At 45.1% G+C, this 115,343-nt stretch carries 103 protein-coding genes, 2 tRNA genes, 3 rRNA genes and 2 pseudogenes (1 of these 110 running past the window's edge); 48 read left to right on the plus strand and 62 right to left on the minus strand.

Features of this window, described 5'->3' with window-relative positions; all coding sequences use genetic code 11:
• Positions 1-3: 3 nt before the first annotated feature.
• The 6 genes from dnaA to glyS all read left to right on the plus strand — a co-directional run bounded on the left by dnaA (position 4) and on the right by glyS (position 9,049).
• Entirely contained in the window at positions 4-1,374 is a 1,371-nt protein-coding gene (dnaA, locus tag E0Z06_RS00005; RefSeq protein WP_132586877.1) for a chromosomal replication initiator protein DnaA, read from the plus strand.
• A gap of 12 nt (positions 1,375-1,386) precedes the next feature.
• Positions 1,387-2,490, plus strand: a complete 1,104-nt coding sequence (gene dnaN / locus E0Z06_RS00010) for a DNA polymerase III subunit beta (protein ID WP_132580687.1) — start codon at positions 1,387-1,389, stop codon at positions 2,488-2,490.
• A gap of 5 nt (positions 2,491-2,495) precedes the next feature.
• On the plus strand, positions 2,496-3,620 hold the full coding sequence (gene recF / locus E0Z06_RS00015; protein WP_132580690.1) for a DNA replication/repair protein RecF: 1,125 nt from the start codon (positions 2,496-2,498) through the stop codon (positions 3,618-3,620).
• On the plus strand, positions 3,604-6,021 hold the full coding sequence (gyrB, locus tag E0Z06_RS00020) for a DNA topoisomerase (ATP-hydrolyzing) subunit B (protein WP_132580693.1): 2,418 nt from the start codon (positions 3,604-3,606) through the stop codon (positions 6,019-6,021). Before recF ends, gyrB begins: the two co-directional genes overlap by 17 nt.
• Positions 6,022-6,083: 62 nt before the next feature.
• Positions 6,084-6,992, plus strand: a complete 909-nt coding sequence (gene glyQ / locus E0Z06_RS00025; protein ID WP_132580696.1) for a glycine--tRNA ligase subunit alpha — start codon at positions 6,084-6,086, stop codon at positions 6,990-6,992.
• The gene (gene glyS, locus E0Z06_RS00030; RefSeq protein ID WP_132580699.1) at positions 6,992-9,049 is read left to right on the plus strand and encodes a glycine--tRNA ligase subunit beta; all 2,058 of its coding nucleotides are present in this window, start codon (positions 6,992-6,994) and stop codon (positions 9,047-9,049) included. The genes glyQ and glyS overlap by 1 nt, the downstream gene beginning before the upstream one ends.
• 16 nt (positions 9,050-9,065) lie before the next feature.
• Here glyS and E0Z06_RS00035 read toward each other — a convergent pair whose 3' ends face one another.
• The 7 genes from E0Z06_RS00035 to E0Z06_RS00065 form a co-directional block, all read right to left on the minus strand.
• The gene (locus E0Z06_RS00035; protein WP_132580702.1) at positions 9,066-11,459 is read right to left on the minus strand and encodes an FtsX-like permease family protein; all 2,394 of its coding nucleotides are present in this window, start codon (positions 11,457-11,459) and stop codon (positions 9,066-9,068) included.
• A 7-nt stretch (positions 11,460-11,466) separates the two neighbouring features.
• Positions 11,467-12,192, minus strand: a complete 726-nt coding sequence (locus E0Z06_RS00040) for an ABC transporter ATP-binding protein (RefSeq protein ID WP_132580704.1) — start codon at positions 12,190-12,192, stop codon at positions 11,467-11,469.
• A 22-nt stretch (positions 12,193-12,214) separates the two neighbouring features.
• The gene (locus E0Z06_RS00045) at positions 12,215-13,489 is read right to left on the minus strand and encodes an HlyD family efflux transporter periplasmic adaptor subunit (RefSeq protein ID WP_132580707.1); all 1,275 of its coding nucleotides are present in this window, start codon (positions 13,487-13,489) and stop codon (positions 12,215-12,217) included.
• A 25-nt stretch (positions 13,490-13,514) separates the two neighbouring features.
• Positions 13,515-14,003, minus strand: coding sequence for a hypothetical protein (locus E0Z06_RS00050; protein WP_132580710.1), 489 nt, complete (start codon positions 14,001-14,003; stop codon positions 13,515-13,517).
• A gap of 53 nt (positions 14,004-14,056) precedes the next feature.
• Positions 14,057-14,308: a hypothetical protein gene (locus tag E0Z06_RS00055; RefSeq protein ID WP_132580713.1), complete on the minus strand. Its 252-nt coding sequence runs from the start codon at positions 14,306-14,308 to the stop codon at positions 14,057-14,059.
• 65 nt (positions 14,309-14,373) lie between these two features.
• Positions 14,374-15,018 carry a helix-turn-helix transcriptional regulator gene (locus tag E0Z06_RS00060; protein ID WP_132580716.1) on the minus strand — a complete coding sequence of 215 codons (645 nt, stop codon included), beginning with the start codon at positions 15,016-15,018 and terminating at the stop codon, positions 14,374-14,376.
• Between the two features lie 139 nt (positions 15,019-15,157).
• Positions 15,158-17,266 carry a winged helix-turn-helix domain-containing protein gene (locus E0Z06_RS00065; RefSeq protein ID WP_132580719.1) on the minus strand — a complete coding sequence of 703 codons (2,109 nt, stop codon included), beginning with the start codon at positions 17,264-17,266 and terminating at the stop codon, positions 15,158-15,160.
• Positions 17,267-17,371: 105 nt separating this feature from the next.
• Here E0Z06_RS00065 and E0Z06_RS15540 point away from each other — a divergent pair, with 105 nt between their 5' ends.
• Positions 17,372-17,512 carry a hypothetical protein gene (locus E0Z06_RS15540; protein ID WP_165907357.1) on the plus strand — a complete coding sequence of 47 codons (141 nt, stop codon included), beginning with the start codon at positions 17,372-17,374 and terminating at the stop codon, positions 17,510-17,512.
• A gap of 46 nt (positions 17,513-17,558) precedes the next feature.
• On the opposite strand, the gene E0Z06_RS00070 is transcribed toward E0Z06_RS15540, so the two are convergent.
• The 6 genes from E0Z06_RS00070 to fadB form a co-directional block, all read right to left on the minus strand.
• Complete coding sequence (locus E0Z06_RS00070) at positions 17,559-18,614, minus strand: GGDEF domain-containing protein (protein WP_132580722.1); 1,056 nt, start codon at positions 18,612-18,614, stop codon at positions 17,559-17,561.
• Between the two features lie 93 nt (positions 18,615-18,707).
• Positions 18,708-19,502 (minus strand): response regulator, encoded by a 795-nt coding sequence (locus E0Z06_RS00075; RefSeq protein ID WP_132580725.1) that lies wholly within the window; start codon positions 19,500-19,502, stop codon positions 18,708-18,710.
• A gap of 89 nt (positions 19,503-19,591) precedes the next feature.
• Positions 19,592-20,086: a GAF domain-containing protein gene (locus E0Z06_RS00080; RefSeq protein WP_132580728.1), complete on the minus strand. Its 495-nt coding sequence runs from the start codon at positions 20,084-20,086 to the stop codon at positions 19,592-19,594.
• Between the two features lie 168 nt (positions 20,087-20,254).
• A complete protein-coding gene (gene tusA / locus E0Z06_RS00085; RefSeq protein ID WP_132580731.1) occupies positions 20,255-20,497 on the minus strand; it encodes a sulfurtransferase TusA in 243 nt (80 codons plus the stop codon).
• 115 nt (positions 20,498-20,612) lie between these two features.
• On the minus strand, positions 20,613-21,776 hold the full coding sequence (gene fadA / locus E0Z06_RS00090; RefSeq protein WP_132580734.1) for an acetyl-CoA C-acyltransferase FadA: 1,164 nt from the start codon (positions 21,774-21,776) through the stop codon (positions 20,613-20,615).
• Positions 21,777-21,792: 16 nt separating this feature from the next.
• Positions 21,793-23,946 carry a fatty acid oxidation complex subunit alpha FadB gene (fadB, locus tag E0Z06_RS00095; RefSeq protein ID WP_132580737.1) on the minus strand — a complete coding sequence of 718 codons (2,154 nt, stop codon included), beginning with the start codon at positions 23,944-23,946 and terminating at the stop codon, positions 21,793-21,795.
• Positions 23,947-24,138: 192 nt separating this feature from the next.
• On the opposite strand from fadB, the gene E0Z06_RS00100 reads away from it, so the two are divergent.
• The 3 genes from E0Z06_RS00100 to E0Z06_RS00110 are packed head-to-tail and all read left to right on the plus strand — an operon-like array spanning position 24,139 to position 28,900.
• Positions 24,139-26,052 (plus strand): transglycosylase SLT domain-containing protein, encoded by a 1,914-nt coding sequence (locus tag E0Z06_RS00100; protein ID WP_132580740.1) that lies wholly within the window; start codon positions 24,139-24,141, stop codon positions 26,050-26,052.
• A gap of 45 nt (positions 26,053-26,097) precedes the next feature.
• Entirely contained in the window at positions 26,098-27,423 is a 1,326-nt protein-coding gene (pepQ, locus tag E0Z06_RS00105) for a Xaa-Pro dipeptidase (protein ID WP_132580743.1), read from the plus strand.
• 25 nt (positions 27,424-27,448) lie between these two features.
• Positions 27,449-28,900 (plus strand): TrkH family potassium uptake protein, encoded by a 1,452-nt coding sequence (locus E0Z06_RS00110; RefSeq protein WP_132580746.1) that lies wholly within the window; start codon positions 27,449-27,451, stop codon positions 28,898-28,900.
• Here E0Z06_RS00110 and trkA read toward each other — a convergent pair.
• Genes trkA through def form a run of 4 tightly spaced genes read right to left on the minus strand, consistent with a single transcriptional unit; the run spans position 28,897 to position 33,088 of the window.
• On the minus strand, positions 28,897-30,273 hold the full coding sequence (gene trkA, locus E0Z06_RS00115) for a Trk system potassium transporter TrkA (protein WP_132580749.1): 1,377 nt from the start codon (positions 30,271-30,273) through the stop codon (positions 28,897-28,899). The two genes, E0Z06_RS00110 and trkA, sit on opposite strands and share 4 nt — an antisense overlap.
• 29 nt (positions 30,274-30,302) lie before the next feature.
• Positions 30,303-31,607 (minus strand): 16S rRNA (cytosine(967)-C(5))-methyltransferase RsmB, encoded by a 1,305-nt coding sequence (rsmB, locus tag E0Z06_RS00120; protein WP_132580752.1) that lies wholly within the window; start codon positions 31,605-31,607, stop codon positions 30,303-30,305.
• Positions 31,604-32,560: a methionyl-tRNA formyltransferase gene (gene fmt, locus E0Z06_RS00125; protein ID WP_132580755.1), complete on the minus strand. Its 957-nt coding sequence runs from the start codon at positions 32,558-32,560 to the stop codon at positions 31,604-31,606. The genes rsmB and fmt overlap by 4 nt, the downstream gene beginning before the upstream one ends.
• Positions 32,561-32,572: 12 nt before the next feature.
• Positions 32,573-33,088 (minus strand): peptide deformylase, encoded by a 516-nt coding sequence (def, locus tag E0Z06_RS00130; RefSeq protein WP_132580759.1) that lies wholly within the window; start codon positions 33,086-33,088, stop codon positions 32,573-32,575.
• A 123-nt stretch (positions 33,089-33,211) separates the two neighbouring features.
• On the opposite strand from def, the gene E0Z06_RS00135 reads away from it, so the two are divergent.
• Genes E0Z06_RS00135 through E0Z06_RS00150 form a run of 4 tightly spaced genes read left to right on the plus strand, consistent with a single transcriptional unit; the run spans position 33,212 to position 36,486 of the window.
• Positions 33,212-34,321, plus strand: a complete 1,110-nt coding sequence (locus tag E0Z06_RS00135; RefSeq protein ID WP_132580762.1) for a LysM domain-containing protein — start codon at positions 33,212-33,214, stop codon at positions 34,319-34,321.
• A 23-nt stretch (positions 34,322-34,344) separates the two neighbouring features.
• Positions 34,345-35,436, plus strand: a complete 1,092-nt coding sequence (gene dprA, locus E0Z06_RS00140; RefSeq protein ID WP_132580765.1) for a DNA-processing protein DprA — start codon at positions 34,345-34,347, stop codon at positions 35,434-35,436.
• A 2-nt stretch (positions 35,437-35,438) separates the two neighbouring features.
• Positions 35,439-35,912 carry a DUF494 family protein gene (locus tag E0Z06_RS00145; protein ID WP_132580768.1) on the plus strand — a complete coding sequence of 158 codons (474 nt, stop codon included), beginning with the start codon at positions 35,439-35,441 and terminating at the stop codon, positions 35,910-35,912.
• Positions 35,913-35,925: 13 nt separating this feature from the next.
• On the plus strand, positions 35,926-36,486 hold the full coding sequence (locus tag E0Z06_RS00150) for a type I DNA topoisomerase (RefSeq protein ID WP_132580771.1): 561 nt from the start codon (positions 35,926-35,928) through the stop codon (positions 36,484-36,486).
• Here the strand turns inward: E0Z06_RS00150 and E0Z06_RS00155 are convergent.
• The gene (locus E0Z06_RS00155) at positions 36,483-37,616 is read right to left on the minus strand and encodes a 5-(carboxyamino)imidazole ribonucleotide synthase (protein ID WP_132580774.1); all 1,134 of its coding nucleotides are present in this window, start codon (positions 37,614-37,616) and stop codon (positions 36,483-36,485) included. The two genes, E0Z06_RS00150 and E0Z06_RS00155, sit on opposite strands and share 4 nt — an antisense overlap.
• A complete protein-coding gene (purE, locus tag E0Z06_RS00160) occupies positions 37,613-38,104 on the minus strand; it encodes a 5-(carboxyamino)imidazole ribonucleotide mutase (RefSeq protein ID WP_132580777.1) in 492 nt (163 codons plus the stop codon). Before purE ends, E0Z06_RS00155 begins: the two co-directional genes overlap by 4 nt.
• 119 nt (positions 38,105-38,223) lie before the next feature.
• On the opposite strand from purE, the gene E0Z06_RS00165 reads away from it, so the two are divergent.
• Both E0Z06_RS00165 and hemF read left to right on the plus strand, forming a co-directional pair.
• Entirely contained in the window at positions 38,224-38,778 is a 555-nt protein-coding gene (locus E0Z06_RS00165) for a Sua5/YciO/YrdC/YwlC family protein (protein ID WP_132580780.1), read from the plus strand.
• 1 nt (position 38,779) lies between these two features.
• Complete coding sequence (hemF, locus tag E0Z06_RS00170) at positions 38,780-39,712, plus strand: oxygen-dependent coproporphyrinogen oxidase (protein ID WP_132580783.1); 933 nt, start codon at positions 38,780-38,782, stop codon at positions 39,710-39,712.
• Here the strand turns inward: hemF and E0Z06_RS00175 are convergent.
• Positions 39,709-40,155: a group II truncated hemoglobin gene (locus tag E0Z06_RS00175; protein ID WP_207903111.1), complete on the minus strand. Its 447-nt coding sequence runs from the start codon at positions 40,153-40,155 to the stop codon at positions 39,709-39,711. The genes hemF and E0Z06_RS00175 overlap by 4 nt on opposite strands.
• Before the next feature lie 5 nt (positions 40,156-40,160).
• Here E0Z06_RS00175 and aroE point away from each other — a divergent pair, with 5 nt between their 5' ends.
• Entirely contained in the window at positions 40,161-40,976 is an 816-nt protein-coding gene (gene aroE, locus E0Z06_RS00180) for a shikimate dehydrogenase (protein WP_132580785.1), read from the plus strand.
• A complete protein-coding gene (locus E0Z06_RS00185; protein ID WP_132580788.1) occupies positions 40,973-41,209 on the plus strand; it encodes a DUF1488 family protein in 237 nt (78 codons plus the stop codon). Before aroE ends, E0Z06_RS00185 begins: the two co-directional genes overlap by 4 nt.
• Here the strand turns inward: E0Z06_RS00185 and E0Z06_RS00190 are convergent.
• Complete coding sequence (locus E0Z06_RS00190; RefSeq protein WP_132580791.1) at positions 41,206-41,739, minus strand: gamma carbonic anhydrase family protein; 534 nt, start codon at positions 41,737-41,739, stop codon at positions 41,206-41,208. The two genes, E0Z06_RS00185 and E0Z06_RS00190, sit on opposite strands and share 4 nt — an antisense overlap.
• Positions 41,740-42,277: 538 nt before the next feature.
• Between E0Z06_RS00190 and E0Z06_RS00195 the strand changes: the two genes are divergently transcribed.
• From E0Z06_RS00195 to rrf, 5 genes are all read left to right on the plus strand, one after another.
• Positions 42,278-43,802: ribosomal RNA gene (locus tag E0Z06_RS00195) — 16S ribosomal RNA — on the plus strand.
• 211 nt (positions 43,803-44,013) lie between these two features.
• A tRNA-Ile gene (locus tag E0Z06_RS00200) sits at positions 44,014-44,090 on the plus strand.
• A 106-nt stretch (positions 44,091-44,196) separates the two neighbouring features.
• Positions 44,197-44,272 (plus strand) — tRNA-Ala (locus E0Z06_RS00205).
• 318 nt (positions 44,273-44,590) lie between these two features.
• Positions 44,591-47,472 (plus strand): 23S ribosomal RNA (locus E0Z06_RS00210).
• Between the two features lie 152 nt (positions 47,473-47,624).
• Positions 47,625-47,739, plus strand: a 5S ribosomal RNA gene (gene rrf, locus E0Z06_RS00215).
• Together the 16S, 23S and 5S rRNA genes with 2 tRNA genes alongside form the textbook arrangement of a ribosomal RNA operon.
• Positions 47,740-47,882: 143 nt before the next feature.
• Here rrf and E0Z06_RS00220 read toward each other — a convergent pair.
• The 4 genes from E0Z06_RS00220 to E0Z06_RS00235 all read right to left on the minus strand — a co-directional run bounded on the left by E0Z06_RS00220 (position 47,883) and on the right by E0Z06_RS00235 (position 53,890).
• Positions 47,883-48,692, minus strand: a complete 810-nt coding sequence (locus E0Z06_RS00220; RefSeq protein ID WP_132580794.1) for a hypothetical protein — start codon at positions 48,690-48,692, stop codon at positions 47,883-47,885.
• 85 nt (positions 48,693-48,777) lie between these two features.
• Entirely contained in the window at positions 48,778-50,856 is a 2,079-nt protein-coding gene (locus E0Z06_RS00225) for a GNAT family N-acetyltransferase (RefSeq protein ID WP_243695528.1), read from the minus strand.
• The gene (uvrD, locus tag E0Z06_RS00230) at positions 50,856-53,027 is read right to left on the minus strand and encodes a DNA helicase II (RefSeq protein WP_132580797.1); all 2,172 of its coding nucleotides are present in this window, start codon (positions 53,025-53,027) and stop codon (positions 50,856-50,858) included. The genes E0Z06_RS00225 and uvrD overlap by 1 nt, the downstream gene beginning before the upstream one ends.
• Before the next feature lie 116 nt (positions 53,028-53,143).
• Positions 53,144-53,890: an HAD-IA family hydrolase gene (locus tag E0Z06_RS00235; RefSeq protein ID WP_243695529.1), complete on the minus strand. Its 747-nt coding sequence runs from the start codon at positions 53,888-53,890 to the stop codon at positions 53,144-53,146.
• 223 nt (positions 53,891-54,113) lie between these two features.
• Between E0Z06_RS00235 and E0Z06_RS00240 the strand changes: the two genes are divergently transcribed.
• Complete coding sequence (locus tag E0Z06_RS00240; protein ID WP_132580800.1) at positions 54,114-54,797, plus strand: hypothetical protein; 684 nt, start codon at positions 54,114-54,116, stop codon at positions 54,795-54,797.
• A 121-nt stretch (positions 54,798-54,918) separates the two neighbouring features.
• On the opposite strand, the gene xerC is transcribed toward E0Z06_RS00240, so the two are convergent.
• The 5 genes from xerC to E0Z06_RS00265 are packed head-to-tail and all read right to left on the minus strand — an operon-like array spanning position 54,919 to position 58,765.
• Positions 54,919-55,851: a tyrosine recombinase XerC gene (gene xerC / locus E0Z06_RS00245; protein ID WP_132580803.1), complete on the minus strand. Its 933-nt coding sequence runs from the start codon at positions 55,849-55,851 to the stop codon at positions 54,919-54,921.
• Positions 55,838-56,494, minus strand: a complete 657-nt coding sequence (locus E0Z06_RS00250) for a DUF484 family protein (RefSeq protein ID WP_132580806.1) — start codon at positions 56,492-56,494, stop codon at positions 55,838-55,840. The genes xerC and E0Z06_RS00250 overlap by 14 nt, the downstream gene beginning before the upstream one ends.
• Positions 56,491-57,321: a diaminopimelate epimerase gene (dapF, locus tag E0Z06_RS00255; protein ID WP_132580809.1), complete on the minus strand. Its 831-nt coding sequence runs from the start codon at positions 57,319-57,321 to the stop codon at positions 56,491-56,493. Before dapF ends, E0Z06_RS00250 begins: the two co-directional genes overlap by 4 nt.
• Before the next feature lie 12 nt (positions 57,322-57,333).
• Entirely contained in the window at positions 57,334-58,590 is a 1,257-nt protein-coding gene (lysA, locus tag E0Z06_RS00260) for a diaminopimelate decarboxylase (protein WP_132580811.1), read from the minus strand.
• A 1-nt stretch (position 58,591) separates the two neighbouring features.
• Entirely contained in the window at positions 58,592-58,765 is a 174-nt protein-coding gene (locus tag E0Z06_RS00265) for a lipoprotein (protein WP_132580813.1), read from the minus strand.
• Positions 58,766-58,836: 71 nt separating this feature from the next.
• Here E0Z06_RS00265 and cyaY point away from each other — a divergent pair, with 71 nt between their 5' ends.
• The 8 genes from cyaY to E0Z06_RS00305 all read left to right on the plus strand — a co-directional run bounded on the left by cyaY (position 58,837) and on the right by E0Z06_RS00305 (position 65,181).
• A complete protein-coding gene (cyaY, locus tag E0Z06_RS00270; protein ID WP_132580815.1) occupies positions 58,837-59,154 on the plus strand; it encodes an iron donor protein CyaY in 318 nt (105 codons plus the stop codon).
• A 25-nt stretch (positions 59,155-59,179) separates the two neighbouring features.
• Positions 59,180-59,848, plus strand: coding sequence for an alpha/beta fold hydrolase (locus E0Z06_RS00275; RefSeq protein ID WP_132580817.1), 669 nt, complete (start codon positions 59,180-59,182; stop codon positions 59,846-59,848).
• Positions 59,849-59,861: 13 nt separating this feature from the next.
• Positions 59,862-60,791 carry a hydroxymethylbilane synthase gene (gene hemC / locus E0Z06_RS00280; RefSeq protein WP_132580819.1) on the plus strand — a complete coding sequence of 310 codons (930 nt, stop codon included), beginning with the start codon at positions 59,862-59,864 and terminating at the stop codon, positions 60,789-60,791.
• A complete protein-coding gene (locus E0Z06_RS00285) occupies positions 60,788-61,552 on the plus strand; it encodes a uroporphyrinogen-III synthase (protein ID WP_243695530.1) in 765 nt (254 codons plus the stop codon). The genes hemC and E0Z06_RS00285 overlap by 4 nt, the downstream gene beginning before the upstream one ends.
• A complete protein-coding gene (locus E0Z06_RS00290; RefSeq protein WP_132580821.1) occupies positions 61,549-62,667 on the plus strand; it encodes a uroporphyrinogen-III C-methyltransferase in 1,119 nt (372 codons plus the stop codon). Before E0Z06_RS00285 ends, E0Z06_RS00290 begins: the two co-directional genes overlap by 4 nt.
• Complete coding sequence (locus tag E0Z06_RS00295; protein ID WP_132580823.1) at positions 62,664-63,743, plus strand: heme biosynthesis HemY N-terminal domain-containing protein; 1,080 nt, start codon at positions 62,664-62,666, stop codon at positions 63,741-63,743. The genes E0Z06_RS00290 and E0Z06_RS00295 overlap by 4 nt, the downstream gene beginning before the upstream one ends.
• Entirely contained in the window at positions 63,736-64,248 is a 513-nt protein-coding gene (locus E0Z06_RS00300) for a DNA-deoxyinosine glycosylase (RefSeq protein ID WP_132580825.1), read from the plus strand. Before E0Z06_RS00295 ends, E0Z06_RS00300 begins: the two co-directional genes overlap by 8 nt.
• Before the next feature lie 201 nt (positions 64,249-64,449).
• Positions 64,450-65,181, plus strand: coding sequence for a hypothetical protein (locus E0Z06_RS00305; protein ID WP_132580827.1), 732 nt, complete (start codon positions 64,450-64,452; stop codon positions 65,179-65,181).
• Positions 65,182-65,276: 95 nt separating this feature from the next.
• Here E0Z06_RS00305 and E0Z06_RS00310 read toward each other — a convergent pair whose 3' ends face one another.
• Positions 65,277-65,687, minus strand: coding sequence for a thioesterase family protein (locus tag E0Z06_RS00310; protein WP_132580829.1), 411 nt, complete (start codon positions 65,685-65,687; stop codon positions 65,277-65,279).
• A 150-nt stretch (positions 65,688-65,837) separates the two neighbouring features.
• Here E0Z06_RS00310 and E0Z06_RS00315 point away from each other — a divergent pair, with 150 nt between their 5' ends.
• Positions 65,838-67,160 carry a TonB family protein gene (locus E0Z06_RS00315; RefSeq protein WP_132580830.1) on the plus strand — a complete coding sequence of 441 codons (1,323 nt, stop codon included), beginning with the start codon at positions 65,838-65,840 and terminating at the stop codon, positions 67,158-67,160.
• A 57-nt stretch (positions 67,161-67,217) separates the two neighbouring features.
• Here the strand turns inward: E0Z06_RS00315 and fre (E0Z06_RS00320) are convergent, their stop codons facing one another.
• Both fre (E0Z06_RS00320) and E0Z06_RS00325 read right to left on the minus strand, forming a co-directional pair.
• The gene (fre, locus tag E0Z06_RS00320; protein ID WP_132580831.1) at positions 67,218-67,925 is read right to left on the minus strand and encodes an NAD(P)H-flavin reductase; all 708 of its coding nucleotides are present in this window, start codon (positions 67,923-67,925) and stop codon (positions 67,218-67,220) included.
• Positions 67,926-68,017: 92 nt separating this feature from the next.
• Positions 68,018-68,584, minus strand: a pseudogene (locus E0Z06_RS00325) (3-octaprenyl-4-hydroxybenzoate decarboxylase); the annotation flags it as partial.
• Between E0Z06_RS00325 and E0Z06_RS15680 the strand changes: the two are divergent.
• Both E0Z06_RS15680 and E0Z06_RS00335 read left to right on the plus strand, forming a co-directional pair.
• A pseudogene (locus E0Z06_RS15680) lies at positions 68,573-68,770 on the plus strand (ISAs1 family transposase); the annotation flags it as partial. The pseudogenes E0Z06_RS00325 and E0Z06_RS15680 sit on opposite strands and share 12 nt — an antisense overlap.
• 135 nt (positions 68,771-68,905) lie before the next feature.
• Entirely contained in the window at positions 68,906-69,559 is a 654-nt protein-coding gene (locus E0Z06_RS00335) for a hypothetical protein (RefSeq protein ID WP_132580833.1), read from the plus strand.
• Positions 69,560-69,868: 309 nt separating this feature from the next.
• Here the strand turns inward: E0Z06_RS00335 and E0Z06_RS00340 are convergent, their stop codons facing one another.
• From E0Z06_RS00340 to ubiD, 6 genes are all read right to left on the minus strand, one after another.
• Positions 69,869-70,732 carry a hypothetical protein gene (locus E0Z06_RS00340; RefSeq protein ID WP_132580835.1) on the minus strand — a complete coding sequence of 288 codons (864 nt, stop codon included), beginning with the start codon at positions 70,730-70,732 and terminating at the stop codon, positions 69,869-69,871.
• 151 nt (positions 70,733-70,883) lie between these two features.
• Complete coding sequence (locus E0Z06_RS00345) at positions 70,884-71,858, minus strand: DUF4097 family beta strand repeat-containing protein (protein ID WP_132580837.1); 975 nt, start codon at positions 71,856-71,858, stop codon at positions 70,884-70,886.
• Between the two features lie 10 nt (positions 71,859-71,868).
• Positions 71,869-72,372, minus strand: coding sequence for a hypothetical protein (locus E0Z06_RS00350; RefSeq protein ID WP_132580839.1), 504 nt, complete (start codon positions 72,370-72,372; stop codon positions 71,869-71,871).
• Entirely contained in the window at positions 72,365-72,889 is a 525-nt protein-coding gene (locus E0Z06_RS00355) for an RNA polymerase sigma factor (protein ID WP_132580841.1), read from the minus strand. Before E0Z06_RS00355 ends, E0Z06_RS00350 begins: the two co-directional genes overlap by 8 nt.
• A gap of 134 nt (positions 72,890-73,023) precedes the next feature.
• Positions 73,024-73,731, minus strand: a complete 708-nt coding sequence (gene fre, locus E0Z06_RS00360) for an NAD(P)H-flavin reductase (protein ID WP_132580843.1) — start codon at positions 73,729-73,731, stop codon at positions 73,024-73,026.
• A gap of 121 nt (positions 73,732-73,852) precedes the next feature.
• The gene (ubiD, locus tag E0Z06_RS00365) at positions 73,853-75,334 is read right to left on the minus strand and encodes a 4-hydroxy-3-polyprenylbenzoate decarboxylase (RefSeq protein WP_132586608.1); all 1,482 of its coding nucleotides are present in this window, start codon (positions 75,332-75,334) and stop codon (positions 73,853-73,855) included.
• Between the two features lie 298 nt (positions 75,335-75,632).
• On the opposite strand from ubiD, the gene E0Z06_RS00370 reads away from it, so the two are divergent.
• From E0Z06_RS00370 to E0Z06_RS00385, 4 genes are all read left to right on the plus strand, one after another.
• Positions 75,633-76,406, plus strand: a complete 774-nt coding sequence (locus tag E0Z06_RS00370; protein WP_132580845.1) for an EAL domain-containing protein — start codon at positions 75,633-75,635, stop codon at positions 76,404-76,406.
• 92 nt (positions 76,407-76,498) lie between these two features.
• Positions 76,499-77,659, plus strand: a complete 1,161-nt coding sequence (locus tag E0Z06_RS00375; RefSeq protein WP_132580847.1) for a cystathionine beta-lyase — start codon at positions 76,499-76,501, stop codon at positions 77,657-77,659.
• 142 nt (positions 77,660-77,801) lie between these two features.
• On the plus strand, positions 77,802-79,490 hold the full coding sequence (locus E0Z06_RS00380) for a DUF1800 domain-containing protein (RefSeq protein ID WP_165907358.1): 1,689 nt from the start codon (positions 77,802-77,804) through the stop codon (positions 79,488-79,490).
• 12 nt (positions 79,491-79,502) lie between these two features.
• Complete coding sequence (locus E0Z06_RS00385; protein ID WP_132580851.1) at positions 79,503-80,852, plus strand: DUF1501 domain-containing protein; 1,350 nt, start codon at positions 79,503-79,505, stop codon at positions 80,850-80,852.
• A 7-nt stretch (positions 80,853-80,859) separates the two neighbouring features.
• On the opposite strand, the gene E0Z06_RS00390 is transcribed toward E0Z06_RS00385, so the two are convergent.
• Together E0Z06_RS00390 and E0Z06_RS00395 are read right to left on the minus strand one after the other, a co-directional pair.
• Entirely contained in the window at positions 80,860-81,570 is a 711-nt protein-coding gene (locus E0Z06_RS00390) for a VC0807 family protein (protein WP_132580853.1), read from the minus strand.
• A 70-nt stretch (positions 81,571-81,640) separates the two neighbouring features.
• Positions 81,641-82,381, minus strand: coding sequence for a LytTR family DNA-binding domain-containing protein (locus E0Z06_RS00395; protein ID WP_132580855.1), 741 nt, complete (start codon positions 82,379-82,381; stop codon positions 81,641-81,643).
• Between the two features lie 334 nt (positions 82,382-82,715).
• Between E0Z06_RS00395 and E0Z06_RS00400 the strand changes: the two genes are divergently transcribed.
• The 4 genes from E0Z06_RS00400 (at position 82,716) to E0Z06_RS00415 (ending at position 89,398) form a co-directional block, all read left to right on the plus strand.
• A complete protein-coding gene (locus tag E0Z06_RS00400) occupies positions 82,716-85,226 on the plus strand; it encodes a TonB-dependent receptor (RefSeq protein WP_132580857.1) in 2,511 nt (836 codons plus the stop codon).
• A gap of 159 nt (positions 85,227-85,385) precedes the next feature.
• Positions 85,386-88,016 (plus strand): phosphoenolpyruvate carboxylase, encoded by a 2,631-nt coding sequence (gene ppc, locus E0Z06_RS00405; protein ID WP_132580859.1) that lies wholly within the window; start codon positions 85,386-85,388, stop codon positions 88,014-88,016.
• 28 nt (positions 88,017-88,044) lie between these two features.
• Positions 88,045-88,335, plus strand: a complete 291-nt coding sequence (locus E0Z06_RS00410; protein WP_132580861.1) for a hypothetical protein — start codon at positions 88,045-88,047, stop codon at positions 88,333-88,335.
• A 19-nt stretch (positions 88,336-88,354) separates the two neighbouring features.
• Entirely contained in the window at positions 88,355-89,398 is a 1,044-nt protein-coding gene (locus E0Z06_RS00415) for a mechanosensitive ion channel family protein (protein WP_132580863.1), read from the plus strand.
• 40 nt (positions 89,399-89,438) lie between these two features.
• Here E0Z06_RS00415 and msrA read toward each other — a convergent pair whose 3' ends face one another.
• From msrA to mtnK, 9 genes are all read right to left on the minus strand, one after another.
• On the minus strand, positions 89,439-90,710 hold the full coding sequence (gene msrA, locus E0Z06_RS00420) for a peptide-methionine (S)-S-oxide reductase MsrA (protein WP_207903112.1): 1,272 nt from the start codon (positions 90,708-90,710) through the stop codon (positions 89,439-89,441).
• A 106-nt stretch (positions 90,711-90,816) separates the two neighbouring features.
• A complete protein-coding gene (locus E0Z06_RS00425; RefSeq protein WP_132580865.1) occupies positions 90,817-91,911 on the minus strand; it encodes an acyltransferase family protein in 1,095 nt (364 codons plus the stop codon).
• A 188-nt stretch (positions 91,912-92,099) separates the two neighbouring features.
• Entirely contained in the window at positions 92,100-93,008 is a 909-nt protein-coding gene (locus E0Z06_RS00430; RefSeq protein ID WP_132580867.1) for a sialidase family protein, read from the minus strand.
• 26 nt (positions 93,009-93,034) lie between these two features.
• A complete protein-coding gene (locus E0Z06_RS00435) occupies positions 93,035-94,270 on the minus strand; it encodes an ABC transporter permease (protein ID WP_132580869.1) in 1,236 nt (411 codons plus the stop codon).
• A gap of 4 nt (positions 94,271-94,274) precedes the next feature.
• Complete coding sequence (locus tag E0Z06_RS00440) at positions 94,275-95,462, minus strand: efflux RND transporter periplasmic adaptor subunit (RefSeq protein ID WP_132580871.1); 1,188 nt, start codon at positions 95,460-95,462, stop codon at positions 94,275-94,277.
• On the minus strand, positions 95,452-96,468 hold the full coding sequence (locus tag E0Z06_RS00445; RefSeq protein WP_132580873.1) for an efflux RND transporter periplasmic adaptor subunit: 1,017 nt from the start codon (positions 96,466-96,468) through the stop codon (positions 95,452-95,454). Before E0Z06_RS00445 ends, E0Z06_RS00440 begins: the two co-directional genes overlap by 11 nt.
• A complete protein-coding gene (locus E0Z06_RS00450) occupies positions 96,468-97,412 on the minus strand; it encodes an HlyD family efflux transporter periplasmic adaptor subunit (RefSeq protein ID WP_132580875.1) in 945 nt (314 codons plus the stop codon). Before E0Z06_RS00450 ends, E0Z06_RS00445 begins: the two co-directional genes overlap by 1 nt.
• On the minus strand, positions 97,406-98,080 hold the full coding sequence (locus E0Z06_RS00455; protein ID WP_132580877.1) for an ABC transporter ATP-binding protein: 675 nt from the start codon (positions 98,078-98,080) through the stop codon (positions 97,406-97,408). The genes E0Z06_RS00450 and E0Z06_RS00455 overlap by 7 nt, the downstream gene beginning before the upstream one ends.
• Before the next feature lie 120 nt (positions 98,081-98,200).
• Positions 98,201-99,406, minus strand: coding sequence for an S-methyl-5-thioribose kinase (gene mtnK / locus E0Z06_RS00460; RefSeq protein WP_132580879.1), 1,206 nt, complete (start codon positions 99,404-99,406; stop codon positions 98,201-98,203).
• Positions 99,407-99,596: 190 nt separating this feature from the next.
• Here mtnK and E0Z06_RS00465 point away from each other — a divergent pair, with 190 nt between their 5' ends.
• A complete protein-coding gene (locus E0Z06_RS00465) occupies positions 99,597-102,020 on the plus strand; it encodes a prolyl oligopeptidase family serine peptidase (RefSeq protein WP_132580881.1) in 2,424 nt (807 codons plus the stop codon).
• A 75-nt stretch (positions 102,021-102,095) separates the two neighbouring features.
• On the opposite strand, the gene E0Z06_RS00470 is transcribed toward E0Z06_RS00465, so the two are convergent.
• Positions 102,096-102,590, minus strand: coding sequence for a M48 family metallopeptidase (locus E0Z06_RS00470; protein ID WP_132580883.1), 495 nt, complete (start codon positions 102,588-102,590; stop codon positions 102,096-102,098).
• A gap of 160 nt (positions 102,591-102,750) precedes the next feature.
• On the opposite strand from E0Z06_RS00470, the gene E0Z06_RS00475 reads away from it, so the two are divergent.
• Entirely contained in the window at positions 102,751-103,182 is a 432-nt protein-coding gene (locus E0Z06_RS00475) for a cytidine deaminase (protein ID WP_132580885.1), read from the plus strand.
• Positions 103,179-104,489, plus strand: a complete 1,311-nt coding sequence (gene deoA, locus E0Z06_RS00480; RefSeq protein ID WP_132580887.1) for a thymidine phosphorylase — start codon at positions 103,179-103,181, stop codon at positions 104,487-104,489. Before E0Z06_RS00475 ends, deoA begins: the two co-directional genes overlap by 4 nt.
• Positions 104,490-104,529: 40 nt before the next feature.
• Here deoA and E0Z06_RS00485 read toward each other — a convergent pair whose 3' ends face one another.
• The 3 genes from E0Z06_RS00485 to trxA form a co-directional block, all read right to left on the minus strand.
• A complete protein-coding gene (locus E0Z06_RS00485; RefSeq protein WP_132580889.1) occupies positions 104,530-105,825 on the minus strand; it encodes an NAD(P)/FAD-dependent oxidoreductase in 1,296 nt (431 codons plus the stop codon).
• Between the two features lie 81 nt (positions 105,826-105,906).
• A complete protein-coding gene (rho, locus tag E0Z06_RS00490) occupies positions 105,907-107,172 on the minus strand; it encodes a transcription termination factor Rho (protein ID WP_132580891.1) in 1,266 nt (421 codons plus the stop codon).
• Between the two features lie 189 nt (positions 107,173-107,361).
• Complete coding sequence (trxA, locus tag E0Z06_RS00495) at positions 107,362-107,688, minus strand: thioredoxin TrxA (protein ID WP_132580893.1); 327 nt, start codon at positions 107,686-107,688, stop codon at positions 107,362-107,364.
• A 102-nt stretch (positions 107,689-107,790) separates the two neighbouring features.
• Here trxA and rhlB point away from each other — a divergent pair, with 102 nt between their 5' ends.
• Entirely contained in the window at positions 107,791-109,071 is a 1,281-nt protein-coding gene (gene rhlB, locus E0Z06_RS00500) for an ATP-dependent RNA helicase RhlB (RefSeq protein ID WP_132580895.1), read from the plus strand.
• Positions 108,953-110,578 (plus strand): guanosine-5'-triphosphate,3'-diphosphate diphosphatase, encoded by a 1,626-nt coding sequence (gene gppA / locus E0Z06_RS00505; RefSeq protein WP_347812432.1) that lies wholly within the window; start codon positions 108,953-108,955, stop codon positions 110,576-110,578. The genes rhlB and gppA overlap by 119 nt, the downstream gene beginning before the upstream one ends.
• Before the next feature lie 57 nt (positions 110,579-110,635).
• On the opposite strand, the gene hemB is transcribed toward gppA, so the two are convergent.
• The 8 genes in view from hemB to ubiB are tightly spaced (at most 48 nt apart) and all read right to left on the minus strand, a layout consistent with a single transcriptional unit that may run on beyond the window.
• Positions 110,636-111,640 carry a porphobilinogen synthase gene (gene hemB, locus E0Z06_RS00510; protein ID WP_132580897.1) on the minus strand — a complete coding sequence of 335 codons (1,005 nt, stop codon included), beginning with the start codon at positions 111,638-111,640 and terminating at the stop codon, positions 110,636-110,638.
• Positions 111,630-112,370 (minus strand): GGDEF domain-containing protein, encoded by a 741-nt coding sequence (locus E0Z06_RS00515; protein ID WP_132580899.1) that lies wholly within the window; start codon positions 112,368-112,370, stop codon positions 111,630-111,632. The genes hemB and E0Z06_RS00515 overlap by 11 nt, the downstream gene beginning before the upstream one ends.
• A 1-nt stretch (position 112,371) precedes the next feature.
• On the minus strand, positions 112,372-113,178 hold the full coding sequence (locus tag E0Z06_RS00520; RefSeq protein ID WP_132580901.1) for a TatD family hydrolase: 807 nt from the start codon (positions 113,176-113,178) through the stop codon (positions 112,372-112,374).
• Position 113,179: 1 nt separating this feature from the next.
• Positions 113,180-113,701, minus strand: coding sequence for a hypothetical protein (locus E0Z06_RS00525; protein WP_132580903.1), 522 nt, complete (start codon positions 113,699-113,701; stop codon positions 113,180-113,182).
• A complete protein-coding gene (gene tatC, locus E0Z06_RS00530) occupies positions 113,698-114,456 on the minus strand; it encodes a twin-arginine translocase subunit TatC (protein ID WP_132580905.1) in 759 nt (252 codons plus the stop codon). Before tatC ends, E0Z06_RS00525 begins: the two co-directional genes overlap by 4 nt.
• Positions 114,440-114,754, minus strand: coding sequence for a Sec-independent protein translocase protein TatB (tatB, locus tag E0Z06_RS00535; protein WP_132580907.1), 315 nt, complete (start codon positions 114,752-114,754; stop codon positions 114,440-114,442). The genes tatC and tatB overlap by 17 nt, the downstream gene beginning before the upstream one ends.
• The gene (tatA, locus tag E0Z06_RS15835) at positions 114,755-115,000 is read right to left on the minus strand and encodes a Sec-independent protein translocase subunit TatA (RefSeq protein ID WP_132580909.1); all 246 of its coding nucleotides are present in this window, start codon (positions 114,998-115,000) and stop codon (positions 114,755-114,757) included.
• A gap of 48 nt (positions 115,001-115,048) precedes the next feature.
• Positions 115,049-115,343 carry the 3' portion of a ubiquinone biosynthesis regulatory protein kinase UbiB gene (gene ubiB / locus E0Z06_RS00545; RefSeq protein ID WP_132580911.1) on the minus strand. It continues 1,331 nt past the right edge of the window, so the window shows 295 of its 1,626 coding nt (coding positions 1,332-1,626); the start codon falls outside the window, past its right edge — the gene reads right to left on this strand; its stop codon occupies positions 115,049-115,051.

The raw sequence follows: 115,343 nt of genomic DNA on the forward strand, positions 1-115,343 counted from the left end.
ATGGTGTATCAGTCCGTTTGGCTAAATTGCCTGCAAGCACTACAAGCCGAATTGCCCGCCCAGCATTTCAGTATGTGGATCAGACCGCTACAAGCTGACAGTTCAGACTCTGGGCTGACGTTGTATGCACCTAATCGTTTTGTGCTGGATTGGGTACGTGAAAAATATTTGAACCGAATAATGGAGCTGATCCATGATTACTGTGGTGATGATGCACCACGGTTGAAATTTGATGTTGGTTCTAATCAGGCCAATAGAGCGCGCACTAGTGCACCGCCTGCGTTTGTACCTACCTCTGCACCGCCCGTTGCGTCGGTTGCTAAAGAAATTCCTGAGCCAGCACCTAAAATGATTACTAGCAACGTGCGTGCTATGTATACCTTTACTAACTTTGTTGAAGGTAAATCAAACCAGCTTGCCCGTGCTGCAGCAAGTCAGGTCGCCGATAATCCGGGCACAGCTTATAATCCACTATTTATTTATGGCGGCACCGGCTTAGGTAAAACGCATTTATTACATGCGGTAGGTAATGGTATTTTAGCGAAAAAACCGGATGCCAAAGTTATCTATATGCATTCAGAGCGCTTTGTGCAAGATATGGTTAAAGCTTTACAAAACAACGCGATAGAAGAATTTAAACGTTACTATCGTTCGGTTGATGCCTTGCTTATCGATGACATTCAGTTTTTTGCTAACAAAGAGCGTTCACAAGAAGAATTTTTTCACACCTTTAACGCCTTGCTTGAAGGTAACCAACAAATAATTCTTACCAGCGATCGTTACCCCAAAGAAATTGACGGTGTTGAAGACCGCTTAAAATCCCGCTTCGGCTGGGGCTTAACGATTGCCATTGAGCCGCCAGAACTAGAAACGCGAGTGGCTATTTTGATGCGTAAAGCGCATGAGAACCAAATTCGCTTACCGGAAGAAGTCGCCTTTTTTATTGCCAAACGCTTACGCTCTAACGTACGTGAACTTGAAGGTGCGCTCAACCGAGTTATTGCTAATGCTAATTTTACCGGCCGGCCTATTACAATCGATTTTGTTCGTGAAGCCTTACGTGATTTACTTGCGCTGCAAGACAAGCTAGTTACGATTGAAAATATTCAAAAAACAGTGGCTGAGTATTACAAAATACGCGTTGCTGATTTGCTGTCAAAACGTCGTTCGCGTTCAGTCGCGCGGCCAAGACAGATGGCGATGGCTTTATCAAAAGAGCTAACCAACCATAGTTTACCTGAAATTGGTGATGCTTTTGGTGGGCGTGATCATACAACAGTGTTGCACGCATGCCGTAAAATCGAGTCGCTTAAAGAAGAAACACACGAAATAAAAGAAGATTTTCAGAATTTAATCCGTACCTTGTCATCGTAAAGGGACTTGTTCATGCAATTTACCATTAACAGAGACGCCTTACTTAAACCGTTGCAAATGGTGTCCGGCGCAATTGAACGTCGTCATACATTACCTATTTTATCTAACGTGCTACTTGAAGTAACCGAAGACACATTATCGTTAACCGGTACTGATTTAGAGGTTGAGCTAGTCGCGACTACAGATGCGCTAACAATACAAAGCCCAGGCAGAGTTACGGTGCCTGCCAAAAAGCTGTTAGATATTTGTCGTAGCTTGCCGGAAAGCGCTGATATAAAGGTGCTATTGCAAGGTGATAATTGTATTTTGAGTTGTGGCAAAACTAAGTTTACTTTGTCGACACTCAGCGCGTCTGAATATCCAAATTTAGAAAGCTGGCAGGGTGAAGTTGACTTGCAGTTGACTCGAACGCAACTGCGTAAATTGTTAGACGATACGGCTTTTTCTATGGCCAATCAAGACGTGCGTTATTACCTAAACGGTTTATTGTTTGAAGTCGATAATGGTGCGGTTAAAGCTGTAGCTACCGATGGCCATCGTTTGGCGTTAAGTGGTCTTGAGTTGCCAGATTTAGTTGCCCAGCAAAAGCAGATTATTATTCCACGCAAAGGCGTGTTAGAAATTATGCGCTTGTTGGCGAACGATGGCGAGCTTATTACGTTAAGCTTAGGCCAAAACCATATTCGTTTAACCGACGCTAACTATGTTTTTAGCAGTAAATTAATTGATGGTCGTTTCCCTGATTATCGTCGGGTTTTGCCACGTAATAGCACTAAGTTAGTTACCGCGCATCGTAGCGTGCTTAAAGACGCCTGTACTCGCGCTTCTATTTTGTCGAACGAAAAATACCGCGGAGTACGCTTTACGTTGTGTAGCGGCGAGTTGCAAATTGTGGCAAACAACCCCGAACATGAGCAAGCAGAAGAAATTATTGAAGTTGAATACCAAGGCGATAAGTTAGAAATTGGTTTTAACGTGGGTTATCTACTTGATGTACTGAATACGCTAACCACCGATCTGGTGTTGCTACATTTAAATGACGCGAACTCTAGCGCGTTAGTCGAAGGTGTAGGTAATGTTGGCGCATCTTACGTCGTTATGCCAATGCGCTTATAACACCTATGTCACTGCTGTCTCTTAGCGCTAGCCAGTTTCGTAATTTGACGGCAGTATCGTTGCAAGCGCATCGCCAGTTTAATTTAATTATTGGCATGAATGGCAGCGGTAAAACCAGTTTATTAGAAGCTATTTACTATTTGGCGCACGGCAGGTCATTTCGTACCAGCCGCACGCAGCGCCTGATACAGCATGATGAGAATAGTTTTGTATTGCATGCTAAAGTGTCAGAGCAACAGCAAACACATAGTTTAGGTTTGCAGCGTGACAAGCAAGGCGATTTGCTACTAAGACTGAATGGCGCCAATGTAAACAGGCTTGCTGAATTTGCGCAGTTATTACCAGTACAACTAATTACACCCGATAGTTTTAGATTGTTTTTTGGCGGGCCAAAAGAGCGGCGACAGTTTTTCGATATGGGTTTGTTCCACGTGGAACAACGTTTTTTTGATAGTTGGTTGCGGTTTAATAAAGTATTAAAGCAACGTAATGCGTTGCTAAAAACTAGCAGGCAATACGACGGCCAATTTGAATTTTGGGATCAACAGTTTGCCGAGTTAGCTTTTGAGCTACAGCAGTTGCGGGCTAAGTATGTTAACCAGTTAGAAGCTACATTTCGTACTTTAACTGCTGACGCCGAACAACCACTAATGGCTGAATTAAACTTTCAATTGCAACAAGGTTGGCCAGAACGCGTAGCAACTGCTGCGGATTTACAACAGTTGTTGCAGCAAAGTTTTACGCAAGATTACCGAATGGGCTTTACCCAATATGGCCCTCAAAAGGCCGATTTAAAAATAAAGAAAGACCAATGGGCTGCAGAAGAAGTGTTATCCCGTGGTCAGTTAAAAGTGTTATTATTTGCGCTTAAAATTGCGCAAAATAATGTGATACGGGACAGCGGCAGGAAGCAGCCGTTGTTACTGATTGATGATTTAGCGTCGGAATTAGACCAGCAGTCTACCCGACAGATATTTAGTTATTTACGCGATATAAACTCTCAGGTTTTTATTACTGCAATTAACGCTGAACAGGTTTCACCATTTATCGACGCCGGGCAACTGGCGATGTTTCACGTGGAACATGGGCAGCTAACAGCACGGACAGATAACGATGGCCGAACAACATAATTACGATTCCTCGAGTATTAAAGTATTAAAAGGACTGGATGCAGTTCGTAAAAGACCGGGTATGTACATCGGTGACACTGATGATGGTACAGGCTTGCACCACATGGTGTTTGAAGTGGTTGACAACGCTATCGATGAAACGTTAGCTGGCCACTGTACTGACATTTGGGTAACCATTCATAGTGATGGTTCGGTGTCAGTGCGCGATAACGGCCGCGGTATCCCAACCGATATGCACGAAGAGGGTGTATCGGCGGCTGAAGTTATTATGACAGTACTGCACGCAGGCGGTAAGTTTGACGACAATTCATACAAAGTGTCAGGTGGTTTGCACGGCGTAGGTGTGTCTGTTGTTAACGCGCTGTCTGATAAGCTTGAACTGACTATTCGCCGCAGTGGCAAAGTGCACCAGCAGATTTACCATTTAGGCGTGCCACAGATGCCGCTTACTGTCATCGGAGAAACCGAAGACAAGGGTACATCATTGCGTTTCTGGCCAAGCCCAACCGTGTTTAGTGATATTAATTATCACTTTGAAATTTTGGCTAAGCGCTTACGTGAGCTATCATTTTTAAACTCGGGCGTTAGTATTATTCTTAACGACGAGCGTAACGATAGAAAAGACCATTTTAAATACGAAGGTGGTATTGAAGCCTTTGTGCAGTATTTAAATCGCAGTAAAACCAGCGTGCATCCAAAAGCGTTTTATTTTACCGACCAGCGTGAAGATGGTATTTCGGTTGAAGTTGCGATGCAATGGAACGATAGCTACAGCGAAAACGTGTTCTGCTTTACCAATAATATTCCACAGCGTGACGGTGGTACTCACTTAGCCGGTTTCCGTGGTGCGTTAACTCGCGTATTAAACACCTATATTGAACAAGAAGGTTACGCCAAAAAAATGAAAGTGCAGGCGTCAGGTGACGATGCGCGTGAAGGCCTAACTGCGGTAGTAAGTGTTAAAGTTCCTGATCCTAAGTTCAGTTCACAAACTAAAGATAAACTGGTTTCGTCAGAAGTGAGATCTGCAGTTGAAAGCGTGATGGCAGAGAAGCTTAATGAATATCTGCTAGAAAACCCCGGTGATGCAAAAATAATTGTAGGTAAAATTGTTGATGCGGCGCGCGCGCGTGATGCTGCACGTAAAGCACGGGAAATGACTCGCCGTAAAGGTGCGCTTGATATTGCCGGTTTACCTGGTAAGCTAGCGGACTGTCAAGAAAAAGACCCTGCATTGTCTGAACTCTATATAGTGGAAGGTGACTCAGCGGGCGGCTCTGCAAAGCAGGGGCGTAACCGCAAGAACCAAGCGATACTGCCGTTAAAAGGTAAAATTCTTAACGTTGAAAAAGCCCGTTTTGACAAAATGCTGTCATCACAAGAAGTGGGTACGTTAATTACCGCTTTAGGTTGTGGTATCGGCCGCGAAGAATATAACCCAGACAAAACACGGTATCACAGCATTATTTTGATGACGGATGCTGACGTTGACGGTTCACACATTCGTACCTTGCTACTCACGTTCTTTTATCGCCAAATGCCGGAGTTAATTGAGCGCGGCTATATCTATATTGCTCAACCACCACTGTATAAAGTGAAAAAAGGCAAACAAGAGCAATATATTAAAGACGAAGCGGCATTAACTGAATATTTAACCACGCTGGCGTTAGATGAAGCGTCATTGCATGTAAACCCAGATGCACCAGGCATTGGCGGTGAAGCATTAGAAAAGTTAGTGCGTCAATACCACAGAGTGTCAGCAACCATTACTCGCTTAACGCGTAAAATACCGTTTAATTTGTTAAACGAGTTAATTTACGTGCCTGCTTTAGATGTGGTTCAAGCTAAAGGTGCCGCCTATAGTGAGCAGTGGGCTAAAACACTGGTTGACCGCTTAGAAGCAAAAGAAGGTGATGGCTCAAGTTATCGCTATGACATTCACGAAGACCGTGAGCGTCAGTTATTCTTGCCTAAAGTAATCATTCGTCAGCATGGTATAGACAACGAATACTTATTACATCATGACTTCGTTACGTCGCGTGATTATTTAAGCATTGCCGAGTTAGGTGATGAAATTCGTGACCTAATGGAAGCAGATAGCTTTGTGCGCCGCGGTGAAAAAACCAAGCCAGTTGAAACCTTCCTTGAAGCGTTAGAGTGGTTGATGAGTGAATCTAAGCGCGGTCTTTATATTCAGCGCTACAAAGGTTTGGGTGAAATGAACCCTGAGCAACTATGGGAAACCACGATGGATCCGAATACCCGCCGTATGCTGCAGGTTACCATTGAGGATGCCATTGGTGCTGACCAGCTATTTGCAACGCTGATGGGCGACCACGTAGAGCCACGCCGCGCCTTTATTGAAGAGAACGCGTTGTACGTCGCTAACTTAGACGTATAGTAATAATCAGATAAAACCACAGGGGCTTCGGCCCCTCAGTCATTTTAGCGAGTTAGAAGCGAATGCATAAATACGATACTAAAACCTTTCAGGGCCTTATTTTAGCCCTACAAGATTACTGGGCACGTCAAGGTTGTGTCATTGTGCAGCCGCTCGATTTAGAAGTGGGTGCGGGTACGTTTCATCCCATGACTTTTTTGCGCTCGTTAGGGCCGGAGCCAACCAACGTGGCTTATGTACAGCCTTGTCGACGACCAACCGATGGCCGCTATGGCGAAAATCCTAACCGATTACAGCACTATTACCAGTTTCAAGTTATCTTGAAACCTTCTCCCGATAATATGCAGGAATTGTACTTAGGTTCATTACGTGAATTGGGCATAGATACGCTGGTACATGATATTCGTTTTGTCGAAGATAACTGGGAATCACCAACGCTTGGCGCTTGGGGCTTAGGTTGGGAAGTCTGGCTAAACGGTATGGAAGTGACGCAGTTTACTTATTTTCAGCAAGTTGGCGGCTTAGAATGTCGGCCAGTAACGGGTGAGATTACCTACGGTTTAGAACGCCTAGCTATGTATATTCAGAGCGTAGACTCAATTTATGATTTGGTCTGGGCTGACGGTCCGCTAGGCCGTGTTAGTTATGGCGATGTGTTTCATCAAAATGAAGTTGAGCAATCAACCTATAATTTTGAGCACGCTGATGTCAGCGCATTATTCGCCTCTTTTGATCAGTGTGAAAAAGAAAGCCAATATTTAATTGAGCAAGGCTTGCCGTTACCGGCTTATGAAAAGGTAATGAAGGCCTCGCATGCGTTTAACCTATTAGATGCACGGCATGCTATTTCGGTAACCGAGCGCCAGCGGTATATTTTACGGGTAAGGGCGCTATCAAAAGCGTGTGCTGAAGCCTATTATGCCTCGCGTGAAAAGCTCGGCTTTCCTTTATGTCGTAAGCAGGAGGCATAATGTCTGCACCAGATTTTTTTGTTGAAATTGGTACTGAAGAGTTACCACCAAAAGCGCTTAGAACCTTAGCCACCGCCTTTGCGGATAACCTGCAAGCCGAACTAGCAAAGTTGGAGCTTAGCCATGCTGATGTACACTGGTATGCGGCACCACGGCGTTTAGCGGTGCGTATTAATGCATTAACACCGCAGCAAGCGGATAAAGTAGTTGAGAAGCGCGGACCCGCACTTAGTGCCGCATTTGATGCCAATGGCAATGCAACTAAAGCGGCGCAAGGCTGGGCAGCCGGTTGCGGCATTAACGTTGCTCAAGCTGAAAAGTTAGAAACCGATAAAGGTGCGTGGTTACTGCATAAAGCCTTAGTTAAAGGCGCCAGCGTTGTTAGCTTGTTACCTGAGGTTGTGGCTCAAGCCTTAGCCAAGCTGCCCATCGCTAAGCCAATGCGCTGGGGTAGTTCAGACGCTGAGTTTATTCGCCCTGTACAAACTGTTGTTATGCTTTATGGCAATGATGTGGTGCCTGCCACTATTTTAGGTCGTGCTAGTGGCAACCAAACACATGGTCATCGCTTTCATGCGCCAGCTAAGTTAACCATTAATAACGCTGATCATTATTTAACTGCATTACGTCAAGCTTACGTCGTTGCCGATTTTGCTGAACGTAAAGCTTTTATTGCCGAGGGCGTAGAAAAAGTAGCGGCTGAACACAAGGGTAAAGTACAAGTAGATGATGCATTGCTTGAGGAAGTTACCGCGTTAGTAGAGTGGCCAGTGGTGCTAGTGGGTAGTTTTGATGAAAGCTTTCTGCAGGTGCCAGCAGAGCCACTAATTTCAACGATGAAAGATAACCAGAAGTATTTTCCGTTGCTAGATCAAAACGGCAAGTTAATGAATAAATTTATATTTGTGACTAATATTGCCAGCAAAGATCCGCAGCAAATTATTTCAGGTAATGAAAAAGTGGTGCGACCGCGCTTAGCTGATGCTCAGTTTTTCTTTAATACCGACCGTAAGAAAACGTTGGAGCAACGTTTAGACAGTCTAAAAACGGTTTTATTTCAGCAGCAGCTGGGTACACTGGCGGAAAAGTCAGAGCGGATCAGCAAAGTTGCTGGTTTTATTGCAGAAAAAATTGGTGCGGATAAGCACTCTGCAGCACGCGCCGGTTTGTTATCTAAAGCAGATTTAATGACCAATATGGTGGGTGAGTTTCCAGAAGTGCAGGGCATTATGGGCATGCATTACGCTCGGCTAGATGGTGAGCAGGAAGCGGTAGCCTTGGCGCTCAATGAGCAATATATGCCGCGCTTTGCTGGTGACCAGCTACCCAGCCGGTTAGAAGGTGCCGCAGTTGCTATAGCCGATAAGCTAGATACGCTAGTGGGTATTTTTGGTATTGGCCAAGCACCTAAAGGTGATAAAGATCCATTTGCACTGCGTCGTGCGGCGATAGGTGCGCTACGTATTATGGTAGAAAAGCAGTTACCTTTGGATTTACTTGATATTATTGCCTTTAGCCAGCATACGTTTGCCGATAAGCTGAGTAATGCTAACGTTGCCGCTGAAGTACTCGATTTTATGTTGGGTCGTTTCCGTGCTTGGTACGAAGCTGAGGGCTATAGCGTCGATGTAATTCAAGCGGTATTAGCGCGTCGACCAACTAACCCGTCTGATTTTGACCGTCGAGTAAAAGCAGTAGCACAGTTTCGTAAACTAGATTCCGCACCGGCTTTAGCCGCCGCTAATAAGCGGGTGGCCAATATACTGGCTAAAGTAGAGGGCGACATTGCCACTGTGGTAAATACTGCCTTATTACAGGAAGATGCCGAGCAGGCACTGCACTGCGCCATAGTAGCCGAGCAGGCGTATCAGGCAGGCCGGCACAGCTATGCTGAAGGATTGGCCCACTTAGCGTCAATGCGTGAGGTTATCGACAACTTCTTCGACAAAGTAATGGTAAATGCCGATGACGCCGCCGTGCGGGCCAACCGCCAGGCGCTGTTAAAGCAGTTGCGCGAGTTGTTTTTGCAGGTAGCAGATATTTCGCTGTTGCAATAAAGCAAGCTTGTAGCAATTAGCTCCCTCTTATTAAAGACGCTGCGCTATTGTGCAGCGTTTTTATAAAGGGCTTAATACAGCTAAGCACCATAATAATACTTAGCATAGCTATAACTACCAATAACTGAAGCAAACTGACGCTATATTCAGTAAACAATACTCTGAAAGAGGCTTGGAATATCAGTAGCAATACAGCTAATAAACTGACTGCTACGATAAAAGCCGATGCTAATGAGCTCATGAGTAACTTCAGGATATGCAGCCCGGAAGCGCCTACGGCGATCATGATGCCAAAGCGGGTTTGCTGCTGTAAGGCATCGGCATTTATCTGGTAGTACAAACTAAACCCTGCCAGTGCAGACAGTAGCGTTGCCAGTGTCAGCGCAACCAGAGTAAGCTGGTTTAAATAACGGTTTTCATATTGTAGCTGCTGCTGGATGCTACCATCGAAATTCAAAGACCAATAAGGATCATTTGCAGTAATTAGCGAATTGACTCCGTTATATAAAGTGTGCTGTTCTGCCGGGTTGACAAGTACCGTAACAGCCGGTGTTTGCTTAAGCATGGCAATATCAGCATAGAGCATTGGGGTATGTTTATTCAAAGTGCCAAAATGTGGCAGGTTCTCAATAATACCGGCGATAAAAATCGGCTCTTGTTCGTTTAGCCCCAACAAGTACGCATTTCTGATAAACAGCCGTTGGTTAATGGCTGCATCAGGGTTAGGAAAGCCTAACAAGTGTGCGGCAGCATTATTTATAACAACCCGCTGTTCAGCTACAGATGTGCCGCTTAAAAATGAAACACCCAGTAACTGAAAGTAATTGGAGGAAACAGAAAGCAGGTTAACCAGATTTGCTGTTGGCTCATCCGGGCTATAAAGGGATATTTCTGATGTCAGGCTATCTGGTTTGATTGTATTGTCCTGAGATAAGGCAACCTGGGCGTTTTCACTTTGTAGCTGTTGCCACAATGTTTTTGGTAATAAGTGTTTTCTCTCGCCAGATGTCTGGTCAGGTATAACTGACCATTGCTGTATACTGGTGTCCAAATTAATGTTGGAAAGCGACAGCCACTGTGCGCTGAAAATGCCGCAGGCAAGTGATAACACTACACCTGCAACGAGTATCTGGAATGTGACATTAATCTTGCTGAGCCAGCGGCCAATGAGTGTGGATTGCTGACTTTTACTACGATTAAACAGGTTGTCGCGCAGGATGCTGAACATCGGCAGCCAGGCACTAAGCAGTACCAGGGTGCCAATTAAAACTACAGCCAGCAGCATGGCAAATATCATAATACCACTACTAAGATGCAGCTCCGGCAGCATGTTTTGTGTGAGCCAAAACGTACCTGCTGCTAATGCCAGCCCCAACGCGCCAGAAATGGCAATCAGGCATAAATTTTCGGCAGCTAACTGACGCATTATATCTGTGTAATGCGCGCCAACAGATAATCTGAGCCTAAGCTCTGTTGTGCGCTCCAGTAGTTTACTAAAATTCATGGTCAACAGATTTAAGCTGTTCATAACCGCAAAACTTATGGCTAATATCAGCAATAACCACCATTGCCGCAGCAGTTGTTTCTTTGCTTCTGGCGCAAATTCAATACCAGGAAAAAAATAGGGTGCTAAATTGTCAATGTTGGTAGATAGGCTGAGGTTTCCGGTGTTTTCCCGTTTATCTGGCGTATGAGCGGCTATATCTGCCATAGTGTAACCGGACGTTAGCTCAGCTATGCCAATAAATGACGGCATCTCGCGGGCAAGCTGATTCTTTATCCTGTTAAGTAAGGCGGTTTCAAGCTTACCATTGGCAAAGTTTACTTTAACCAGGCCGGAGAAATGGCGGACGGAAAGCAAAATATCAGCTTGCCAGATACCTATGTTGTGTAAACTATCGGGCAGATAACCCGCTACCTCAAGCGCCAGATTTGACTCTTCCAGCGTAAGATACTCACCGGGCAAAGCGTGACTAAACTGCCGGGCAAAATCTTTTGATATATAAACCTGCTGCTGGAAATGAATATCATTAGTTGATTTAACCAGGTTGGATTTTTGTAGCAATTGAAAGTCGATAAGAATTATAGAAGCAGTGACAGTTTTACCAGCAACCCGGACAGGGGTGTTTATTTGCCCTAAGTAGCTGATATTGGCTACTCCGGGCAGTTGTTGCAGTTGCTCTAACCGGGCAATAGAACTGGGTTGCATGCGCTGATCATGCCCGGTGACACCAACGGTAACATGGCGGCTTTCACTATTAATCCAGGTTGGTTTTTGGCTAAGTATCGACGGTGTTAGAGCGCTGACAACCACTAAAATAGCACACAGTAGTGCCAAACCAGACATAATCACCAGTGATTGTATTTTGTTTTTCAGTAATAACCTGTAACCAAAAATAATGTCAAACATATTATCGTTATGCTCTATAGAGTGAGTTATGGTCAGGGGCTACAGACATTGGCTCTGTATCGCAGAGCTGTCCATCCTTCATTCTGATGATCCTGTTGCAACGCTCTGCCAATTCTCTGGCATGGGTAACCAGCAGAATAGTCATGCCTCCGATATTTAACTTTTGCAATAACTGAAAAATTTGCTCGGCATTTTCACTGTCCAGACTACCTGTGGGTTCGTCTGCTAACAGAATATCAGGGTGTTGCACTATGGCTCTGGCAATGGCTACTCGCTGCTGTTGCCCACCAGACAGCTCAGAAGGCAAGCTGTTAGCTTTATCAGCGATACTAACCTGTTGCAGACATTCAATAGCACTTTTTTTCATCTGTGCGGCTGAGATGCCTTTTGTGTAACGCAGCGGAAGCATCACGTTTTCCAAAACCGTCATATCGCAGATTAAGTTAAAGTTTTGAAATATCCAGCCTAGGCTACGATTACGCAAATGCGATTTCTGATAATTAGAAAGTTGCCGGATATTGCGGTTACATAATCTGTAATCACCAGAAGTAGGGTTGTCTAATAAACCAAGAATGGATAGCAGTGTTGATTTGCCGCAGCCAGACGGGCCGGTTATCGCAATAAAATCTCCTGTTTCAACATGCAGCGAAATATCGTTCAGGGCGTATGTTTGCGCTGACCCTTTGCCAAACACTTTGCTGAGATTTTCTGTTTTAAGTAAATAATCGGCCATTTTTATTCCTGCTATGACATATTCAAGGTATTTTTATGCTATCTCTAAACGCCCAGTCTGCCGGGTCTGCCAGCAAAACCTGCTCACCTTCTTTAAGTCCTTCACTTACAACAAGCTGACGTGATGAGTAGGAGTTAACCAATACCTGCCGTAGCGTATAGGTATTATTGTTATTAGCTACATAAAGGGAGAATGGTTGAGCCCGCTGAAAATGTGCCGGGCGGCTGATAACCAGTACGTTCTGCTCAGATGCAACGGTGATAGTGGCGCTGACTTCTATGTCAGGCCTGGCTGAATCGGGCAGTGATGCTAGAAAGGATGCATCAATTTGTACCTGGTTACGTACAACGGCAGGAGCAACCCGGTTGACTACAGCATCAATCTGCTGCCCGTTGACATTAATCATCAGCGGTTGCCCACTTTTTATCCGCGCCGCATCGGATGCACTGACACGCAGCTCCGCATACATATTATACGGGTTTGCCACTGTGCCTACACTGACACTTTGATTAAGCCATTGCCCAAGTTTTAGCTCTTCATTCAGGTTTTGTAGTATGCCATCCATACCTGCGCGTACAGTCAGAGCATCAACATCAGCTTTACGCATATCTAGGCTATTAGTTGCCCGACTGAGGCGTAAATTGGCCGCCCGCAGTTTTGCCTGGCGTGTTTGTTCAAAAGTCTGTAGCCGATCATCTGCCAGCTTTAGCCGTAATTTAATTTGCTCCAGCTTCATTTGCTCTTTGTTCAGCTCAAGTTGCGATACGATTTGCATCGCTGCCAGGCTTTGACGAGCCTCAAACTCTGCCTGCTGGGTGCTTAGCTCTGCGCCGATCAATTTGCGTTCATTGTTGAGATTTAGATATTGATCGGATAGCTCTGCATCAAGTTGTGCCAAATTAGCCTGTTGCTCTTGCAGTTCCAGTTCGGCTAGCTGGTATTCGCGCTGAACGGTGGTATTGCTTAGCTGCAAAATGGGGCTGTCTTTTTTAACCTGGTCACCGGGTTGCACAACAATGCTTTGCAGTGTTCCGGCAACTTCTGTTACCAGGCTGCGTAACTGTTGTGATCGCAACTCACCATAAGCTGATACTCTGTCTTCAAAAGAGGCTTTTGTTACCAACTCAGTTTGATAGCTTGTTGCTGATGACATGCCAATAGCAATACCAAACCGAGAGGTAGCAAATACAGCAATAGAGGACAAACCAATCAGTAAGCATAGAACAAGGCCAACCCGTGAGATTTTTTTGCTGACAGGAATATCTTCTGGAATGGCTAGTGCTGGCCTGTTTTTCATAGTAAGTCCTCCGGTTACTTCTGTGCTACATCTTTAGTTCTATATGTATAACGGCAACTTCTTTACTTGCGATAGATTCGAGCAAAACCTTTTGCTGGGTGCAGGGTGGGCAGTGGTCAGGGTCATTAATTGTGTCTTTAAACATCTCTTTATGTGGGTACACATTCAGAATAACCTGCTTGTAGCCCTGGTTTAGCAAATCTGTGGTCAAACTGGCAAGTTCAGGCACGGTATCTGCGAACTGGCTAAAAGTAATGTTATGTTCACTGGCGAAACTGTAATCCTGTTTTTGGGCAAGTTCTAAATCGGCTGCCGTGATGATGCCGTACTTTATTGCTGATATTTTTGGACCTGGATAAAAAATCCAGGTCTGGTTGATGTTTGACCCCAAGCTGCCTACCACCCAGGTCGGCATATTAGCTGTGGTCTGTTTAATATGAGAGTGGGTGTCGGCACTGATGCAGGGGCTGCATATCCCGATAGAAAAAGCGATTGCTATGGTTATTTTCGTCATTTGTATTACCTCAGTAAGGGCGGCACTCAACGGAGAGTACCGCCAGGGACTAATTACCAGCGAATAACAATTTCGCAATACCATTCGCCACTACGAACACCGCAACGAAGTTCACCACTTTGAGTGTCATAAGATGGTGCTGTAGCGAGCTTTGGCTCTGCTGCTATAGCTGTAGCCGGAACAGCGCCCACTATTAGCCCTAGCCCCAGCAGAGCGCCCAACATGGATTTTTTTATTGCAATTAACATATAATTCATCAAAATTAATTTTTTGTTGGCTCTATTAAAGAGCAGGTTTATTTTCATTAATTTATGATTTATTTAAATATGTCATATTTTACATATTGCATTTTCAATTCATGTAATGAACGCTATATTATTTCATTTAAAATCAAGCATTTGGTTATGGCTTGTTGTCGGTTGACACTTTGCGTTTTCCTAATGGCATTAGTAATGTGTAGGTTGACTGTTCTCTCTGTAATGCCAACTATCTTTGATGTTTCCCAAGAGCTTTTTCCTTGTGCTACCCAGAAAAGACAGGTTTTCTCACGTTGACTTAATTGATAAATTGGTGAGCGATTGCCTTCATTTTTCTTTAGGATTTTGGAAAAGAACAGGATAAAACGGTGCAGACTCATATCAATAGCCTTTATTTCTTGCTCTGCTCCATCAGTGGTGGAGCGGACTATAAAGAAATATTGAATGCTGCTAATAACATCTGGAAATGGTAGTAATATCAAATCCATCTCTTTATCAACGTTTGCTGTGGTAAAAACTCCTATGTCTAATGAGCCATGGGCTTTTTTCACTCTATTTTGTAGAGCTAACCACAATACTTGATTAAGTTCTTGCGACGAGGGCTTGTCTAGTACAAGTCCCATTTTATTAACCAATACTCCATAGTTAATTATGCTGTCGAAGTGGTTGGTAAGGTTTCTTAGCAAAATCCACCAGTTGTAAAGAACTTCATGCCTTTGAATGTATGAAATAAAAATATTCCTATTTGCGCTCATCATAAATCTCTGAGATGCGATATGTCTGGCAGCAAAGAGTAGGTTTTAGTGCTGAAAAAGCGATAAGCATGGCGTGGCTTTTAGGTAACGAGGTGTGTTTTTTGGGTAACCACACCCAATTGTCTGATTTTATTGATTTAAATTAGTCAACTGAGAAGCTGAAAATACTCTGGAAACGCGGAGCTTTCTCACTGGCGATGATTTTTTTTGCGTCAGGTGATAATTGCGGCAGGGTTGGAGAAGTAAGACTGATTGGTAAAGGCAACTCAGCATTGGGTGTCAGGCTGGTGGATGCAATAGTGATTTGCATAGTCCGCTGTATTGGATCCAGAACTGTCTGCATATTGTCGATAGCGATTTCTGATATGACAGCAAACTGTTCATTTAATAGCAGGACTTTTTCGTCGGTACTAAAACCAATATAGTGCTGCTGTAACGGCGTTAGGGCGTAAAAATTACTTAGCAGCTGCTGGGTTGTCGAATCCCGATAGTTATAACGCATAATATACCAGTTACCGGCAATTTTTTCGGTATAGAGAATGCCATCTCCCTGAAGAGTAAAGCTACCGCCAGAAATCTGTGCCGCCGGGCTGGTAATAAATGTTAGCTCTTTGTCTAGTGGCGCTATTAATGCTAATTGGCCATTGATATTGGCTAAAAAACGCTTGTCGGTATGATGCCTGGCCAGAATTTGTAAGGTGTTAAACGTGTCTATACCATTAAATTCAAATGTTCGCAGAGGTTCGCCTTGCTTATAACCGGCCAGCACTTTACCGGCAGGGGTATGCTGCAGCAACAGAAATTCAGTCTCGCTGATATAGAACATATCTTCAACAGATGAGTCGAATTCAAATATGCGGGAAGACGTAATGGCTGCTGCCGAGTTAAGCGCCGACTCTTTAAAATAGTTAGCAGACTGATTAACTTGTTCGCCAATGCCATAAAAGTGCTGACCGTTACGGGTTGCTACTCGAATATAACGCTGCTCCTGGCTATTTTTCACCAAAGACTGCGTCGTTGTATCAAATAAATAAAGTCCTTCTTCAGTGGTTAGTAGTAAAACGGCACTATTTGCTAACCATTGTAACGACTGTGGGTTGATGTTCAGGCGAACTGCCAGCTTGGTGCTGTGAGTTCCGGGTAAGATTATGGAAAGTTTTATCTCATCATCAGATGTCCTGCGGACGATAGCCAACTGTGTTTGATCCGGCGACAGTGAGGCGAGATAGTCAAATTCTGATGCTTTAGCAGCAGAGGTCAGCGGCAACAGGCTACCGGACAGCAAATTGATTTTATGCAGCACCGCCATCGGGGCCTGGGCATGGCCTAATGCTGCATAGACTTCATCAGTATTGCTTGTTCTTTCCAGTGCTGAAATTGAGCGATAACCAGAAAGCACAATATTTTCCTCTGAGAGGCTGGTTGGGGCTGAAGCAATATTTCTGAGAATACTTAGCTTGCTGTCTTTAAAAGACAGATCGACATAGGCAAGATCCTGATCATCATTGATAAATTTAATTTCGGTGATGTTGTTTGCATCTTCAGTGAGTTGTAATACCTGATTAAGTTTTCTATCAAGCAGGAATAGCTGGTAACCACTGGCAGAATCGGTACGGGCTGAAAAGGCGACAAATCGTTGATCTATTGAAATATCAAGAGCATATTTTTCACTTGGAAAGGAGGTGATGTTTTCCAGTTCTGCGATCTGAAACGGCATAAGCTCTGCTTCCGGAGCTTTATTAAATAACCAGATACTTATCAGCAAAATAGTGATGATTGTTCCTGCTATTACCGATCTTGCGATAATAGAACGTTTACTGTTATTCAATGTTTTTGCTATAGGACGCGGGGAGTGCAATATCTGCTCAACGGCTGAGGAAGATAATTTTGTGTTAACTATTGGGGTTGGTTGAAGTAACAGGCGATAACCGCGACCAGGAGAAGACTGAATATATTGCGGGGTTTCGGCGGTATCACCCAAAGCGCCCCGCAGTTTACGGATAGTACCTCTGACGGCTGCGTCAGATACAAAGCGTCCGTGCCACACCTGTTCAATCAGTTCATTGATGGTGATATATTGGCCAGGCTTTTGGCTCAGGTAGGCTAGCAGCGCCACAGCTTTGGGTTCTATATTCTGTTCAATGTTATCTTTTAACAAAGTCAGTTGCTGAGAATTAAGTGTAAATACACCTAGCTGCCAAAGAACAATTTCTTCTGTTTCCTGTGCTGAGGAATAACCGCTGTGCTGCATAATATCCAGTTTATTAACAAAACGCCGGGCAATTATAAATAATTGTTAGATAAATAACAGCATGGAGCCCTGAAAATTGGGAGAGGGTTAGCCCACTTAGCGTCAATGCGCGAGGTTATTGACAACTTCTTTGACAAAGTAATGGTAAATGCCGATGACGCCGCCGTGCGGGCCAACCGCCAGGCGCTGTTAAAGCAGTTGCGCGAGTTGTTTTTGCAGGTAGCAGATATTTCAGTATTGCAGTAGTGCTAGAGCCAATAACAAAAAGCCAGCATGATAGCTGGCTTTTTTATTAACCTGCAACTTGGTTTCGGCCAGCATTTTTTGCGCTATATAGCATTTTATCGGCTAACTTAAGTGCTTCGTCGTACTGTTCGGCACTCTCGCAAATGGCGACACCGAAGCTCGCAGTAACTTGATAATGCTTATCTTGTTTTAGCATTTTCTCTTGGCTAACTTGTTGGCGAATTTTCTCGGCAACATTAAGTGCATCGGTATGATTGGTGTGGGGTAAAATTAATAAAAACTCTTCTCCGCCTATTCGACAGGCAAAATCTTGTTGTCGAATATTGCGTTTAAATAACATCGAGATCGCTTTTAGCACATCGTCACCGACATTATGACCATAGCGATCGTTCAACCGTTTAAAATGATCTATATCACACATAATTAGCGCCAGCGGAACAAACAGCTCCGGTTGTTCGGCTAAATTAGGCATTAAGCTGGAGTCGATAAAGCGCCTATTTGCTAGCAGGGTAAGGGCATCGGTATTAGCTTGCAGCTCTTTGTTTTCTTGCAACTTGTCCATTGCTTGATGGCTACGCTCACGATAAAAATCGTTTATCCAACAAACAATGATGACGATAACCAGTGAGGCAATAAAGCGGCTGGCTTCCGCATCTTTATACTGCGCAGGAATTAAGTCGGGAATGTATAACATGACAGCAAGCGAAGTTAATAATAAAAAGTTAAAAATCAATGCCTTGCGAACGCCAAGTAGACCGAATAATATAGCGGGAAAGGGAAAAACCCAATATAAAGCAGTATTGTTATAGCCGCCTTGAAACACTAAACTTAAAACAAAAAAACCGACTAAAATTGCTTCAACTGCACAGGCTCGGTCAAGGTTGTGGCTAATTTGAAACACGATGATGTTAACTAGAAACAATAAGCCAGTGCCAAATAAAATAACCGGTAATAGTATCTCTTCGGCATGGATATTTTTAATGCCGTAGATAAACATCACAAGACTTGTTATATAACTGACGAAGGCCAAAATATAATGGCGCCGACGCGCGTCTATTTTATCAACCTGCTTCTTGTCATGTTTAATTAACTGCGTTTGCAATGGCAACTCCAAACCGATAAGCGCACTATAGATGCTAGCATAAGTCTAACAACCTGCTTGTTGAGCAGCTACCAGACGTGTTGGTTATGTTATTTACTGCTCTAATAATCTATATAACAACTGCTTTACCGCTTCTGGTTCAAAGGGTTTATCACACATCGCATTAACGCCACTTTGCGCAATATTAGCAAGGTGCGTATCGTTTGCTTCGCTGGTTACCATTAGTATTGGGATATGTGATAAGGCGCTATGTTCACGGATAAATTCAGTTAGTTCTCGGCCGTTAACTTCAGGCATATTGTAATCAGTAACAACTAAGTCAAACATCTGCTGTTGCAGATGTTTGATCGCCTGTTTACCGTCTTCTGCTTCGGTAATATGCTGCATGCCTAGATTGTTGAGTACGCGACGAATATGATTTCGGGCTAGGCGGCTGTCATCTACCACTAACACCCTTATATCGTGTACATCAAACAAGGTTAATTCCAATTCTGCAGGGTTAAGTAAATCTATTGCTGTATTAAGGGCTTTACCCAGTTGCATCGCGTTAAACGGTTTAGGTAGTATCGCAATAGCGCCTGATTGCTTAAAGGTTTCTAGCTGTGCTTTACGGCTCTCACTTGATACCAGCATAAACGGGATATCAGCTGTATTGCGGTTAGCTTTAAGCTGATGCAGCAGTTGTTCTGCGGTGCCGTCGACAAAGTGTAAAGCGCAGGCAATGGCATCAGGTTTATGTTGAGCAATAAGCTTTAGTGCTGTGTTTATACAGTCTGCTTCTGCTACCTGAGTAACGTTTTCTTCAAGCAGTTTTTTACGAATAATTTTACGTTGTACCTCTGAAGGTTCAATCAGCAAAATATGTAAATCGGCAGGTGATAGTTGCATAACGGCTCCGCAACAAAATGAACACTAAATAACACCACAGTAATGGCGGTGGAACTGCAAATAAATCGTCACTATTAAACTTATATATTCTAGATAATACTTGAGCCAAACAGTTTGCAAACCGCTTTTACAAACTCGACTTCATCGACGCTCCAGTGCTTTATCGTGTTTGTTTGTTCGCAACAAATGATGCCGGCAATACCACTGCGCTGCTTTATCGGTACGTCAAGTAATGAGCGAATATTCATTGGTCGTAAAAAATGCTCACATAACTCGGACGTTGCTGGATGATGAAAAGCATCAGCTGCGAGGACCACATCGTTACTATCTAACGCGGAAAAATAGTTTGGAAAGCTCCAACGGTCGATCATCAAGGCCTCTTCAGTAATGCCATGTTGTTGATCTAATAGCATTTGACAGCTCATTAGATCACTATCGACAAACAGCCATAGGCCGGCACGTTGAATTTGCAGTGTGTCTAAACAACCCTGCAACAAGGCTTGAGTAACAGTTGCCTTAGTTGAACTGGAGTGGTTGGCTTTTTCTTTTAGTTGTGCCAGCGATTCAGCAAAACGGTTATCCATAACGTTTTACACTCTAATACGGTTGCTAGTGCTTAGTATTAAAATGCCGTTTTTATCTACAGATTGCAAGTAGCTATGGTTGTTAAGAAACTGGCCAACCACTAAGATGGATGACGATCATGATGCGCTCCGTGCGAGCAACAACTTAATAAACACTAGATTACTGAATTAACCTTTTTTAACGACATAGCGATATGGCAATTCCGTAGTGTCGCTGGCAAGTAACTGGTGATCCATAAAACGACAAAATGCGGGTATATCACGAGTAGTGGCAGGGTCGTCGGCTATAATTAGTAAGGTTTCACCTGCCTGCATTTGGCGAATTTGTAGGCGTATCATCATTACCGGCTCTGGGCAGCGCATACCTAAGGCATCTAAGGTTTTATCTGCGTTGCTAAAAAACTGCTGCATTATTACTCCGATAATTAAATTTTAAAACCTAACCGGTTCCAACCAAACAATTAAGAAAAAATAAAGGCCGTAAAAACGGCCTTTATTCTATGCGATTGTGAGTAAGGCTGCCAGTTTATGGCCGCTCAAACACGGTAGCGATACCTTGGCCTAAGCCAATACACATAGTGGCTAAACCAAACTTACCGCCTTTGTCTTCCATTACGTTAATTAGCGTAGTGGCAATGCGTGAACCAGAACACCCTAGCGGATGACCAAGTGCTATAGCGCCACCGTTTAAGTTTACTTTTTGCTCTGCTACTTCTAACAGACCTAAGTCTTTCATTACTGGTAATGCTTGTGCGGCAAAGGCTTCGTTTAGCTCGGCATAATCAATATCTTTAATGGTCAAACCGGCCATTTTTAAGGCTTTTTTCGTTGCGGGTACCGGGCCGTAGCCCATAATTGATGGGTCACAACCGGCTACGCCCATACCACGCACGTAAGCGCGAATAGGTAAACTTAAGGCTTTGGCTTTTTCTTCGCTCATTACTAACATGCCAGAGGCACCATCAGACAGCGCTGATGATGTACCAGCAGTTACCGTACCGTTTACTGGGTCAAACACTGGGCGTAGCTTGCTTAACGTTTCTACCGTAGTTTCTGGGCGAATAACTTCATCGTAATCCATCAGCTTTAACACGCCATCGGCGTCGTGGCCTTCGGTAGGAATAATTTCATTTTTAAAGCGGCCTTCAACACTGGCCTCTTGTGCTAAGCGATGCGAGCGTGCGCCAAATTCATCTTGCTGCTGGCGAGTAATACCATGCATTTTGCCGAGTAGTTCGGCGGTTAAACCCATCATGCCTGCAGCTTTAGCAACCGACACGGATAACGCCGGATCAAAATCAACACCGTGATTCATGGGTACATGGCCCATATGCTCTACGCCGCCAATTAGGTACACATCGCCCATGCCAGTTTGAATAGCGCGTACTGCGTCGTGCAGAGCTTGCATAGAAGAGCCGCACAAGCGGTTTATCGTTACGGCAGGCACTGAGTGTGGAATACCAGCCAGTAGCGCAGCATTACGAGCAATATTAAAACCTTGCTCTAGGGTTTGCTGCACACAGCCCCAAATAACATCGTCAATATCGGCCGGGTCTAGTGCTGGGTTACGTGCCACTAATGACGCCATAATATGTGCCGAAAGTTGCTCAGCACGCACATTACGATACATGCCATTTTTAGAGCGCCCCATAGGGGTGCGGATACAATCTACTATAACTGCGTTTTTCATTATTCTGCTCCTGCGCTTAAACCGGGAAGAAACGCTGGCCAGCGGCGGCCATGGCGCGGGTTTTGTCGGTTACCTGATAAATTTCGCCTAAGTGACTATAGGTATCGGCCAGTGCGACAAAGTTTGCTAAACCCATAGTGTCGGCATAGCGCAGCGGGCCACCACGAAACGGCGGAAAGCCTAAGCCGTAAACTAAGCCCATGTCTGCTTCAGCAGCAGTGGCAATAATGCCTTCTTCTAAGCAGCGAATGGTTTCGTTAATCATTGGCACCATTACGCGGGCAATAATTTCATCTGCGGTAAACTCTTGTTTTGCGCTACTAAGGTTGGCTAGTAAGCTAGTTGCCGCTTCGTCGATATCTTTCTTCGGCTTACCTTTGGCATCTTTGCTATACGCATAAAAGCCTAGGCCATTTTTCTGGCCATAACGGTCAGCTTTAAACATGGCGGCAACAGGGTCATTGTCAAGTTTAGCCATGCGGGTTGGGAAGCCCTCGGCCATTACGTCTGTACAATGGTAGGCGGTATCTAAGCCGACTACGTCTAGCAAATAAGCTGGGCCCATTGGCCAACCAAACTGCTTTTCCATTACTTTATCAACTTGGGCAAAGTCGGCGCCATCTAACACTAACTTGCTAAAGCCAGCAAAGTAGGGGAATAACACGCGGTTGACAAAGAAACCCGGGCAGTCGTTAACCACAATAGGCGATTTACCCATTTTAGCCGCATAGGCGACTACAGCAGCAACCGTTTCTTCGCTGGTGTCTTTACCACGAATAACTTCGACTAATGGCATGCGATGTACAGGATTAAAAAAGTGCATGCCACAGAAGTTTTCTGGCCGGCTTAAATTAGCTGCTAGCAAATCTATAGAAATAGTTGAGGTGTTAGAGGTTAAAATTGCATCGTCGGCAATAATGCCTTCTACTTCTTTTAATACCGCGCCCTTAACTTTCGGGTTTTCTACTACCGCTTCAACCACAATATCTACCGTTTTTAACGGTTCATTGCTTAGGGTTGGTGTAATAGATGAAATAACTTTAGCCATACCTACAGCGTCAAGTTTGTTGCGCTCAACCTGCTTGGCTAGTAGTTTCGTAGCTTCGCCCATACCTAATGCTAAGGCTTTATCAGCAATATCTTTCATTACTACTGGCACGCCTTTTAAGGCCGATTGGTAAGCGATGCCGCCGCCCATAATGCCAGCGCCAATTACGGCAGCTTTATTAATAGCTTTAGTTGCAGTTTTTGCAGCTTTTTTTGCTTTGCCTTTAATCAGTTGATCATTTAAAAACAAACCAATTTGCGCGGTAGCAGCATCGGTTTTTGCCAGTTTAGCAAAGCCGGCATTTTCTAGCGCCATCGCGCCGGCGCGATCTAGCCTTGCTGCTGCTTCTATCGTAGTTACTGCCATCATTGGCGCCGGATAATGTTTACCTGCATTGGCAAACACTATACCTTTAGCGGTAGAGAAGCTCATAATCGCTTCAGTTTTATTTAGTTTTAACGGCTGTAGTTTAAAGGCGCGCTTTTTGCGCCAATCTAGCTTGCCTGCAATTGCGTCTTCCAACATGCTAAGTGCAGCGGCTTCTAGTTTTTCTGGTGCAACTACGGCGTCAATTAAACCAAATTTTTGTGCTTGCTCCGCGCTGTGGTCTTTACCTGTGGTGATCCACTCCATTGCGTTATCGGCGCCAATAATGCGCGGCAAGCGCACAGTGCCACCGAAGCCCGGCATTAAGCCTAATTTAACTTCGGGTAAACCAATACGGGTGGTCGTATCTGCTACGCGATAGTCAGATGTAAGTGACCACTCACACCCGCCACCAAGCGCGAAACCCTTAATAGCAACTACTGTTGGCACCGGCAAGTCTTCAGCTAGATCGAATACATCAGAGGCTTCTTTAATCCACGGCACTAACTCTGCTTCTGGGCGTAAAAATGTGCTTAAAAACTCGGTAATATCAGCGCCAACAATAAAATTGTCTTTTTCACTACAAAAAATAACGCCTTGTAATGCTTTGTCGACGTGCAGTTGCGCCAAAGCTGTCTTACAATCAGATAGAGTTTGCTGGTCAAATTTATTAACTGAACCTTTTGCATTAAAAGCAAAACGGGCAATACCAGGTTTCAGGTAAGCAACACTGATGTTGTCACTCTGGTAAATCATAACGGTGCTCCTTGGTCGCGTAAGTTAGGGTTGGTCGCAACTGGTACGATGAGATTATCTGAATCAGTGTGTCGCGGTTTGGTAAAAAATTCAACCGTTATTTAAACACTTGTTTGAATATGACCGCAACGGCCAGCGATAACTATAGGTGTATTTCTTTCGGATTAGAATTTTTGTTGGGGGTTTATCGTCGTGAAACGTATCGTTTTTATGCTGACTAGCCTGCTTTTGACGCCACTATCTATGGCGTCAGTGTCTTCAGAGGCAGCGTTACGTAATGAGTTTTTACAAGCCGAGCGCCAAATTGGCAGCTTAACTTATGAGCAGGCACAAAAGGTATTAAATAAATTTGCCAACTATCCGCTGCTTCCTTATTTGGAGCAGCGCCGTTTACAACAGTTTTTAACCGCCGATGAGCGAATAGGCGAGTTTTTAGAGAAAAATAAAGCTACGCCGGTCGATTGGCCACTGCGTAAACCCTGGTTGCTTGATTTAGCTAAACGGCAAAAAGGCGCAATGTTTTTGTCGCACTATGCCGGTTCAAAAGACGCTGAATTAGAATGTTTGGCGCTACGTTTTAAGTTGTCAGCAAAAGATGCTGATCATGCCGTGTTGTGGCCACAGATTGCTAAGTTATGGGTTGTGGGTAAATCTCAACCTAGCGCGTGTGACCCCTTATTTTCTGCATGGCGCAAAGCTGGGCAGCAAAAAAACGAGCTGGTATGGCAGCGCATAAGTTTAGCAGCTGAAGGTGGTGATGCGGGTTTAATACCTTATTTAAAAACCCAACTGCCAGCTGAGCAGCAATATCTTGCGGATATGTATCAACAAACTCGGCGTAACCCCGCAGTGATTGCGAATAATAAATTTTTCCCGTTAAAAACCATACAAGAGCGTGATATTGCAGCTTATGGTATGAAGCGGCTTATTTGGCGCCACCCAGACCAAGCATTAAAGGTGTGGCAGAAATTTGTTAATGACCCTTATTTTAGTGCCGGGCAGCGTTTAGATGTGCAGCGGCAGTTTGCCATTGCACTAGCTAGCAAAGGGGATGACCGTGCCGCAACGTGGTTTAAAGAGCTGCCAGCTGAATTAATTGATAATACCTTGGCACATTGGCAAGTCAGCCATGCCTTGTCGCAGTTAGATTGGCCAGAGGTACAGAAGATAATAGAGGCCTTACCCAAAGAGGTTGCTAAAGATACCAGTTGGCAATATTGGCTGGCGCGCTCGTATGAGCAGCAAGGCCAAGTAGATAAAGCCAAACCGCTGTTTGAAGCGCTAGCATTACAGCGACACTTTTATGGTTTTATGGCGGCAGCTAAAATGGGCTTACCACCTAGCTTAGCGCACACACCTGTGGTGGTGTCAGAACAAGAGTTGGCAGGTTTACAACAGCACTCTGCGGTAAAGCGAGCGCAAGAATGGTTGGCTTTAGGCCGGCTAACTGAAGCAAGGCGAGAGTGGAACTACTTACAGTCTAGTTCAGATGAGCAGCAAAAGCTGGTATCTGCCAAGTTAGCGCATCAGCTACAATGGTATGAAAGAGCAATATTTTCTCTGGCCGACGTGGGTTATTGGGATGATGTAGAGTTGCGGTTTCCGTTAGCGTTTCAAACTGAAATTAATCAATCAGCAGCCAAGGCAGAAATAGATTCGGGTTGGGCAATGGCAATAGCGCGTCGTGAAAGCTCTTTTATGGCTGATGCTGCATCACCTGTAGGCGCTAGAGGCTTAATGCAGCTGATGCCAGCTACAGCGCGAGAAATAGCAAAAAAACCGGTGCAGCTAGCGCAGCTAAATAACCCAGCAACTAATATTGATTACGGCACCGATTACCTAAATTACCTAATGAAACGTAACGATGGCAATTTGCTGATGGCAACCGCGGCCTACAACGCAGGCTATAGTCGAGTAAAGCAGTGGGTGCCCAAAGATTATGCGGTACCGGCCGATGTCTGGGTTGAAACCATTCCGTATCGTGAAACCCGAGATTACGTTAAAGCGGTGATGGCGTATTATCAGATATATAATATCAGGCTAAATTCGCCCATTGACGTATTTAAACCGCTAACCACAATGCAAATTGGGCTGGTAGTGGAATAATGTTATGATATCCTGCATGTTTTTCAGCCAACAGGTCAGACACTTATGACAGCTTCTTATCAAAGCCTGTATCAGGCGCATATTGCCGAATTGCAGGTGCGTACTCGTACTCTGTTACAACGAGAAAACCTCGATGCGTTAGTGATCCACTCTGGGCAAGCTCAGCGCAAGTTTCTGGATGATATGGATTATCCGTTTAAAGCGAATCCGCTGTTTAAAGCCTGGCTGCCGGTAATAGATAATCCGCATTGTTGGTTAATTGTTGATGGCGTAAATAAGCCTAAGCTGATTTTTTATCGCCCCAAAGATTTTTGGCATAAAGTGCCAGACGAACCTAACGACTTTTGGGCTGAACATTTTGATATTCAGTTATTAGATAAAGCCAACAAGGTTGAAACTTTACTGCCTTACGATAAAGCTGGAATGGCTTATTTGGGCGAGTATTTAGAAGTTGCTCGAGCGCTAGGTTTTAACGAAATTAATCCAGAGCCGGTATTAAGTTATATTCATTTTTATCGAGCTTATAAAACGCCTTACGAACAGGCGTGCTTGCGTATAGCTAATAAAATGGCGGTTGCTGGGCATAACGCGGCTAAAGCAGCATTTTATGCTGGCGGCAGTGAGTTTGATATTCAGTTAGCTTACTTGGCCGCCGCACGACAAACAGAAAATGAAATGCCGTATGGTAATATTGTTGCACTTAACCAAAATTGCGCCATTTTGCATTACACCGCATTAGAGCGCAAAGTGCCTAAGCAGCAGCATTCATTTTTGATTGATGCCGGTGCCGAGTTTCATGGTTATGCGGCAGATATTACCCGTACTTACAGTTTTAACCCACAAGATGAATTTGGCAGTTTAATTAGCGCAGTGAATGACGCTGAGTTACAACTGGTTGATGGTTTAAAACCAGGGTTAAAATATGGTGAGCTACATGTGCAGTGCCATCAAAAAATCGCCACTATACTGCAGCAGTTTGATTTCGTTAAACTATCAGCCGACGCCATAATAGAACGCCAAATTAGCCGGGCGTTTTTCCCACACGGGCTTGGTCATCACTTAGGCTTGCAGGTACATGATGTTGGCGGCTTTATGGCTGACGAGCGCGGCACTAACGTTGCGCCGCCAGAAGGCCATCCATATCTGCGATGCACACGCAGCATTGAAGCTAATATGGTGTTTACCATTGAGCCTGGTCTCTATTTTATCGACAGCCTATTAGCTGACTTAGCAGCAACAGAATTTAGCCAATATATTAACTGGCATAAAGTTGACGCATTTCGGCAGTTTGGTGGTATTCGTATTGAAGATAATATTATTGTGCACCAAGACCGAAACGAAAATATGACCCGTGATTTACAGCTGGCTTAACAGGCCGTAAGGACAGCATTAAGGTATGCAATACCGCTCGATAATCCGGATCTTAGGTTTGCTGATCGCCATCTTTAGTATCAGCATGGTGCCTCCGGCATTTGTTGCATACTGGTATAAGGATGGTGCCGGCGTACCTTTTTTGCTGTCGTTTGTACTTTGTGTGTTTATCGGCTTTTTAATTTGGTATCCCAATCGCCAACATAAAGCCGAGTTAAAAGTACGAGATGGTTTTTTAATTGTCGCCTTATTTTGGATCGTGCTAGGCGCCGCTGGGGCGATGCCGTTTTTATTAGCCAGCAACCTGCAACTGAGTTTAGCCAGCGCGATGTTTGAAGCGTTTTCTGGTTTAACCACTACCGGTGCCACCGTTTTAACCGGTATCGAGTTTTTACCCAAAGCTATTTTATATTATCGCGCGCAACTGCAATGGCTCGGTGGTATGGGTATTATTGTACTGGCGGTAGCAATATTGCCAATGTTAGGTGTGGGCGGCATGCAGCTGTATCGGGCGGAAACGCCAGGGCCGGTAAAAGACAACAAGATGACACCGCGCATTGCCGATACCGCTAAACACCTGTGGTATATCTATTTAGCACTAACTTTAAGCTGTACACTGGCGTTTTTTCTTGCTGGTATGAACTGGTTCGACGCTATTTGCCATGCGTTTGCTACTATCGCTATCGGTGGTTTTTCTACTTATGATGCCAGTGTTGGTCATTTTCAAAGCCCTTTAATTAACGGCATTTGTGTGGTGTTTTTGCTGCTAAGCGCGGTTAACTTTCCGCTACACTTTGCTGCGATACGAGGTAAAAGCGTTAGCACCTATTTTCGTGATCCAGAATTTAAAGCCTTTTTAGCTATCCAAGCTACAATTATATTTATTTGCTTTGCAACCTTACTATCTACCAATGTGTATAGCAGTGCGGGCGAAGCGTTCGATCAAGCTGCTTTTCAGGCGGTGTCTATTGGCACAACCGCAGGGTTTACTACGGCTAACTTTTCCGCGTGGCCACTATTCCTACCAATTTTACTGATGTTTTCTAGTTTTATTGGCGGCTGCGCTGGATCCACCGGTGGTGGCTTAAAAGTAGTGCGAGTATTGTTATTGTTTTTACAGGGCAAGCGCGAGTTAAATCGACTGATTCATCCGCGGGCGGTATATGCAATAAAGTTAGGCCGACGGCAAGTTGCTGATCGTATTGTTGAGGCGGTGTGGGGATTTTTCGCTGCTTATGCTTTAGTGTTTTTAGTTATTATGTTGTTATTGTTGCTTACTGGGTTAGATAATATTACCGCTTTTACGGCAACGGCGGCCTGTTTAAATAACTTAGGCCCAGGTCTGGGTGAGGTTGCAGCCAACTTTGGTAGTATTCCCGACGCTAGCAAATGGTTACTCGTTGCTGCCATGGTATTTGGTCGGCTGGAAGTATTTACTTTGTTGGTGCTATTTACGCCGGCATTTTGGAAAGACTAGATAAAAATCGCACTGACTTGAAACAGTTTTTCTACTTCAATAATGTGCTTTTTGTCGACCATAAATAAAATAACATGATCGTTGGTTTCTATAATCATGCTATTGCTGGCTATTAACACCTCATCACCACGCACTATGGCGCCAATAGCTGTACCCGGTGGTAGTTTAAGCGCGCCAATGGCTTTGCCTACTACCTTACTGGTGCTGCTATCACCATGCGCTATAGCTTCAATCGCTTCTGCTGCGCCGCGTCTTAGTGAATGCACGTTTACAATGTCGCCACGGCGAATGTGAGTAAGCAACGCCGAAATGGTCGCTTGCTGTGGTGATATGGCAATATCTATTTCGCCGCCTTGCAATAAATCAACATAGGCACTGCGTTTAATTAGCACCATGGTTTTTTGCGCCCCCATACGTTTAGCTAACATGGCAGACATAATGTTGGCTTCGTCATCGTTAGTAACCGCAATGAAAACATCAACTTGCTCGATACTTTCTTCTTCTAACAATTCAGGATCTGAGGCATCGCCAACATAAACTACGGTGTTATCTAGCGCGCTAGACAAAAATTCGGCGCGTTCTTTACCGCGTTCAATTAGCTTAACGTTGTGGGTTTTCTCTAACGCACGAGCTAAACCAAAGCCAACGTTACCGCCGCCGGCAATCATAATGCGCCGGTAACTGCGCTCTAATTTTTGTAGTTCACTCATTACCGCGCGAATGTGCTTGGTTGCTGCGACAAAAAATACTTCATCGTCAGCTTCAATGATGGTGGTACCAATGGGCCGAATAGCATGGCCGCGTCGGTAAATAGTCGCAACCCGGGTTTCTATATTTGGCATGTGCTGTTTTAATGCCGACAACGCATGGCCGACCAATAAGCCGCCATAATAGGCTTTTACCGCGACTAAGCTAACTTTGCCGCCGGCAAATTCTACTACCTGCAGTGCGCCTGGGTAATCAATAAGACGACGAATATAATTAGTAACTAAAGCTTCTGGGGCAATAAAGTGATCTACTGGCATATCGTCTTTATGAAACAATTGCTCACGGTACTTTAGATATTGATTGGTACGAATGCGGGCAATTTTAAGCGGTGTATTGAAGATACTATAAGCAACCTGGCAAGCAACGATATTAACCTCGTCGCTGTTGGTTACGGCCACAATCATATCGGCATCTTCTGCGCCGGCCTTTCTCAACACATCAGGGTGAGAGCTATGGCCGTGCACCACCTGTAAATCAAAACGATCTTGCAGGGCGCGCAGTTTGTCTGCGTCAATATCAACCACAGTAATGTCGTTTTGTTCTCCTACCAAGTTTTCCGCCAACGTGGCGCCAACTTGGCCTGCACCTAAGATAATAATCTTCATGCTTGCTCGCTATAGTTAACCACAGTGTCTTAATTTGCTGCTTTTAGCAGCCTAGCATAGAAGAAGCCGTCCATATCTTGCTCGCCAGGCAACAACTGCCAACCGTGCGGCTGCTCAGGGCTTTGCTGAGGCAATAGATCTAGCCTTGCATCGTTATTCTGTTGCAGAAACTGCGTTATTTGCGCGCTGTTTTCTTGTGGTAACACGCTGCAGGTGGCGTACAGTAGAATGCCACCTGGTGCTAATAACACCCAGCATTGTTGTAGTATACGCTGTTGCAGCTCAGCAAGTGCCGCGATGTCGGCTTTTTTCCTTAACCAACGAATATCGGGATGGCGTCTTATCACACCGCTAGCCGAGCAAGGCACATCTAATAAAATACGGTCAAATAGCTGGCCTTGCCACCAGCTATCTGGCGCACTTGCATCGGCAGCTATCACTTTGGCAGTTAAACCCAAGCGGGCTAAATTTTCATGCACGCGCAGTAAGCGTTTGGGTTCTTTATCTAAAGCAGTTACTTCTGCCTGAGGTGCCAGTTCAAGAATATTACAGGTTTTACCGCCAGGTGCGCAGCAGGCATCTAAAATGCGCTGGCCGTCGCTAACTTGCAGTAAGCTGGCCGCGTATTGTGCTGCGCCATCTTGCACTGAAAACCAACCCTCGGCATAGCCGGGTAAAGTAGTAACATCTTGCGCTTGTGTTAGCTTAATCGCGGCTGGTAAATCGGCAACTGGCCGGCTGTACTCGATACCTGCGCGAGTAAGTGCTGCGGCATAATCGGTTGGGTTAACTTTATTTACGTTAACCCTAAGCCATAATGGGGCTTTTTGCTGGTTAGCTTCTAAGATTTGTTGCCATTGTTGCGGGTAGGCTTGCTGCAATTCGGTAATAAACCAACCTGGGTGGTTAAACTGTACTGCTAGCGGTGCGTTATCAAAGTCAAACACGGCAGGTTGGCGCTGCACATTACGCAATACGCCGTTAATAAGTTTAGTTAGCGACTGGCCTTTTAATTCACGTGCGGCATCAACCGTCTCGCTAATTGCGGCATGATCAGGAATGCGCATAAACTTAAGTTGGTAAATACCAACATAAAGTAAAAACTGCAGCGGCCGTAGCTGCTTGATTAGTGGTTTAGTCATCAGCTGATTGCAAACTGCCTCTAACTGCGGCAAGTAACGCATTACGCCAAAGCATATTTCTTGTAATAGGGCTTTATCTAGCGCGTTATCTAACAAGGCTTGCGCTTTGGGTAAAACGTCTGATAACGACATGCCTTGGTCGACAACATCAAAACAACATTTCGCTGCTATGGCGCGAATATTACGGCTCATATTTTATCGCCAATGATGCTGCCTAGACTAAACCAGTCGGCACGACCATTTAAGAAATCTGCTGCTGGCATAGCTTTTTTACCCGGTGGCTGTAATTGCGTAATAATTAGTGCACCAGTGGCACAAGCAATACAAATGCCGTGCTTATCGGCGGCTAACACTGTGCCAGGTCCTGCGCTGTGTGCGGTGTCTGCTACCTTAGCTTGCCATACTTTCACGCTGCCTTGCGCCAGGTTAATGTAACTAACCGGCCAAGGGTTAAAGGCGCGAATTTCACGTGCCAAAGCCTGAGCGTCTTTATTAAAACTTAGCTCTGCTTCGTCTTTGTGCAGCTTTTCGGCGTAGGTTGCTAAGCTATCATCTTGTGGCTGTGCGTGTTGTTGTAATGCGGGTAAATTATTTACTGCAGTTAACAAGGCTTGCGGGCCAAGTTGCGCTAATTTGTCATACAAGCTTGCACTGGTGTCGCTGGCTTCAATATTGCAACTAATTACACTTAACATGGCGCCGGTATCTAAGCCGGCGTCCATTTGCATAATAGTAATGCCAGTAATGTTATCGCCGGCCCAGATTGCGCGTTGAATAGGTGCAGCGCCACGCCAGCGCGGAAGCAGCGAGCCGTGCACGTTAATACAACCTAGCTTGGGTATGTCTAGTGCAGCTTGCGGTAATATTAAGCCGTAGGCGACAACAATCATTAAATCTGCATTTAGTGCCGCTAATTCAGCCTGCGCAGCGGCCTTTTTTAACGATTTGGGCTGATACACCGCTACGTTATGCGCTAATGCTAACTGTTTAACGGCGCTAGGTTGCAGCTGTTGGCCGCGACCAGCTGGGCGATCTGGCTGCGTATAAACGGCAACAACTTGATGATTAGAATCTAACAACGCGTGTAAATGGCGCGCCGCAAAGTCCGGCGTGCCGGCAAAAATAATTCGCAAAGATTGACTCACAGTACTTCCTGATTACAGCGCGTGACGCTGCGCCATTTTGGCTTCTTTTTCTAATTTTTTCCGAATACGGTCACGTTTTAATGGTGACAGGTAATCAATAAATAATTTACCAACTAAATGGTCTAGTTCGTGCTGTAAGCAAATAGCTAATAAACCATCAGCATTAAGCTCAAACTCTTCGCCATTTTTATCTAAGGCTTTAACCGTTACTTCAGCAGCGCGGTCTACTAATGCGTAGTTTTGTGGCACCGACAAACAGCCTTCCTCATAGCTAGTTTCACCGCTACGAGTTGAAATTACCGGGTTAATAAATACCATAGGTTCGTTACGGTCTTCAGAAATATCAATAACCACTATGCGTTGATGCACGTTAACTTGGGTTGCGGCTAAGCCAATACCGTTTTCGGCGTACATGGTATCTAGCATGTCCGCCACTAATTGCTTAACCTCAGCCGTCACTTTATCAACCGGAGCGGCTATCGTACGGAGTCTTTCGTCTGGATAATGTAAAACATGTAAAACTGCCATAATACCTACAAAAATATGCTTTGTTTCAGGGGTTGTGATATGTTTTAATTTTAGCCATTAATATGCTGTATGAACAGCTTAGTGTACAATAATTACAATAAGATATAGCTCAAGGATGCAGGCATGCTGAAAAAATTTGCAATTTTGGTCACTCTTATCATTATGAGTGGCTTTTTTAATGTATTGGCGGACGTGCTAAAAATTCGCAATGATGCTCCTGCGAGCTATGTCGTTAAAAAAGGCGATACGTTATGGGATATTTCAGCCCTATATTTAAATGAGCCTTGGTTATGGCCACAATTGTGGCAAATGAACCCGCAAATTGATAATCCACATTTAATTTACCCTGGCGACACACTTACGTTAACTTACGATGCGCAAGGCAGACCGCGTTTGATGGTTAACGAAAATGCAAAACGCTTATCGCCCGGTATTCGCAAAACGATGAAGGGTGGCGAGGCTGTAAGTACATTGCCATTAAGCATGATTCGTCATTACTTAACTTTTGAGCAGGCGCTTAGCGAAGAGAAAATTGCTGCGCTGCCTTATGTTTTAGGCTCAAATGCTAACGTAAAAAATTCAGTTGGTGACCACACTATTTATACTAAAGGTGTTTTGGAACCGGGTGCATCATACGGTGTTTATCGCAAAGGTAAGCCTTATATCGACTTAGAAACGGGTGACTTATTAGGTTACGAAACTACGCTAGTTGCAACCGCTCGGGCATTTCGTGCGGGTCGTGATGCTACCGACAGCACGCCAATCGAGGCGGCATCACTAAAAGTATTAAGCGTTAAACGCGAGATTAAGCAGGGTGATAGAGTTATGCCTGCATTAGATGGTCAAGCATTGCCTGCGTTTTTTGTGATGCAAAAGCCAGAGTTTGAAATTAACGGTACTATTATAGACACAACGTCAAATCTGCGAGAATTTTCTAAATGGGATATTGTGGTATTAAACCGCGGTAGCTTAAATGAGCTAAAGTCAGGTCATATGCTGGGCATTTATCGTAACTCGCCAACAGTTATTGATGGCAAAAATGGCCCTGTTTATGTTGAAGATGCCACTAAATTACAAAAAATGTTCAAAAATTTTGGCGATGACACTATCGCGTTACCACGAGAAAAAGTCGGCGAGCTAATGGTGTTTAAAGTATCTGAGAATGTTAGCTTTGGTATTGTTACTAAAACTCAACAGCCAATTCGTGTAGGCGATACTATAGCAAACCTGTAACCTGCTTTATGGAGCCAGTTTTTATGGATGATATCCGAAACTGGCTCGCTTTAGCCTCTGTGCATGGCCTAGATGGCTTGAAGTTCCAGCGTCTTAGCGAGCAAATTTCTGTGGCTGAGTTGGTAAAGCAACCCGCCAGCACTTTACGCAATATCGGCTTTACTGAGCGCCAAGCCCATATTTTGGCATACGAAGCGCAAGATAAAGCTGACTATGCACTGTCGTGGCTTAATCAAGCCTGTAATCACCATATACTTACATTTGCCGATCCACTTTACCCTGCATTACTTAAACAAACTAAACAGCCGCCGTTATTGTTGTTTGTTAAGGGCAACCCGCATGTGTTAGCACAACAGCAGTTAGCGATGGTAGGTAGTAGGCAGCCAACTCCGACCGGTCGTAAGGTAGCCTTTAATTTTGCTAGTGAACTAAGCCAACAAGGTTATGTTATTACCAGTGGTATGGCGCGAGGTATTGATAGCGAAAGCCACAAGGGCGCACTCAGTGTTGGAGGTTTAACTATTGCAGTATTGGGGCATGGTTTAGAGCAAGTCTACCCAGCGAGTAACAAAGCGTTAGCTGAAGCCATAGTGGAACAGGGAGCGTTAGTGTCTGAATATTTTCCGGATGTACAAGCCAGAGCAGAACTGTTTCCACAGCGTAACCGTATAGTAGTAGGCCTAAGTATTGGCACTATAGTAGTTGAGGCGGGGCTTAAAAGTGGCACGCTAATTAGTGCTAATTTAGCCGCAGAATATAGTCGGGATGTGTTTGCTGTGCCTGGACCCATTTACAGCCCGCAATCTGCGGGTTGCCATAGTTTAATCCAACAAGGCGCTAAATTAGTAACCTCAGTGGCCGATATAATAGAGGAGTGGAGCTTTTTTAATCAAAGCAACATAACTAATGTTACTGAACCAGAAAAAAGTACTGAATTAGACTTGTTTGCCCGTCAGTTGTTGGCTAACGTAGCAGATGAAGTTACCGCAGTTGACTTAATTGCAGAGCGCAGCGGTTTAGCTGTTGCTGATACAGCTATAGCGTTGTTGCAACTGGAGTTAGCAGGTGAAGTAGCAGCAGTTCCTGGTGGCTACATAAGAGTGAGGAGTGGCTAAGTATGTTTGATATCCTCGTTTATCTGTTTGAAAACTATATTCATAATGAATCTGATATTTACGTTAATCATGCCGATCTGACCAAAGAGTTAAGCCGTGCAGGTTTTCATGACGATGATATTTTTAAAGCATTAAAATGGCTTGATAACTTGTCTGCATTGCAGGAGAGCCATGTTAAACCCTATTTGTCGCACGGTATTTCCAATGCTACCCGCATTTATAGTGCGCCTGAGTTGGCGAAAATGGATGTTGAATGTCGGGGTTTTTTGCTGTTTTTAGAGCAAATTAATGTATTGGGTGCGTTAACTCGAGAAATGGTAATAGACCGAGTTATGGATCTGGATAGCAATAGTATAAGTTTAGAGGACTTAAAGTGGGTGGTATTAATGGTGCTATTTAATGTGCCAGGTAATGAATCTGCTTATGCCCAGATGGAAGATTTAATTTTTGAGGAACCAGAAGGGCCGCTGCATTAAGCGGCCTTATTTTATGACCGACGACTCCGCTCTATTTGCTTTACCACAACAGCAGCAGCTTTGCCCATTATGCCACCAAGCTTTAGCAATGAAGTCGGGCAAAAATGGGCCATTTTTGGGCTGTAGTGGCTATCCGGCTTGCCATTATATAAAGGCCTTGCATCCGCATGAAACAACGATTGTAAAGGTGTTAGAAACCGAAGCTTGCCCACAATGCAGCTCGGCGTTAGCGGTAAAGAATGGCCGCTATGGTATGTTTATTGGCTGCACTAATTACCCTGATTGTCACTTTGTGGTTAATGAGCAGCATGAACAGCCCGAAGTTGACAGGCTTGCTTGCCCTAAATGCAAACAAGGGCAGTTGATTGAGCGTACCAGTAAATTTGGTAAACAATTTTGGGGTTGCAATAATTACCCTAAGTGTAAATTCTTACTCAATGATTCACCGATAGCCGGTGCTTGTTGTCATTGTGGTTTTACGTTACTGATTGAGAAGAAGCAGGGTGTGTACTGCGCGGATAAGGGTTGCGGTGAAAAACAACCAGCAGCCGAAGCTGCCGGTATTGATGGCTAGCTTACTCTATCAACCATTTGCTGTAATTCAGGAAATGTAGCTTCAGGTAGCAAATTAATTAACTGCGTAAATCTGGCTTTTAATTCTAAGTTATTCGCTGCGGACAAATTAATGTGGCCCATTTTTCTACCCGGCCTTTTGCTTTTGCCATACCAATGTAAATGTAGCCCTGGCATTGCCAAAATATCTTCCGACACGCTATCTTCACCTAAGATATTAACCATTAGGCTCGGCCTGATTAATGCTGTGCTGCCTAAGGGTAAATTACATACGGCGCGGAGGTGTTGTTCAAACTGGCAAACATCGGCACCTTGCTGTGTCCAGTGCCCCGAGTTGTGTACCCGAGGTGCTATTTCATTAACCAGTAATTTGCCGTTAACATCAAAAAACTCGATTGATAGCACGCCAACATAGTCTAGTTTATTTGCTATGGCGGTAAACATTTGGCTGGCTTGTTGCTGCAATTGCTCATTTCCTGCCACGGCTAACGACACGCTAAGCACACCATTAACATGATGATTTTCGGTTAATGGGTATACCTTTATATCGCCATTAGCGCGGCGAGCACCAATTAAAGACACTTCGCGTTGAAACGGAATAAATCGTTCAGCAACAATACTCTGTTGCGGATCTGCAGCTAAAAAGGCGCTGATTTTCTGCCATAAAGCGGCGGTATCTTCGGCCTGCTTTAGCCGCCATTGGCCTTTACCATCGTAGCCAGCTAGGGCGCTTTTAAATACTAACGGCAAGCCAAGCTTACTAATAGCCTGATTAAAGTCAGCTTCGCTGTTCACTATATGATAAGCCGCAGAACCCACGTTAGCGCTATCTAGTAATTGTTTTTCCAGCCGGCGATCGCCACCGGCTTTAATCGCGGTTTCGCCGGGGAAAAATTTGCCACTTTTTTGGCACTGTTCAAGTATTGCTAGCGGAATATGCTCAAACTCTGCGGTAATTATATCGGCGGCAGCAATAGCATTAGCAAGGCCGGTACCCAAGTTTTGCTGGGTTAACGGGTGCACTAGGCTATCGGTATTGACATCATAAGCACTAATGCTGATGTTAAGCGGCGCTCCGGCTAAAGACATCATTCGCGCTAATTGCCCAGCGCCTAACACTAATACATTCATAATTGTACCTGTGATGGATCAGGCTGGCTTAATACCAAATCGGTTTGCGCTTGGCGAAAGGCATCTATCTTTTTCATTAGTTCGGCATCATGCGTAGCAAGAATTTGTGCTGCTAATAAGCCTGCGTTTGCCGCCCCGGCATCACCAATCGCCATGGTGCCTACTGCTACACCTTTTGGCATTTGCACAATAGACAATAAAGAATCCATACCTTTTAAGGCTTTAGACTGCACTGGCACACCTAGCACTGGTAAGCTAGTAAATGCTGCTGCCATGCCAGGTAAATGCGCTGCACCACCTGCACCGGCAATAATTACTTTTAAGCCACGGTTTGCCGCAGAACTAGAGTAATCTGCTAATAATTGTGGTGTACGATGTGCGGAAACAACTTTGGTTTCATAGGCGATACCGAATTTATCCAGCATATCAGCGGCGTGTTTCATAGTAGGCCAGTCTGAAGTCGAACCCATAATGATGCCAACTTGCATGATTGTTTCCTTCTGATCGTGATGAACTAAAAGCATGAAGGCGCTATTATAGCGAGTTGCGCTACTGAAGAAAATTTTAACTGCGTTTTTTATCAAATTCGCATAAAAAGAGTATAACCATGTCAGAATTAGAACGGGTGTTACAGGCATTAAATGCAGGTGGCGTTATCGCTTACCCGACAGAAGCTGTGTATGGCTTAGGCTGCGATCCTGATAACGAAGCGGCAGTCCTCTCATTATTAGCTATTAAGCAACGCTCGGTTAATAAAGGCCTTATTCTGGTAGCGGCAAATTATTCACAGTTATTACCCTATGTTGATGATAAAGCTATTCCGCCAGAAAAACGTTACCAGATTTTTTCTAGTTGGCCTGGCCATATCAGCTGGATATTGCCCGCCAGTAAAACTGCACCCAAATGGATAACTGGTCAGTTTAACTCTATCGCCGTAAGGGTAAGTGCTCACCCCGTAGTGCACACGTTGTGTTCCGCTTACGGTAAGCCTTTGGTGTCTACCAGTGCTAATTTATCGGGTTTGCCTGCTATAACCCAGCTGGCTGAACTTGAGCAAAGTTTAGGTGATAAACTGTCGGCAATTATGCCAGGTGAGCTAGGTGGAGCCACGCAGCCTAGTCAAATTCGTAATGCTGTAACTGGCGACATTATAAGGAGCTAAGGTGATACACAGTCAACCACACCAACATTTAAACGCAGTGCAGCAGTTTTTGCAGCAGCTGCAAGATAATATCTGTAAAGCGTTAGAACAGGCCGACGGCGGAGCATATTTTGTTGAAGATGCCTGGCAAAGACCAGAGGGCGGCGGTGGTAAAAGTCGGGTACTTACTGGCGGTAACGTATTTGAGCAAGCCGGAGTTAATTACTCGCATGTGTTTGGTGCCAATATGCCAGCATCCGCTACCGCACATCGTCCTGAATTAGCGGGTCGTAGTTTTAATGCTTGCGGTGTGTCACTAGTGATCCACCCTAATAACCCGTATTTGCCAACAACGCATGCCAATGTACGTTTTTTTATCGCGGAAAAAGACGGCGAGGCGCCAGTATGGTGGTTTGGCGGTGGTTTCGATTTAACGCCATTTTACCCCTTTGAGGAAGACGTGGTACATTGGCATAAAACCGCTAAAGCCGCGGTTGAGCCCTTTGGTGAGCAGTATTACCCTGATTATAAAAAATGGTGTGACGACTATTTTTACTTAAAACATCGCAACGAAACGCGTGGTGTTGGCGGTTTGTTTTTTGACGACTTAAATGCTCCAGGCTTTGAACAAAGCTTTGGCTTAATGCGCGCAGTAGGTGAAGCCTTTGTGCCAGCATATTTACCTATCGTCGAAAAACGTAAAGCCACCAGCTTTGGTGATAAAGAACGGCAATTTCAGCTATACCGCCGAGGCCGCTATGTTGAATTTAACTTAGTGTATGACAGAGGCACGTTATTTGGTTTACAAAGTGGCGGTCGTACGGAGTCTATATTAATGTCTTTACCGCCGTTGGTGCGCTGGCAATATGGTTTTGCACCTGAGGTTGGTAGCCCAGAAGCCTTACTGTATGAACGCTATTTGAAACCGCAAGATTGGCTAGGTCTTAATACCTAACAATTAATCATATGGCTCGCCAGTTGGCCTATCGACTGGCGAATGCCTTCACGCAGCATTTTATGTTCAACCACTTCATCTAGTGCGCTATTCATACAAAACATCCATTGATCGCGTAATTGCTCATTAACCGTAAAGGGTAAATGCCGAGCACGTAGTCGAGGATGGCCGTATTTTTCTTCAAATAACGCCGGGCCACCTAACCAACCAGATAAAAACTCGAAAAATTTCTGCCGAATGTTATCGAGCGGTAGTGGGTGAATAGCATAGAGTTCTTTAGCTTCTGGCGCGCTTGCCATGATGTCGTAAAAGCGGTTAGCTAAGCGTCGCACGGTATCTTCGCCACCCATCAATATATAAGGGGTTTGCTCAGGGCTAGGATGTTGCTTGCTATTTACCGTGGTTTTATTAAAAATCATCTGTACTAACTTCTTAATGGACATTTGCTGTGGACCGTTATGCTGTATTCGGAAATCCGATTGGGCAATCTAAATCACCCTTTATTCATACTCAATTTGCTGAGCAATGCCAGCAGCAACTGAGCTACGAGGCCATTCTAGCACCAGTCGATGCTTTTGCCGACAGCTGGCAAACGTTTGTCGCGCAAGGTGGGTGTGGCGCCAATGTTACTGCGCCATTTAAACAACAGGCGTATCAGTTGGCCGATAGTGTTTCTGAACGGGCAAAACTAGCAGGTGCGGTAAACACCTTTTATTTTGACGAGAGTGGAAAACTACATGGTGATAATACCGACGGCATAGGTTTGGTTAACGATTTACAACGTTTAGGCATTAACTTAAATGCTTGTCGAATATTACTGCTAGGTGCGGGTGGCGCCAGTAGGGGCGTAGTTGGTCCGTTACTCGATGCGGGCGTTAGCCAAGTAGTACTAGCTAATCGCACGCCAGAAAAAGCGCACAGTATCGCTGCAAGTTTTGATAGTCGAGTGTTGGCTTGTGGTTTTGCGCAGATCCCTCATCAGCCATATCCATTAGTTATAAATGCTACCTCCTCTGGTTTAAGTCGTCAGCGGCCTGATATCGCCGGTGAGCATCTACAACATACAGAGTTAGCTTACGATATGAGTTATGCAGCTCAACCTACCGCTTTTATGAGTTGGAGTAAGCAGCAGGGCGCAAAGCAACAAGTTGATGGTTTGGGTATGTTGGTCGCGCAAGCTGCTGAGGCGTTTTATATTTGGCGCGGAAAAAAGCCGGATATTGCGCCAGTACTAACACGATTAAAGCAGCAGCTAGCTATATGAATCAGCAGCTGATCTTTAATAATGATTTTCATCTAGTGCCAGCGCGCAGCGCGGTATGTTTCAGTTGCTTAGTTGCAGGCTTTAAAGTGCAGTGCTTTATTGCCATTCCGGCCAAACAAGATGGTGCCGAGTTCTTGCAAGAGGTTATAACCAATGCGTTTAGCTGGGAAGATTGCGTCGAGCAAGCGATTGCTGACGACGCAGTTAATGAAACCGCAGAGCTTTGGATTTAAGCGTCGGCTAAATACTCATCCTTTAATACGACATAGTTAGCGGCAGACTCACTAAGAAAAGCTTTTTCGCCATCATTAAGCGGCCGAGCTTGCTTAGCTGGGCTGCCAACATACAAATAGCCACTTTGTAGTGTTTTACCTGGTGGTACTAAACTACCCGCACCAATAATAACGTCGTCTTCTACTATTACGTCATCCATAACAATAGCGCCCATACCAATCAGAATGCGATTACCTAGCGTGCAGCCATGTAACATTACCTTATGCCCCACAGTAACATCTTCACCTATTATAAGCGGTGAACCATTAGGCTTACCTTTACTGGGGCGCGATAAATGCAGCACACAACCGTCTTGAATATTAGTACGTGCGCCAATGCGCATAATGTTTACATCGCCACGCGCGGCAACGAGCGGCCAAATGCTAACATCATCCGCTAACACTATATCGCCCACTATTACCGCAGACTCATCTACATAAACTGCTCTACCAAGAGTTGGTAAAATACCTTTATAGGCTCTTATCGTCATAATTCCCTCCAATGCCGAGATATTATGCAATAAATGCTGCTAAAAAGCGCTGATCGTTGAAACTTTATGCGAACGATTCATAAAGTGTAATATTTCTGAAATAACCGCTTGCACGACAATTAAAACCCCCTATAATGCGCGCCATGCCACGGGGTAGAGCGCTAGCGCACTCTCCGAGGGGTTTTAGAAAGTGAGTCAAAAATCTTTTAAAAAGACGCTTGACACTAGGGCTTAAATCTCTAAAATGGCGCCCTCGCTTCATGGTGGTAACTAACGCGGTGAAATGAGAAAGTAAGTTAAGCCTGACGAGTGTTTTTGATAAAGAATCATCGTCACGCTTGACTTAAAAACTGGGAAGTGTAACATACGCCTCCCGCTTCTTAAGCAGAAGCACGCTCTTTAACAATTCGCAATCAATCATCTGTGTGGGCACTTATGATGGATTTCACAAAAATGAAATACATCGGTTGAGTGACTTACATAGAAATATGTTTTAAGTCAGTAAGACTGAGCGCCACTTTGGTGGCAGAAAGAACTTTAATAGAAGAGTTTGATCATGGCTCAGATTGAACGCTGGCGGCAGGCCTAACACATGCAAGTCGAGCGGGGTTTTCGGACCTAGCGGCGGACGGGTGAGTAATGTATAGGGAGCTGCCCGATAGAGGGGGATACCAGTTGGAAACGGCTGTTAATACCGCATAATGTCTACGGACCAAAGTGTGGGACCTTCGGGCCACATGCTATCGGATGCACCTATATGGGATTAGCTAGTTGGTGGGGTAATGGCTCACCAAGGCGACGATCCCTAGCTGGTTTGAGAGGATGATCAGCCACACTGGGACTGAGACACGGCCCAGACTCCTACGGGAGGCAGCAGTGGGGAATATTGGACAATGGGCGCAAGCCTGATCCAGCCATGCCGCGTGTGTGAAGAAGGCCTTAGGGTTGTAAAGCACTTTCAGCGAGGAGGAAGGGATAGACGTTAATAGCGGCTATTTTTGACGTTACTCGCAGAAGAAGCACCGGCTAACTCCGTGCCAGCAGCCGCGGTAATACGGAGGGTGCAAGCGTTAATCGGAATTACTGGGCGTAAAGCGCACGTAGGCGGTTCGTTAAGTTGGATGTGAAAGCCCCGGGCTCAACCTGGGAATTGCATTCAAAACTGGCAGACTAGAGTATGTGAGAGGGGGGTAGAATTCCAAGTGTAGCGGTGAAATGCGTAGAGATTTGGAGGAATACCAGTGGCGAAGGCGGCCCCCTGGCACAATACTGACGCTGAGGTGCGAAAGCGTGGGGATCAAACAGGATTAGATACCCTGGTAGTCCACGCCGTAAACGATGTCTACTAGCTGTTCGTGGTCTTGTACCGTGAGTAGCGCAGCTAACGCACTAAGTAGACCGCCTGGGGAGTACGGTCGCAAGATTAAAACTCAAATGAATTGACGGGGGCCCGCACAAGCGGTGGAGCATGTGGTTTAATTCGACGCAACGCGAAGAACCTTACCTACTCTTGACATCTACAGAATTTTGCAGAGATGCGAAAGTGCCTTCGGGAACTGTAAGACAGGTGCTGCATGGCTGTCGTCAGCTCGTGTTGTGAAATGTTGGGTTAAGTCCCGCAACGAGCGCAACCCTTATCCTTAGTTGCCAGCACGTAATGGTGGGAACTCTAGGGAGACTGCCGGTGATAAACCGGAGGAAGGTGGGGACGACGTCAAGTCATCATGGCCCTTACGAGTAGGGCTACACACGTGCTACAATGGTATGTACAGAGGGAGGCAAGCTGGCGACAGTGAGCGGATCTCTTAAAGCATATCGTAGTCCGGATCGCAGTCTGCAACTCGACTGCGTGAAGTAGGAATCGCTAGTAATCGTGGATCAGAATGCCACGGTGAATACGTTCCCGGGCCTTGTACACACCGCCCGTCACACCATGGGAGTGGGTTGCAAAAGAAGTAGGTAGCTTAACCTTCGGGAGGGCGCTTACCACTTTGTGATTCATGACTGGGGTGAAGTCGTAACAAGGTAACCGTAGGGGAACCTGCGGTTGGATCACCTCCTTACCTAAAGTGAAGAAGTTGTAAGTGTTCACACAGATGATTGATTGTAGAGATAGAGCAAATAAAGTTTATTGCGAAGTTTATGAGAATAAATAACGCAGGATGTTTTATTTAGCGCAAGGCGCACGCCGAACGAAGGAAGGAGTTTACTAATGTAAATGACTGACTGAGAGAGAAGTGAAACGCAGCGATAGATAAAACAGACCAGTTAAACGGGTCTGTAGCTCAGGTGGTTAGAGCGCACCCCTGATAAGGGTGAGGTCGGTAGTTCGAGTCTACTCAGACCCACCAAATTGCGCATCATACGGCGTTATGTCGATACTCACATACATAAGTATGCGTCGTATCAACATGCCTTGCCTGATGTGCAATTATCCAATTTATTGGAATACTTATTGGGGCCATAGCTCAGCTGGGAGAGCGCCTGCCTTGCACGCAGGAGGTCAGCGGTTCGATCCCGCTTGGCTCCACCAACTTTATTTATACGTTGTTTTACTACAGCGGCTCTAGAAATTCAAATCAAAGCGTTCTAATTAGAATGATTTGATTTGAGTTTAATCTCAAATGCTCTTTAACAATTTGGCAAGCTGATAGTAGTAAAAAACAAGGTGCAAAATATTGCACAGGATGTTTTTACTGTTGCTAGGCGCACAACGAACGCGTGAAGGAGTTAACTTCGGTTAATGACTGAGCAAGTGAGGAAGTGCAACAACGCAGCGGGAAAAACAGACCAGCAAGACGTTGTGAACCTTAAGCACACTGTATAATTTCAAGACATCTTGGGGTTGTATGGTTAAGTGAATAAGCGTACACGGTGGATGCCTTGGCAGTCAGAGGCGATGAAGGACGTACTAACCTGCGAAAAGCTGTGGGAAGCCGGTAAGAGGCGTTAGACCCGCAGATATCCGAATGGGGAAACCCAGTGCATTTATGCACTATCGTTACATGAATACATAGTGTAACGAGGCAAACCGGGAGAACTGAAACATCTAAGTACCCCGAGGAAAAGAAATCAACCGAGATTCCGTTAGTAGCGGCGAGCGAACGCGGAGTAGCCCTTAAGCTACATTGGTGTTAGTGGAATACTCTGGAAAGAGTAGCGATACAGGGTGATAGCCCCGTACACGACAACACCTTTATAGTGAAAACGAGTAGGACGGGACACGAGACATCCTGTTTGAACATGGGGGGACCATCCTCCAAGGCTAAATACTCCTGACTGACCGATAGTGAACCAGTACCGTGAGGGAAAGGCGAAAAGAACCCCTGTAAGGGGAGTGAAATAGAACCTGAAACCGTGTACGTACAAGCAGTGGGAGCACCTTCGTGGTGTGACTGCGTACCTTTTGTATAATGGGTCAGCGACTTACATTCTGTAGCAAGGTTAACCGAATAGGGGAGCCGTAGGGAAACCGAGTCTTAACTGGGCGAATAGTTGCAGGGTGTAGACCCGAAACCGGGCGATCTATCCATGAGCAGGTTGAAGGTTGGGTAACACTAACTGGAGGACCGAACCCACTAATGTTGAAAAATTAGGGGATGACTTGTGGATCGGAGTGAAAGGCTAATCAAGCTCGGAGATATCTGGTTCTCCTCGAAAGCTATTTAGGTAGCGCCTCGAGCGAATACCATTGGGGGTAGAGCACTGTTTGGGCTAGGGGGTCATCCCGACTTACCAACCCCATGCAAACTCCGAATACCAATGAGTACTACTCGGGAGACACACGGCGGGTGCTAACGTCCGTCGTGGAAAGGGAAACAACCCAGACCGCCAGCTAAGGTCCCAAAGTAATGATTAAGTGGAAAACGATGTGGGAAGGCATAGACAGCTAGGAGGTTGGCTTAGAAGCAGCCATTCTTTAAAGAAAGCGTAATAGCTCACTAGTCGAGTCGGCCTGCGCGGAAGATGTAACGGGGCTAAATCATTCACCGAAGCTGCGGACTTGTGCTTGCACAAGTGGTAGAGGAGCGTTCTGTAAGCCGTTGAAGGTAGACCGGGAGGTTTGCTGGAGGTATCAGAAGTGCGAATGCTGACATGAGTAACGATAAGGGGAGTGAAAAACTTCCCCGCCGAAAGACCAAGGGTTCCTATCCCATGCTAATCAGGGTAGGGTGAGTCGACTCCTAAGGCGAGGCTGAAAAGCGTAGTCGATGGGAAACGGGTTAATATTCCCGTACCGACCAATACTGCGATGGGGTGACGGAGAAAGCTAGGCAAGCGCGGCGTTGGTAGTCCGCGTGAAAGTAAGTAGGCTGAGAGACTAGGCAAATCCGGTTTCTTAAGGCTGAGATACGAGACGAGTGTCTAAGGACACGAAGTTGTTGACGCTATGCTTCCAGGAAAAACCTCTAAGCTTCAGGTATTGGTGATCGTACCCGAAACCGACACAGGTGGTCAGGTAGAGCATACCAAGGCGCTTGAGAGAACTCTGCTGAAGGAACTAGGCAAAATAGTACCGTAACTTCGGGAGAAGGTACGCTCTTTGCTGTTAAGGACTTGCTCCGTAAGCAGCGAAGAGTCGCAGTGACCAGCTGGCTGCAACTGTTTATTAAAAACACAGCACTCTGCAAACTCGTAAGAGGACGTATAGGGTGTGACACCTGCCCGGTGCCGGAAGGTTAATTGATGGGGTTAGCGCAAGCGAAGCTCTTGATCGAAGCCCCGGTAAACGGCGGCCGTAACTATAACGGTCCTAAGGTAGCGAAATTCCTTGTCGGGTAAGTTCCGACCTGCACGAATGGTGTAATGATGGCCAGGCTGTCTCCAGCAGAGACTCAGTGAAATTGAAATCGCGGTGAAGATGCCGTGTACCCGCGGCTAGACGGAAAGACCCCGTGAACCTTTACTATAGCTTGGCACTGAACATTGGCCCTACATGTGTAGGATAGGTGGGAGGCTTTGAAGTTTGAACGCTAGTTCAGATGGAGCCGTCCTTGAAATACCACCCTTGTATGTCTGATGTTCTAACGTAGGCCCCTTATCGGGGTCGCGGACAGTGTCTGGTGGGTAGTTTGACTGGGGCGGTCTCCTCCTAAAGCGTAACGGAGGAGCACGAAGGTTGGCTAAGTACGGTCGGACATCGTACGGTTAGTGTAATGGTAGAAGCCAGCTTAACTGCGAGACAGACACGTCGAGCAGGTACGAAAGTAGGTCATAGTGATCCGGTGGTTCTGTATGGAAGGGCCATCGCTCAACGGATAAAAGGTACTCCGGGGATAACAGGCTGATACCGCCCAAGAGTTCATATCGACGGCGGTGTTTGGCACCTCGATGTCGGCTCATCACATCCTGGGGCTGAAGTCGGTCCCAAGGGTATGGCTGTTCGCCATTTAAAGTGGTACGCGAGCTGGGTTTAGAACGTCGTGAGACAGTTCGGTCCCTATCTGCCGTGGGCGTTGGATGATTGAGTGGAGTTGCTCCTAGTACGAGAGGACCGGAGTGAACGAACCGCTGGTGTTCGGGTTGTCATGCCAATGGCATTGCCCGGTAGCTACGTTCGGAACGGATAAGCGCTGAAAGCATCTAAGCGCGAAGCCGGCCACAAGATGAGTCATCCCTCAGGCTTTAAGCCTGCTAAAGGGTCGTTGAAGACCACAACGTTGATAGGTGAGGTGTGGAAGCGCAGTGATGTGTTAAGCTAACTCATACTAATTGCCCGTGTGGCTTAACCATACAACGCCCAAGGTGTTTTTAGAAAGAATACGTGTGTAACTACTAATCAGATTGCCGAATATCGGAACACAGTTTTTATCAAATCCTTCCATGGATTTGACCCTAACGGGCCGCACTACAGTGCGTTAAAACGTGTTCCCTACAAGTTTTTGCCTGGTGGCAATAGCGCTGTGGACCCACCTGATCCCATTCCGAACTCAGAAGTGAAACGCAGCTGCGACGATGGTAGTGTGGCATTCGCCATGCGAGAGTAGTTCACCGCCAGGCTCCCAATTCAAGAAAGCCCGTCTCGTAAGAGCCGGGCTTTTTTACGTCTGGAAATTGGCTAAATACTGCGAAATAATAGCCAATAAAAAACCCGCTTACGCGGGCTTAATTTAAAATACTAGTAACTAGTTATACGACAGTTACTAATTGCGATGTAGGTTGCCGTATACGTCGTAACGCCATTGCGCATCAGACAAAACATTAAGATATGTTATCGCTTTATCTGCGCTGATGGCTTTTATAAAGTGGCCATTTTTATCTAGAAAAATTAGCCATTGCTTAGGTATAGTATTAATTTCGTTGTCTGCTACTGAAATATGCATGCCCAAATAATGAGAAATATGACCTTGCCAGCCATACATTACTTTAAACACATAATTACTTTCATAATCAGGGTGTAAATAGTTTGCCTGTTGTACCGCATTAAGTTGCTGTTTACTTACTACAGTTACTAATGCGATAGCATGACTGTCTGCAATAGTTTTATTAACTTCTTGCTGTTGTGCATTGGCTTGAGTCTTAGCGGAGCTTGCCTTACTAATTAGCTGTTGCTCTAACGGCATCGCAATGTCTAACGAGAATAGCGCGACTTCGTAGTTGTCGATCAAGGTTTGCAGCGCTTTAGTGTCTTGGCAGTCTGTTGGTGTATTAATGCCGTGCTTAACTTGGTTGGTTAGCTTGTTATCGGCTGCTAACAACAAGTTTAAATCTTGGGTATGCACTTTGCTTTGTAGCATAGCCAACATTCTGCTTTGCTCTTTATCTGTTTGTATAACTGCAATTTCGCCTTCTGTTGGCTGTTCTCTACATTGCTGATAATAGCGATTAATCTCGGCAGAATGCAGGGCGCTGCTAATTGCAGATTGCAATGTACGGCGTTCAGAAGATGAATAGCTACTCGCCATCGCTGGCATTGATGACAGCGCAGTTAAAAGAGGTAGAATAATTAACATAAAAGACACCTATAAAATATTGCGCGCACCTTAGCTTGAGTACGAATAAAAAGAAAGAAAATACTGGTTTGAACTGCTATTAATGTTAATTAATGGTTTCTAAAAGTGCAGCTTTCAAACTTGCCATAATGTGTTGAATAAACACTTTTTTATTAGGCAAGGCGAAACGCTGTAACAGTGTTGGCCAGTCATGCTGTTGCCATAATAAGCCACATAACATGAGCTGAGTATTAACGTCTATTTGCTGCTGATTAAACCATTGCAACAATAAATGCCTGACTAACTCATACGGTCGTTTACCTTGGCTAAATAGTGCCAATTGCTGCAGATCTGCGTTATTAAGCGCTAATTGCTGTGGTGGTTGAGCTAAGGTTAGCGCTAATTCACAGCTTAACTGTGGATAATGCGGCAAAGCCCAGTATAGTTGTAAACTAAACTGCTGGTATAGCTCGGTTACCTTGTCGGTTGAACCTTTTACCGCACGTAACATTAAAATTGAATATTCCGCACTGGCCTTATCACTGCTTTGACCCAAACGTATTGGTTGATATTTTGCTTGTTGCCAAAAGTGTAATAGCTCAGTGGTTAAACCGAAACTGGTGCCTAAATAGGCAATATTGGCCAATTTAGCTTGTTGATAAATATGTTGTAGTAATACCGAACCTAGCTTTTGCCGCTGCAATACGGGTTGCACGGTAATTCGCATTACACGCCATAGCGGCAAGGTTGCTAGTTGCGGTTGCGCTAGATGAAAAGCCAAACTTTGCGCTAGCAAGTGCCCTTGTACGCGGCGTTCAGCGTGGTAAATATGCGTACAAAGTTCGCTTTCTAAATTACCTTCAATACTAATCAGTGCACAGGCCAGTAACTGGCTATGTTGCTGCAAAGTAATGACCCGCAAGTGCGGGTTATCTAATAGGGCGGCTAAGTCTTTAACCTGAGTTTGATAATGCGCCAAGCTAAGTAAGTTAAATACTTGCTGCAATAACTCGGGTTGGTTTTGCCAATCGTTATTGTTATAGCTGTTAACGGATACTGGTTGAGTGGAATCGTAAGATGCATCGTTGTCAGCATGCTTTAATAAAAAGCTATTAAAGCTAAGCTGCTCTAACGGATCGGCTGTTTGATAACGAATTGGTTGCTGTAGGTGTAGCTTCTTCCAACCTGGGCAATGTGCATCTAAATGCTGTTGAAAACGCAGCTGGAAGCCTCGGCCAGTGCCCTCATAACCGTGTTCAGTAGTAGCAAATACGATACGACTATAGCGCGTAACTAACTGTTGCAATACGGGGGTTGGAATTGCCGCCGCTTCATCTATTAACAGCAGGTCGGTATCTAGATTACTGCTGAGTAACTGATCAAAAGCGACAAACTGTAATCGACTATAATCTTCAGCGTTACACAGTTGTTGAAAGTGGCTTAATGCTGTTTGCGCCGCAGCCGGTGATGGTGCCGTTATAACAATAGTTTTACCGGCTGAAGCTAGTTGCGCTGCGGCAATACCTAGCGCCGCAGATTTACCTCGGCCACGATCAGCGGTAATAACTAGTGGCCGACGCCTGTGCCCGCTAACCACACGTAGAATCGCCTTTACCGCTTGCTGTTGTTCGCCAGTAACGTACGGCGCGGCAATTTGTTCTGGTTCGGGTAGTGCCGGCCAATTTAGCTGCTGGGTAACCTGATTATTATGCAACATAACAATATTTTGCTGTGCTAACTGTTGTAGCCAGAACGGTAAAAACTGCCCGACATGCAGTTTGGCATCTAATGGGTAGGGCAATATGCTTTTGTGTGCTGGGTTTGGCTGAGTTTGCCACTGTGCTAGCGGTGGACAGAGTAACAACCAGATACCGCCAGCTTTAACGCAGCCGGTTGAGGCGGCAATTAAGTCGGCAGGAAAACCGGAAAAGGCATTAATAATTAACGCATCACACTCGCTACCTAATAGTTGATAATTCTGCTTGCTGCTTAAGTTAATGGCGTTATCTGGTGCTGCATCGCCAATCCAATACAGCGTGTTTATGTCGGCATTATCGACCAGTTGCAATGCATTCATTAGTAATTGCTGCTGCTCGCCCTGCCACACTATTGGCAAACGTATATGATGTGCTGCAGCTTGGCGCTGCCACTGTCGTAGTTGCTGTAACGGTGGCATATTTGGCATTAGTCCATCGCTTGCAAACGGGCATAAGCGGTCACTAGCCACTTACTGCCTAAGCCATCAAAATTCACCTGAATACGTGATTGGCTGCCCGTGCCTTCATAATTGAGTACCGTGCCTTCGCCAAATTTATCGTGTAATACGCGCTGGCCAAGTTTAAAGCCGGTACTTTCAAAAGCAACATGTGATGCTGCGCTACCAAAGCGATTAAATTGAGTTGGCCGACTTACTTGAGTGGTTAAGCGAATTTCGTCTAAATATTCGGCTGGGATCTCGCGAATAAAGCGCGAAGGCTTATGGTGCTGTTCTTGGCCGTATACTCGGCGGCTTTCAGCATGGGTTAAATACAGCTTTTTCATGGCCCGGGTCATGCCAACATAACAGAGCCGTCGCTCTTCCTCTAAACGCGTAGGGTCATCACCACTTTGTTGGCTAGGAAACATGCCTTCTTCCATACCGCAAACAAACACTAACGGAAACTCTAAGCCTTTGGCGCTATGAAGCGTCATTAACTGCACTGCGTCCGAATGCTCTTCTGCTTGGTACTCACCAGCCTCAAGCGCGGCCTGCGACAAAAATGCTGCCAGGGGCGTCATATCTTCAGCGCGGCGTTCATCAAAGTTTTGGCAGGCGGTAACTAGCTCGTTTAAGTTTTCGATACGGGTTTCGGCTTTCTCGCCTTTTTCTGCCTGATACATAGCATACAAGCCAGATTGTTTAATGACATGCTCAGCCTGTTCATGTAGCGGTAATTCTAATGTATCGCTATGTAGCCGTTCAATCAGTTGCATAAAGTTATCAATGGCCGTAGCCGCACGACCCGTTAGCTGCTTTTGTGCAAGCATCTGTTGTAAGCTTTGCCACATGGTTTGCTGTTGAGCCCGCGCATATTCACGCACTTTGCTTAATGTGGTGTCGCCAATGCCGCGCACTGGTGTATTGATAACCCGCTCTAAAGCCGCATCGTCTTGGCGGTTATTTAATAAACGCAGATAGGCTAAGGCGTCTTTAATTTCTTGGCGCTCATAAAAGCGTAAGCCGCCATAAATACGATAGTTTAAGCCTTGTTGAATTAACGCTTCTTCTAATACCCGTGATTGGGCGTTATTGCGGTATAAGATTGCGGCTTCACTTAAGCGATCGCCTTGTTTATGCCAGTCATTAATCCGGCCGACGATAAAACGCGCTTCGTCTAGCTCGTTAAAGGCGGTATATAGCGAAATGGTTTCACCCGCAGCGCCATCAGTCCATAGGTCTTTACCTAAGCGCCCGCTGTTATTGGCGATCACCGCATTGGCCGCTTTTAAGATGGTAGCAGTAGAGCGATAGTTCTGCTCTAAGCGCACTGTTGCTACATCGGGGAAGTCTTTTAGGAAGGTTTGAATGTTCTCTACTCTAGCACCACGCCAGCCGTAGATAGACTGATCGTCATCACCGACAATCATTACCTTAGCATGTGAACCAGCAAATAAGCGCAACCACTGATATTGAATAGCGTTGGTATCTTGAAACTCGTCAACTAAAATATGGCGGAACCGCTGTTGATAATGGTTACGTACCTCGTCATTCTTCTTTAACAACTCAAAGCTGCGTAACAAAATTTCTGCGAAATCGACTAAACCCGCGCGGTCACACATATCTTGATAAGCGGTATAAATTTTAGTCATTTGCTGTAGGCTGAAATCACCGGCGGCATCAATCATTGCTGGGCGTTGGCCGTCATCTTTACGCGCATTTATAAACCATTGAATTTGTTTAGCAGGCCAATGTTTTTCATCTAAATTTAGCGCTTTAAGCACCCGGCGCACTAGCCGATACTGATCGTCCGAGTCGATAATTTGAAAGCCCTGCGGTAAGCCAGCTTCTTGATAATGCGCCCGCAGTAAACGATGCGACAACCCATGAAAGGTGCCCATCCATAGGTTATTTAAGCTAACACCAATGGTGCTTTCAATACGGCCACGCATTTCTTGCGACGCTTTATTGGTAAAGGTTACCGCTAATAAACTAAATGGCGCTACGCGCTCTACCTGCATTAACCAGGCTAAACGATGCACCAACACGCGGGTTTTACCACTGCCAGCACCAGCTAGCACCAGCATATGCTGCGGCGATGCCGCCACCGCATCGCGTTGTTTATCGTTTAACCCATCTAGCAGGTAAGATACATCCATTAGTTTGCCTCGCTTTACATAATGACCGCCATTATAACAGGCAAAAGCCAAGCGCCAAGCTAACTCGGGTGTTTAGTGGATAAATAACCAGTGCTATTGCGATAGCTGTTGTAATACTACTTAATTAACTGCTGCAGGCTTTGCACATTAGCCATCCTAATATGCGGTAATACCGTTACACGGCTGTTGTGGTGATCTAACCAAGCCGCTTGGCAGCCGGCGCTTAAGGCCCCCATAACATCAGCGCGGTGGCTGTCACCTATATGTAGTATTTGTCCTGGTGCTATATTTAATCGTTGCGCCGCTTTTAAATACATATCAGGGTAGGGCTTCATTCTGCCAGCTGGCCCAGCTTGTAAACTAAACTCAAACCAATGGCTGATGCCCATCTTATCAATACAGGCGTTACCGTTAGTTAGGGCAATCAGCTGGTATTGTTTAGCTAGCTGTTGCAGTAACTGTTTTATTTCTAGTTGCACAGTAATACGGGTTCTAGCCTGCATAAAAGCATCATAAGCCAATTGCGCTATTTCGCCGGCTTCACACAGGCTTAAACCTAGGCTTTGTAAACCCGCATCAATAGCTAATAAGCGCCAGCGGCCTAAATCGTGCCGGATATCGGGCGTTACTTTTGCCAGTTTTAAACGCTGCTGCCACCAAAAATCGCTGTCGGTTGTTGCCGTAACCGGTGCGTGTTTGGCCAATGCGTTTAACATGGCCTGCTCAGCGGCGGCAATCACCGGTTTGTTATCGTATAAGGTATCGTCTAAATCAAATGACAATACGCTAATTGGGCTCAGTGCTTTAAATAACTGCATTAATACGGCCTTACTTTTTGCGTGCTCTGGGATGAGCGTTATCATACACATTTTGCCAAATGGTGTGATCTAGATGAGTATAAACTTAGATGCCACTTAAAATGACATTAATAAGCTCAATCAACCTAAGTCATTGAATATTCAAAATAGCATTTACTAAGTAAATATCTGATATTTAAATGATAAGTTTATAGTGAGTATTGCCAAAATATTTCTTTTAAGTTGTAATGCATCAACATATTTATTGTTGTTTTATAGACGAATACGCATGAAATCAATTATTGTCGGGGTTTTGGTCGCAATTGCGCTAGCAATTATTTGGATAAATAGTGGTAATGAGGGAGATAAACCTGAAGAGGCTGGCTTACTGTCAAATAACGCTTTTGCTGAAGCTGAGTCAAATGCACGTAACGCAGCGGGTAAAAGCCAGCCTCTATCTCTAGAGAAGGTTGATAGGATTGAAGAAACGGCAAACACAGCTATCGGCGAGCAGACTTATAATGCTAACGCCGTGCAGAATGTATCTGTCACAAAACCAAGTAACTTTTTGTCGGAAGAAGATTTAAACAACAGCTTTCTTACCAAAAATGGCGCAGTAATACAGACTGCAATTGTTGACGCAATGAAAAGTGCAGATTTTAATCAGTTTTTATCTGGCATTACAGATATGGAACGTAGTAGCAGAGCATTATCTCGTGAAAATAAACTACAGCTTTTTTTGCAAGAATCTAAATTACCAATATATCAGGAATCCTACGCCTGTTCTGGGCGTATTTGTGGTGTTATGTTAATGGTCGGCGATGATACAAGCGACGTTGAGCTTAAACAGTTACATTTATTTGAAACCAATTATAGTTTTTATAATATCACTAGAGACGAGAGCGGAAACAAAGTACTTAAAGCCGTATTTATCGAAACTGAAGATCCGAGTAATTTGACGCTGTCACAATAAGGCATAAATACCTTGGATCGCTGAATGAAAATGGTATCAGTATAGTGGTGTTACCCGGCTAATTTTCCGACCATAACTGTTTTGGCTTGGTTCTAATAATATAACGCGGATGAACTTTATTTTACTTCTTCTTTGCTCTGGGGTGGGCGTTATCGTACACCTTGGCTAAGTGCGCGAAATCAAGGTGGGTATACACTTGGGTGGTGCTTAAGTTTGCATGGCCAAGTAGCTCTTGCACTGCGCGTAAATCTTGGCTGGACTCCAGCATATGACTGGCAAATGAATGGCGTAACATATGCGGATGCACATGCTGGTTAAGCCCTTGCTGCTTAGCCCAAAATTGAACGCGCTCACGCACATGTCGGGTACTAATACGTTTATGTTGTTTACTTAGAAATAGCGCCTGCTGATCTGGCTCTGGTAGGTTAGAGCAAAACACTGGGCGCTGTACTAACCAGTCTTTTACTGCGGCTAGGGCTATTTTACCTACCGGCACAATACGCTGTTTACTGCCTTTACCGGTTACGCGCAGCAATTGTTGTTGCCAGTCAATGTCGTTAATATTGGCATTTACTAGCTCTTCTAAACGCAGCCCTGATGAATAAAATAGTTCGAGCATGGCTTTGTCGCGGCAAGCTAAAATATCGTCGCTGCTGTCAAAGCTAAGTAAATGGTTAAGTTGATCAATACCAAGGTTTTTTGGCAGTATACGCGCGGCTTTGGGTACTGATAAATACTGAGCCGGGTTATCACTGCGCTTACTCTGCGCTTGCAGAAAACGGAAAAAACTACGCAATGCTGCAACCTTTAACGCAATAGTTCGAGGTTTAGCTCCAGTGCGTCGCAAGCTAATAATATGTTGTTTTAACTGGCTGTCGGTTAGGTTTAACCAGTGGCTATCGGTTTCGGTAATGCTTAAAGCTAATTGCATTAGTTGCCGCTGATAACTGTCGAGCGTTTTGCTGCTATAGCCACGTTCATATTGCAAATAGCGAATAAAAGCTAGCAGTGGCTGCTGCCACTGCGGGGATAGTTCTACGTTAGGCTTTGTCATAACCGGGTAGCAGCTGCGCTAAAATGCTAGCTAAATGGCTAATAAACAGCTTGTCCATTGATGGCTGGAAATGGTCATCTTGCTCACTACCAAAGGCCAACAGTGCCAACGGTTGCTCTGCATTGCTGATTAAAATAAGCGCTACCGAGTGAATGTTTGCTGGAAACAAACCCTGTTGCTCTTCTTTATTTAAGCGGCCAAGATATACACCTTGCTGGTTTAGGCGACGTGATAATAGTAGCTTAAACTCATCCGCACTTTGCTCGTCAGTAAAGCGTAGTAAACGGCACTCCTGCACCTGCGGCATCGCGGTGGTAAATTGTTGCAAGCTCGCCTGAATATCCTTTACATTTTTTGCTTGGTAAAGCTGAGCCTGTAATTGATTAAAGGCCAAGAAAACATGTTCGTTTTGTCTGGCAATAGACATTAGACGCGTAATGTCATCTTCTAATGCTTGGATTTTTTCACGCTGCAATTCTAGCTGGCGTTCTATTAGCGACACACTGCCACGCTGCTGATGTGGTAAACGTAAACTATTTAGTAGCTGCGGGTATTGCTGAAAAAACTCGGGGTGATCTTGCAAATATTCGCCTATTACGTGTGCGGCAAGTAAATCTTTTTCTTGGATCAGGCTATCTGTCATAACATTATTTGTCCGTCGTAAACATGTTCTGCTGGGCCAGTCATTTTTAGTGGTTGGCCCGGGCCATTCCAGCGAATATGCAGGCTACCACCGGGTAAATCTACGCGTACTTGCTGTTGTAGCTTTTTCATTAATTGACCTATTACCACAGCGGCACAGGCGCCGTTACCGGAAACCTGAGTTTCCCCTAATGTGCGCTCCCATACTCGTAGTTTAATATGGCCAGGGTTTATTACCTGCATAAAGCCAATGCTGGCGCGGTCGGGAAAACGCTCGTGTAATTCAAATAGCGGGCCTTGTACTAGTACTTGCGCAGTAACGAGATCGTCAACTTCAACCACCGCGTGCGGTGAACCCAGTGACACTACGCCGCAAAGTATCGTGTGCTCTTCAGCCCGCAAAATATAGGTAACTTCTTGCTTTTGCGCTTTAAACGGCACTTTGGCTGGGTCTAGCTGCGGCATACCCATATTAACCGTAACCTGACCGTCGGCTTCGACATATAGAATAACTTTACCTGATTTGGTGCTCGCACTAATTTTGTACTTGTTGGTTAAACCGCGCGCCCGCGCAAACTTGGCAAAACAACGAACACCATTGGAGCATTGCTCTATTTCTGAGCCATCGGCATTAAATATACGGTAATGAAAATCCAATTCGGGATCATACGGTGGTTCAACCATCAGTAACTGATCGAAACCAATACCGGTATTACGATTCGCCAGTGCTTTAATTTGCTCTTTGGTTAAAAACACATTCTGGCTTACCGCATCGACTAGCATAAAGTCGTTGCCAAGGCAGTGCATTTTAGTGAAATGTAGCAACATCGGCGCCCTTAATTAGTCGGTAACGACGTGTTCGCCACGCCATAAATCCTGCCATTGTTCACGGGCGCGGATTAAATGCACTTTGTCGCCATCAACTAGCAGTTCGGCGGCGCGTGGGCGGCTATTATAGTTAGAACTCATGGTAAAGCCGTAAGCTCCGGCAGAGCGCACAGCGAGCAAATCGCCAGCGGCAATTGCTAGCTCGCGGTCTTTGCCAAGAAAATCGCCGGTTTCACATACTGGGCCAACAATGTCATACATCGCGCTTGGTGCGTGGGTATGCATATTTACCGGTATGATGGCTTGCCACGCGCTATACAGTGCTGGACGAATTAAATCGTTCATGCCGGCATCGACAATCGCAAAGTTTTTTTCTTGCCCGGGCTTTAAAAACTCAACCTTAGTCAGTAATACCCCGGCGTTAGCCATAATGGCTCGACCCGGTTCCATAATTAGTTCTAACTGTGGGTAGCTTTTTAAGCGCTCGACCACTTTACCAATATAATCGGCGGGTGACGGTGGGGTTTCATTATCGTAAGTAACGCCTAAACCGCCGCCAATATCAATATGCTGCAGCATAATGCCATCGCTGGCCAATTGGTCTATTAGTGTCAGTAGTTTTTCTAACGCTTCTAAAAATGGTTGTACTTCAGTAAGTTGTGAGCCAATGTGGCAATCAACACCCACCACTTTTAAATGGCTATAACTGGCGGCTTTGCGGTAAACGTCACGCGCCAATAGAATATCGATACCAAATTTATTCGCTTTTAAGCCGGTTGAAATGTAGGGATGTGTTTTTGCATCTATATCCGGGTTTACCCGAATAGAAATGGCCGCAGGTTTATTTAAGCTGCTAGCAACGTGCTGTAAGCGTTCCAGCTCAGCGATAGATTCGACGTTAAAGCATTTAATGCCCAAGCCTAACGCTAGGCGTATTTCGTCTTCCGTTTTTGCTACGCCAGAAAACACCACTTTTTTGGCATCACCACCGGCAGCAATAACGCGGCGTAACTCGCCGCCCGATACTATGTCAAAACCGCTACCAAGTTTAGCGAGTAGGTTTAAAATAGCTAAGTTGCTATTGGCTTTTACTGCATAGCACACCAAGCTTTGTGGATGCGCCGCTGCGGCATTAGCAAACGCGTGGTAATGTCGTTCAATAGTCGCGCGTGAATATACATAGCAAGGTGTACCAAAGTTATTGGCAATATCAGCTAGCGCACATTGCTCGGCAAAAAGTTGCTTATCTTGGTAATTAAAATGGTCCATGTTAGTCATCCAATGATTGAATAGGATCGGCGTTGTTTTGCTGTGGTTCTGCCACTTCTGGTGCCGGTTGTGGTAAGGTAAGCGGGCCTTTTTGACCACACGCATTCAGTAAGCTGCATAACATAATGACAGCGGCGACAGTTAATAGCGGACCTTTGGTTTTAAAAGCGTGCATGATGTTATTTTTTTATGGCGATTGCGTTCTATAATCGCATCCTTAGCGATAAAAGCAAACAGGTGAAGTGGATGAATGACCTAGAATATGATGATTTGACCGATAGTGTGTTACTGGCGGTGGAACAGGCAGTCGAAAATGCCGATGCCGATTTAGATTATGAGTCCCATGGCGGCTTATTGAGCATCAGTTTTGCTGATGGCAGTAAAATTATTATTAACAAGCAATCACCGCTGCATCAGTTGTGGGTAGCTACCAAATTTAACGGCCACCATTTTGAATGGAAAAATGGTCAGTGGATAGATAACCGCAGCGGTTCAGAGTTTTGGCAGTTACTTAACGATGCGGCCACTAAACAGGCTGGCGTACCGCTAAATTTAGCGCCTTAAGCGCAGTAGTTTTTGGAATAGTGTAATGGCTTTGCTTCCTTTTGTTGATGTTAAAGCACAGGGTGATACCCGTGCTGTTGTAGTGTGGCTGCATGGCTTGGGTGATTCGGGCCATGGTTTTTCGCCAATAGTGCCTGAGCTGCGCTTGCCCGCTGATGCCGGTATTCGATTTTTATTTCCGCATGCGCCAGAGCGTCCCGTTACCGTTAATGGCGGTATGCGTATGCGTGCTTGGTACGACATTAAAACCATGGACTTAACCAATCGCGCTGACGAAGATGGCGTACGCGAGTCGGCCGCAGCAGTGCAGCAGCTGCTAGATAAGCTTATTAGCGACGGCATTAGCAGTGAGCGTATTATATTAGCCGGCTTTAGCCAAGGTGGCGTTATAGCGCTGCATTTACTGCCGCGGCTAACCTACAAGTTAGCCGGAGTAATGGCGCTGTCCACGTATATGTGCGCACCAGATAAATTAAAAGACGAAGCTAATAGCGTGAATAAAGCTACACCGGTACTGGTAGCGCATGGCAGCCAAGACCCTGTGGTACCGATTTTTGCCGGTCAGCAGGTATATCATACGCTGAAAAATGCTGGGTTTAACGTGAACTGGCATGAATACAAAATGCCGCACAGTGTATGCGCGCAAGAAGTGGCAGATATCAGCAGCTTTATTCAGCGACAGTTATTGGCATAAGCAGAGAGTTAATATGAACAAAATTCGTATCGCAACCCGTAAAAGTGCACTGGCAATGTGGCAAGCCGAGTATGTAAAGGCGGAACTGTTGCGTCATCATCCGCAATTAACGGTAGAGCTGGTGCCAATGTCGACGCAGGGCGATAAAATTTTAGATACCCCCTTGGCAAAAATTGGTGGTAAAGGTTTATTCGTTAAAGAGTTAGAACAGGCGATGCTAGATGGTTTGGCCGATATTGCCGTGCATAGTATGAAAGATGTGCCGGTAGAGTTTCCCGACGGCTTAATGCTGCATACCATTTGCCCACGTGAAAACCCACAAGATGCCTTTGTGTCAAACCAATTTACCTGTTTAGATGAATTGCCGCATGGCGCCGTAGTGGGTACGTCTAGTTTGCGCCGCCAATGCCAGCTAAAAGCGCTGCGCCCCGACTTAACCGTACGCGACCTGCGTGGCAACGTAAATACGCGTTTAGCCAAACTCGATAATGGTGAATATGCAGCAATTATTTTGGCTGCCGCTGGGTTGATTCGCTTAGGTTTTCAGCAGCGTATTGCCAGTTTGTTATCTGTAGAAACCAGCTTGCCGGCCAATGGTCAGGGTGCTGTAGGCATAGAGTGCCGTAGTGATGACTTTGCAGTACAGCAACTACTTAAGCCACTAGAGCATAGCGAAACACGCAGTTGCGTACTGGCCGAACGGGCAATGAACCGCAAACTACAAGGTGGTTGTCAGGTGCCTATTGGTGCTTATGCCGAAATTGAAGGTGATACGCTATGGCTACGCGGTTTGGTCGGCTCTCTAGACGGTAGCGAAATTATTCGCCACCAGCTAAAAGGCCCAGTAGCCGAGGCTGAACAGCTGGGTACGGAACTGGCTGAATATTTATTACAGCAAGGTGCTGATCGTATATTGCAGGCGGTTTATCAGGCTGGGTTATGAGTAATCAAATGCCAGCGCAGATCCCGTTTTTAATTACGCGGCCGGCGGGTAAAGCTGATAACTTGTTGGCGTCGTTAGATACTAGCGGTATTGCCTATTTGTATCAGCCACTAATTACCACCGCACAGGTAAGCATAACTGCGCAAGATCACCAATTGTTGCAACAAGCCGACGCAGTGGTCTTTGTTAGTATTAGCGCGGTAAGTTGTTTGCAAAACCAGTTTGATGGTGCGCGACTTACTGCGCCGCTATTTGCGGTGGGTGAGACCACCGCTCTGGCATTAAAGCGCTGGTTAGGCCGCGATGTATCGGTACCAGAGGACCAGCGCAGCGAGGGTATGTTGCAGTTACCCCAGCTACAGCAAATGACGGGGAAGCAGGTTGTTGCTGTGCGCGGCAATGGTGGGCGTGAACTCACAAAGCAAACATTAACGGCGCGTGGCGCAACCGTAAGCTATGTGCAAAGTTATAAACGTGTGCCGCTACTATTAGATGGTATTTTGCTCTGTCAGCAGTGGCAGCTAGCTGGCATTCGTTGTATTGTTGCTACCAGTAACGAAATTTTACAGCAGCTATTTAACATAGTGCCTAGCGAGCATCAGCATTGGTTACAACAGTGTGACTGGATCTTGGTCAGCCCACGTATGCAGGAAAGCGCTATTGCACTAGGTATTAACGCCGAACGTATAACACTGGCAGATAATGCCAACGACAGTGCATTACTAGCGGCTATTAGTCAGCTACAGAGGGAATATCAATGAGCGACAGCTTAGAGCGTGCATCAGAAATGGAAGCACCATTACAGCAACTAAAGCAGAAAATTGAAGCCGAGCCCGTACCTAGTCGGCGCGGCGGTTTTACTGGTGGCTTAAGCTTGTTACTGGTGCTGATATTAGCCGTCGCTATTGGCGCCGGCGCTTACTGGTTATGGCCGCAATGGCAGCAGCTGCAACAGCAAACAATAACGTTGCAGCAGAACCAGCAGCGTTTAGTTGAGCAAGGGCGGCAGCAACAAGATAGCAGTACGCAATTATTACAGCAGTTGCAGAGCGATCAGCAGCAATGGCAAACACAGTTAGAGCGTAGCCAACAGCAAAAGCAGCAGCAGTTACTCACGCAAAACGAAGCACAAATTCAAGCATTGCGCCAATTAGTGCAGGAACGAGATAGTGCGCCGCCACGGCATTGGGTACTGGCAGAAGTAGAGTACTTGCTACGTTTAGCCGCGCAAAAAGTATGGTTAGAACAAGATTTTTCAACCGCTCGTGCGCTGCTTAGCAGCGCTGATGAAAAGTTAGCCCAGCTAGCCGAGCCGTCATTAGTGTTAGTTCGCCAAGCTATTGCCGCTGATACAGAGCAGCTTGGCCGCATTACTGTGCCCGATGTAAGCAAGGCTTACGTGCAGTTGCAGCAGTTACAAAAGCAGGCGATGAACTTGCCGCTAAAACTGCAAGTAACCGCGGACACCAAAAATAGCGCGCCCTCTAGCGAGCTGAAAAATTGGCGCGAAACACTAGCATTTCACTGGCACAATACCTGGCAAGGTTTGCTTAACCCTAGAAGTGCGGTACCAGAAGATTACTTCGATTTAACTCACGAGCAGCAACTTATGTTGCGCATTGCACTGCAGCAGCAATTACAACTAGCTCAGTTAGCGCTAATGCAGCGGCAACAGCCTCTTTATGTTGCAGCATTGCAGCAAACCAGTGATAAATTGCAGCGCTACTTTAATGCTGATGATGTTGGCGTGCAGCAGTTTAGTTCGGTACTAACCGAGCTAGCCGAAGTAGAAGCTACGCTGCCAAGTGTGAAGGCGTTAACCAGCTTAGCGCAGCTACAACAGTATCAGCAACAACTGGCAGGAGAGAGCTTATGATCCGTGTCTTGCTGCTGATCGGTATACTAGCGGCAGCCATGTGGTTTGGCCCAATGCTGGTGAATAATGCTGGCTACATTAAAATTATTGTTGCCGGTACCGTATTTGAAACCACCTTGCTTGGCCTTAGTCTGCTTATTTTGGCACTAATCGCCGTAACATGGTTTATTGGCATAGTGCTGCGTAAATTACTGCGCTTACAGCATATTTCCTTTAACTTTTTCCGCTGGCGCCGGCAACGTAAAGCTCAGCAAGCCTATGAGTTGGGTTTACAGGCGTATGCTAAACAACAGTGGAAACTAGCTAGTCAACATTTGGCTAAAGCCTGTCATGACGACTTTATGCTAGAAGAAAAACGCTTATTTGCGGCTTATGCGGCATTTTATGCCGGTGATATTAATCAGGCTAACAGCTACATTGCAGCCCTGTCAGCTGAAAGTAACAGTACGCTATTTGTACAAGCAGATTTGTTGCTACAACAAGATCAAGCGGCTCAAGCTTGTGTATTACTACGCGACAAAGTTACGGCTGACACTGAAGATAAGGGCTTAGGGCAGTTATATTTATATGCGTTGCAGCAAGCGGGGCAATGGCAACAGTTATTGCAGGTCGTGCCATTAGCAATAAAACAGCAATGGTTTGATAAAGATAAATGGCGTCAGCAACGCTTTGATATTTATCCGGCGGCTATTAGCCAGTTAAGTCAGCAACAGCGGTTTGATGAAAATGCTGACTATTGGCTTAACCTGCCGGCTAAAGAACGTAAATCTACCGCAGCTAATGTTGGTCGCGCTTGGGCAATGGCACAAAGCGGCCAAAATGAAGCCGCTGAAAAGCTGTTGGTTAGTCAGCTACAGCTAGACGAGTTGCCACTAGTATTGCCTTACCTTCGTAAAATTCCATTAGGGAAATCGGTACTTAAGTTGCGCAAACAAGCACAACATTGGTTACGAGATCACGCCAGCAATGGTTATGTTTATGCGTTATTAGCTTATTTAGCCGAGCAAGAGGGCGAACCGCAACAAGCCGAAATAGCGTGGCATAAGGCCCGCCAATACGAGCCAAAACTTGGCTGATAACGAATTAACTGGCCTAGCACCAAACTGTTTGCCAACAGCTAAGGTGCTGGTACTTGGTAGCATGCCCGGCGTTGCATCGCTTAAACAACAGCAATATTATGGCCATCCGCGCAATGCTTTTTGGCCGATAATGGCCAGCCTGCTGCAGTTTCCACTCAGTTTAAGCTACCCTGAGCGGCTGGCTCGGCTGCAGCAGCAAGGTGTAGCGCTGTGGGATGTGATTGGCCGCTGCCAGCGGCAGGGTAGCTTGGACAGTGCCATCCGTGCTGAACAAGCCAATGATTTCACCAGCCTGTTTGCCCGTTTACCGCAGCTGCGTGCCATAGCTTTTAACGGTGCTAAAGCCGGCCAGAGTTTTCAGCGCCGGGTGTTACCGGTAGCCGCGCTGCCGCTTGGTGTTAGCCTGCTGTATTTACCCTCGACCAGCCCGGCGCATGCCAGCTTAAGTTTTCAACAAAAACTGATTGAATGGCAAAAGCTTAGTGCATTTTTATCCAGCTAGGGCGCTGTTTTAAAGTGGGCCTGCTGTCGGTGTTTTTATCGTTAACACCCACGCAACGGCAGCTTTATAATCCAACTAACCTTTACTAAGAGTTCACCCGAGACTCAGCGGGTATTAAAATTAATGGCGTCGGTTGAATTTATGCTTGTGCTGCTGGTCTGACACAGACTTTATTGCAGGATTTACAGGGACAACCTTCCATTGTCTGGTGTTATTAATAACGTCATATCTGTTATACGCGCTGATAATAGACCGCTTCTGCTGGCGCTGCTGTTGCATGGCGTATTACTGCTGGTTTTGTTAACGACGAAAATTCCGCAGCTAGCTCAGGCTCTGGAGCCTGAAGCCATCGTCAGTTATTTGTATCAACCGCAGCCGCCTGTACCATCTGATATAGCACAACCCTCTGTTAATGACATGCCAACAGAGCCAGAGGTAGTTGCGCCAGTACCGCAGAGCACAGCACCAGAAGTTACACCGCAAAAGCCAACTGGCCAGACGCAAGGTGTTACAGAGTCTTTGCCCGACATCGCCAGCACACAATTGCTTGGTGCCGAAGCTCCTACCGCAGCTATTATACCCCGACCGAGTCTGGCACAGCGCGCGCTGAACAAGGCAGCCACAGTAAACCCTGCATCAATAGAGCAAGCGGCCGCGGCAAGCTATCAGCAGTTATTACAGGCACAGCAACAGCCGAAGATTACTGTAGAAAAGCGGCATCAGCAGTTAAGCATTGATCCGGCCAGGCAAGTGTTTGCCCAGTTGAATAACGGTCAGCAGCTTATTCGTACCAAAGGGGGCTGCCGTTTTGCTGATCCGACCAAAGAAGGCTTTGATGCGTTAATGGTCGCCAACGCGGTAGTGCCTTGCGGCGATGAAGAACACAGCAGTGCCTTGCTTAAGCAGGCACTTGAAAAACATATAAAACGCTGAATATAACTTAGTGGTACAGCAGAGCCTATTAAACATTCAACGACTGCGGTGGCAGCCTTTTTCGGGCTTATCAGTTCAGTTAAATCACGTGTCCATTAGTGCTCAGTAATATGCTGTTCTAAGCGCGCTTTAAGCTCGCCTTCAATGGCTACGGCTTTGCCTGTTTTCTGATCCAGACACACAAAGGTCACCTGCGCATCAGCAGCAACGGCATCTTTGCCGGCAATACGCACTTCTTGTGTGACCACAGCGCTTTTACCGCCCACTTTACTAAAGTGAGTAAACACTTCCAGTATGTCGCCCATAGTTGCGGCCACGCGGTAGTTAATATTGATATTAACAATGACCCAGGCTAAACCATGCTTAGCAAACCACTCGATATCACCGCTATCTTCTAAATAGCCCCAGCGAGCTTCTTCTAAAAACTCTAAATAACGAGCATTGTTAACATGTTGATAGATATCTAAATGATAACCACGAACTTTAATAAGGGTTTTATGCGGCATGACTATACTCAGTTAATTTTCAAAGCCTGATTTTCGCACAAACAAACAGGCCATACCAGATGGTATTTGTTGCTTATACGTTGGTAATTTGTTAATAATGCACTGATGTTTTATTTGGCGTTATAACTGATAACTAAAAATAGAGAATATATGATGAAAAAATGGATTTTTATGCTCGCTTTTGGCAGCAGTGTTGCCCAAGCCGATATGCTAGATGCGTTAAATGCTTATGAACAAAAAGACTTTGCTGAGGCTCAACAGCAGTTTCAACAGTTAATACCCTTAGGTAATGAATTAGCAGCATTTAACCTCGGTGCTATGGCTTATCAAGGCGATGGCCAAGAGCAAAATATCGTGCAAGCTTTAGGCTACTTTATGTTAGCTGCGGAATTAAAGCATGAACAAGCAAAATCATTGTTGCTCAGCGTATCAAAAGCAGCAAGCGAGCAACAGCTAGAGCAGGCAAACGACTTTTTTATTGAGCTAAAGCAGAGAGTTAAAATATTAGATACCAATTTACATAATACTCGCGCCGACAGCACGCCACAGCCAATTAAACGAGTACCGCCAGATTATCCTAAAACCGCCGCTATGGCTGGCCAGTTTGGTTATGTTAAAGCCCGCTTTTTAGTTGATGAGCAGGGTAAGGTTACCGCTGTAGATACAGTAGATGCTTATCCGAAGAGTGTATTTGAAAGAGCATCAATAAAGGCTATTAAACGCTGGCGCTATGAACCTAGCAATCAAAAACAGTTGTTAAATGTTAGGCTAGACTTTTCGTTATCTGGTGGGGTTGACGTATCAGCAGTAGAGGAAATAGTTAATAAACATAACTTATGGAATTATGCCGTTAGCGGTTCACCTAACCATCAATTTGCCTTAGGTACTTTATTATCTTTGGTCGATATCCAAAGTGGTAATCTTTATAGATATGACCCCGAACTACCAATGACAGCAACAACTGATTTTTCGGTGTTTAAAAACCAAGCAGAGGTTAAAGTCGATTTTAGCGGGTTTTTAGGTAGAGCCCTAGTGCGTGTTGCTGCAGACGGCACTATTACCGAGCAAATATCAGCTGATGTTGAACCTAAAAGTAAAGTTGAAAGCCTAGTTGGTTTAAAGTTAAAAGGTAAAATCACAACAGACGTTTATAATGTGTCTACTTACACCTTATTTGACGGACATCGAAAAGTTAGAGTAATGCCTTCTTTACAAGTGTCACCAGCAATGTCGGGTATGTTTTGGTGGGAGCAAGCGGCTAAGAATGGCAGCCTTGAAGCACAGCGAGTTATGGCCGCATACGATAAGCAATGGGAAGCTTATTTACTGAACGAACAAGATGCTGAGGTAATGGCGTGGGCCGGCAGTAAGCTGCTTATCGATGGCCAGCGTGAGCAGGGCATGCAACTGTTAGAGCAAGCATTAGCAAAAAATTATAAGCTAGCAGCTGATATGAAAAAACAATTTATGTAGCCCTGCAGCGCTTAACCTCTATTTTATTAAAAGTGCCCGTTATGGGCATTTTTCAGATCAGATATAAGCAAAAGCATCACAAAACATATTTTCTCGTTTTGCACCTTGTTGTAAAAAGGCATCACGCACTACACCTGCCATAGCAAAGGGGCCGGCGATATAAATATCAAATTCTGCTAATGAGGCAAAATTATCCAATACGGCTTGGTGGACTAAGCCAGTTTTGCCTTGCCATTCTGTGGTTGGGTTTTGCACTACAGGTATAAAGGTATATAGCGGGTTGCTACTGGCCCACTGTTGCATTTCCGGATGGTGGTATAAGGCATCGGTATCGCGTACGCCCCAATAGGCAAAAACGGGTCGCTTAATGTTTAGTTTAGCCAGAGTTTGCGCAATGCTATAGATATAAGAAAAGCCTGTACCACCAGCTAACAAAATAAGTGGCCGCTCGCTATCAGTGCGCAGTTGGGCTTCACCCAAGCCAATTTCTGCTAGTACTGGTTGCTTGGCAGCATAAAGCCGCTGTAAATGGGCCAGGGCTTGACTAGAAAAGTTATCAACAACCGCTGCACCAATATGCAGCTCAATTTGCTGGCTACCGGCGTGGCTGGCAATAGAAAAGGGGCGTTTATCTTCTGCGCTTAAACATAGCTGTAAATATTGACCACTTTGATAGCTAATAGGTGCTGTTGGCGTTAGTAGTACACGATTAACCGTTGGCGTTAAGGGTTCAATAGCATCAATAGTACAGGCAATTAGGGTCATAGCATTCTCAGATAAATAAAGGTGTAATTATAAATTGGCATATCAAGGTTGCTTAGTTGTTCGCCAAGTATACTTGATGCTTGGCGCCAAGATTAAGGCTGCGCCGGCAGGTTAATGCCCAACGTGTGCCAAATGTCGTCAACCCGCTGTTTTATTGCCGGATCCATTACTATGGGCTCACCCCATTCGCGGTTGGTTTCACCTGGCCATTTATTGGTGGCGTCCATACCCATTTTTGACCCTAAGCCCGAAACCGGTGAGGCAAAATCTAGATAGTCTATCGGCGTGTTTTCTACCAAGGTGGTATCGCGTGCTGGGTCCATACGGGTGGTAATGGCCCAGATCACATCTTGCCAATCGCGCGCGTTAATATCGTCATCGCAAACAATAACAAACTTAGTGTACATAAACTGACGCAAATACGACCACACCCCCATCATTACGCGCTTAGCATGGCCTGGGTATTGCTTTTTCATGGTTACGATTGCTAACCGATACGAGCAGCCTTCGGGCGGTAGGTAAAAGTCGGTAATTTCTGGAAACTGCTTTTGCAGTATGGGTACAAATACTTCGTTTAATGCCACGCCTAAAATAGCGGGTTCATCTGGTGGTCGACCGGTATAGGTGCTGTGGTAAATAGGGTTTTTACGTTGGGTGAGGATGCGTGCCAGATATACCGTGGTAATGCAGCGACTAATCTTGCCACGATGCGACACTTTGGTTTAAATATGTTACGCGCTGATAAGCGAAAAATGAGTATCAGAAGAAAGCAGCGTCGGGCATTGATGAATAAGGCTTATTTGGATGCGGTGTTGGAAGCTGGAATGAGCGTGGTCATTAAATGACCACTCGTAATCTCACCCTGGGCGGCAGAGTTTGCAAACTGCCATGGTTGCTCATCGTCTGTTTCATTTGAAACTGCTGCTGAACAAGCTGCCCTTGAATGGAAAAATTCAAAGTCTAAAGTTTACGTTTTTAATATGGCTCAAGCGCAAATTAAGGCCTACGATACTGACTTGGAAGTAATGCCCGATGGAAGCACCTTTGCAACCCTTATTGAAAAAGCTGTGGATACAGATACTCAAAGCAAATTCAACACCTTGGCCAGTGCATATAGTACAGTAGCAGCGGATGCTCAAAACCCTCAATATATCCCCTCAGATATTGCACCGAGCGCTTATAGATTAGTCAAAGCATCCTATGTCGTGAATAACGTAAAAAATTATTACAACAATAATCAATCATTTAGAACAAAAACGGCAAACTATGTTGCTGCTGCATTTGCTCTTTCAGGAAGACTGATAGATATTAATTTAACTATTAAAGTCTTTTTTGCGGATGGCTCTGAGGCTGTTTTTGAACTTACAGGTATTGGCCAAAACGGTGAGCTAGATTTAGAGCTAGTATCAGCCAAAGACATTGACAATAACGATATCCCCCTAACAAAAGAAGGTTACGAAACCGGCGGTGAATACAGTTTTGCTCGAGGAGGGCAAAATGCTATTGAAGAATTCCTTAGTGCTGCAGCAAGAGCTGGCGTTCCTATCACTACAGGTAGTAGTGGAACAGGTTTCAAACAAAAGATGGTTTGCGACAGCAACGGTCGATGCACTATAATTCTTTCTCCTCTGTAAAGCATATGTTAGCCGTACTCTGTAAACTGAGAACGGCTAACAAATACAAAATTCTTTATACGCTTTTATTATTCCATTGATGAAGTCTATATTCATAACGTGAAATTATAAAAATGCAGCACAAAACACTGATTGTTGATAGATATCTAAATGATAACCACGAACTTTAATTAGGGTTTTATGCTGCATGATAAACGTGACCCATTCTGTAAATTTAATAAAGCGTAATAAGTGTAAATTGTACGTATTAATTTCTATTCTTATGAAGAGGGGGAATGATACATCTATTATCCTAGCGTGTAATAATAATTAGATTTGAACCTGAATCTGAACAGCTCCTAAGCTAAAGTCGGTAGAAAGTTGCTGAGCTGATTGCTTAGTATCCTCAATCAGCGAGCTGATCTCGGCCAGTTGTTTTTCGGTATCTTTATCGCCTTTAGGCAGCATGGCTTTTAGCATATTAAACAGTGACTGTAATTCTCTGACGGCATCTTGCAGCAGCCGTTGATCAGCTTGGCGTTGCTGTTGTTCTATTTTACTATCTGCCTCCGGTGTTGGTTGCTGTAAATTTGCGGCTTTGTCTGCGGTTTCTGTTTCTGCGTTGCTATCTTCAACGGCTTCAGCTTCATCAGATAAAGCTGACTCTACTTTGGGTTCGGTTGGTACATCAACTACGGGAACGCTTGCATCTGCTGTTGCTGTATTTTCCATATTATCAGGGTGCGCTGTAAATGACATATCGGATGCTGAGCTACTGGCTGTCCCTCCTTCTTGCAAATCTTTAGCTGCCCCTTTTAATTCACCAGCCAGCTGTTTTAACTCTCGTATAAGGGCTTTAGATGCCATACTACCAAACATCATCAGCATTTTTTTTAGCTGATCAATGCGCATTTTAACCTCAGCAACGCGTTCGCGAGCTCTAGCTTTTTTAGCTTGCTGTTGCTGATCCATACTGGATCTTACCGCCTTAGATAAAGCCAACTTTGAACGAGCAACTTCGCTCAGACTTACCTGGACAGATTCATTGTTTTTTGGCATGGCTTCCGCATGGCCGCGCTGCTCAGGCTGTTGCGAAGTGCTATTAGCAGCTTTATTGCCTGCCTTATAAGCCTGCAATATGCGATTAGTTGGAATAGATGAAACCATAACTGATAGCCAGATAAATGTTTTCACTGTTATCGGCAAGAATGGATAAAACTTAAGCATTGGTAGGAAAACACTGAATAAGCGTTAAATGTTCAGAGCCAGTGTTAAAAAATGCTGCAAATAACAAAGGCCACTTTCGCAGCCTTTGGATAATAAAAATGTTATTAATTAGCGCGGCTTATAACTTCTTCAGCTCTATATCACCGCTTACTGTGCTTAGTTCCACGCTGCCATCACCATTGCCTAATGTGAATTGCAGGCTACGCGCTGGGCCGTATTTTGCTTTACTGGCTTTGTCGCTGCTTAGTTTGTTGTCTATACTGCCACCAGCAGAGGCTTTAATATTGATGCGGGCGCTGGCATTGTTATCCAGTTCTAATTTAATATCACCACTTACGCTGCTGCCACTGACATGTGGATTGGCTGAGCCTGTTAATTTGGCGCCAACTTCACCGTTTACGGTGTTTAACTTTAGGTGTTTAGTGCCATTTAACTCTAATTCGGCATCGCCGTTTACGGTGCTGACACTTACTTCTTCAGCGCGGCTTTTAACCTTAATTTTGCCGTTAACTACGTCATAGCTCAGACGCCCGCTGGAGCCTTCGTCGTTAATTGTGCCGTTAATTGAGCTTAGCTCTACCGTGCCGCTGGCATTTTTGATTTTAATTTCGCCATTTACTGTGCTTAGTTTTACACTATTGCGTAAGTCAAAAGCTGTAATATCACCGTTTACCATACTAATTTGGCTGCTGCCGTGAATATTATTTACGGTAACATCGCCGTTTACGCTTTTAAATTCAATGCTGCTGCCTGTTGGCACAGCAAAGTCTAGTTTTGCGCTGTTGGCGTGGTCTTGCCCGTTGTAATTAACCTGGCGTGGTATAGTCATTTCAAAGCGGGTAAAGCCTCCTTTGCTATCCAGAGTGTAGCCAGTGGCATTTTCATCTAGTTTACCGCTGGCTTTAAACTGGCTATTACTTACGGCATTAATCGTTATTTCACCGCTCATCACTTCTATATAAATTTTTTCGTTAGCACTTACCGCTCGGCTTTCATTTACAGCTATACGGGTATCAGCTAAGGCCAGTTGACTAAACCCTAACAACATTAAACTGACAAGGTTAAAGGCCCAAATTTTTTTAATTGTATTCATGTATTATCTCCTAACTTATTATTAAAGGCTGTTGTACTGTCGCCTGTTGCAGGTAAGACAGCTGTTGTTGATATAAACGTTGTAACTGTGCTAACAGCAGCGGTTCATCTGGATAAAATGTTAACGCTTGGCGTACTTGGGTTATTGCTTGATCCCATACCCGTATTTGTTGTTGCCAGTTATCAAAGCCTTCAGCTACGGCCACTATCTGACTTAGCTGGGTAGCTTTTTGTTGTTCATATTGCTGCAGTAAAATTAGTTCTGCAGTAGGCATAGCCGCTGTAATGGTTGTATTGGGTGATAGGGCTTGCCAACCAAATACACTCAGTAGCCCCAGCATGGCGGCAATCCCCCAATATCCGCGTGTGGATTTAATGGTATTTGGCGGTTGCGCTATGGTTTGTGGGGGTTGTGCTATTTCAAGCTGAGCGGCGATATCTGGCCATAAATCACGTTGTACGGCTATGTGCGCTGCTAGCTTGCTAATGGCGTTATCAAGTTGTTGATCATTCATCTGCTAACCACTCCTGTAACAACTGTCTGGCTCTGAAATATTGTGCTTTAGACGTACCTTCGGCTATACCCAGCAAGGTGGCTATTTCTTGGTGCCGATAACCTTCCAAAGCAAACAAGACAAATACGGCTCGGGCCTGTGTGGGCAAGCGTTGTATGGCTTGTTCTAGCGGAGCCATTTCACTGCTGCACATTGTTGCTTGCTCAGCCAGCTCCGGTTGCTCGTCATTGCTGTCCGTTAAGCGCAGGTATTTTTCTTGGCGCCAGATATTAATAGCGGTGCGGGTGGCAATACTGTGTAGCCAAGTAGCGAAACTGCTATCACCACGGAATTCTGCTAGTTGCTGCCATGCCTTAATAAAAATATCCTGACAGGCATCTTCAGCTTTTTGCTTGTTGGCTAGTAAGCGCCAGCAAATAGCGTAAACCCGGCCGATATACTGCTGGTACAGGTAGTAAAAGGCTTGTTTGTCACCTTTTTGCGCAGCTGTAACTGCCTGCGCAATATCCATTGCCATAAACGCCCTTAATTACCCAAGTTATTGTATGAACTGTCAGGTTAGTCGGCAGGATAAAGCGAAAGGTTTAAACGTAGTTAAGTTTTTTTATTATCGGATAATCTGGCTGCGTCATGGCAACCAGTTAAATGAGGCTAAATATACGCAAAAGCATCACAAAACATATTCTCTCGTTTTGCGCCTTGTTGTAAAAAAGCGTCTCGCACTACGCCCGCCATGGCAAAGGGGCCGGCAATATAAATGTCATACTCAGCTAAGGAGGCAAAATCGTCTAACACCGCTTGGTGCACTAAGCCGGTTCTGCCTTGCCATTCTGGGGTTGAATGCTGTATGACGGGAATAAACTGATAGAGTTGATTGGTGCTGGCCCATTGCTGCATTTCTGGATGATGATACAGCGCTTCAACATCACGTACGCCCCAATAAGCAAAAACCGGGCGCTGAATATTCTGTTTAGCGAGCGTTTGGGCAATGCTATAAATATACGAAAACCCCGTGCCACCGGCTAATAAAATGAGTGGCCGTTTACTATCGGTACGTAGTTGAGCATCGCCTAAACCAATTTCTGCTAATACCGGCTGCTTAGCGGCAAATAATTGTTGTAAGTGGGCAAGGGCTTGGCTAGAAAAGTTATCGACCACTGCTGCACCAATATGTAGCTCAATTTGCTGGCTACCGGCGTGGCTGGCAATAGAAAAGGGGCGTTTATCGTCGGCGGTTAAGCATAGCTGTAAGTACTGACCACTTTGATAGCTTATTGGTGTTGTTGGCGTTAATAGCACGCGGTTAACCGTGGGCGTTAAAGGTTCAATGGCATCAATAGTACAGGCAATAATGGTCATAGTGCTCTCAGAAAAATTAAACGTTGTTTCAGGTTATTAAATATAGTTAACCGCAATTAGATGTTATAGCGCTTAAATTTAAGGCCAGCAACAGTAGGTAAAATGCCGCTACTGGCCTAGTTTAAGGTTGTTCAGGTAGTGTAATACCCAAAGTATGCCAAATATCATCGACGCGCTGTTTAACTGCTGGGTCCATAACAATGGGCTCGCCCCATTCGCGGTTGGTTTCGCCTGGCCATTTATTAGTGGCATCCATACCCATTTTAGAGCCTAAGCCCGAAACGGGTGAGGCAAAGTCTAGATAGTCTATGGGAGTATTTTCTACCAAGGTGGTATCGCGTGCTGGGTCCATACGGGTGGTAATGGCCCAGATCACATCTTGCCAATCACGGGCATTAATATCGTCATCGCAAACAATCACAAATTTGGTATACATAAACTGGCGCAAATACGACCATACGCCCATCATTACGCGCTTAGCATGGCCTGGGTATTGCTTTTTCATGGTTACGATTGCTAACCGATACGAGCAGCCTTCGGGCGGTAGGTAAAAGTCGGTAATTTCTGGAAACTGCTTTTGCAGTATGGGTACAAATACTTCGTTTAATGCCACGCCTAAAATAGCGGGTTCATCTGGTGGTCGACCGGTATAGGTGCTGTGGTAAATAGGGTTTTTACGTTGGGTGAGGTGCGTAACAGTAAATACCGGGAAGCTATCTACTTCATTGTAATAGCCGGTGTGGTCGCCATAAGGGCCTTCTGGCGCCATTTCGCCGGGTTCAATGTAGCCTTCTAGCACAAACTCTGCACTGGCTGGCACTTGCAAGTCGTTGCTAATGCATTTTACCACTTCGGTATTATCACCACGCAATAAACCAGCAAAGCCATATTCGGATAGTGTATCCGGCACAGGTGTTACAGCGCCTAAAATGGTTGCCGGGTCAGCACCTAACGCCACAGACACCGGGTAGTTTTGCCCTGGGTTGGCTTTTTGAAACTCATAAAAATCCAGTGCGCCGCCACGGTGCGATAACCAGCGCATAATTAGTTTGTTTTTACCTAATAATTGTTGGCGATAGATGCCCAAATTTTGTCGTTCTTTGTGTGGGCCGCGAGTAACCGTTAGGCCCCAGGTAATCAGTGGTGCTGCGTCGCCGGGCCAGCACGTCATAATAGGTAATTGGGTTAAGTCAACCTGCTCACCGCTTAGCACTATCTCTTGGCATGGCGCTTTTTTAACTTGTTTAGGCGACATATTCAGCACTTGCTTAAAAATAGGCAATTTACTAAAGGCGTCTTTTAAACCTTTAGGAGGCTCAGGTTCTTTTAAAAAGGCCAATAATTTACCGACTTCACGTAGGGCTGACACGTCTTCTTGGCCCATGCCCAGAGCCACACGTTGTGTGGTACCAAACAAATTAGCTAATACTGGCGTTTTAAACCCTTTTGGGTTTTCAAACAAAATAGCCGGGCCGCCAGCGCGTAAGGTGCGGTCAGCAATTTCGGTCATTTCTAATACTGGGTCTACTTCAGCTTTAACACGGATTAGTTCACCGCGCTGTTCTAGCTGGTCGATAAAGTCACGTAAGTCTTTATATTTCATCTTTGCCATCGAGCCATATCGTTATTGCCGGCTATTATACAGCTCTGTGCCACCCTTGCTAGTTTAGCCTGCCTGAGGCTAAGATTATCTGCTAGAGCGGTTGATAGTAGCGACATGTTGTCTAAACCTCGTTATACGCAAACACAAGCCAAAAAGCTCATAATGGATTGCTTGGTGCTGACGCTAGCATATCAAAATTCGCTATAGCGCAGAATGGCAGGGCTTGGTCGAAAAAACTAGTAAGGCGTTATAAAGCGCGTTAAAGTCGGATAATAATTAGACAGAACTATTACTGCCTATGGATTTTCCAGACAGCGTAAAGCAACAAACCTGCAGCGATTGTTTAAGTGGTCAATCACTTGGCTTTCAAATTCGTATGGCGTTTCAGCCTATTATCGATTGGCAAACGAAAAGTATTTTTGGCTACGAAGCGCTAGTTCGAGGCCCTGAAGGTGAGGGCGCGGGTTGGGTGTTTCAGCGTATTAATGACAGCAATAAATATTATTTTGATCAAGCGTGTCGTGTAAAAGCAATAGAAACGGCAGCGAGGCTCAATTGCAGCACGTTTTTAAATATTAACTTTTTGCCTAATGCCGTGTACAACCCAGAAACTTGTATTAAGGCAACAATTGAAGCGGCTGATTTATATGGTTTTGACTTAACAAAACTTATTTTTGAAGTGACCGAAGGCGAGCAAATTCCAGATAAGGCGCATTTAAATCGTATTTTTCGTAGTTATGCTAAACGTGGTTTTCAAACGGCGATAGATGACTACGGCTCAGGTTTTGCCACGCTAGATTGGCTAATTGAACTACGGCCGCACATTTTAAAATTAGATATGGAATTAATTCGTAATATTGAACAACATCCTGCTAAGCAATACATCGTGCAACAAACCCTGGCTCAGTGCGAATTACAGGGAACAACGGTATTAGCTGAGGGGATAGAAAGCCGTGCAGAGCTAGATTACTTAGCGTCGGTTGGTATTGGATATTTTCAAGGTTACTATTTTGCCAAACCACAGCTTGAGCAGCTAGTAACAATAAATGACGTGTATGGTCTTGCCAGCTAAGGTTACTTAGCAGCAGACAGCCCTAGTTGAATATGGCAGTATAGCGGCAAAGTTAAGACGTCTAGAAGCCTGTCGCTGGCCTGAGGATAACCATGAAACGAGACACCCGCATAATACACGCCGGACGCAGTAAGCAATATACAGGAAACGTAGTTAATCCGCCGGTGGTGCGGGCTTCTACTATCGTATTTGATACTTTTGCCCAACTGAAACATGCTAGCCTTAATCGAGCAAATCGGGTTGCATTTTATGGGCGGCGTGGCACCAACACCCATTTTGCGCTGCAGCAGGCAATATGCGAGCTAGAAGGTGGTGCTGGTTGTGCGCTTTATCCCTGCGGTGCAGCGGCGATTAGCGGTGCGTTATTGGCCTTTTTAAAAAGTGGCGATCATTTACTGATGGTTGATAGTACTTATGAGCCCAGTCGCTCATTAGCCGATAAGGTATTAGCAGGCTTGGGCATAGAAACAACCTATTATGACCCGCATATAGGCGCTGGTATCGCCAGCCTAATTAAGCCCAATACTAAAGTTATTTTTCTGGAATCCCCAGGTTCATTAACTTTTGAAATGCAGGATATTCCGGCAATTTGTGCAGTAGCAAAGCGGCATAACGTCGTTACTATTTTAGATAACACCTGGGCTTCCCCGATTTTATGTCAGCCATTTACATTGGGTGTTGATGTGTCGGTGCAGTCGGCAACTAAATATATTGTTGGCCACTCAGATGTGATGTTAGGCACGGCTAGTGCCAACGAGCAACACTGGCCGCAGCTACGTGAACACAGCTATTTGCTCGGCTACTGTGCATCAGCCGATGATGCCTATACCGCATTACGAGGTTTACGCACACTGGCGGTGCGGTTGCGGCAACATGAACAAAGTTCGCTAACCGTGGCTGGCTGGTTAACGCAAAGGCCAGAAGTAGAAACCGTTTTACACCCGGCCTTAGCGTCGCATCCTGGGCATAGCTTATTTAAGCGTGATTTTACTGGTAGTAATGGCTTATTTGCCTTTGTATTAAAGCAGGCAAATCAGGCACAGATAGAGGCATTTATTGAAGGAATGAGCCATTTTAAAATGGGTTTTTCCTGGGGTGGTTATGAAAGCTTAATTACTGCAACCATGGATGTACAGCAATTACGTACAGCAACAGCTTGGCCATATAGTGGCCCGCTTATTCGTTTGCATATTGGTTTGGAAGATGTAGACGATTTAATTACTGATTTGGCAGCAGCCTTTAGCCGACTATAATAACCGCAGTGCTAAGCCGTAACATTAGAGCAAGTTTAGGCATTGAGCTGCATTTGCGGCCTTTTTATGCTAACTAGGTTTTATACCATGCTAGACTTAGTTCTGCCGTTAATTAAAATTTAAGGCATAGGTGATGAGGTATATGCAAAAAGGGTTTGTGATGAGAGGGTTGTTACTTGCAGCAGTATTAATGCTAACGGCTTGTGGTGGCACAGATACGGCTGAGCCAGTTTCAACCACTAAGCCGCCAATAGAGATACCCGATCCGCCGAAGAAGCCCGTTCCGCCCGTATCAACTAATATTCTTACGCCAAACCAAGCCGCACGACTGTTGCAACAAGCTACCTTTGGGCCGGCACTAGCCGATATAGAACATGCGACAACCCTCACTGCCGAGCAATGGCTAGATGAGCAATTGGCAATGCCAGCCACCTTACATACGCCAAACGCGCCAGACGTTGTTGGCAAAAGCCATGTTTCACAGTATACCCGCGTAGAGGGATGGCTGAATATTGCTTTACGTAAGCCAGATCAGCTGCGCCAACGTATGGCCTTTGCCCTTAGCGAAATAATAGTCGTCTCAAGATATCATCCAAATTTAGAAACACAGCCACTGGCACTGATTAACTATTACGACATCTTGGTAGAGCATGCATTTGGCAATTACCGTGATTTGCTAGAAAACGTCGCTAAATCGCCGGTAATGGGCGTTTATCTTAGCCATATGGGAAACGAAAAACCTGATCCAGAACGAAATATTCGTTCAGATGAAAACTTTGCCCGAGAAATACTGCAGTTATTTAGTATTGGCCTTGTCGATTTACATGACAACGGTACGCCCATGTTAGATCAAAGCGGTCAGACGATACCCAGTTATGAGCAAAACACCATTGAAGCCTTTGCCCGCGTGTTTACCGGCTGGAGCAGCGACAGTCCGTACTGGAATGTTAGTAAAAAAGACTATTTTAAACCCATGCTGGCGTTTGACAAGCACCATGACACCGCAGAAAAACGTTTGTTAAACAACCAAGTTTTACCGGCAAACCAAACGGCACAACAAGATTTAACTGATGCACTAGATAATATATTCGCCCATAAAAATATTGGCCCTTTTATTAGTAAACAGCTTATTCAGCGCTTAGTAACGTCTAATCCCTCTACTGACTATGTAGCGCGGGTTAGCCAAGTATTTAATGATAACGGTGAGGGAGTAAAGGGTGATTTAGCTGCTGTTGCTAAAGCTATTTTATTAGATGAAGAAGCACGACAAGAGCCGAAATATCAACAGCAAAGCTTTGGTAAACTACGAGAGCCGTTGTTAAAAACGACGCATTTATGGCGTGCGTTAGATGCTAACTCTACCAGTGGTCGTTTTAATGCTTATACTATCGAAAGCACTCACGGGCAAGCGCCCCAGCAAGCCGATTCAGTGTTTAACTTTTTTCGACCAGATTATACGCCTAATGGTCAGTTGCAAGAGCTTGGTTTGAGTGCGCCTGAAGCACAAATATTGACTGATGATTTGTTAATAGAAATGCAAAATTTCTTTCATTCGGCAATTAATCTCAGTATTAAAGGCCAAGTCACTAAAGCCAATGAATATGCTATGTTGCTAGACTTTAGCGTACCGGCTAAGTTATTAACCGACCAAGGTACAATAGCGTTGCTTGATAGATACAGCTTATTGTTTTTTGCTGGCGAAATGCCAATAGCATTACGTGAGGTACTTAGTAGTGTCGATGAGAGATTACACGAGTTAAATGCCGAGCAGCGTGCTGCGGCCTTATTGTATTTGGTGTTTATTTCGCCTGATTACGCAGTGCAGCTTTAACGGAGATCTGCTATGACATTAAATAGCCGACGCAAATTTCTTTCGCAATGTTTACGTGGTGGCTTGGGTGTTGCAGCGTTATCAGCATTGCAAATGCGTTTTATGCAATCAGTGTTAGCGGCTGAACAACAGCCTTTTAATGATTACAAAGCGTTAGTATGTATATTTTTGTCTGGTGGTAACGACTCGCTTAACATGTTAATACCGCAATCAGGTGAAAGTTTACAGTTTTACCAACAGGCTAGGCAACAGTTAGCGATATCGGGCGCACTAGCGCTGCAGCCTAAGCATAGCGTTGATGATGGTATTGCGCTGCACCCATCGCTGGCGCCCTTATTACCCTATTTTGAGCAGCGCAATCTGGCCATAGTGTCTGCTGTTGGTAGCTTGGTGCAGCCAATAACAAAAGCTGAATATTTGTCAGCGAGTGCAGTAAAGCCGCAACATTTGTTTTCGCACAATGATCAGCAAAATACTTGGATGCGCGGTCGAGAGCCAGAAATTGTCAGCCATGGCTGGGGCGGACAAATGTTGGAGCTGTTATACCAGCAACCCGATTTTGCCAGTTGCATTAGTTTAGCCGGTAGTAATTTGTGGCAAAGCGGCCAAGTAATTAACCCCTTTGGCCTTACCAGTGCCGGTGTACCAGAGTTGCAGGCGAGCCGACGATCTGACGTACGGTCTAATGTGATACGCCAAGCGGCGCAGACGTTGATGGGGTCGCCGCAACATGTGTTAGGCCAATATTATGGCAAAATAAATGAAAACGCTGTTGAGCGCAGTATTGTAATGCGCCAAGCTTTGCAGCAAGCACCTGAATTTAGCGAGTTATTTCCAAGTGGAAATACTTTGGCTGCACAACTGCGCAAAGTAGCACAACTTATTAGTGCTAAAGAAAACTTAGAGGTTAAGCGGCAGGTGTTTTTTGTTCGTATGGGCGGTTTTGATACCCATGGCGATCAACTAAAGCTACATCCGGCGCTGCTAGCAAAAGTTGCCGAAGCTATGGTGGGTTTTCAGCAGGCATTAGAAGCCAGCGGTAATAGTAATAATGTGACCAGTTTTACTATGTCTGATTTTGGCCGCACGCTTAGTACAAACGGCAACGGTACTGATCATGGTTGGGCTGGCCATCAACTGGTTATGGGCGGTGCGGTAAAGGGCGGCGATATATACGGCGCAGTGCCGCAACAACGACTTGGCGGTGATAGAGACGTCGGCGCCGGCCGTATTATTCCTAATTTTGCCAATGAACAGTATTTTGCTACCTTGGCGCAGTGGTTTGGCTTAACCACCGCGCAAAGTTTACAACTGTTTCCTAATCTAGCGAATTTTAATCAAACCAACCTAGCGTTTGTATGATAAGCCTTTATTGCAAAATAAACTCATCAAGCGGTTTGGTAGTAAGTTTACTTATTTGGCGAAACATATAAATAATAGCGCCAAATAACATCACCATACTAGGTAGCACAATAATCGGATAGCTTAACCACGTCATGCGCCCTAGCTCTTCAGCGTAGGCCGTTGTGCCGGGTTGGCTAACCACAATAGCTTTAGCCAGCACGTAGTTTAATACCGCCGACATAAAAAAAGATGCGGCGACAATATAACCCGCTTTGGCCATACGACGTTCAAACTCAGCGCTGTTATTTTGCGTTGCCAAGGCTTGATACAACTTATCGGTATCCAGTAGCTCCGGGTTGATTAGAAGTTTTTTTACAAACGGGAACCGTGTGTATTGGCTAGCAAGTACAATAATGCCAATTAACGCCGGAATAAGTGCTTCTTTAATCGCAATGTAAGCTGGGTCTAATTGCAATAAACTTATGCCACCGGTCAGTAATACGCTAACAATACCTAGTACTGAGAAAAAATTTACTTTTCCAGACTGCTTTAATTCCCATACACCAAATAGCAGTGGAAACGCCAATGCTACGACTACCGAGCCAACGGGGCCAAGCATGTCTTCACCGCTAAAGCGGCTAAGAATAATCGCGGGTATAATTACGTTAAGTAGTAAATTACTAAAAAAACCTGATTTTTTTGGCTTTTTGGTTACGGTTTCTGGCTGCGCTGACATAAAGGCATAGTTCCTTAGCTGGATATCTGCAGTATAACAAGGAAGCGTATTTTGCTTAAGGTTTTACTGCTCACGATAACTGACCAAATAACTCTGCCAATGCCGCACGGTTGCGTCGAGACATCGTCAGCACAGTACCGCATTTTAAAACAACATCGGCATCGCCTTTGTCACCAGGTCGCAGCTCAACGATATCGCTTTTACGTACAATGCTCGATCGGTGGATGCGAGCAAACACGGCTGGGTCGAGTTTTTTCTCAATTGCCGCCATTGTATCGCGCAACAAATAGTTTTTTTGTTGTGGATACACATGAATATCCACGTAATTACCCGCACTACTAATCCAGCTAATATCGCTTACTTCTACTATGCGTAGCCGGCCCGGATCGCGAATTGTCAGGCGGCTTACGTATTCTGAAGCGGTGTCGTTGGGTTGATTATTGCTTAGGCGATGAATGATTTTACTGCAAGCTTTAAGTAAAGCCTGCTGAAAACGCTCTGGGCTAAAGGGCTTAAGTAAATAATCGACCGCGCTTAACTCAAAGGCGTTTACGGCGTACTCAGCATAAGCACTGCAAAAGATCACAGCGGGTTTTTTGGTGAGTTGCTTAAACACACTTAAACCGTCTAGCCCCGGCATTTGTATGTCAAGAAACACAATATCAGGCTGATGCAGCTCTGCTAAACGCAATGCATCGGTACCGTTATCGGCTTCTGCCGTTATTTCAAATTGCTGCTGTTGGCTCAACAGGTATTTAATGCCAGCCCTGGCTAAAGGTTCGTCGTCCACTATTAAACAGCTTAGTTTCATATCCGACTCAAAGTAATTCAAACTCACAACGCAGAGTGGCGCTATATGTGCGGTTAAGTTTTGGATTTGGCTTAGGTATAACCAAAGCGGGGCCGTATTCTAGCAAACTTAGACCAAAGCGAATAGCTTTTACCATCAGTTATGTATGTATAGCTGAGGTATTTAACAAATAAATACAGTTTTACTGCTGAAATCAGCTGTCCCCCGTTTTATCACAGCATTAGCCGCACTGACGTATTTGTGATGGATTTACGTTGAAAACACTCGTAGCGTCAGCGACGAAAAATCCATAACAACGATATTCGTCCACACAAAGGTGTCTAAGAGGAACAATATGCAAAAGTCTTTTGTTAGCAATGCCGTACGCATTGCGGTGCTTGCGGCACCGATTGCCACACTGGGTTTCACTACAACTGCTCGCGCGCAGGAAGAAACCGCCAAAGTAGAACGCATTGAGGTTACGGGCTCACGCATTCAGCGTCAGGATATGGAAACCGCATCGCCCGTTACGGTTATTGATGCTGCGGCGATTCGCATTGAGGGCTTCACCTCAGTTGATCAGTTACTGCAAGCACAAACCTCAATGGCCGGTGCTGCTGTTGGCTCTACTACCAATAATGGTGCTGATGGTGTAGCGCAAGTTGATTTACGCGGTATGGGCTCACAGCGCACGTTAGTGCTGTTAAATGGCCGTCGTATGGTGAACTCAGGTTCAGGTGCCGATAGTGCGGTAGACTTAAATGCCATACCCGTTGCTATGATTGCGCGGGTTGAAATACTAAAAGATGGTGCATCTGCGGTATATGGCTCTGACGCTATTGCTGGCGTGGTAAACATTATTACCAAAAAAGATTTTGATGGTATTCAGTTAGACTTAAATGGCAGCAGCACCGACAAAGGTGATGGCGAAACGGGAGAAGTTAGTGCGTTATATGGTTTTAGCACTAAGCGTGGTAATTATACCTTAGGTGCGGCGTTCTCGCAGCGCGAAGGTGTTATTCAGTCGGATCGTGATTGGACTGAAGTGGGTGATAGCTCATTTATACCTACTGGCAGCTTGGGCGGTAAGGTACAAAATGTCGATGGTGAGTGGGTAGCTCGCGGAGCAGGTTATGACTTCACCAAAGATAGCTGGTATCAAACACCAAGCAAGCGTTATAGCCTGTTTGCAAACGCGGTACAGGAATTTGATAGCGATTTAGTGTTTACTGCTGATGTGTTGTACACCAAGCGTAAATCTGATCAACAGTTAGCCCCACAGCCAGGTGATATTATGCTGGGTGTTTGCGGTGAGCCAGGTGTTGATGCCGTTAATTGTATTGGTTTAACACCAGCAATGGTTGCCGGTGGCATAGCGGCTGATAATACCGGACGAGTAAACTATCGCCGTCGTACTAACGACGTTGGCGCCCGTGTTTATCAGCAAGATACCGATACGTTACGTTTATCAGCAGGTTTGGCCGGTGAGCTAAATGTACATACTGGTATGAACTGGGATCTGTCTTACACCTACGGTAAAAATAAAGCTGATACCTCAGTTGCGAACTCGATAAACGCCGTAAAAATGGAAAACTCTATTTACGCTAATCAAGCCGCATGGTTTAGCGGCGCACCGCTAACAGGCGCCATTATTAACGATATTGGTTATTTAGAGCAGGCTGACGGTGGCAACGCACAGCATATTGCTGCTGCTGTTCTAAGCGGTGACTTATTTGATTTAGAAGCTGGCGCCGTAGGTTTTGCTATTGGTGCAGAATATCGTCGCGATAGTGGTTTCTTCAATCCAGATCCGGTTATCGTTGCGGGTGAAGGTACAGCGGCGCAGCAAGACCCAACTAACGGTAGCTACAATGTTGTATCGTTTTATCAAGAGGTTAGTGTACCTTTTAGCGATAAATTAACCGGTGAATTTGCGCTGCGTTTTGATGATTACTCTACGTTCGGCAAAGCCAGTACTTGGAAAGTGGGTTTATCCTACAAAGCGAATGACGAACTAATGCTGCGTGCAGTAGCAGCAACAGGTTTTCGCGCACCTAACGTAAGTGAGCTATACGGTGGTAATACCGGTTCTTACGATTATTTAGACGACCCATGGGGTAATGAGCAAGATCCACAAATCTTGGTAAATTACACCTCTGATAGCAATATTAAGCCTGAAGAATCTGAATCATTTACTGCTGGTTTTGTGTTATCACCAGCGCAAATTGAAGGCTTGTCGATGACAGTCGACTACTGGCGGTTCAAAGTCACTAATGCGATAACGCGCTTAGATGCACAAGCCGGTTTAGATAACTGTTTTGCTGGCGATGTTACTGCCTGTGAAACATTTAGTATTACATTAGCGGGTGACTTGTCTAACTTTACTAATCCACTTACTAACGTGGGTAGCCAAGATACCAGTGGTATTGATGTTAACTTTGCTTACCGTTTTGATGGCTTAGGTTTAACCTGGAATATCAATAACGATACAACGTGGTTGTTAGAATTTAAGCAAGACGGTATCGATTATACTAATACTATTGATGGTAACTACGGTGGTTATGCTGAACTGCGTAATAACTTTAGTATTCAAGCTGGCCAAGGCGATTGGAGTGTAACTTACTTTAACCGTTATATTGGTAAAACAGATTATTTGGCAGACGGTTCAAGAATTGATGCCAAGTTATACCATAACGTATCAGCAAACTATTTTATCTCTGACGGTTTCAGTGTATCAGCCGGCGTGAAAAATCTAGCGGATGAAAAACCATCTTTCGTTGCTAATGGTAGCGATGGCGGCACTGTACCAGAAGTATTTGATACTATTGGTCGTCAAATCTTTGCTGGCGTAAGTTACAAGTTTTAATTTAGTTATTAGCTAAAAACAAAAACCGCGATTATCGCGGTTTTTTGTTTTTGTACGTTTATTCTTCGTAATATCGTTATCTCTGTTGTAATAAAGCAGTATTGAGTACCAGTAAATAACGCGTTAGTGTGGAGAAAATTTCACAACTAAGGCACAGATATGGATCATTATGCAGCGTTACGGGCCAACGTAAGTTTATTAGGTACTAAACTTGGCGAAACTATTCGTGGCCAGCTTGGTAATGCAGTGCTAGAGCGGGTAGAGCAAATTCGTTTGTTATCTAAAGCTGGGCGTCAAGGCGAAGAACTACAAGCCGAGCAATTAAAGCAGGTGCTGCGTAGTTTAACGGACGACGAATTATTGCCGGTAGCGCGCGCATTTGCGCAATTTTTAAATTTAGCTAACCTAGCGGAGCAACACTACACCATTAGCCGTATTGGCCAAGCCAGTATTGAGAAACCCGAACCTTTGCAAGAGCTGTTTAGTTTACTAGACAGTAAGCAGTTAAATAGCGCAGCGGTAGAGCAAGCCGCCGCCAACTTATCTATTGAGTTAGTGTTAACCGCACATCCTACCGAGGTGTCGCGGCGTACGTTAATTCATAAACTCACCGAGATTGCCGGCTGTCTAAGCGAGTTAGAGCAAGATTTAACGACGCAACAGCAGCAAAAAGTTGAAGTGCGCTTAAGCGAGCTTATTGCCCAAGCTTGGCACACTAATGAAATACGCGAGCAGCGACCAACGCCGGTTGATGAAGCAAAGTCGGGTTTTGCTGTTATTGAAGCATCACTATGGTATGCGGTGCCAGATTTTTTACGTGAACTGGATACCAAGTTAATTGATGCAACTGGAACAGGTTTAGCACTTGATGCGGCGCCAGTGAAGTTTTCATCGTGGATGGGCGGGGATCGTGACGGTAATCCTTTTGTTACCGCCAAAGTAACACGTCAAGTATTGCTACTTAGCCGGTGGAAAGCCGCCGATTTATTTGCGCAGGATATTGATTTACTTAGTAGTGAATTGTCGATGCATCAGGCGAATGATGCTCTGCGAGCTGTCATTGGCGATGTCAGTGAGCCTTATCGTTTGCTATTAAATAAGCTGCGCACAGGCTTGCTGCAAACCCGAGATTGGTTAACAGAAGCGTTAAAACATGACCGCTTGCAGCGCCCGCAAGATTTAATTTGGCATAATCAGCAATTACTGACGCCACTGTTGCTGTGTCATCAATCGTTGTTAGATTGCAACATGGCTGTAATAGCCAATGGCAAATTGCTGGATACCATACGTCGTGCCTATGCTTTTGGTTTAACGTTGTTAAAACTAGATATTCGCCAAGACGCTGACCGGCATGCGCAGGTATTTAGTGAACTGACCAAATACCTTGGCTTGGGGGATTATGCCGCTTGGGATGAAGCTGCACGCCAAGCGTTTTTATTAACTGAGCTGGCTAATCGCCGGCCGTTGTTCCCGACAACATGGCAGCCGTCGGCTGAGGTGCAAGAGGTGTTAGATACCTGCGCTACCATCGCTCATCATGGTAGTGAAGCGCTAAGCACCTATGTTATTTCTATGGCGGGTAAACCGTCCGACGTATTGGCCGTGCAGTTGCTGTTAAAAGAAGCAGACGTTAGTTTCAGCATGCCAGTAGCACCCTTGTTTGAAACCTTAAATGATTTACAACATGCACCAGATTGTATGCGTAAGTTGCTGAGTATTGACTGGTATCGCGGTTATATTAACGGCAAACAAGAAGTGATGATTGGCTACTCTGACTCGGCAAAAGATGCCGGCGTGTTTGCGGCTGCATGGGCCCAATACAGTGCGCAAGAAGCGCTAGTAGCCATTTGTCAGCAAGCTAACGTGCGGCTTACGTTATTTCATGGTCGTGGCGGCACTATTGGTCGTGGCGGTGGCCCAGCGCACGCGGCTATTTTATCGCAACCGCCCGGTTCCTTAGCCGGTGGGCTTAGGGTAACTGAGCAGGGTGAAATGATCCGCTTTAAGTTTGGTTTACCTAAGTTGGCCGAACGCAGTTTAGCGCTGTACGCCAGTGCAGTGTTAGAAGGAATGTTGCTACCACCACCAGTACCAAAGCAAAGCTGGCGCGATTTTATGCAGCAGCTGGCCGATGATTCCTGCGAGGCGTATCGTGCGGTGGTGCGACATAATAAAGATTTTGTGTCTTATTTTCGTGCTGCTACACCTGAGCAAGAGCTGGGCCAATTACCATTAGGTAGTCGGCCAGCCAAGCGTAACCCTACTGGAGGCGTTGAAAGCCTGCGTGCTATTCCGTGGATTTTTGCTTGGTCGCAAAACCGCTTAATGCTGCCGGCTTGGCTTGGCGCTGGTAGTGCGCTAGCAAAGGCGGTACAACAAAATAAAACCGCTTTACTAGATGAAATGCAGCAACAGTGGCCGTTTTTTGCTACCCGAATGTCAATGCTAGAAATGGTGTACGTAAAAGCCGATGCCGAAATTGCGGCCTATTACGATAAAATACTGGTCGGCGCTGAGCTAAAACACCTAGGCGAAAGCCTGCGGCAACAGTTAGCGACGGATCGAGAGTTACTGCTGCAGTTAATTCATAGCGAAACGTTAATGGTAAAAGAAAGTTGGATCCGCGAATCTATTATATTGCGTAATACTTATATCGACCCGTTACATATTTTACAGGTTGAATTGTTGCATCGGGTACGGCACCAGCCGGAGCGGGTAAACCCGATGATTAGCCGTGCACTAATGGTGACTATTGCCGGTATTGCCGCAGGCATGCGAAATTCGGGCTAGTATAAGTGTGTTTTAATAAGGAGTGAGTATGACGTGTCGGCTAGCTAGGCGCGCAATAGTGCAGTTAGTAGTCGTGTTGCTATGTTGCATAAGCTTTACAACTATTGCGGCAGAAGTAGAGCCAGTTGCTAAGCCGATATCAATCGTAAACATGCCGCAAGATCAAGCGATAGCGGCTCGTTTATTAGCCATTACCAAAGCTATTGCTGGCCTAGAGCAAGTTGAAGTAAAAGTAGAAGCTGGTGTGCTAAGTCTTAGTGGTGAAGTTGCCAATGCACAACTAAGCCGAGATGTTGAAAAAATAGCCAATAGCCAATAGGCTAGAGGGCGTTGTATATGTGCAAAATAATTTGCAAGAACAATTAGCCGTTCGCTCTCGGCTTACCCCTGCTAGTGAAAAGCTTCAAGAGATACTAAATAAAGCGCTGCAAATGTTGCCGCTATTCTTATTGGCGTTAATCGTTGTTGTTGCTTTTGCCCAACTTGGCGCTTGGCTAACAAGACGCAGTGCTTGGTTGCGGCGGCTTGGGTTTAGTGAGTTAGCGTCAAACTTAGGCATGCGCTTTGTTCGCTTAGTCATTACGGGTATTGGCGTGTTAATTGCGTTAGAGCTGCTAGACGCGACTGCATTAGTTAGTGCCGCCTTGGGTATTGCCGGGGTAATTGGTATCGCCCTTGGCTTTGCGTTTCGCAATATTGTCGAAAACTATTTAGCTGGAGTATTATTAAGAACTCGAAACCCATTTGCCGTGGGAGACCAAATTCAGGTTGGCGATTTCATCGGTAGTGTGGTTCGACTTACGTCACGTGACACAGTATTAATGACGTTTGACGGTAACCATTTACGCATTCCCAATAGCGACATTATCACTTCAGCACTGACTAACTTTTCACGCAACCCATTACGTCGTTTTGGCTTTAATGTCGGTGTTTCGGTGGAGCTAGATTTAATTAAAGTACGCCAGCTAGGCATTGCGACACTTACCAAGATGACGGGTATTTTAACTGATCCGGCGCCGCGCTGTTTAGTGGCAGAGTTAGGCGATAGTGCGGTGTCACTACAGTTTTTTGCTTGGATAAATCAGACTGATACCTACTTTTTAAAAGCCCGAAGTGAAGCTATTCGTTTAGTAAAATCAGCATTTGATGACGCAGGCATTGAAATGCCTGAGCCTATTTATCGTATTCATATAGCTGAAAATTTGAGCGCTAATACACAACCCAAACCTATTGCTAACCCTGCTATGAGTGCAGCGATGGCTGACGTTACCAATCATGCCGAGGTTGATGTTAGCACCGACGAAACTATTCCTGAACAATTAGCCGCAGATTTAGAAAGCTCGAATGAAGAAAATTTATTAACTAAAAAGCCTAAACAGTAATAATCAATTTAGGCTTTATGCTGACTATAAGATTGCTTTACTAACGTGGCACAAAATCTAGTACCGTGGCGTTAATGCAATAGCGTGGCTGGCCATTGGGGCCATCATTAAATACGTGTCCTAAATGGATACCCGATACCGCTGCGCGAATTTCGGTGCGGCGCATACCATAACGGTTATCCGGCTTTTCTATAACCGCATCTGTAACCGGTTTAGTAAAAGACAACCAGCCAGTGCCTGAATCAAAGCGGTCGCGGGTATCAAATAAAGCTGCGCCGCTTAACTTATCAATAAATACACCGTCGGGAGTATTTTTGAAAATTTCATATTGCTGACAAAATTGGCCGTCAGTGCCTTCGTCAAAGGCAATGTTAAACGCTTCACTATCGCCCAATTTAAACTTGCCTAGCAGTAAATAAAAATCGCTGGGGCTTAAATAGCCTTGGCGGTCATATACCTCTTTACCATTTTGCAGCAAAATAATGGTCGGTGTAGCCCAAGTTGGCGAAGTAATATTTAAGCCTGTAAGCTGAGTAGCAAAGCGAAAACTAAGCGGAATGTCGCCACTGTATTTGCTGGCAACATCGGCCTTAAACTTTTCGCAGTATGGGCAATAATTTTCAGAATCTATAACTAAAATATGTTTGCCAATAAGCAAGCTGCTGTTGTCTGTGGGTGCGGCTTTTTCAGTTGTAGCACTAGCAAAACGTACGCCAGTGGCATGGTCTGGGCAATAGCCATTAGGGTTATTTGCCAGATAATTCTGATGATACGCCTCTGCCGGAAAAAACTGCTTTAGCGGCTTAATTTGCGTGGTAATTTTACCAAACTTAGCTTGGTTCAATAATTGCTGATACGCCAACATTACCTGCTGCGCGGTATCAAACTGGGCACTGCTATTGGTTAAGATAGTAGAGCGATACTGTGTACCAATATCGTTACCTTGCCGGTTTAACTGCGTTGGGTCATGCATTTCAAAGTAGTGCTGTAGCAGCCGCTCTAGGCTAATTTCAGCTGGGTTAAAGCTTATTTGTATTACTTCGGCATGATTCTTCGGGTTATTTTTATTACGTTGCTCAGTAATGGCTTTATAGGTTGGCTTTACACCGTCGCCATCAGCATAGCCCGCAATAGCATCAATTACGCCGGGAATGGCCTCAAAGCGCTTTTCTACGCCCCAAAAACAACCGGCACCTACAACTATGGTTTCTAGGTGATTGGTTGCCGGCATGGGTTCTGGGTTGGCTTGTGCGGCGGTATTTAGCATTAACGCACTGCAACAGAGTGTTTTAAGTAGTCTCGATATTGTCATATCCGCGTTACCCATCTACTTGATTATTAATGTAGCTAGTAGACAGGTAAAACACGGTTTAGCTTTCAATATCGCTCAAAAATAAGCAATCAGCCGTAAAGCATAGTTATTTACCGTTAAACAATAGGTGTAATAACCTATTTGGTGCGATTAAATATTTATGTATAGCGACCGTCAGCAGTAATGTTGTTATGACGATCAGGCTAAAGCCGACAACGGGGCTGAGGTTATAATTAATTAGCCATAAGCCAAGCGCGACAACAATGAGATGATGGAATAAATAGACGCTGTACGATGCCTCTGATAAAAACCGCCAGTACGGATTACCGCGAGTAACTAAATAATTAAACACACTAAAGCACAAGGCGACACTTAACCAACGGATCAGTGAACTACAGTACATGGTTGCAGCTTGCCATGCTCCGCCAGCACCTTGATTCAGTAAATAATGCAGCGCCACCAACAATGCCATAGCCGCAATGCCATAAACCAGTTTTATCGTGCTAAATTGCGCTAACCATTTTGGGCTCGAGTACAGGGTTAAACCAAATAGAAAGAAGGGTAAGTAAGACAGTAACTCGTACAAGTCGGTCATACCGTACCAGCTGTCGTACATAGGTATACCAAGAATTTTAAGCAACACCAAACCACCAGAATATAATGAAATGATGGCAATAAATATTGGTAAGGGTAGTGTATTTACCACCAAGCTATTTAACCGCTGACATAATTTACGCACTAAAGGCAGGCTGTAACCAACGCAAAGCAGTATGATAAACAGAAATAGATCAATTAAAAACCAAAGGTGTTGCACCCAGCCGCCCTGTAATAAATAACGTGGTACGCTTGTTGATATCCAACCAAAATATTGCAGTAAATAAGCCTGAAACACATTTAGGCTTATTGCGCTAACAAAAAGCGGTAATAAAATACGTTTAGTGCGAGAGCTGAGAAATACGGCATTACCGTAGCGGAGAATAAACATCGCGCAAAAAAAACCAGATACGACCAAGAATGCGGGCATGCGAAAGGTCGATATGATGATAATCATGTAGGTGAATAGTGACGAGCTTTCTGGTGCATGTAGCAACCAAGATTGTTGCGGGTTGTACAGTTGGCCAGCATGTAACACTATACCTAGCATCATTAATACTGCGCGCATAACATCCAGGTAATCGATCCGACCGGTATTTTGTTGCATGGTATTGTTACTCCCTGTAACAATCTGCAATGACTAACAGTAATTAAGCCACAAGCAAATAATAATAGTAAAAAACAGCGGCAGTATAAACGCTCTGCTGGCTTAAGTGAACTTAGCGTTAGAAAATAGCCAGAACTGTAACTTCAGTTAACAATTTGTGGCAAGTAATTTTAACGCTATATTGCCGTTTATGCCGAGTTAGTTTTAACGATGGCAAAATAAATTGCTGTTTGGTCTTCATGCGATGAGTAATAACTAACGTAAAGCGTATCACCTTGCAGCACCATGCCGGCGTAGCTGCAATCGCCACTAGAGGGCAGCGTAAGGGCTTCAGTTAGGCTACCATTTACGGCATCAAGCCAACATAAGCTAGTACGCACTTGTTCATCATATAAGCGCACACAGGCCAGCAACTTACCATTAGGTAACTGCAACCATTGCGGCCCACCAATACGACAGCCAATATCCTGCCATTGCCATTGTGTATATGGCGGTACGCTTTTACCAAATAAACCATTGTCTGGGTCGCGTCTAAGCAAGCAAAGTGCTGTGCCATCGTGCGCAAATAATAAGCCGCTTTCGTTAGCGTAACTGCCTTGATAAACATCCGTTATCGGTTGAAATTGTTTAGCGTCGTCGCTTTGGTATAAGCGAACAAAACGCGGCTGGCCAATACCGTAACCCAAGGCATATAGCTTTTGCTGTTGCCATGTCATGCGCCACAGCCAGACGTTTTTTTCACCAACTGGCTCAGGTGCCGACCAATGAATACCGTCGTTTGACCGCCAAATGTAAGACTGATGGCTATAACTGCTGCGATCGTGCAACGCCCCAGCGCCAAGCAGTAACAATGCGCCATTAGGGGCAATACTAAACTTTGCGTCTCGTAAATCGGCATCAGTGGCGGTTATTAGCGCTTGGCTATGCCAAGTAATGCCGCTGTCAGCTGAGCGTAAAATACGAAAAGCGCCGTCGGCAGACACATGGTGGCTACCTTCACGAAATACACACCATAATGCGTTATTAAAATAAACGAGATCGGTAAACGCATTATGCGGCGCTTGTTGCCAAATACGACGAGCTGCAATGAGTTGCATTATAATGTGCTCCTTTCTCGGTTAAGTTACTCGCTTTGCAAGGCGGTAATCGGGTCGAGCTGCGACGCTTTAATGGCCGGATAAACACCAAAAGCAATGCCTATAAGAGCGCAGATACTAAAAGACAAGCCTATTGCCAGTAACGACCAGCTTACTGCCCAATCGGAATAAAAAGCGATAAGCTCAGATAATAAAATACCAAATACAATACCGAGTAAACCACCAAGAATAGCAATAGCAAAGCTTTCGGCAACAAATTGCAGTTTAATATCGCGTTGTGTTGCGCCAATAGCACGTAATAAACCGATTTCTTTAGTGCGCTCTAACACGGTAGCTAACATGATATTCATAATGCCTATGCCACCCACGAGCAAGGAAATGCCCGCGACACAAGACATAACAATATTGAAAATTTGTTGAGTTTGTTTTTGCTGAGCCAACAGTGCTGCCGGCACTATAATAGTGTAGTCATCAATATCGTTGTGTCGTTGTTTTAGCAGTGCATCTAACGCCTTAGCCGTAAGCGCATTATTGGCTTGCTCGGCCAGTTGCAAACGAAATGAGGTTAGCTCGGCACTCATAGGTAGCTGTTTAAAGCGCGTTTGTGCACTAAGTAGGGGCATAAATAATTGGTTTTGCTCTCCACCTAATTTAATACCCTGAAAATCATCGCTACCGGCATAAGGCTCGGCTAATACGCCTACCACTTGCAGCCAAACATGGTTTACTTTCACGGTTTTACCAAGTGCATCGCCATTGGGAAATAAACTTTTTGCTACTCTAGCACCTAGAATGGCTACTTGAGCTGCATAGCGATTTTCTTGTTCAGTAAAATTACGCCCAGCAACAAAGTTTAACTTACTTAACTGCATATAACTGGGTGAAACGCCTATAGCAACACCATCACTTTTGCCTTGATGGCTATAAATGCTGTGGGTATCGAGTTTTAGCTCAGCACTATAAGCGGTGACATCGCGCAGTGTAGCCACCGCAATATCAATATCGCTTTGGTTAAGCCCTAGTGAATGTTTACGTTGCTCTTGTAAGGCTTTTTCATCAAAAAGTCGGCCTTCAACAATAAGATTGCGCAAGCCCATCGTTTCAATGGTTTTTAAAGCCTCACGCTCTGCACCTTCGCCAATATTTAGCATCGCAATAACGGCACCCACGCCAAATATCATTCCTAACAGAGTAAGAAAGGTGCGCAGTTTATGTTGCGCCAGCTCGGCAAGAGTGTCGGTTATTAAGGGGTTTAATTTCATTCTGTTATTGTTCCGGATTAATCAGAGCGATACGATCACCAGCTTTTAAACCTTCACTAATTTGTGCGTGGCTTAGGCTTTTTTTACCAATGGTAATGGGCTGCTTAACAAAAGAGGTGCCGTTTAGTTTATAAGCATAAAGTTGCTTTTGTTCACTGAAAATGGCTTGTAGCGGGATCATAAATATATCGTCGATTTTATCGACTAAAATATGAGCCCGTATTTTGTTGCCAGGCATAAAACGCCGGTCTTGTTGTGTTGGCGCTACTATCACTTCAATATATTTTCGCGGGTCGCGTCGATCACGTGATTGAGCTACGGCAGCTACCGAAACAATCTCGCCGGTTAACATGTCGTCAGGCCAAGCCGTTAAAGCAAAGTTAACCTGTTGCCCTGCAGCAAAACCTATAGCTTCTTGTTCGATAACCTGCAATTTAACGTGTTGTAAGCTTAAGTCAGGGATGCTACCAATACGTGAACCCGGAAATACCATGCCGCCTACCTCTGGTTTTTCACCGCGCCAATTAGTTTCGAATAATAAAATGCCTTTGTGCGGCGAGCGAATTTCGAGTTCAGCCAAACCGGTTTCTGCTTGTTGTAGTAAACTTTGCTGTTGGCCAAGTTGTAATTGCAATAGCTCTAACTCGCCGCTGCTACGCTGAGTAAAGCTTTGCTCTTGCCAACCTAAATAGTCGCGCTTGTCGCCAAGATATTCTTTGTTTTGCATTGAATCGAGAATTTCTAACTTAGAGCGGATCTGTACATCATCAACACTAAAGCGATCAGCAAAAGAAAACTCGTATCCAATCAAGGTTTGGTCTAAACCTATCGCTTTTTGCTCATTTTGTTGTTCGGCGCGCTTCTGTTGTTCGTCAGCAACTACAGTACCTAAGCCGGTATTAGCTTTAATTTTTGCTTTAAGTAACTGCGATGAATCAAAAGTAACCACCACATCACCTGCCTGTACTTCAGCATACTCTTTTGCTAAAGCCGCAATAAAGCGTGGCCCTTGTACCGATTTAGGTGCGCTAATACTTACCGAATTAACCGCAAATAATTCACCTTCGGCATTGACTGAGTGAACTAAGGTTTCTTTTTCGACAGCATATACGGGCACCTGTAGTGTAACCTCGCTGCAACCAGTAATTAAAGTTAGCAATAGCGCGCCGTATCCATAATATTTATAGCGCATGTACGCCTCCTACGCTGCTCGTTAGGCTAATGTTTAACCTAGCCGTCATGCCGGGCCGCATAATTTCGGTATCTAGTGCATCTAGTTTTACCGTGGCATCTACCACTCGGCGCAGGTTATCGCGCGATTTATCCCGCACCGCACTACCTAAGCTTTGTAATATTCCGCTAAAGCGTCGTTCAGGGTATGCATCTAAAGTAATTTCTACCGCTAACCCGGTAACTAACTGTTTTAGGTCTATTTCATCTATTTCGGCTTTAATATATAAACTGTCAAGTTGGCTGATTTCAGCAACCGGTTGGCCAAACTGCACCATATCGCCACTAGAAAACTTTTCGCCTTCAAAGTTTTGGCTATATACCATTACGCCAGAGAAGGGCGTTTTTACCTGCATTTGGCTAATGCTGCGTTTTAAGTCGCTTACCTCGGCTTGTAAGCGAGTAACTTTTGCTAGTAGCATTTGCTTTTCGGCTTGGCGCTGTTGTTGGTGGCTAGCCAAACGAGCTTCGGCTAATTGCTTTTGATTGTCTGCAATAGTGAAATCAATTTGTGCTTTACGGCGATCATTTGCTGAACGAGACTGATCGACAATTTGGGCTTTGCGCTGGTCTCGGTCGTATTCCATTTTACGTTCGGCCAAGCTTAGTTTTAACTCTTCATAGCGTTGCTCGTCACTGCGCAAGCGGTTAGCTAATTCTTGCTCAGCACTTTTTAACTCAATGCTTTTGTTTTTTAAGTCATCTACCAAGCGTTGGGCATCAAACGCCACCACAACATCTTGCTCTTGTAATAAGCTGCTTTCTGGGGCAAGTTGCTTAATATTGTATTGCCATAAGCTTTTTACGCTAGGTGGCGAGGCCTTAAACGAATTAGCCGCAGTAAGCTCGCCTGTGGCCTTAACAAAAACCGCAGTTGGCGTAATTTTATCCGCTATATCGTCTGGCTGGCAGGCAGTAATACTTAGTAAAGTAAGGCTAACCAAGATACGAAATACATAATTAGGCATTATGGTAAACTAACCTCAATAAGTAAGCCCATGCCCAATATTGGTTCGGCAATGGGCAAGTTATCTGATGTAAAAACGGCTTTGTAATAAAGGGCAGTGCCCCAACTTTGGCGCTTTTCGCCTTGGCGAGCAACCGAGCTAAGCTTTAGTGGAAAAGCCAGTTGTGGCGCAATATCAAAATAGGCGGTTAAAGCTTTATGTTGCTGCAGCCTAGGCATGTCGGTTTCATGCACCCACGCTTCAATATACAAAGAGTTAGTGCGATTAAGTTCCGCAATTGCCCATCCGGGTTGTGCGGTAATACCGGCATAAATTTTGGTGCCATACCACGGGTGCGTGCCATAACTAATAGTGCCATTTTGAGTAGCAATAACGCTCATTTGGCCTAATTGCGTTTCAGCATCTAAGAGCTCAGCGTTTGATTGCTCTAACTGTAACTGCTGTTTAGTTAAAGCCGCACTAGCAGCAATGCGTGCTACGGCTAGTTGTTCGGCAGCTTTATTGGCTTCAGTGCGGCTACGCTTTAATTCTAATTGATATTTTTCATAGTCGTAAGCGCTTAAGTTTGCTAAGGGAACATTAGCGTCTATACCGGCTTTTTCTAACAGTAATTGCCGTCGCTCAAGTTCGTATTCCGCTTCCATGACCTTTTGTTTATGTTCACTTTTTAGCTGGTTTAGCCGCTCGTCGTGATTAATTATGCTGCTTTTTAACTGCTCAATTTGTGCTTTAATATTACCGGCATCAAATACGGCAATTAAATCACCCTGTTTCACTGGTTGGTCTTCTGGTTGCAACCATTGTACTTGCACGCGCCAGCTATCACTCATAGGTGAGACGACAGTTTGTTTATCCGCAGATTGTAAGGTACCAGTTAAGAGTAACGGAATGGGCTGCTCGGCAGCATTGCTTAGCAGCAATAAGGTGTAAAGTGTGGCTAACATCCGTTGTCCTCTATTATTTGCCCATCGCGCATGCGTATTACGCGGTGCGCGTAAGCCGCTATTTCATCTTCATGCGTTACCATCACAATGGTGTTACCTTGGCTGTGCAGCTCACCTAATAACAGCATTATTTCTTTTGATGTTTTGCTATCTAGGTTGCCCGTAGGTTCATCTGCGAAAATAACTTTAGGCTTATTTATTAAAGCACGAGCTATAGCAACGCGCTGGCGCTGGCCCCCTGACATTTCGTGCGGTTTATGTCCAGCGCGGTGTGCCAGACCAACTTGCTCTAACAATAGATTTGCCCGAGCTAAAGCCTCTAACGGCTCGGTATCAGTATACCTAAGCGGTAAAGCCACGTTTTGCGCTGCGGTTAATCGTGGTAATAAGTGAAATGATTGAAAAATAAAACCGATATGGCGGTTGCGCATGGCAGATAACTTAATATCATCAAGCTGGCCAATAACTTGGTTATCAAGCTGATAACTGCCACTGCTAGGGGTGTCTAAACAGCCAAGAATATTCATTAATGTAGACTTGCCAGAACCAGAACTACCCATAATGGCAACAAATTCATTTTCAGCAATACGCAAACTAACGTCGCGTAGCGCGTGCACGGCATTTTCGCCTTGGCCAAAAACACGACTAAGCTGTTGTGCAAATATCATTAATACACCCTATTGTTTTTAGCAGCGCAGAATGCCACACGGCTTAGCTAACTGAAACACATCAGTGCTATAAGGCGGGTGTTAAATTGTAACAACCTGTGGCAGCCTAGGTTTTTAGCATTATGATATTTCTAGGTAATTTACTAAGGTAATAACTTGGTCAATATTGGCTAAATTATAGCGCTGTAAAATAAGTTCGCGGCCTAAGGTTATTGCTGCGCGTTCGGTTTTTGCGCGTAGGTTTTCGTCACCAATATGCTCTATATCAACAGCGTGTACCAAGCCAACAACGCGACGGATCAGTTCGCAGCCGGCATAGCCTAAGGTATCGGCAAACACGTTTTGTAAGAAATAGTGCTGGTAATGGCCATTTTGTAAGCTTGGCTCGCGACAGTCTGTGTCGAGTAATTGTTTAAATTGAGTAACAAGCTGCTGCCAAAGTATTTCTACTTGGCCAAGTAAGTACTCTTGATATGCAAGGCGCGCGGTTTCGTTGGTGGTTAAACCAAAGTGGGCCAGATAATTCAGCAGTAAACTGGCCACTAAGTTACCAAGATCGAAACCCATCGGGCCACAAAAGCCAAACTCAGCATTAATAAGTTTGCAGTTGTCATCGTTAATTAGGATATTGCTAGTATTTAGGTTGCCATGCAGCACGGCTTGCGGTTTAGATAAAAAGTCAGCTTTTAACTTGGCAACTTCAGCCTGTAATATGTCGTCGTGCCATAGCTGTTGTGCGTCAGCACTAATTTCAGCATGTACGTTGTTGCGCTCATGATTGCAGTAAGGGTCGGTAAAGTTCAAATCTTCGGTTACTAGGCATAACTCAGGGTTTAAGAAGTGACCAACCTGTTGTTTCTTATTGGGCCCAGTTAAAGCGAAATCGCTAGTGAAATACAGTGTGCGCGCTAAATAAGTGGCTAGCTGGGGCGCTAAATGGGTAAATTGTTTAGTCGAAATTAGCTCGGTAGTTAAATTACGATAGTCTTTTAAATCTTCCAGCAAAATTGCTGCCAGTTCAGAGTCACAGTGCAGCACTTCTATCGTGTGTTCTGGACAAAGTTTACGGTGTTTAATTAATACTTCGGCTTCAATACGCGCCCGATCGGGGGTGAGTTGCCAGTTTTCGCTAGCAATATGAACATGCCCCATAGCTTGTTTTACGATGAGGCTGCGGCCTTTGTCGTTACTAACACGAAACAGTAAACTCAAATTGTTATCGCCAAGCTCGTCGCAGCTCAATTTGCTATGCTCACCAAATAAGCCGCTGTGCTCATCAGCAAAGCGAATGGCATCGTCTTTCGTAAAACTGTGGCATTCAGTCATAGGGTGTCCTATACCGATATTGAAAATAGCAGAATGGTATAATCGCAAAGCTAGCCGCAGCCTGCAACGCTAAACAACATAAAGCTTTTTGATCTTAACCTCATGTTTAGGTGCGCTAGTCGCTTAGACAGGTTACAGTTAAGGGCTAACTGTGATAAATAAACATGATATTTAACAGGGGATTAGAAAAATGAAAAAGTTTGTCAGCGTGGTACTACTAGGTGCGGCATTATGCCTATCTGGTTATGCGCACAGTACGTCAGTAGATATAGGCTATCAGCAACCGGTAAAAGAGATTGTTGACATAGTAGATGCGGCACCAACACCGAGCGCGAGTTTAAGCCCTAATGGCCAGACCATGCTGAGTTTAACTTATCCAGCGTTGCCGGTATTAGCCGACTTAGCCGCACCAGAATACCGATTAGCGGGTGTAAGGTTTAACCCAGCCAATAGTAGCCCAGCTATGCCACGCTATATTTCGGCGTTACAGTTAATTGATTTAGCCTCAACTAACAGTAAAACTATTTCTGGTTTACCAGCCGACCTTAAAGCGACCAATTTAACGTGGTCGCCTGACAGTCGTTATTTGGCCTTTATTCAATTAGATGCTAACCAAGCTACGTTATGGCGTATTGATATTGCAAAAGCTAAAGCTAGCCAATGGTCAAAAAGCCGTTTAAATGCGATTTGGGGCGCAGGCTTACAGTGGTCTGCTGACAGCCAAGCTATTTACGCATTAACAGTGCCAGCAAAACGCGGCGCTGAGCCAGTGGCGTCTAAAATACCTACGGGACCAATTATTACCGAAGCGCGTGGCCGTACTGCGCCGGCGCGTACTTATCAAGATTTATTAAAAGATAAACACGACGAAATTTTATTTAGTTATTACTTTACTAGCCAGCTAGTAAAAATTAGCTTAAAAAACAAACTGACAACTATAGGCAAGCCAACACTGTTTAGAAGTGTAGAAGTGTCGCCAGATAACCAGTTAGTGTTAGTCAGCCGTATAGAACAGCCGTTTTCTTATGCGGTGCCGGTGTCTCGTTTTGCCTATACTAGCGAAGTATGGAATAGCAGCGGTAAGCTAGTGTACACCGTGGCGCAAAACCCAGTAGCCGATAACATGCCTATTGCCTTTGATGCGGTGCCTACCGGCCGCCGTTACGCTAGTTGGCGCTCAGATTTGCCAGCAACCCTATACTGGGCTGAAGCGGCCGATGGTGGTGATCCGGCACAACAAGCCACAGTACGTGATCAGTTGTTTCAATTAGCGGCACCTTTTACTGCTGAACCGCAAAAATTACTTGATTTAAGCTTTCGCTTTTCAGGTTTAATGACCGCGGCCAATGGCACTATGTTGGTATGGGAAAATTGGTGGCAAGACCGTCTAGAAAAAGTATGGCAGCTAGCACCTGATCAAAGCGCCAGTTTATTGTGGGAGCGTTCATCAGAAGATCGCTACAATGCGCCCGGCTCACCGTTAACTACTGCCGCGGCAAATGGTCAGCGCTTACTAAGATTAGAACAAGGTCAAATATATTTAACTGGTGTAGGTGCATCGCCTGAAGGTAACCGTCCATTTATTGATAAAATGACTTTAGCTACGGGTAAAACCGAACGCTTATGGCGCTCTGAAGCACCATTTTATGAGTATGTTTATAGCTTACTGCCCAGCGGTAAACTATTAACGCAGCGCGAATCAACTGATGTACCACCTGACTTTTATTTACGTGATGTGCAATCAGGTGAGTTAACTGCACTAACGCAAACGCCACACCCTATGCCGCAAACTAAAGGTATAAGCCGCGAGCTAATTAACTATAAGCGTGCTGATGGCATTCCAATGTCGGCAACCTTATTGTTACCAGCAGGTTATCAGCCAGAGCGTGACGGCCGTTTGCCAACCATGATTTGGGCTTATCCGCGTGAATTTAGAAGTGCGGCTGCAGCGGGGCAAGTAAGTGATTCACCTTACCGTTTTAACCGTATTAGCTATTGGACACCGCAGTTTTTAGCCACTCAAGGCTATGCCGTATTAGATAACGCCACTATGCCAATAGTCGGTGAGGGCGATAAAGAGCCAAACGACAGCTTTATTCAGCAGTTAGTGATGAATGCTGAAGCAGCTATTGCCGCAGGTGTTAGCCGTAAAGTAACCGATCCGAATAGGGTTGCGGTGGGCGGCCACTCTTACGGTGCGTTTATGACTGCGCATTTGCTAGCGCAAACTAAGTTATTTAAAGCAGGCATTGCTAGAAGTGGCGCTTATAATCGCAGCTTAACACCGTTTGGTTTTCAAAGTGAGCAGCGCACCTTATGGGACGATACAAATTTATATACTCAGCTGTCACCATTTTTTCATGCGGATAAAATAAAAACACCTTTGCTATTAATCCATGGCACTGATGATAACAACGCCGGCACCTTTCCAATGCAAAGTGAGCGTTTATATCAAGCCGTTAAAGGCTTAGGCGGTACCACTCGATTAGTTATGTTACCGCTAGAGTCGCACGGTTATCGTGCACGCGAGTCGGTACTGCACATGTTGTGGGAAACAGTTAGCTGGTTAGACGAGTTTGTTAAAAACGCCGATACCACAATAAAAACTGAATAAATTAAACATAGTAAATGGATGTAGTGCTTTATGCTTAGCTGGGGCATAAAGCACCTTTTTAATATTACCAAAACGCTAACTTGGTTGATCTCGCCACAGCAGCCATAACCGCGTATCAAGCTCTAATTGATGGTAGGCGGGTTCCATATACTGGCAAAGTTGATAAAACGCTTTATTGTGTTCTTTCTCTTTAAAGTGGGCTAGTTCATGCACTACTATCATACGTAAAAACTCACTAGGCGCTTGTTTAAACAGCGCTGCAATGCGAATACTGTTATGCGCTTTTAGCTTATTACCGTGCACTCTAGACTGATAAGTGTGCATGCCTAGCGCTTGTTGCAACACATTTAGCTTGCTGTCGTAACATACTTGGCTTAGCTGCGTGCTATTACGCATATACTGATTCTTCAACTCGTTAGTGTAGCTGTAAAGTGCTTTATCACTTTGCACTTGATGTACTAGCGGATACTTTTGGTTTAAATAGCCTGCTAATTTGCCATTGAGCAACAGTTCCGTAGCTTGCTGTTGAATATGCGCTGAGTAGCCAGCCAGATAGTTAAGCGGTTTCACACGAGCTCTTTCCTTAAGAATACTGGCTATAGTATAAAGCGCATCTAAGCTAACGTCAGTAACTATGCTGGCGTTAAGTAATCCAACAAGCAGCGGAAGGCTTGACCGCAGGCTAATTCACAGTAACACTGTATGCCCATAACTAACGAGAGTTTAGCCAGTGAGCAATATAAACTGGGCAGCCCTACAATTAGCGGCAAAACACGCCTCAGAACAAGCCTACGCACCTTATAGTAAATTCCCAGTCGGTGTAGCTGTGTTAGCACAAAGCGGGAAAATATATACCGGCTGTAACGTTGAAAATGCCTCTTACGGCGGCACCGTGTGCGCCGAGCGCAACGCAATAGGTGCAGCAATCGTCGCCGGTGAGCGCAAATTCGACGCTTTAATGGTGTATACGCCGCAAGCACAGTTAACACCACCTTGTGGTATTTGTCGGCAGGTTATTGCTGAGTTTTTTATGCCGGATGCGCCAGTAGCCAGCTGTAATCATCTGCAGCAACAACAAACTTGGTCTCTAGTTGAGCTGCTACCTGCAGCATTTACACCTACGTATTTGGCGAACAGCATAAAAGTGGATGGCAATACATGATCCCACAGGAAATCATTAAAACAAAACGTAACGGTAGTGCCTTGAGCACAGCTGAGATCCAGCAGTTTGTTCGTGGCTTAACCGACGATAGCTTTAGCGAAGGTCAGGTTGCCGCGCTGGCGATGTCTATTTACTTAAATGGTATGAACGTTGACGAGATAGTGGCCTTAACATTAGCCATGCGCGACAGCGGCACGGTTTTTAACTGGCAGGGTAAATTAAATGGACCAGTGGTTGATAAGCATAGTACTGGCGGTGTAGGCGACAAAGTTACTCTAATGCTCGCGCCAATGGTAGCCGCGTGCGGCGCTTTTATGCCTAGTATTGCCGGTCGTGGTTTAGGCCATACTGGCGGCACAGTTGATAAGCTAGAAGCCATACCCGGTTATAACTGCACGCAGTCACTGGATAAAATTCAGCAATTATTACCTAAGTTAGGCTGTGTTATTGTTGGTCAAAGTAGCCAGTTAGCGCCGGCTGACCGCCGGCTTTATGCAATACGTGATGTTACTGCCACTGTAGAGTCTATCCCGCTTATTACCGCTTCTATTTTATCGAAAAAATTATCAGAAGGCTTAGACGCGTTAGTAATGGACGTGAAAATTGGTAATGGCGCCATTATGCGTACTATTGATGATGCCTCGGCGTTAGCCACTAGCATAGTAAATGTGGCTAACGGCGCTAATGTACCAACGCGAGCATTACTAACTGATATGAACCAGATTTTAGGCTGCACCGCCGGTAATGCATTAGAAATAGTTGAAACATTAGACTACTTAACGGGTAAGTATCGTGAGCCGCGCTTGCATCAAATAACGCTAGAGCTTGGCGCAAATATGTTAATGCTCGGTGGCTTATTTAACGAGAAGTCAGCGGCAATAGCAGCGTTAGAGCAAAGTTTAAGTTCAGGCAAAGCTGCCGAAATATTTGCTAACATGGTGTCAGCCTTAGGTGGGCCAAGCGATTTACTGGAAAAGCCAGAGCAATACTTAGCTCGTGCCCCAGTAGTACAGGATGTTTTAGCCCCAGAAACCGGTTATGTAAACTATACCGATACGGTAGGCCTAGGTATGGCAGTAGTGCGCTTAGGCGGCGGCCGCTCGCACCCCAGCCAGAAAATTGACCCTGCCGTAGGTTTTAGCCATATTCAAGCTTGCGGTAGCAAAGTGCAACAAGGTGACGTAATTGCTAAAGTGCATGCTGCAACGTTTGAAGCCGCGACAGTTGCAACTAAAGAATATTTAGCAGCGCTAAATGTTGGTGTGCAGTTAACCGAGTTGCCTCTGGTACACCGCAGCATTGGTTAACTTGTTTCAGCGCCCGATATAGCAAAGCGCTTGAACGTGCTTAATGCAGCTTTAACCTGGGCCGAACAATCCGATTAATACGCGCTACTAAGCTAATTACCAACATTTTTATCCAGCCATGTAGCGCGACTTGATGCATACGATACAGCGAAATATAAGCCACTCGGGCAATACGGCCTTCTATCATCATAGTGCCGCCAACTAAGTTACCCATTAGATTACCAACAGCACCAAAGCGGCTGAGTGAAATCAGTGAGCCATGATCTTTATAATGGAAATCTCGAAGTGGCTTATTATTAAGCTCGGCGATGATGTTTTTAGCCACTACGCTGGCCATTTGGTGCGCTGACTGCGCTCGCGGTGGTACCCATTTATTATCAGGTAAAGCAAACCCAGCGCAGTCGCCAATAGCGTAAATTCTACTATCTAACGTGGTGTACAATTTGCTATTAACCAGTAATTGGTTTAGCCGATTATGCTCTAGACCGTCTAAATTAGCTAAAAAGTCTGGGGCTTTAATGCCTGCGGCCCAAACCATCAGTTCAGCCTCTAGATGTTCGTCACCTAATTGCAAGCCAGCATTATCGGCTGCCGTTACCTTAGTGCTAGTGCGTACATGTACACCAAGTTTTTGTAACTCTTTTAATGCCGCAGAGGCAATACGTTCGGGTAGCGCGGGCAAAATGCGCGGGCCTGCTTCTATAATACTGATATTAAGCCGGTCTTTTCTTAAATCGGCAAAACCATATAGGTTTAGCTCGGCGGCGGCATGATATAACTCAGCAGCAAGCTCTACGCCAGTGGCACCTGCACCAACAATAGCAATTTTCAGTTTATCTTTAGGGTGGGCTGGCGAGTTAAGCTTTAAATAAGCATCAAGTAAATGACGCTGAAAACGTTGTGCTTGCGCTGGGCTATCGAGAAAAATGCAGTGCTCTGCTACACCCGGCGTATTAAAGTGATTCGAGATACTGCCAATTGCCAGTACCAGATAGTCATAATTAAGCGTACGAGCAGAAAGTACTTCATTGCCGTCATCGTCCATGACCGCGGCTAGTGTAACTTGCTTATCGGCTCGATTTAGCGCACAAAAATTACCTAGCTGAAACTCAAAACCATGTGCTGCGGCATGAGCGCGATAGCTTAGTTGGTCAATTTCAACATCTAGTGTGCCGGTAGCGACTTCATGTAATAACGGTTTCCAGATATGGGTAGTACCGCGGTCAACTAACGTAATTTTGGCTTTACCTTTACGGCCCAGTTTATTACCTAAATAAGTAACTAGCTCTAAACCGCCAGCGCCACCGCCGATAACTACTATACGAGGGTTTTCCATTGTTACGTCCTTCTACTGAGAAAGGGGCTAAAGCGTAAATTATAGGCAATAAAAAACCGGCTAATGAGCCGGTTTCGTCAGTTAACTTTTTTGCCGCTTCATGGCATCAAAGAACTCGTCATTGGTTTTAGTCATTAATAACCGATCGATTAAGAATTCAATACCATCGGTTTCATCCATTGGATGGATGATCTTACGTAAAATCCACATTTTTTGCAGCTCATCAGCAGAGGCTAGTAGCTCTTCACGACGCGTACCTGAGCGGTTAAAGTCGATAGCTGGGAACACGCGGCGCTCAGCAATTTTGCGCGATAAGTGCAGTTCCATATTACCGGTGCCTTTAAACTCTTCGTATATAACCTCGTCCATTTTTGAACCGGTATCTACTAAAGCGGTCGCGATAATCGTTAAGCTGCCGCCTTCTTCTACATTACGCGCCGCACCAAAAAAACGCTTTGGTTTGTGTAGCGCGTTAGCGTCAACACCACCAGTTAATACCTTGCCTGAGCTTGGAATAACGGTATTGTAAGCACGGGCTAAACGGGTAATAGAATCGAGCAAAATAATAACGTCTTTTTTATGCTCAACTAAACGCTTGGCTTTTTCAATTACCATTTCAGCAACTTGCACGTGCCGGCTAGCTGGCTCGTCGAAGGTAGAAGCAATAACTTCACCTTTAACTAAGCGCTGCATTTCGGTAACTTCTTCTGGCCGCTCGTCAATTAGCAATACCATCAACACACAGTCAGGGTGATTAGCCGCGATTGATTGCGCAATGTTTTGTAATAAGATGGTTTTACCGGCTTTAGGTGGTGCAACAATTAAGCCGCGCTGACCTTTGCCTATTGGCGCCGCTAGGTCTAATACCCGAGCAGTAATATCTTCACGACTACCATTACCACGCTCCATGCGCAGGCGTGAATTGGCATGTAAAGGCGTTAAGTTTTCAAATAAAATTTTGTTACGAGCTTGTTCTGGCCGGCCAAAGTTAACTTCATTAACTTTTAATAGGGCAAAATAACGCTCACCTTCTTTAGGTGGGCGAATAAGGCCAGCAATACTGTCACCAGTACGTAAGTTAAAACGACGAATTTGACTTGGCGATACATAAATATCGTCCGGTCCTGCTAAGTATGAGCTATCGCCGGAGCGCAGAAAACCGAAACCGTCCTGCAGGATTTCCAGCACGCCAGCGCCGAAGATTTCTTCGCCGTTTTTGGCATGTGATTTTAAGATGGCGAAAATAATGTCCTGTTTGCGCAGGCGGGCCATATTTTCTTGGCCCATAGACTCAGCCAATTCAACTAGCTCACTAATTGGCTTTAGTTTCAGTTCTGTTAAATGCATATTGATGGGTTTCTTGTTGATATAAAAACAGGGTAATGCTTATCAGATCGATAAAATAAGATTGGAGGTGGTATTCGACAGACAAGCGTAGTTTAGAACGTATTATTTGCTACACAATAGCAGCTGACTACTGGTGCGTCCAGCGTTGAAACAAAAAAAGGCGTATAAAAATACGCCTTTTAACAAAAATCAGATATTAGCGTCTAAAAACTCTTTTAACTGAGTTTTGGATAATGCACCAACTTTGGTCGCTGCAACCTGGCCGTTTTTAAACAACAGCAAGGTTGGTATACCACGAATACCAAACTTAGGTGGGGTGTTTGGGTTGTGGTCAATATTCACTTTCGCTACGACTACTTTGTCAGTGTATTCTTTGGCTACATCGTCCAAAATAGGAGCGATCATTTTACATGGACCACACCATTCTGCCCAGAAATCAACTAAAACCGGGGTTTCAGATTTCAGGACATCGGTTTCAAAACTGTCATCAGAAACCTGTAAAATATGTTCGCTCATTTGTGTCTCCGCTAGTGGTACGCAGCATGGCTGCAAAAAAGTGCTATCAATTTAAACGTGGCTGTTCCTTATTGCAAGCGTAACGGTTATGCTTAGCGCCGTATGAATAAAACACACTTAACATCACATAAATTCGCCGATTTTGCATTGGCACCACAGGTTCTTGACGCATTAAGCGCGCAAGGTTACGGCTATTGTACGCCCATTCAGGCTCAATGTTTACCTTTGGCATTAGCCGGTAAAGATATTGCCGGTCAAGCTCAAACGGGCACGGGCAAAACTTTAGCGTTTTTAACCGCCACATTTCACTACCTGCTTACCCATGAACCTAAGGGTTCAGGTCAGCCGCGCGCCATTATAATGGCTCCTACGCGAGAGTTGGCTGTTCAGATCCATCATGATGCAAAAATGATGGCTGAAAAATCAGGCCTACGTCTTGGTTTGATTTATGGGGGTGAAGGTTATGATACTCAACGCCAGCTGTTAGAAAATGGCGTAGATATTTTAATTGGCACTACTGGCCGCTTAATTGATTATTTAAAACAAGGTTTATACGACCTTTCACAAATTCAAGTTGTAGTACTAGATGAAGCCGATCGGATGTTTGATCTGGGCTTTATTAAAGATATTCGCTTTATGTTCAATCGTATGCCACCGGCTACTGAGCGTTTAAGCTTATTGTTTTCAGCTACCTTGTCTTACAAGGTACAAGAGCTGGCATTTGAAAAAATGAACCAGCCAGAACATATCCATATTGCACCAGAGGAAATGACAGGTAGCCGCATTAGTGAAGAGTTGTTCTACCCTTCAGACGAGCATAAGCTGCCATTGTTATTAACGTTAATGGAAGAAGAGTGGCCAGATAAAGCCATTGTATTTGCCAATACCAAGCACTGGTGTGAAGAAGTGCATGCATGGTTAGAAGCTGACGGCCATCGCGTTGGGTTATTAACGGGCGATGTTATTCAGAAAAAACGACTGCGTATTCTAGAAGATTTTACTAGCGGTAAATTAGATATTCTGGTTGCCACCGATGTAGCTGCGCGCGGTTTACACATTCCTAAAGTAAGTCATGTATTTAATTATGACCTACCCGACGATTGCGAAGACTATGTGCATCGTATAGGTCGTACCGGCCGTGCGGGTGAAAGCGGTAAGGCAATTAGCTTTGCCTGCGAGCGCTATGCACTGAACCTTACAGCAATTGAAGACTATATTCGCCATCCGATTACTGTAACTCAGTATGATGCCAGCGGTTTGCTGGATGATCTTAAAACGCCAAAACCACGCGTTCGTCGTCGTGCTGGCCAAGCTAGAACTGGAAGTCGCCCAGGCGCTGGACGTAGTAGTAATGCCTCAAGAGCCCCACGTCGCCCTCGCTAATTCGGAACAACTTGCCGAGCAATCACCGCATCAAGATATTTATGCGGTGATTGACCTTGGTTCCAGCAGTTTTCATATGCTGATGGTTAAAGTTGTTGGCGGTTCAGTACAGGTTATTGGTAGAGTAAAACGCAAGGTTCGCTTAGCCGCTGGATTAAATGACGATCTGGTATTAAGCCGCAAGGCCATGAAGCGTGGCTGGGAATGTTTGGCATTGTTTGCTGAACGTTTACAGGATATACCACCAGAAAATATTCGTATTATTGGCACTGCCACCTTGCGCTTAGCCAAAAATGTTCAAACCTTTCTTAAAGAAGCCGAGCTTATTTTAGGCCAAAAAGTTGCCGTTATTAGCGGCGAAGACGAAGCTCGTATTATTTATCAGGGCGTTGCCCATACGTCAAATAGCGACAGTAACCGTTTAGTTATCGACATTGGTGGTGCGAGTACCGAAGTGATTATTGGTGCTGGTTTTAATCCAATATTGTTAGCCAGTTTGAACATGGGCTGCGTTACATTTTTAGAGCGCTACTTTGCTGATGACGAATTAAGTGAAGATAACTTTAGTCAAGCAATTGCGTATGCCGAACAAGAAATTCACACCATCGCTAAACAATATCAAGCTACCGGTTGGCAGCTGGCTGTAGGCGCGTCCGGTACAGTGCAAGCCATGCAGGAAATTTTGGTAGCGCAGGGCAAGGATGAAGTTATTACCCTAAGCCGGTTAGAAGACATTATGCAGCAAGCGTTAGCCTGTGGCCGTATGGAACAGCTAACTATTACCGGCTTATCACAAGAGCGCAAACAAATATTCCCGTCAGGCTTGGCAATACTTATTGCTTTGTTTCGTTGCCTTAATATCACCGGCATGACCTTATCTGGCGGTGCGGTGCGTGAAGGTGTGCTATACAGCATGTTGCCACAGCTGCAGCACATAGATGTGCGCAACCGTACTGTAAAAAGTTTAATGGTGCGTTATTTTATTGATGAGCAACATGCGCAGCGCGTAGCTGATATGGCGGTCGAGCTAGCTCAGCAGTTACAATCGCGCTGGGACCTTAATAAATTTGAAGGCCTAAGTATTTTGCGTTGTAGTGCGTTATTGCACGAGCTTGGTTTATTAATAGAATATAAAAACCATCACCATCATGGCGCTTATATTATTAACCATTCTGATTTGCCTGGCTTTACGCGTGCGCAGCAACAATTAGTTATGGCTTTAGTGCATAACCACAGGGCAGACGTTAGCCGCGATATTATTGCGCGACAAACCATGACCTCAGTATTGCTTACCGTGCGTTTAACCCGAATTTTACGCTTAGCCGTTATTTTATCGATGCGCCGTCGTGATGAAGTGATGCCTCAGGTGAACATTAGCAGTAAAGGCGAAGCGCTAACACTGAAAATGGCGGACGGCTGGTTAGAGCAGCACCCACTAATGCGGGCTGAGCTTGAACAAGAGCAAGAGTATCAGCAATTAGCGGGTTGGGAGTTTGTATTTAAATAACCCGCTAAATTAGCTCAATTTAACGGGCTATTTCGATACGATATTGGCTTTAGTTTATTACTTCTGCTGCAACCATATTGCTACTTTTTTCGCGAAGTAGGTTAAAATGCCATCGGCACCGGCGCGTTTAAATGCCAGCAACGACTCCATAATCACCGGCTTTTCCGCCAGCCAGCCGTTTTGAATGGCTGCCATATGCATGGCATATTCGCCGCTGACCTGATAGGCAAAGGTCGGCACACCAAATTCATCTTTAACTCTGCGTACAATATCTAAATACGGCATGCCTGGCTTAACCATTACCATATCGGCGCCTTCTTCTAAATCTTGCGCTACTTCGTGTAAGGCTTCATTACTATTGGCTGGATCCATCTGATAGGTTTTCTTGTTGCCGCCTTTTAAATTACCCGCCGAGCCTACTGCATCGCGAAATGGGCCATAGTAACTAGACGCATATTTAGCCGAGTAGGCCATAATGCGCGTATTACCAAAGCCAGCGTCTTCTAACGCCTCGCGTATAGCACCAATACGGCCATCCATCATATCTGATGGCGCAACAATATCGGCACCGGCTTCAGCATGAGATAGTGCCTGCTTAACTAAAGCTGCGGTGGTAATGTCGTTCATGACATAACCAGTCTCATCAATAATGCCGTCTTGGCCATGCGTAGTGAATGGGTCCAGCGCAACATCAGTAATGATACCAAGCTCTGGCACCTGCTGTTTTAATAAACGTACCGCACGCTGCAGCAGTGCTTCTGAGTTCCAGGCTTCTTCGGCCTGCAACGACTTTTTATCGGCGGAGGTTACCGGAAAAAGCGCGATAGCCGGTATACCTAACGCAACCAGCTCTTTTGCCTCGGCTAGTAGTAAATCGACACTTAAGCGCTCAATGCCAGGCATGGACGCAATAGCTTGACGCTGATTTTCGCCCTCAATAATAAACATTGGGTAAATTAAATCATTAACGGTTAACTGGTGCTCTGCCATTAAGCGACGGCTAAAATCGTGTTCGCGCATACGGCGTAAACGACTAGCGGGAAAAAAGCGGTTAGTGTTCATTAACTTCTCCTGATAATGCCCTAAAGGCTACAGCTGCAGTGGCAGGATAACTGTGTACTTGATTACGGCCGGCTTCTTTTGCACGATATAACGCCGAGTCGGCAAAACGAATATAGTCATCGTTATCGCTTTCTGGGCCAGGTATCGCTGCATAGCAGCCTGCGCTTAATCTAAGTTCGAAAGATTGCTCTGTGGTTTTCTGTGCGGTTTCTAAGTTTTGGCGAATTTTCTCTGCCAGCTGCCAAGCACCTTGTAAGTTAGTATTTGGCAAAATTAAGGCAAATTCTTCACCGCCATAGCGGAATAGTTTATCAGCTGAGCGTTTTAATTGTTGGCGAATAAACGCAGATACTTGTTTTATCGCCTCATCGCCAGCTAGGTGACCGTGGGTATCATTAATTCGTTTAAAATGATCTATGTCTAACAGCACTAAAGCCAATACTCTTTGCTCACGACGACTGCGTTTTATTTCGGCGCGCATTTGGCTATCAAAGTAGGCGCGGTTATAAATACCGGATAAGGCATCAACTTGGGTTTGTTGTTGTAGTTGCTGATTTTTTTCCGCTAATTCATCTAAAGTAATTTGTAGCTCAAAGCTGTGGCTGCGCAATTCAGCTTCTAGCTCGGCCGCGGCTTTTTTCCAGCGTTTTAGCGTTTTTGTACCGGCCAAGCCAGCAACAACTACGCCTAGTAGCAAACCTGCAGCAAAATACAGCAGCAACTCGGTCATGCTAAGCCTCCAAGGCTACTAGGTGATCAGGTAGATTAAATAAGCGCCGGCTATTGCTTAGCGTGATTTCTGCAAGCGTCGATAGCTCAAGCTGGCGCAATGTCGCCACGGTTGCTGCAATATGCGGCAAATGCTTGGGTTCACAGCGTCTACTCGCAGGTTTAGGGGTTACATTGCGGGGTAGTAAATAGGGGGCGTCAGTTTCTAGTAGTAGCCTATCTAGCGGAATATAATGCAGCGCTTGTCGCAGTGCGTCACCCCGACGCTCATCGCAAAGCCAACCGGTAATGCCAATATATAAGCCTAAATCGAGCCACGCTTTTAATTGTTGTGTATCGCCAGTAAAACAGTGAGCGACACCGTGCTTAATATTCGCCTCTTTTAACATCGCCAGTTGGGTATCAAAGGCGTCGCGTTCATGTAGATAAACGGGTTTAGTTGTTGTCCTGGCTAATTGTAACTGTTCGGCAAATACGTGCTGCTGCGTTGCTCTGGGCGAAAAGTCACGATTAAAATCTAAACCGCATTCACCTATTGCAATTACTTCTGGGTTTTTTAGTAAAGCTTGTAATTGATTAAGCCAATTAGGCTCGGTATTTGCGGAATAATGAGGGTGTACACCGGCTGTGCTAAAACAGCCTTTATGTTGCGCGCAAAACTGGCGATTTTGTTCGCTTTCTGCAATATCACTGCCTATTAGTATAAGCTGGCGCACCCCAGACTCTGCTGCTGCGTGCAAGGTCCCAGCTCGGTCAGTATCAAACTGACTGTTAAATAGATTTATACCAATATCGCACCAAATAAGCATACTATTGCTCGCGTTTTACTCGTGTAGAACGATTATTTTGGTCATTTTTTAGATAAAACGCGCCCAAAGCCCCGCGTTGAATATAATGTTGTTCACCTAGTTTAATTGGATAATACTCAGCGCTAGTTTGTTGCCAAACTTGATCGTTGGTAAAGGCTACAACAAGTTTGTTATGTATCGTTTTTGAAATTTCTTTAACTGTCATCGATATTTTGTCAGTGATCTGCTCAGACGATTTCTTGTGCTCAATACCAAAGGTGCTTTCTGCGTCTTTGTTATTAGTTGCTGATGTTTGGGTTGGTGCTGGTTGCATAACAGCCGGATGGCTTTCATGGATGACAGGCTTATTATCCGTAGATACAGGGCTGCTATAGGCTGAGCTTATTGCTATTGAATCGTAGCAACTAAGACGGCGCAGGGCATTGGCTTCTGCGCGGCAGACTTCAACAGCTTGTTCAATTGGAACCGCCGCTGCAGCGCCGGTTGTTACAGCAAGTAAAAATAAAGCGGCAAGTTGTTTCATAGTTTGGGTTCCTGTTGTTCTGCGTCGTCAGTAGTAGTTGGCTGATAAAACCGGCTTAGTTGTAGACCAAGTTCAAATAATAACCACATTGGTACAGCCAGCAAGGTTTGTGATAACACATCTGGTGGCGTTAGTAACATGCCGAGAATAAAAGCACCAACAATAATATAGGGGCGCTTTTCTGCAAGATCGGCGCGTGTTGCTACGCCGGTCCAAACAATCAATAAAATAGCGATAGGAATTTCAAACGATAAACCAAAGGCAAAAAATAGCTTAAGTACAAAATCAAGATAACTACTAATGTCAGTAGCTACGGTAACACCTTCAGGTGCTACGCTGGTAAAAAAGCCGAAGATAATAGGGAATACAATATAATAAGCGAAGGCAATACCGCTATAAAATAACAAGGTGCTACTGATAACTAAAGGCGCCATTAAGCGCTTTTCGCGGTTATAAAGGGCAGGAGCAATAAACTGCCAAACTTGTAACAGTATGTAAGGAATAGCCAAACAAATGGCGACAATAAAGGTAAGTTTGAATGGTGCAAAAAATGGCGCGGCTACGTCGGTGGCTATCATGCTGCTGTTTTCCGGCAGCACGGCAATGAGTGGTTTTGCCAACAGGTGGTAAATATCTTGAGCAAAAGCCGCAAGCGCAGCAAACACTACAATAATCGCTACTACACAGCGTAATAGCCGATTGCGTAGTTCTAATAAATGCCCTAATAGGCTATCGGGGTTAGTGTTTCGGCTCATGTTGTTTTTCGTTACTACTTAAAGGTGTAGTTACATCAGCTGCTGCTTGTTTTAGTTCAGCTAGTGCGGCTTGCTCTGATTCAGTCAAATTTAACAGCCCTTTGGCTTCAGCGTCTTTTAATTTTTGATGTAAGTCGTGTGCCCGCAGATCGGCGCTCAGCTCAGCCTGCATCTGTTGGCCAAATTGTTTAAGGTTGCGCACCACCTTATTTGCTGAACGAATAGCGCCAGGCAAACGCTCTGGCCCCAGCACCAGTAAGGCGACAACCGCAACGACTACTAGCTCCCAGAAACCCATTTACACTTTATCTTTGTCAACAGGTTGAGTGGTGTGTGCTCGTTCTGCATCGGTTTTAGCTTGTTCTGATAGCTGAGCAGATGGCGGAGTATCATCTGTTTTCGTTTCTTCTTTCATAGAATTACGAAAACCTTTAACCGCAGAGCCTAGGTCTGTGCCTATACCTCGTAGTTTTTTTGTACCGAACAACAATACTATAATCGCCAGTACAATGAGTAATTGCCAAATACTGATATTGCCTAACATGGGTAATCCTCTTTATTAGTAAATCACTTTTAATGCAATCTTTGGTTTTTAACGCCAAGCTTTAATGGCGCAGCCAAAACTCACTGTTAATAAGGCTACTGCTACAATATGGCTGCCAAAACTAAACACTATACTAGCACTGATTAGGCTGGCTGCAGACAGTGTTGCGGCAATAATTTGTGCTTTAGCTTGATGTTGTTGCTGCGCTAGTTGCTGCAATTGTACCAGTAGTTGACGCTGCTGTTTTGGCCCTTGTTCAAGATGCTGATGCAGTAAATTTGGCATTTGTGGCAATTTTTCTGCCCAAAAAGGTAAGTTTTCTTTAACTTGGCGCCAAATTGCT

It is taken from the genome of Rheinheimera sp. D18 (assembly GCF_004345025.1).
GTDB lineage: Bacteria > Pseudomonadota > Gammaproteobacteria > Enterobacterales > Alteromonadaceae > Alishewanella > Alishewanella metallidurans.

Coding starts and splice junctions, on each gene's coding strand:
- ppc (WP_132580859.1), top strand. CDS start 85,386: ATGGATCATTATGCAGCGTTACGGGCCAACGTAAGTTTATTAGGTACT.
- deoA (WP_132580887.1), top strand. CDS start 103,179: ATGATCCCACAGGAAATCATTAAAACAAAACGTAACGGTAGTGCCTTG.
- E0Z06_RS00350 (WP_132580839.1), bottom strand. CDS start 72,372: ATGAATGATCAACAACTTGATAACGCCATTAGCAAGCTAGCAGCGCAC.
- E0Z06_RS00435 (WP_132580869.1), bottom strand. CDS start 94,270: ATGAAATTAAACCCCTTAATAACCGACACTCTTGCCGAGCTGGCGCAA.
- E0Z06_RS00395 (WP_132580855.1), bottom strand. CDS start 82,381: ATGAAACTAAGCTGTTTAATAGTGGACGACGAACCTTTAGCCAGGGCT.
- E0Z06_RS00190 (WP_132580791.1), bottom strand. CDS start 41,739: ATGACGATAAGAGCCTATAAAGGTATTTTACCAACTCTTGGTAGAGCA.
- E0Z06_RS00110 (WP_132580746.1), top strand. CDS start 27,449: ATGCAATACCGCTCGATAATCCGGATCTTAGGTTTGCTGATCGCCATC.
- E0Z06_RS00295 (WP_132580823.1), top strand. CDS start 62,664: ATGATCCGTGTCTTGCTGCTGATCGGTATACTAGCGGCAGCCATGTGG.
- tatA (WP_132580909.1), bottom strand. CDS start 115,000: ATGTTAGGCAATATCAGTATTTGGCAATTACTCATTGTACTGGCGATT.
- hemB (WP_132580897.1), bottom strand. CDS start 111,640: ATGAACACTAACCGCTTTTTTCCCGCTAGTCGTTTACGCCGTATGCGC.
- E0Z06_RS00220 (WP_132580794.1), bottom strand. CDS start 48,692: ATGTTAATTATTCTACCTCTTTTAACTGCGCTGTCATCAATGCCAGCG.
- E0Z06_RS00050 (WP_132580710.1), bottom strand. CDS start 14,003: ATGACGAAAATAACCATAGCAATCGCTTTTTCTATCGGGATATGCAGC.
- trkA (WP_132580749.1), bottom strand. CDS start 30,273: ATGAAGATTATTATCTTAGGTGCAGGCCAAGTTGGCGCCACGTTGGCG.
- E0Z06_RS00045 (WP_132580707.1), bottom strand. CDS start 13,489: ATGAAAAACAGGCCAGCACTAGCCATTCCAGAAGATATTCCTGTCAGC.
- E0Z06_RS00275 (WP_132580817.1), top strand. CDS start 59,180: ATGGCTTTGCTTCCTTTTGTTGATGTTAAAGCACAGGGTGATACCCGT.
- dnaN (WP_132580687.1), top strand. CDS start 1,387: ATGCAATTTACCATTAACAGAGACGCCTTACTTAAACCGTTGCAAATG.
- E0Z06_RS00390 (WP_132580853.1), bottom strand. CDS start 81,570: ATGTCAGCGCAGCCAGAAACCGTAACCAAAAAGCCAAAAAAATCAGGT.
- E0Z06_RS00285 (WP_243695530.1), top strand. CDS start 60,788: ATGAGTAATCAAATGCCAGCGCAGATCCCGTTTTTAATTACGCGGCCG.
- dapF (WP_132580809.1), bottom strand. CDS start 57,321: ATGTTGCTACATTTCACTAAAATGCACTGCCTTGGCAACGACTTTATG.
- E0Z06_RS00080 (WP_132580728.1), bottom strand. CDS start 20,086: ATGGATAACCGTTTTGCTGAATCGCTGGCACAACTAAAAGAAAAAGCC.
- lysA (WP_132580811.1), bottom strand. CDS start 58,590: ATGGACCATTTTAATTACCAAGATAAGCAACTTTTTGCCGAGCAATGT.
- E0Z06_RS00380 (WP_165907358.1), top strand. CDS start 77,802: ATGCAAAAAGGGTTTGTGATGAGAGGGTTGTTACTTGCAGCAGTATTA.
- gyrB (WP_132580693.1), top strand. CDS start 3,604: ATGGCCGAACAACATAATTACGATTCCTCGAGTATTAAAGTATTAAAA.
- uvrD (WP_132580797.1), bottom strand. CDS start 53,027: ATGGATGTATCTTACCTGCTAGATGGGTTAAACGATAAACAACGCGAT.
- ubiD (WP_132586608.1), bottom strand. CDS start 75,334: ATGAAATATAAAGACTTACGTGACTTTATCGACCAGCTAGAACAGCGC.
- fadB (WP_132580737.1), bottom strand. CDS start 23,946: ATGATTTACCAGAGTGACAACATCAGTGTTGCTTACCTGAAACCTGGT.
- E0Z06_RS00290 (WP_132580821.1), top strand. CDS start 61,549: ATGAGCGACAGCTTAGAGCGTGCATCAGAAATGGAAGCACCATTACAG.
- E0Z06_RS00375 (WP_132580847.1), top strand. CDS start 76,499: ATGAAACGAGACACCCGCATAATACACGCCGGACGCAGTAAGCAATAT.
- glyQ (WP_132580696.1), top strand. CDS start 6,084: ATGCATAAATACGATACTAAAACCTTTCAGGGCCTTATTTTAGCCCTA.
- E0Z06_RS00345 (WP_132580837.1), bottom strand. CDS start 71,858: ATGAATACAATTAAAAAAATTTGGGCCTTTAACCTTGTCAGTTTAATG.
- E0Z06_RS00310 (WP_132580829.1), bottom strand. CDS start 65,687: ATGCCGCATAAAACCCTTATTAAAGTTCGTGGTTATCATTTAGATATC.
- E0Z06_RS00445 (WP_132580873.1), bottom strand. CDS start 96,468: ATGCCTAATTATGTATTTCGTATCTTGGTTAGCCTTACTTTACTAAGT.
- E0Z06_RS15540 (WP_165907357.1), top strand. CDS start 17,372: ATGCGCGAGGTTATTGACAACTTCTTTGACAAAGTAATGGTAAATGCC.
- gppA (WP_347812432.1), top strand. CDS start 108,953: ATGATCTTAAAACGCCAAAACCACGCGTTCGTCGTCGTGCTGGCCAAG.
- E0Z06_RS00055 (WP_132580713.1), bottom strand. CDS start 14,308: ATGAAAATAAACCTGCTCTTTAATAGAGCCAACAAAAAATTAATTTTG.
- cyaY (WP_132580815.1), top strand. CDS start 58,837: ATGAATGACCTAGAATATGATGATTTGACCGATAGTGTGTTACTGGCG.
- trxA (WP_132580893.1), bottom strand. CDS start 107,688: ATGAGCGAACATATTTTACAGGTTTCTGATGACAGTTTTGAAACCGAT.
- E0Z06_RS00385 (WP_132580851.1), top strand. CDS start 79,503: ATGACATTAAATAGCCGACGCAAATTTCTTTCGCAATGTTTACGTGGT.
- E0Z06_RS00225 (WP_243695528.1), bottom strand. CDS start 50,856: ATGCCAAATATGCCACCGTTACAGCAACTACGACAGTGGCAGCGCCAA.
- E0Z06_RS00465 (WP_132580881.1), top strand. CDS start 99,597: ATGAAAAAGTTTGTCAGCGTGGTACTACTAGGTGCGGCATTATGCCTA.
- E0Z06_RS00185 (WP_132580788.1), top strand. CDS start 40,973: ATGAATCAGCAGCTGATCTTTAATAATGATTTTCATCTAGTGCCAGCG.
- mtnK (WP_132580879.1), bottom strand. CDS start 99,406: ATGACTGAATGCCACAGTTTTACGAAAGACGATGCCATTCGCTTTGCT.
- tusA (WP_132580731.1), bottom strand. CDS start 20,497: ATGCAGCAGTTTTTTAGCAACGCAGATAAAACCTTAGATGCCTTAGGT.
- E0Z06_RS00355 (WP_132580841.1), bottom strand. CDS start 72,889: ATGGCAATGGATATTGCGCAGGCAGTTACAGCTGCGCAAAAAGGTGAC.
- E0Z06_RS00150 (WP_132580771.1), top strand. CDS start 35,926: ATGACCGACGACTCCGCTCTATTTGCTTTACCACAACAGCAGCAGCTT.
- E0Z06_RS00400 (WP_132580857.1), top strand. CDS start 82,716: ATGCAAAAGTCTTTTGTTAGCAATGCCGTACGCATTGCGGTGCTTGCG.
- E0Z06_RS00515 (WP_132580899.1), bottom strand. CDS start 112,370: ATGACCGAGTTGCTGCTGTATTTTGCTGCAGGTTTGCTACTAGGCGTA.
- fre (WP_132580831.1), bottom strand. CDS start 67,925: ATGACCCTAATTGCCTGTACTATTGATGCTATTGAACCCTTAACGCCA.
- E0Z06_RS00075 (WP_132580725.1), bottom strand. CDS start 19,502: ATGCAACTATCACCTGCCGATTTACATATTTTGCTGATTGAACCTTCA.
- E0Z06_RS00265 (WP_132580813.1), bottom strand. CDS start 58,765: ATGCACGCTTTTAAAACCAAAGGTCCGCTATTAACTGTCGCCGCTGTC.
- E0Z06_RS00165 (WP_132580780.1), top strand. CDS start 38,224: ATGTCAGAATTAGAACGGGTGTTACAGGCATTAAATGCAGGTGGCGTT.
- recF (WP_132580690.1), top strand. CDS start 2,496: ATGTCACTGCTGTCTCTTAGCGCTAGCCAGTTTCGTAATTTGACGGCA.
- E0Z06_RS00335 (WP_132580833.1), top strand. CDS start 68,906: ATGGCTCAAGCGCAAATTAAGGCCTACGATACTGACTTGGAAGTAATG.
- def (WP_132580759.1), bottom strand. CDS start 33,088: ATGGCAGTTTTACATGTTTTACATTATCCAGACGAAAGACTCCGTACG.
- E0Z06_RS00135 (WP_132580762.1), top strand. CDS start 33,212: ATGCTGAAAAAATTTGCAATTTTGGTCACTCTTATCATTATGAGTGGC.
- E0Z06_RS00240 (WP_132580800.1), top strand. CDS start 54,114: ATGAAATCAATTATTGTCGGGGTTTTGGTCGCAATTGCGCTAGCAATT.
- xerC (WP_132580803.1), bottom strand. CDS start 55,851: ATGACAAAGCCTAACGTAGAACTATCCCCGCAGTGGCAGCAGCCACTG.
- dprA (WP_132580765.1), top strand. CDS start 34,345: ATGGATGATATCCGAAACTGGCTCGCTTTAGCCTCTGTGCATGGCCTA.
- E0Z06_RS00040 (WP_132580704.1), bottom strand. CDS start 12,192: ATGGCCGATTATTTACTTAAAACAGAAAATCTCAGCAAAGTGTTTGGC.
- rsmB (WP_132580752.1), bottom strand. CDS start 31,607: ATGAGCCGTAATATTCGCGCCATAGCAGCGAAATGTTGTTTTGATGTT.
- E0Z06_RS00145 (WP_132580768.1), top strand. CDS start 35,439: ATGTTTGATATCCTCGTTTATCTGTTTGAAAACTATATTCATAATGAA.
- E0Z06_RS00430 (WP_132580867.1), bottom strand. CDS start 93,008: ATGCAACTCATTGCAGCTCGTCGTATTTGGCAACAAGCGCCGCATAAT.
- tatC (WP_132580905.1), bottom strand. CDS start 114,456: ATGAGCCGAAACACTAACCCCGATAGCCTATTAGGGCATTTATTAGAA.
- E0Z06_RS00440 (WP_132580871.1), bottom strand. CDS start 95,462: ATGCGCTATAAATATTATGGATACGGCGCGCTATTGCTAACTTTAATT.
- E0Z06_RS00520 (WP_132580901.1), bottom strand. CDS start 113,178: ATGCTTATTTGGTGCGATATTGGTATAAATCTATTTAACAGTCAGTTT.
- E0Z06_RS00235 (WP_243695529.1), bottom strand. CDS start 53,890: ATGATAACGCTCATCCCAGAGCACGCAAAAAGTAAGGCCGTATTAATG.
- fre (WP_132580843.1), bottom strand. CDS start 73,731: ATGACCATTATTGCCTGTACTATTGATGCCATTGAACCTTTAACGCCC.
- E0Z06_RS00060 (WP_132580716.1), bottom strand. CDS start 15,018: ATGATGAGCGCAAATAGGAATATTTTTATTTCATACATTCAAAGGCAT.
- purE (WP_132580777.1), bottom strand. CDS start 38,104: ATGCAAGTTGGCATCATTATGGGTTCGACTTCAGACTGGCCTACTATG.
- rhlB (WP_132580895.1), top strand. CDS start 107,791: ATGAATAAAACACACTTAACATCACATAAATTCGCCGATTTTGCATTG.
- E0Z06_RS00425 (WP_132580865.1), bottom strand. CDS start 91,911: ATGCAACAAAATACCGGTCGGATCGATTACCTGGATGTTATGCGCGCA.
- glyS (WP_132580699.1), top strand. CDS start 6,992: ATGTCTGCACCAGATTTTTTTGTTGAAATTGGTACTGAAGAGTTACCA.
- hemC (WP_132580819.1), top strand. CDS start 59,862: ATGAACAAAATTCGTATCGCAACCCGTAAAAGTGCACTGGCAATGTGG.
- E0Z06_RS00250 (WP_132580806.1), bottom strand. CDS start 56,494: ATGACAGATAGCCTGATCCAAGAAAAAGATTTACTTGCCGCACACGTA.
- msrA (WP_207903112.1), bottom strand. CDS start 90,710: ATGACAATATCGAGACTACTTAAAACACTCTGTTGCAGTGCGTTAATG.
- E0Z06_RS00485 (WP_132580889.1), bottom strand. CDS start 105,825: ATGGAAAACCCTCGTATAGTAGTTATCGGCGGTGGCGCTGGCGGTTTA.
- fadA (WP_132580734.1), bottom strand. CDS start 21,776: ATGAAAAACGCAGTTATAGTAGATTGTATCCGCACCCCTATGGGGCGC.
- E0Z06_RS00035 (WP_132580702.1), bottom strand. CDS start 11,459: ATGTTTGACATTATTTTTGGTTACAGGTTATTACTGAAAAACAAAATA.
- E0Z06_RS00455 (WP_132580877.1), bottom strand. CDS start 98,080: ATGATATTTGCACAACAGCTTAGTCGTGTTTTTGGCCAAGGCGAAAAT.
- E0Z06_RS00315 (WP_132580830.1), top strand. CDS start 65,838: ATGATGAAAAAATGGATTTTTATGCTCGCTTTTGGCAGCAGTGTTGCC.
- pepQ (WP_132580743.1), top strand. CDS start 26,098: ATGACAGCTTCTTATCAAAGCCTGTATCAGGCGCATATTGCCGAATTG.
- E0Z06_RS00065 (WP_132580719.1), bottom strand. CDS start 17,266: ATGCAGCACAGCGGTTATTCCTCAGCACAGGAAACAGAAGAAATTGTT.
- E0Z06_RS00450 (WP_132580875.1), bottom strand. CDS start 97,412: ATGTTAGCCACACTTTACACCTTATTGCTGCTAAGCAATGCTGCCGAG.
- E0Z06_RS00155 (WP_132580774.1), bottom strand. CDS start 37,616: ATGAATGTATTAGTGTTAGGCGCTGGGCAATTAGCGCGAATGATGTCT.
- tatB (WP_132580907.1), bottom strand. CDS start 114,754: ATGGGTTTCTGGGAGCTAGTAGTCGTTGCGGTTGTCGCCTTACTGGTG.
- E0Z06_RS00175 (WP_207903111.1), bottom strand. CDS start 40,155: ATGTCCATTAAGAAGTTAGTACAGATGATTTTTAATAAAACCACGGTA.
- rho (WP_132580891.1), bottom strand. CDS start 107,172: ATGCATTTAACAGAACTGAAACTAAAGCCAATTAGTGAGCTAGTTGAA.
- E0Z06_RS00370 (WP_132580845.1), top strand. CDS start 75,633: ATGGATTTTCCAGACAGCGTAAAGCAACAAACCTGCAGCGATTGTTTA.
- E0Z06_RS00525 (WP_132580903.1), bottom strand. CDS start 113,701: ATGAAACAACTTGCCGCTTTATTTTTACTTGCTGTAACAACCGGCGCT.
- E0Z06_RS00410 (WP_132580861.1), top strand. CDS start 88,045: ATGACGTGTCGGCTAGCTAGGCGCGCAATAGTGCAGTTAGTAGTCGTG.